This is a genomic window from Enterobacter kobei (genome assembly GCF_001729765.1).
Classification (GTDB): Bacteria; Pseudomonadota; Gammaproteobacteria; order Enterobacterales; family Enterobacteriaceae; genus Enterobacter; species Enterobacter kobei.
Window position 1 is genome coordinate 686446 of sequence record NZ_CP017181.1, and the last position, 115343, is coordinate 801788.

At 54.8% G+C, this 115343-nt stretch carries 102 protein-coding genes and 1 pseudogene (2 of these 103 only partly in view); 57 read left to right on the plus strand and 46 right to left on the minus strand.

Annotated features, from left to right (window positions below; translation table 11 throughout):
• A protein-coding gene (gene sgrR / locus BFV64_RS03270) for an HTH-type transcriptional regulator SgrR (RefSeq protein WP_045134565.1) crosses the window boundary here: on the minus strand, positions 1-1362 show its 5' portion. Its footprint begins 294 nt before the window's first position; the window shows 1362 of its 1656 coding nt (coding positions 1-1362); the start codon lies at positions 1360-1362; its stop codon lies beyond the left edge, outside the window.
• Positions 1363-1450: 88 nt separating this feature from the next.
• On the opposite strand from sgrR, the gene sgrT reads away from it, so the two are divergent.
• From sgrT to BFV64_RS03285, 3 genes are all read left to right on the plus strand, one after another.
• Positions 1451-1603 (plus strand): glucose uptake inhibitor SgrT, encoded by a 153-nt coding sequence (sgrT, locus tag BFV64_RS03275; protein ID WP_014882529.1) that lies wholly within the window; start codon positions 1451-1453, stop codon positions 1601-1603.
• A gap of 120 nt (positions 1604-1723) precedes the next feature.
• Complete coding sequence (locus tag BFV64_RS03280) at positions 1724-2902, plus strand: sugar efflux transporter (protein ID WP_045134566.1); 1179 nt, start codon at positions 1724-1726, stop codon at positions 2900-2902.
• 217 nt (positions 2903-3119) lie between these two features.
• Positions 3120-3272: a Hok/Gef family protein gene (locus BFV64_RS03285; protein WP_069601699.1), complete on the plus strand. Its 153-nt coding sequence runs from the start codon at positions 3120-3122 to the stop codon at positions 3270-3272.
• Between the two features lie 92 nt (positions 3273-3364).
• Here BFV64_RS03285 and leuD read toward each other — a convergent pair whose 3' ends face one another.
• The 5 genes from leuD to leuL all read right to left on the minus strand — a co-directional run bounded on the left by leuD (position 3365) and on the right by leuL (position 8224).
• Entirely contained in the window at positions 3365-3970 is a 606-nt protein-coding gene (gene leuD, locus BFV64_RS03290) for a 3-isopropylmalate dehydratase small subunit (RefSeq protein WP_014882531.1), read from the minus strand.
• A gap of 10 nt (positions 3971-3980) precedes the next feature.
• Positions 3981-5381 carry a 3-isopropylmalate dehydratase large subunit gene (gene leuC / locus BFV64_RS03295; RefSeq protein ID WP_014882532.1) on the minus strand — a complete coding sequence of 467 codons (1401 nt, stop codon included), beginning with the start codon at positions 5379-5381 and terminating at the stop codon, positions 3981-3983.
• 2 nt (positions 5382-5383) lie between these two features.
• The gene (gene leuB / locus BFV64_RS03300) at positions 5384-6475 is read right to left on the minus strand and encodes a 3-isopropylmalate dehydrogenase (protein WP_045134567.1); all 1092 of its coding nucleotides are present in this window, start codon (positions 6473-6475) and stop codon (positions 5384-5386) included.
• A complete protein-coding gene (leuA, locus tag BFV64_RS03305; protein ID WP_014882534.1) occupies positions 6475-8046 on the minus strand; it encodes a 2-isopropylmalate synthase in 1572 nt (523 codons plus the stop codon). Before leuA ends, leuB begins: the two co-directional genes overlap by 1 nt.
• 91 nt (positions 8047-8137) lie before the next feature.
• A complete protein-coding gene (gene leuL, locus BFV64_RS26095; RefSeq protein ID WP_099458923.1) occupies positions 8138-8224 on the minus strand; it encodes a leu operon leader peptide in 87 nt (28 codons plus the stop codon).
• Between the two features lie 470 nt (positions 8225-8694).
• On the opposite strand from leuL, the gene BFV64_RS03310 reads away from it, so the two are divergent.
• From BFV64_RS03310 to mutT, 24 genes are all read left to right on the plus strand, one after another.
• A protein-coding gene (locus BFV64_RS03310; RefSeq protein WP_223216367.1) for an IS1 family transposase occupies positions 8695-9392 on the plus strand; the annotation gives its coding sequence in 2 pieces (ribosomal slippage) (positions 8695-8944 and positions 8944-9392; 699 coding nt in all).
• Between the two features lie 224 nt (positions 9393-9616).
• Positions 9617-10561 (plus strand): transcriptional regulator LeuO, encoded by a 945-nt coding sequence (gene leuO / locus BFV64_RS03315; RefSeq protein ID WP_032629721.1) that lies wholly within the window; start codon positions 9617-9619, stop codon positions 10559-10561.
• 379 nt (positions 10562-10940) lie between these two features.
• A complete protein-coding gene (ilvI, locus tag BFV64_RS03320) occupies positions 10941-12665 on the plus strand; it encodes an acetolactate synthase 3 large subunit (RefSeq protein ID WP_045281052.1) in 1725 nt (574 codons plus the stop codon).
• Between the two features lies 1 nt (position 12666).
• A complete protein-coding gene (gene ilvN, locus BFV64_RS03325; RefSeq protein ID WP_014882536.1) occupies positions 12667-13158 on the plus strand; it encodes an acetolactate synthase small subunit in 492 nt (163 codons plus the stop codon).
• Between the two features lie 179 nt (positions 13159-13337).
• On the plus strand, positions 13338-14345 hold the full coding sequence (gene cra, locus BFV64_RS03330; RefSeq protein ID WP_014168621.1) for a catabolite repressor/activator: 1008 nt from the start codon (positions 13338-13340) through the stop codon (positions 14343-14345).
• Between the two features lie 599 nt (positions 14346-14944).
• Positions 14945-15403 carry a division/cell wall cluster transcriptional repressor MraZ gene (gene mraZ, locus BFV64_RS03335; RefSeq protein ID WP_014882537.1) on the plus strand — a complete coding sequence of 153 codons (459 nt, stop codon included), beginning with the start codon at positions 14945-14947 and terminating at the stop codon, positions 15401-15403.
• Positions 15404-15405: 2 nt separating this feature from the next.
• Positions 15406-16347: a 16S rRNA (cytosine(1402)-N(4))-methyltransferase RsmH gene (gene rsmH / locus BFV64_RS03340; protein ID WP_014882538.1), complete on the plus strand. Its 942-nt coding sequence runs from the start codon at positions 15406-15408 to the stop codon at positions 16345-16347.
• A complete protein-coding gene (gene ftsL, locus BFV64_RS03345) occupies positions 16344-16709 on the plus strand; it encodes a cell division protein FtsL (RefSeq protein ID WP_014068894.1) in 366 nt (121 codons plus the stop codon). Before rsmH ends, ftsL begins: the two co-directional genes overlap by 4 nt.
• A gap of 15 nt (positions 16710-16724) precedes the next feature.
• Positions 16725-18491 carry a peptidoglycan glycosyltransferase FtsI gene (locus BFV64_RS03350; protein WP_014882539.1) on the plus strand — a complete coding sequence of 589 codons (1767 nt, stop codon included), beginning with the start codon at positions 16725-16727 and terminating at the stop codon, positions 18489-18491.
• Complete coding sequence (murE, locus tag BFV64_RS03355) at positions 18478-19965, plus strand: UDP-N-acetylmuramoyl-L-alanyl-D-glutamate--2,6-diaminopimelate ligase (RefSeq protein ID WP_045134569.1); 1488 nt, start codon at positions 18478-18480, stop codon at positions 19963-19965. Before BFV64_RS03350 ends, murE begins: the two co-directional genes overlap by 14 nt.
• A complete protein-coding gene (gene murF / locus BFV64_RS03360; RefSeq protein WP_045134570.1) occupies positions 19962-21320 on the plus strand; it encodes a UDP-N-acetylmuramoyl-tripeptide--D-alanyl-D-alanine ligase in 1359 nt (452 codons plus the stop codon). Before murE ends, murF begins: the two co-directional genes overlap by 4 nt.
• A complete protein-coding gene (mraY, locus tag BFV64_RS03365; protein ID WP_008501985.1) occupies positions 21314-22396 on the plus strand; it encodes a phospho-N-acetylmuramoyl-pentapeptide-transferase in 1083 nt (360 codons plus the stop codon). Before murF ends, mraY begins: the two co-directional genes overlap by 7 nt.
• A 2-nt stretch (positions 22397-22398) precedes the next feature.
• On the plus strand, positions 22399-23715 hold the full coding sequence (gene murD, locus BFV64_RS03370) for a UDP-N-acetylmuramoyl-L-alanine--D-glutamate ligase (protein ID WP_045134571.1): 1317 nt from the start codon (positions 22399-22401) through the stop codon (positions 23713-23715).
• On the plus strand, positions 23715-24959 hold the full coding sequence (ftsW, locus tag BFV64_RS03375) for a cell division protein FtsW (RefSeq protein WP_014882543.1): 1245 nt from the start codon (positions 23715-23717) through the stop codon (positions 24957-24959). Before murD ends, ftsW begins: the two co-directional genes overlap by 1 nt.
• On the plus strand, positions 24956-26020 hold the full coding sequence (murG, locus tag BFV64_RS03380; RefSeq protein WP_045134572.1) for an undecaprenyldiphospho-muramoylpentapeptide beta-N-acetylglucosaminyltransferase: 1065 nt from the start codon (positions 24956-24958) through the stop codon (positions 26018-26020). The genes ftsW and murG overlap by 4 nt, the downstream gene beginning before the upstream one ends.
• 56 nt (positions 26021-26076) lie before the next feature.
• A complete protein-coding gene (gene murC / locus BFV64_RS03385) occupies positions 26077-27552 on the plus strand; it encodes a UDP-N-acetylmuramate--L-alanine ligase (RefSeq protein WP_014882545.1) in 1476 nt (491 codons plus the stop codon).
• A complete protein-coding gene (locus tag BFV64_RS03390; RefSeq protein ID WP_049010314.1) occupies positions 27545-28465 on the plus strand; it encodes a D-alanine--D-alanine ligase in 921 nt (306 codons plus the stop codon). The genes murC and BFV64_RS03390 overlap by 8 nt, the downstream gene beginning before the upstream one ends.
• 1 nt (position 28466) lies before the next feature.
• Positions 28467-29309, plus strand: a complete 843-nt coding sequence (gene ftsQ, locus BFV64_RS03395) for a cell division protein FtsQ (protein WP_014882547.1) — start codon at positions 28467-28469, stop codon at positions 29307-29309.
• Positions 29306-30562 carry a cell division protein FtsA gene (ftsA, locus tag BFV64_RS03400; protein WP_006173845.1) on the plus strand — a complete coding sequence of 419 codons (1257 nt, stop codon included), beginning with the start codon at positions 29306-29308 and terminating at the stop codon, positions 30560-30562. Before ftsQ ends, ftsA begins: the two co-directional genes overlap by 4 nt.
• 63 nt (positions 30563-30625) lie before the next feature.
• The gene (ftsZ, locus tag BFV64_RS03405) at positions 30626-31777 is read left to right on the plus strand and encodes a cell division protein FtsZ (RefSeq protein ID WP_008501978.1); all 1152 of its coding nucleotides are present in this window, start codon (positions 30626-30628) and stop codon (positions 31775-31777) included.
• 101 nt (positions 31778-31878) lie between these two features.
• Positions 31879-32796 carry a UDP-3-O-acyl-N-acetylglucosamine deacetylase gene (gene lpxC / locus BFV64_RS03410; RefSeq protein ID WP_014882548.1) on the plus strand — a complete coding sequence of 306 codons (918 nt, stop codon included), beginning with the start codon at positions 31879-31881 and terminating at the stop codon, positions 32794-32796.
• A 279-nt stretch (positions 32797-33075) separates the two neighbouring features.
• Positions 33076-33579, plus strand: coding sequence for a secA translation cis-regulator SecM (gene secM / locus BFV64_RS03415; RefSeq protein WP_072251792.1), 504 nt, complete (start codon positions 33076-33078; stop codon positions 33577-33579).
• A 58-nt stretch (positions 33580-33637) separates the two neighbouring features.
• Entirely contained in the window at positions 33638-36343 is a 2706-nt protein-coding gene (secA, locus tag BFV64_RS03420) for a preprotein translocase subunit SecA (protein WP_014882550.1), read from the plus strand.
• A 57-nt stretch (positions 36344-36400) separates the two neighbouring features.
• Positions 36401-36793: an 8-oxo-dGTP diphosphatase MutT gene (mutT, locus tag BFV64_RS03425; RefSeq protein ID WP_014882551.1), complete on the plus strand. Its 393-nt coding sequence runs from the start codon at positions 36401-36403 to the stop codon at positions 36791-36793.
• Between the two features lie 33 nt (positions 36794-36826).
• Here mutT and yacG read toward each other — a convergent pair whose 3' ends face one another.
• The 3 genes from yacG to coaE are packed head-to-tail and all read right to left on the minus strand — an operon-like array spanning position 36827 to position 38394.
• Entirely contained in the window at positions 36827-37021 is a 195-nt protein-coding gene (gene yacG / locus BFV64_RS03430; protein ID WP_014882552.1) for a DNA gyrase inhibitor YacG, read from the minus strand.
• 9 nt (positions 37022-37030) lie between these two features.
• The gene (gene zapD, locus BFV64_RS03435; protein ID WP_045281049.1) at positions 37031-37774 is read right to left on the minus strand and encodes a cell division protein ZapD; all 744 of its coding nucleotides are present in this window, start codon (positions 37772-37774) and stop codon (positions 37031-37033) included.
• Positions 37774-38394 carry a dephospho-CoA kinase gene (gene coaE / locus BFV64_RS03440; protein ID WP_023332085.1) on the minus strand — a complete coding sequence of 207 codons (621 nt, stop codon included), beginning with the start codon at positions 38392-38394 and terminating at the stop codon, positions 37774-37776. Before coaE ends, zapD begins: the two co-directional genes overlap by 1 nt.
• 228 nt (positions 38395-38622) lie before the next feature.
• Between coaE and BFV64_RS03445 the strand changes: the two genes are divergently transcribed.
• Positions 38623-39666 carry a GMP reductase gene (locus tag BFV64_RS03445; protein WP_045134574.1) on the plus strand — a complete coding sequence of 348 codons (1044 nt, stop codon included), beginning with the start codon at positions 38623-38625 and terminating at the stop codon, positions 39664-39666.
• A 40-nt stretch (positions 39667-39706) separates the two neighbouring features.
• Here the strand turns inward: BFV64_RS03445 and hofC are convergent, their stop codons facing one another.
• The 4 genes from hofC to nadC all read right to left on the minus strand — a co-directional run bounded on the left by hofC (position 39707) and on the right by nadC (position 43778).
• Positions 39707-40891, minus strand: coding sequence for a protein transport protein HofC (gene hofC, locus BFV64_RS03450; RefSeq protein ID WP_069601700.1), 1185 nt, complete (start codon positions 40889-40891; stop codon positions 39707-39709).
• Entirely contained in the window at positions 40881-42263 is a 1383-nt protein-coding gene (gene gspE, locus BFV64_RS03455) for a type II secretion system protein GspE (protein ID WP_045281047.1), read from the minus strand. The genes hofC and gspE overlap by 11 nt, the downstream gene beginning before the upstream one ends.
• A 10-nt stretch (positions 42264-42273) precedes the next feature.
• Entirely contained in the window at positions 42274-42711 is a 438-nt protein-coding gene (ppdD, locus tag BFV64_RS03460) for a prepilin peptidase-dependent pilin (RefSeq protein ID WP_014882558.1), read from the minus strand.
• 173 nt (positions 42712-42884) lie between these two features.
• Positions 42885-43778: a carboxylating nicotinate-nucleotide diphosphorylase gene (nadC, locus tag BFV64_RS03465; protein ID WP_045281046.1), complete on the minus strand. Its 894-nt coding sequence runs from the start codon at positions 43776-43778 to the stop codon at positions 42885-42887.
• An 87-nt stretch (positions 43779-43865) separates the two neighbouring features.
• Between nadC and ampD the strand changes: the two genes are divergently transcribed.
• Both ampD and ampE read left to right on the plus strand, forming a co-directional pair.
• The gene (ampD, locus tag BFV64_RS03470) at positions 43866-44417 is read left to right on the plus strand and encodes a 1,6-anhydro-N-acetylmuramyl-L-alanine amidase AmpD (RefSeq protein ID WP_023332089.1); all 552 of its coding nucleotides are present in this window, start codon (positions 43866-43868) and stop codon (positions 44415-44417) included.
• 9 nt (positions 44418-44426) lie between these two features.
• Complete coding sequence (gene ampE / locus BFV64_RS03475) at positions 44427-45281, plus strand: beta-lactamase regulator AmpE (RefSeq protein ID WP_023332090.1); 855 nt, start codon at positions 44427-44429, stop codon at positions 45279-45281.
• A gap of 18 nt (positions 45282-45299) precedes the next feature.
• Here ampE and BFV64_RS03480 read toward each other — a convergent pair whose 3' ends face one another.
• The 4 genes from BFV64_RS03480 to BFV64_RS03495 all read right to left on the minus strand — a co-directional run bounded on the left by BFV64_RS03480 (position 45300) and on the right by BFV64_RS03495 (position 49465).
• Positions 45300-46250 carry a glycoside hydrolase family 43 protein gene (locus BFV64_RS03480; RefSeq protein ID WP_069601701.1) on the minus strand — a complete coding sequence of 317 codons (951 nt, stop codon included), beginning with the start codon at positions 46248-46250 and terminating at the stop codon, positions 45300-45302.
• A 10-nt stretch (positions 46251-46260) separates the two neighbouring features.
• The gene (locus BFV64_RS03485; protein WP_014882563.1) at positions 46261-47658 is read right to left on the minus strand and encodes a glycoside-pentoside-hexuronide (GPH):cation symporter; all 1398 of its coding nucleotides are present in this window, start codon (positions 47656-47658) and stop codon (positions 46261-46263) included.
• Between the two features lie 163 nt (positions 47659-47821).
• Positions 47822-49192: an aromatic amino acid transporter AroP gene (gene aroP, locus BFV64_RS03490; protein WP_014882564.1), complete on the minus strand. Its 1371-nt coding sequence runs from the start codon at positions 49190-49192 to the stop codon at positions 47822-47824.
• 45 nt (positions 49193-49237) lie between these two features.
• Positions 49238-49465: a hypothetical protein gene (locus BFV64_RS03495; protein WP_078309342.1), complete on the minus strand. Its 228-nt coding sequence runs from the start codon at positions 49463-49465 to the stop codon at positions 49238-49240.
• 263 nt (positions 49466-49728) lie between these two features.
• On the opposite strand from BFV64_RS03495, the gene pdhR reads away from it, so the two are divergent.
• The 5 genes from pdhR (at position 49729) to traT (ending at position 57716) form a co-directional block, all read left to right on the plus strand.
• Positions 49729-50493: a pyruvate dehydrogenase complex transcriptional repressor PdhR gene (gene pdhR / locus BFV64_RS03500; protein ID WP_014882565.1), complete on the plus strand. Its 765-nt coding sequence runs from the start codon at positions 49729-49731 to the stop codon at positions 50491-50493.
• A gap of 123 nt (positions 50494-50616) precedes the next feature.
• Positions 50617-53280: a pyruvate dehydrogenase (acetyl-transferring), homodimeric type gene (aceE, locus tag BFV64_RS03505; protein ID WP_014882566.1), complete on the plus strand. Its 2664-nt coding sequence runs from the start codon at positions 50617-50619 to the stop codon at positions 53278-53280.
• Positions 53281-53294: 14 nt separating this feature from the next.
• Positions 53295-55190 (plus strand): pyruvate dehydrogenase complex dihydrolipoyllysine-residue acetyltransferase, encoded by a 1896-nt coding sequence (aceF, locus tag BFV64_RS03510; protein ID WP_014882567.1) that lies wholly within the window; start codon positions 53295-53297, stop codon positions 55188-55190.
• Positions 55191-55365: 175 nt separating this feature from the next.
• On the plus strand, positions 55366-56790 hold the full coding sequence (gene lpdA, locus BFV64_RS03515; RefSeq protein ID WP_023332094.1) for a dihydrolipoyl dehydrogenase: 1425 nt from the start codon (positions 55366-55368) through the stop codon (positions 56788-56790).
• Positions 56791-56984: 194 nt separating this feature from the next.
• The gene (gene traT, locus BFV64_RS03520; protein ID WP_014882569.1) at positions 56985-57716 is read left to right on the plus strand and encodes a conjugal transfer complement resistance protein TraT; all 732 of its coding nucleotides are present in this window, start codon (positions 56985-56987) and stop codon (positions 57714-57716) included.
• 63 nt (positions 57717-57779) lie between these two features.
• Here traT and BFV64_RS03525 read toward each other — a convergent pair whose 3' ends face one another.
• Both BFV64_RS03525 and BFV64_RS03530 read right to left on the minus strand, forming a co-directional pair.
• On the minus strand, positions 57780-58571 hold the full coding sequence (locus tag BFV64_RS03525) for a DUF2950 family protein (protein ID WP_045134579.1): 792 nt from the start codon (positions 58569-58571) through the stop codon (positions 57780-57782).
• A 10-nt stretch (positions 58572-58581) separates the two neighbouring features.
• Positions 58582-60129 carry a DUF3300 domain-containing protein gene (locus BFV64_RS03530; RefSeq protein ID WP_069601702.1) on the minus strand — a complete coding sequence of 516 codons (1548 nt, stop codon included), beginning with the start codon at positions 60127-60129 and terminating at the stop codon, positions 58582-58584.
• Between the two features lie 891 nt (positions 60130-61020).
• On the opposite strand from BFV64_RS03530, the gene acnB reads away from it, so the two are divergent.
• Positions 61021-63618 carry a bifunctional aconitate hydratase 2/2-methylisocitrate dehydratase gene (acnB, locus tag BFV64_RS03535; protein WP_023332097.1) on the plus strand — a complete coding sequence of 866 codons (2598 nt, stop codon included), beginning with the start codon at positions 61021-61023 and terminating at the stop codon, positions 63616-63618.
• A 189-nt stretch (positions 63619-63807) separates the two neighbouring features.
• Positions 63808-64170: a protein YacL gene (gene yacL / locus BFV64_RS03540; RefSeq protein ID WP_014882574.1), complete on the plus strand. Its 363-nt coding sequence runs from the start codon at positions 63808-63810 to the stop codon at positions 64168-64170.
• Between the two features lie 45 nt (positions 64171-64215).
• Here the strand turns inward: yacL and BFV64_RS03545 are convergent, their stop codons facing one another.
• The 4 genes from BFV64_RS03545 to BFV64_RS03560 all read right to left on the minus strand — a co-directional run bounded on the left by BFV64_RS03545 (position 64216) and on the right by BFV64_RS03560 (position 67118).
• Positions 64216-65187 carry a hypothetical protein gene (locus BFV64_RS03545; RefSeq protein WP_023339017.1) on the minus strand — a complete coding sequence of 324 codons (972 nt, stop codon included), beginning with the start codon at positions 65185-65187 and terminating at the stop codon, positions 64216-64218.
• 18 nt (positions 65188-65205) lie between these two features.
• Positions 65206-65655: a lysozyme gene (locus BFV64_RS03550; protein WP_023339018.1), complete on the minus strand. Its 450-nt coding sequence runs from the start codon at positions 65653-65655 to the stop codon at positions 65206-65208.
• Positions 65648-66367, minus strand: coding sequence for a DUF2589 domain-containing protein (locus BFV64_RS03555; RefSeq protein WP_069601703.1), 720 nt, complete (start codon positions 66365-66367; stop codon positions 65648-65650). Before BFV64_RS03555 ends, BFV64_RS03550 begins: the two co-directional genes overlap by 8 nt.
• Before the next feature lie 79 nt (positions 66368-66446).
• Positions 66447-67118, minus strand: coding sequence for a DUF2589 domain-containing protein (locus BFV64_RS03560; RefSeq protein ID WP_023332101.1), 672 nt, complete (start codon positions 67116-67118; stop codon positions 66447-66449).
• A gap of 491 nt (positions 67119-67609) precedes the next feature.
• On the opposite strand from BFV64_RS03560, the gene BFV64_RS03565 reads away from it, so the two are divergent.
• Both BFV64_RS03565 and BFV64_RS03570 read left to right on the plus strand, forming a co-directional pair.
• Positions 67610-68307, plus strand: a protein-coding gene (locus BFV64_RS03565; protein ID WP_223216367.1) for an IS1 family transposase whose coding sequence is annotated in 2 segments (ribosomal slippage) — positions 67610-67859 and positions 67859-68307 — 699 coding nt in all. Because the reading frame shifts where the segments join, the coding sequence is not laid out codon by codon here.
• A gap of 134 nt (positions 68308-68441) precedes the next feature.
• Entirely contained in the window at positions 68442-68828 is a 387-nt protein-coding gene (locus tag BFV64_RS03570; RefSeq protein WP_235611146.1) for a LuxR C-terminal-related transcriptional regulator, read from the plus strand.
• Positions 68829-68894: 66 nt separating this feature from the next.
• Here BFV64_RS03570 and speD read toward each other — a convergent pair whose 3' ends face one another.
• The 3 genes from speD to BFV64_RS03585 all read right to left on the minus strand — a co-directional run bounded on the left by speD (position 68895) and on the right by BFV64_RS03585 (position 71022).
• Positions 68895-69689 (minus strand): adenosylmethionine decarboxylase, encoded by a 795-nt coding sequence (gene speD / locus BFV64_RS03575; RefSeq protein ID WP_014882580.1) that lies wholly within the window; start codon positions 69687-69689, stop codon positions 68895-68897.
• Positions 69690-70559 (minus strand): polyamine aminopropyltransferase, encoded by an 870-nt coding sequence (gene speE / locus BFV64_RS03580; protein WP_014882581.1) that lies wholly within the window; start codon positions 70557-70559, stop codon positions 69690-69692.
• 115 nt (positions 70560-70674) lie between these two features.
• Positions 70675-71022 (minus strand): YacC family pilotin-like protein, encoded by a 348-nt coding sequence (locus tag BFV64_RS03585; RefSeq protein ID WP_014882582.1) that lies wholly within the window; start codon positions 71020-71022, stop codon positions 70675-70677.
• Positions 71023-71167: 145 nt separating this feature from the next.
• Between BFV64_RS03585 and cueO the strand changes: the two genes are divergently transcribed.
• On the plus strand, positions 71168-72727 hold the full coding sequence (cueO, locus tag BFV64_RS03590) for a multicopper oxidase CueO (protein WP_069601704.1): 1560 nt from the start codon (positions 71168-71170) through the stop codon (positions 72725-72727).
• A 133-nt stretch (positions 72728-72860) separates the two neighbouring features.
• On the opposite strand, the gene BFV64_RS03595 is transcribed toward cueO, so the two are convergent.
• On the minus strand, positions 72861-75251 hold the full coding sequence (locus BFV64_RS03595; protein ID WP_032637492.1) for a glucose/quinate/shikimate family membrane-bound PQQ-dependent dehydrogenase: 2391 nt from the start codon (positions 75249-75251) through the stop codon (positions 72861-72863).
• A gap of 208 nt (positions 75252-75459) precedes the next feature.
• Here BFV64_RS03595 and hpt point away from each other — a divergent pair, with 208 nt between their 5' ends.
• Positions 75460-75996 carry a hypoxanthine phosphoribosyltransferase gene (gene hpt, locus BFV64_RS03600; RefSeq protein ID WP_014882585.1) on the plus strand — a complete coding sequence of 179 codons (537 nt, stop codon included), beginning with the start codon at positions 75460-75462 and terminating at the stop codon, positions 75994-75996.
• Between the two features lie 129 nt (positions 75997-76125).
• Here hpt and can read toward each other — a convergent pair whose 3' ends face one another.
• On the minus strand, positions 76126-76788 hold the full coding sequence (gene can / locus BFV64_RS03605) for a carbonate dehydratase (protein WP_014882586.1): 663 nt from the start codon (positions 76786-76788) through the stop codon (positions 76126-76128).
• Positions 76789-76895: 107 nt separating this feature from the next.
• Between can and BFV64_RS03610 the strand changes: the two genes are divergently transcribed.
• The 4 genes from BFV64_RS03610 to BFV64_RS03625 all read left to right on the plus strand — a co-directional run bounded on the left by BFV64_RS03610 (position 76896) and on the right by BFV64_RS03625 (position 80445).
• Positions 76896-77822: an ABC transporter ATP-binding protein gene (locus BFV64_RS03610; RefSeq protein ID WP_023332105.1), complete on the plus strand. Its 927-nt coding sequence runs from the start codon at positions 76896-76898 to the stop codon at positions 77820-77822.
• The gene (locus BFV64_RS03615) at positions 77819-78589 is read left to right on the plus strand and encodes an ABC transporter permease (RefSeq protein WP_023332106.1); all 771 of its coding nucleotides are present in this window, start codon (positions 77819-77821) and stop codon (positions 78587-78589) included. Before BFV64_RS03610 ends, BFV64_RS03615 begins: the two co-directional genes overlap by 4 nt.
• A gap of 104 nt (positions 78590-78693) precedes the next feature.
• Positions 78694-79134 carry a PTS sugar transporter subunit IIA gene (locus BFV64_RS03620; RefSeq protein ID WP_014882589.1) on the plus strand — a complete coding sequence of 147 codons (441 nt, stop codon included), beginning with the start codon at positions 78694-78696 and terminating at the stop codon, positions 79132-79134.
• A 63-nt stretch (positions 79135-79197) separates the two neighbouring features.
• On the plus strand, positions 79198-80445 hold the full coding sequence (locus BFV64_RS03625) for a polysaccharide deacetylase family protein (RefSeq protein ID WP_014882590.1): 1248 nt from the start codon (positions 79198-79200) through the stop codon (positions 80443-80445).
• Positions 80446-80447: 2 nt separating this feature from the next.
• Here the strand turns inward: BFV64_RS03625 and BFV64_RS03630 are convergent, their stop codons facing one another.
• The 16 genes from BFV64_RS03630 to thpR form a co-directional block, all read right to left on the minus strand.
• Positions 80448-81536 (minus strand): fimbrial protein, encoded by a 1089-nt coding sequence (locus BFV64_RS03630; protein ID WP_069601705.1) that lies wholly within the window; start codon positions 81534-81536, stop codon positions 80448-80450.
• Positions 81537-81555: 19 nt separating this feature from the next.
• A complete protein-coding gene (locus tag BFV64_RS03635; RefSeq protein WP_014882592.1) occupies positions 81556-82158 on the minus strand; it encodes a fimbrial-like protein in 603 nt (200 codons plus the stop codon).
• A 13-nt stretch (positions 82159-82171) separates the two neighbouring features.
• Positions 82172-82735, minus strand: a complete 564-nt coding sequence (locus BFV64_RS03640; protein WP_014882593.1) for a fimbrial protein — start codon at positions 82733-82735, stop codon at positions 82172-82174.
• Positions 82736-82760: 25 nt separating this feature from the next.
• Positions 82761-83333: a fimbrial protein gene (locus BFV64_RS03645; protein WP_023332110.1), complete on the minus strand. Its 573-nt coding sequence runs from the start codon at positions 83331-83333 to the stop codon at positions 82761-82763.
• Between the two features lie 23 nt (positions 83334-83356).
• Positions 83357-85954 carry an outer membrane usher protein gene (locus BFV64_RS03650; protein WP_069601706.1) on the minus strand — a complete coding sequence of 866 codons (2598 nt, stop codon included), beginning with the start codon at positions 85952-85954 and terminating at the stop codon, positions 83357-83359.
• 77 nt (positions 85955-86031) lie between these two features.
• Positions 86032-86775, minus strand: coding sequence for a fimbrial chaperone (locus BFV64_RS03655; protein WP_069601707.1), 744 nt, complete (start codon positions 86773-86775; stop codon positions 86032-86034).
• 81 nt (positions 86776-86856) lie between these two features.
• Positions 86857-87468 (minus strand): fimbrial protein, encoded by a 612-nt coding sequence (locus tag BFV64_RS03660; protein ID WP_047344010.1) that lies wholly within the window; start codon positions 87466-87468, stop codon positions 86857-86859.
• 333 nt (positions 87469-87801) lie between these two features.
• The gene (gene panD / locus BFV64_RS03665; RefSeq protein ID WP_014882598.1) at positions 87802-88182 is read right to left on the minus strand and encodes an aspartate 1-decarboxylase; all 381 of its coding nucleotides are present in this window, start codon (positions 88180-88182) and stop codon (positions 87802-87804) included.
• A 32-nt stretch (positions 88183-88214) separates the two neighbouring features.
• Complete coding sequence (gene panC / locus BFV64_RS03670; protein WP_014882599.1) at positions 88215-89066, minus strand: pantoate--beta-alanine ligase; 852 nt, start codon at positions 89064-89066, stop codon at positions 88215-88217.
• An 11-nt stretch (positions 89067-89077) separates the two neighbouring features.
• Positions 89078-89869 (minus strand): 3-methyl-2-oxobutanoate hydroxymethyltransferase, encoded by a 792-nt coding sequence (gene panB, locus BFV64_RS03675; RefSeq protein ID WP_014882600.1) that lies wholly within the window; start codon positions 89867-89869, stop codon positions 89078-89080.
• A gap of 121 nt (positions 89870-89990) precedes the next feature.
• On the minus strand, positions 89991-90470 hold the full coding sequence (gene folK, locus BFV64_RS03680; protein ID WP_045134593.1) for a 2-amino-4-hydroxy-6-hydroxymethyldihydropteridine diphosphokinase: 480 nt from the start codon (positions 90468-90470) through the stop codon (positions 89991-89993).
• Positions 90467-91864, minus strand: a complete 1398-nt coding sequence (gene pcnB, locus BFV64_RS03685; RefSeq protein WP_072093610.1) for a polynucleotide adenylyltransferase PcnB — start codon at positions 91862-91864, stop codon at positions 90467-90469. Before pcnB ends, folK begins: the two co-directional genes overlap by 4 nt.
• A gap of 42 nt (positions 91865-91906) precedes the next feature.
• Positions 91907-92797, minus strand: a complete 891-nt coding sequence (gene gluQRS / locus BFV64_RS03690) for a tRNA glutamyl-Q(34) synthetase GluQRS (protein ID WP_063433967.1) — start codon at positions 92795-92797, stop codon at positions 91907-91909.
• A 59-nt stretch (positions 92798-92856) separates the two neighbouring features.
• Positions 92857-93312, minus strand: a complete 456-nt coding sequence (gene dksA, locus BFV64_RS03695; RefSeq protein WP_001155232.1) for an RNA polymerase-binding protein DksA — start codon at positions 93310-93312, stop codon at positions 92857-92859.
• A 176-nt stretch (positions 93313-93488) separates the two neighbouring features.
• Positions 93489-94193 (minus strand): DNA/RNA nuclease SfsA, encoded by a 705-nt coding sequence (gene sfsA / locus BFV64_RS03700; RefSeq protein WP_023332114.1) that lies wholly within the window; start codon positions 94191-94193, stop codon positions 93489-93491.
• The gene (gene thpR, locus BFV64_RS03705; protein WP_023332115.1) at positions 94193-94738 is read right to left on the minus strand and encodes an RNA 2',3'-cyclic phosphodiesterase; all 546 of its coding nucleotides are present in this window, start codon (positions 94736-94738) and stop codon (positions 94193-94195) included. The genes sfsA and thpR overlap by 1 nt, the downstream gene beginning before the upstream one ends.
• A gap of 73 nt (positions 94739-94811) precedes the next feature.
• Between thpR and hrpB the strand changes: the two genes are divergently transcribed.
• The 3 genes from hrpB (at position 94812) to BFV64_RS03720 (ending at position 100900) form a co-directional block, all read left to right on the plus strand.
• Positions 94812-97241, plus strand: a complete 2430-nt coding sequence (gene hrpB / locus BFV64_RS03710; protein WP_069601708.1) for an ATP-dependent helicase HrpB — start codon at positions 94812-94814, stop codon at positions 97239-97241.
• 216 nt (positions 97242-97457) lie between these two features.
• On the plus strand, positions 97458-99983 hold the full coding sequence (mrcB, locus tag BFV64_RS03715; RefSeq protein ID WP_014882607.1) for a bifunctional glycosyl transferase/transpeptidase: 2526 nt from the start codon (positions 97458-97460) through the stop codon (positions 99981-99983).
• A gap of 344 nt (positions 99984-100327) precedes the next feature.
• The gene (locus BFV64_RS03720) at positions 100328-100900 is read left to right on the plus strand and encodes a fimbrial protein (protein ID WP_137984526.1); all 573 of its coding nucleotides are present in this window, start codon (positions 100328-100330) and stop codon (positions 100898-100900) included.
• A gap of 163 nt (positions 100901-101063) precedes the next feature.
• On the opposite strand, the gene BFV64_RS03725 is transcribed toward BFV64_RS03720, so the two are convergent.
• A protein-coding gene (locus BFV64_RS03725) for an IS1 family transposase (RefSeq protein ID WP_223216367.1) occupies positions 101064-101761 on the minus strand; the annotation gives its coding sequence in 2 pieces (ribosomal slippage) (positions 101064-101512 and positions 101512-101761; 699 coding nt in all).
• Positions 101762-101812: 51 nt separating this feature from the next.
• On the opposite strand from BFV64_RS03725, the pseudogene BFV64_RS03730 reads away from it, so the two are divergent.
• The 7 genes and pseudogenes from BFV64_RS03730 to fhuB all read left to right on the plus strand — a co-directional run.
• Positions 101813-102433: pseudogene (locus BFV64_RS03730) on the plus strand (fimbrial biogenesis chaperone); the annotation flags it as partial.
• 20 nt (positions 102434-102453) lie between these two features.
• Positions 102454-104931, plus strand: coding sequence for a fimbria/pilus outer membrane usher protein (locus BFV64_RS03735; protein WP_069601710.1), 2478 nt, complete (start codon positions 102454-102456; stop codon positions 104929-104931).
• Positions 104932-104944: 13 nt separating this feature from the next.
• Positions 104945-105949: a fimbrial protein gene (locus tag BFV64_RS03740; protein WP_059372499.1), complete on the plus strand. Its 1005-nt coding sequence runs from the start codon at positions 104945-104947 to the stop codon at positions 105947-105949.
• Between the two features lie 205 nt (positions 105950-106154).
• Positions 106155-108365 (plus strand): ferrichrome porin FhuA, encoded by a 2211-nt coding sequence (fhuA, locus tag BFV64_RS03745; protein ID WP_047624634.1) that lies wholly within the window; start codon positions 106155-106157, stop codon positions 108363-108365.
• Between the two features lie 50 nt (positions 108366-108415).
• A complete protein-coding gene (gene fhuC / locus BFV64_RS03750; RefSeq protein ID WP_059372497.1) occupies positions 108416-109213 on the plus strand; it encodes a Fe3+-hydroxamate ABC transporter ATP-binding protein FhuC in 798 nt (265 codons plus the stop codon).
• Positions 109213-110103 (plus strand): Fe(3+)-hydroxamate ABC transporter substrate-binding protein FhuD, encoded by an 891-nt coding sequence (gene fhuD / locus BFV64_RS03755; protein ID WP_014882614.1) that lies wholly within the window; start codon positions 109213-109215, stop codon positions 110101-110103. The genes fhuC and fhuD overlap by 1 nt, the downstream gene beginning before the upstream one ends.
• The gene (gene fhuB, locus BFV64_RS03760) at positions 110100-112082 is read left to right on the plus strand and encodes a Fe(3+)-hydroxamate ABC transporter permease FhuB (RefSeq protein WP_023332122.1); all 1983 of its coding nucleotides are present in this window, start codon (positions 110100-110102) and stop codon (positions 112080-112082) included. The genes fhuD and fhuB overlap by 4 nt, the downstream gene beginning before the upstream one ends.
• Before the next feature lie 65 nt (positions 112083-112147).
• On the opposite strand, the gene hemL is transcribed toward fhuB, so the two are convergent.
• Complete coding sequence (hemL, locus tag BFV64_RS03765) at positions 112148-113428, minus strand: glutamate-1-semialdehyde 2,1-aminomutase (protein WP_014882616.1); 1281 nt, start codon at positions 113426-113428, stop codon at positions 112148-112150.
• 177 nt (positions 113429-113605) lie between these two features.
• Here hemL and clcA point away from each other — a divergent pair, with 177 nt between their 5' ends.
• Complete coding sequence (gene clcA / locus BFV64_RS03770; RefSeq protein WP_059372496.1) at positions 113606-115006, plus strand: H(+)/Cl(-) exchange transporter ClcA; 1401 nt, start codon at positions 113606-113608, stop codon at positions 115004-115006.
• A 79-nt stretch (positions 115007-115085) separates the two neighbouring features.
• Positions 115086-115343: the 5' portion of an iron-sulfur cluster insertion protein ErpA gene (gene erpA / locus BFV64_RS03775; RefSeq protein ID WP_008501923.1), read on the plus strand. It continues 87 nt past the right edge of the window; the window shows 258 of its 345 coding nt (coding positions 1-258); it begins with the start codon at positions 115086-115088; the stop codon falls past the right edge of the window.

A 115343-nucleotide genomic window follows, 5' to 3' on the forward strand; every position in this document is an offset into this window, starting at 1 on the left:
TAGCCAGATATCACTGACGATCTCCCCCCGGTGCCATTCGTCATAGTCCACTTCTCTGATCTCCAGCGTCACGCCTTCGGCTGCCAGCAGCCTGGCCATGATCCCGGCGATAAAACGATGCTCCACGTGCTCGCGGTAGTAGGTCAGGGTGATGGACTCCAGCCCGGCAGGTCTGTCGCAGTGCGCCGGGCGGGCGTGGTGCCAGCGCGGAAGCAGGCCGTACGCCGGGAACCAGTATGTCTGGTACTGCTCTTCCGCATGGTAGATCAGATTGGAGGGGGACAGCACGTGGCTGACCCACTGACGAACGGCCTGGTTTGCCCCGCGGTGGGTGCGGCTATCAAACAGCAGGTAGTAGCATCCCTCCTCCAGACGACTCTCCACCGCTTTTTCTCCCGTGGTGGGGCCTTCCAGCGTCAGCCCGCAGCTGAGATCTTCATTGAGATCCGGTAATACCCAGACGTTCACTTCGTCGATCAGTGCCCGATAGCCAAAGTAGTCATCAAACGCGAGAATTTTCAGCTGGTTGTTGTTATTGCGGGACACGGAGTAGGGTCCGGTGCCAATCGGCAGGCTGGCGAAATTGTTCAGCGACTCCCACTCGGCGGGCAAAATCATCGACGGCACATAGCCCAGCAGCCAGGGAAGCCATTTGTCCTGCTGCGACAGCTCAATATCCAGCGTCCATGCCGTCGGGGAATGGACGCGGGAAATGTGTGAATAAAGCGGTAGCTTGCGGGCACGTTCCAGAGAGGCGATGACGTCGCGCATGTCCAGCTCGCGACCGTGGTGAAAGTGGATGCCGGGGCGTAAGAAGAAGCGCCAGTGGCACGGGGAAAGTTGCTGCCAGTGATGCGCGATATCCGCTTCCAGTTCCCCATTTTCCTCATTTATCCGCGTCAGGCCGCTGAAAATCTGCCGGGCCATGTGGGTTTCAGAACGCCGTAACGCCGTGCCGGGTAACAGATTTTTCATCGGACGGTAGTAGAGCACCCGCAGAATGTGGCGGCCCTGACGAAAGCTACGTCCAAGATGTGAAACCAGCATCTGGCGCACGGCGGCTTTGTCGCCCACCAGCTGCACCAGCTGGTCGATGCGATCCTGCTCCAGCAGATCCTCCGCGCGCTGCTGCTGCAACGCCAGACCGGTATAGAGAAAGGTCAAACGTGAGCGCTTCCCGCGTCCTGCCTCCGCTTCCCAGCTTAACCAGCCCTGCTGCTGCATGGTGTTAAGCAGCGTGCGCATATGACGGCGCGAACAGTTGAGCAGGTCAGCCAGCTCGTTGAGCGTGGTCTCCTGCGATTGCCCCTCGCAGCACTGCCAGAGGCGGATAAATTGTTGTTGCAGACGACCAGAAGGCATAAAAGGGGAACTCCTGACAAAAAACCAGCAATTTATTTATCCCTATATTAGGCCAATAATTCTCCCCGATGAAGTGAGGAGGTAAATTATGAAGAGGTCCACCGCACGTCAGTTTTATCAGCAGTACTTTTCAGCGACAAAAGGAGCGTCCTGGCTGGCCCGCCGGTGTGCAGAGCAGCGGCTGAAAATGTTAGAAGAACTGATGCAGTGGGACGTTACGAAACCGACTTCTTCCCGCTAACTCGCCTCGATCATGTGTGACTGAGTATTGGTGTTTATCACCCGCCAGCAAAATGTTTTTGCTGGCTTTTTTCGTTTATTCTTTCACCCAATTTCGATTCGCTTTCACAAGGACTTGCGTATGCTGTGGTTGATGACGATGGGGCGCCGCCTGAATGGCGTATATGCCGCTTTTATGCTGGTAGCCTTTATGATGGGCGTGGCGGGGGCGTTGCAGGCGCCAACGTTGAGCCTGTTCCTCAGCCGCGAGGTGGGGGCGCAGCCGTTTTGGGTCGGCCTGTTTTACACCGTTAACGCCATTGCCGGGATCCTGGTCAGCCTCGCGCTGGCGAAACGATCGGACAGCCAGGGCGATCGCCGCAAGCTGATCCTCTTTTGCTGCGCCATGGCCGTGGGCAACGCGCTACTCTTTGCGTTCAATCGCCATTACCTGACGCTCATTACCTGCGGTGTCCTGCTGGCATCGCTGGCGAATACCGCCATGCCGCAGCTTTTCGCCCTGGCCCGAGAATACGCGGATAACTCCGCGCGGGAAGTGGTGATGTTCAGCTCGGTGATGCGTGCTCAGCTTTCACTGGCATGGGTCATCGGCCCGCCGCTGGCCTTCATGCTGGCGTTGAACTACGGTTTTACCGCCATGTTCTCCATCGCCGCGGCCATTTTTGCCATCAGCCTGGCGCTGATTGCCTTCGTGCTACCGTCTGTGGCGCGCGTCGAACAGACGACGGATAAGCCGATTACGCAAGTGAGCGGCTGGCAGGACAAAAACGTCCGTATGCTGTTTATCGCCTCCACGCTGATGTGGACCTGCAATACCATGTACATCATTGATATGCCACTGTGGATCAGCAGCGATCTCGGTCTGCCGGACAAGCTCGCTGGGATCTTAATGGGAACGGCTGCCGGGCTGGAGATTCCGGCGATGATTCTTGCAGGATATTACGTAAAGCGCTTCGGTAAACGCAAAATGATGGTGGTTGCGGTTGCCGCCGGGGTGTTGTTCTATCTTGGGCTGATCTTCTTCCATTCGCGCGAAGCACTGCTGGCGCTGCAGCTGTTCAATGCCATATTCATCGGGATCGTGGCCGGGATCGGCATGCTCTGGTTCCAGGACTTAATGCCGGGACGCGCTGGCTCGGCGACCACGCTTTTCACCAACAGCATTTCGACAGGCGTCATTCTGGCGGGGGTGATTCAGGGAGCGCTGGCGCAGAGCTACGGACATGCCTCGGTTTACTGGATGATTGCCGCGATTTCGGTCATCACGCTTGGGCTGACATGCCGGGTTAAGGATGTTTGATTCTGGAAGGCGGCTTCACGAAATGAAACGAATTTCTGACAGATGAAGGGAAGGCGCATAGAGTGCGTGGCGGGTGCTTGAGGCTGTTTGCCTCAGGCTTTCGCAAGAGGCAAACAGTGGAGAGTCCCACATCAATAAAACTGATGGGGAGACCAACTTCACAACCCACATTGCGAGGTTAGTCTCTTCATTGCCGAAAAGCAATAAGGAGGCTGGAATGCCAAAACGTACTCTGCTGTTAGGTTTGTTTCTGATCTGTACGACGCTGTTGATCTTCACCTGGATGGTGCGTGATTCGCTATGTGAATTGCATTTCAGACAGGAGAAAACAGAGCTGGCAGCAGTGTTGGCTTACAAAGCAAAACGTTAGCGGTATTGGCGGGGAAGGTTTCCCCGCCTCTCCAGAGTGGTTGAGCCTCAACGCACCCTTATCAATGGCCCGCTTTTCGCGGGCCATTGCCTTTAGCCCATAAACGCAGGCTGTTTTTTCTCGTACGCTGAGATGGCGTCTTCGTGCTGGAGCGTCAGACCAATGCTGTCCAGACCGTTCAGCATGCAGTGACGGCGGAATGCATCAATGCTGAAGCTGTAGGTCTTCTCACCCGCTTTAACCACTTCCGCTTCCAAATCCACTTCAAACGCCATGCCCGGATTCGCCTTAACCAGCGCAAACAGCTCATCAACCTGTTCGTCACTCAGCGTCACGGGCAGCAGCTGGTTGTTGAAGCTGTTACCGTAGAAGATATCCGCGAAGCTCGGGGCGATAACCACCTTAAAGCCGTAATCGGTGAGCGCCCAGGGAGCATGTTCACGCGAAGAACCGCAGCCAAAGTTTTCCCGCGCCAGCAGAATGGACGCGCCTGTGTATTCCGGGAAGTTCAGAACAAATTCTGGATTAGGCACTTCGCCTTTATCATCCAGGAAACGCCAGTCGTTGAACAGGTGTGCACCAAAACCGGTGCGGGTCACTTTCTGCAAAAACTGCTTAGGAATGATGGCGTCAGTATCGACGTTAGCGGCATCCAGGGGGACAACCCGGCCTGTGTGTTGGGTAAATTTCTCTGCCATGATTGTCTCCTTATTTCAGGCTGCGAATGTCGGCGAAATGGCCGGTAACGGCTGCAGCGGCGGCCATTGCCGGGCTGACCAGATGGGTACGCCCACCGCGGCCCTGACGGCCTTCAAAGTTACGGTTGCTGGTGGAAGCACAACGTTCGCCTGGATTCAGACGGTCGTTGTTCATAGCCAGACACATGGAGCATCCCGGCAAACGCCACTCAAAACCTGCTTCGATAAAGATCTTATCCAGCCCTTCCGCTTCTGCCTGAGCCTTCACCGGACCGGAACCGGGAACCACCAGCGCCTGCACGCCCGGCGCAACTTTGCGGCCTTTAGCAATCTCTGCAGCAGCACGTAAATCTTCGATACGGGAGTTGGTACAGGATCCAATGAAGACTTTATCAATGGTCACGTCGGTCAACGGCACACCGGGCTTCAGTCCCATATAGGCCAGCGCTTTCTCCGCACTGGCACGCTCGACCGGATCGGCAAATGAGGCCGGGTCAGGAATGCTGTCGTTAACGGAAATCACCTGACCCGGGTTGGTGCCCCAGGTCACCTGAGGCGCAATCTCTTCTGCCTGCAGCGTGACAACGGTGTCAAAGGTTGCCCCGTCGTCGGTTTTCAGGGTTTTCCAGTACGCGACCGCATCGTCAAAATCCTGGCCTTTTGGCGCGTGCAGACGACCTTTCACATAGTTGAAGGTCGTTTCGTCTGGCGCCACCAGGCCTGCTTTGGCGCCCATCTCAATGGCCATGTTGCACAGGGTCATACGACCTTCCATGCTCAGCGCCTGAATAGCGTCGCCGCAAAATTCCACTACGTGACCGGTACCGCCTGCGCTGCCGGTTTTGCCGATGATAGCCAGCACGATGTCTTTCGCCGTTATCCCAGGTGCGGCTTTACCTTTCACTTCAATCTTCATGGTTTTGGCGCGGCCCTGTTTCAGGGTCTGCGTCGCCAGAACGTGTTCCACTTCAGACGTACCGATACCAAACGCCAGCGCGCCAAACGCGCCGTGCGTTGCGGTATGAGAGTCACCGCAGACGATGGTCATGCCCGGCAGGGTAATCCCTTGCTCCGGCCCCATCACGTGGACGATGCCCTGATAAGGGTGGTTCAGATCGTACAACTCCACGCCAAATTCGTTGCAGTTCTTGATCAGTTCCTGCATCTGGATACGTGCCATCTCACCCGACGCATTGATGTCTTTGGTCTGAGTGGAAACGTTATGATCCATCGTCGCGAAGGTTTTTCCCGGCTGACGCACGGGACGCTTGTGCGCACGCAGGCCGTCAAATGCCTGCGGGGAGGTCACTTCGTGTACCAGATGACGGTCGATATACAGCAGTGGGGTTTCGTTTGGTGCTTCGTAGACAACGTGTGCATCAAACAACTTTTCATATAAGGTTTTGGCCATGATTACACCCCTTCAGCGACATAGCGGGCAATGATGTCGCCCATTTCATCAGTACTGACTGCTGCCGTGCCGCGTGCTAAATCACCGGTACGGACGCCTTCTTCTAACGCCCGGTTAATGGCGTTTTCAATTGCGGTTGCTGCATCACCTGCATCAAGGCTGTAGCGCAGCAGCAGAGCCAGGGAGAGGATCTGTGCAATCGGGTTGGCGATGTTTTTGCCTGCGATATCCGGTGCGGAGCCCCCGGCAGGTTCGTACAGCCCGAAGCCTTCTTCATTCAGGCTGGCGGATGGCAACATCCCCATGGAGCCGGTGATCATCGCGCACTCGTCAGACAGGATATCGCCGAACAGGTTAGAGCAGAGCAGCACGTCAAACTGGGAGGGATCCTTAATCAGCTGCATGGTCGCGTTATCAATGTACATATGCGACAGCTCAACGTCCGGATACTGCTTCGCGACTTCGCTGACGATCTCACGCCACAAAATGGACGACTGCAGCACGTTTGCTTTATCAATGGAGGTCACTTTATGACGGCGTTTACGCGCCGACTCAAAGGCGATATGGGCGATACGTTCAATTTCGAAACGGTGATATACCTCGGTATCGAATGCTTTTTCATGCTGGCCGCTGCCTTCGCGGCCCTTTGGCTGACCGAAGTAAATTCCGCCGGTCAGCTCGCGTACGCAGAGAATGTCGAAACCGTTGGCCGCGATATCCGCGCGCAGCGGGCAGAATTCTTCCAGCCCCTGGTAGAGCTTCGCCGGACGCAGATTGCTGAACAACTTAAAGTGTTTACGCAGCGGCAGCAGCGCGCCGCGCTCTGGCTGCTCAGCCGGCGGCAGGTGTTCCCATTTTGGGCCACCGACGGAGCCAAACAGCACGGCGTCGGCATTTTCGCAGCCTTCGACGGTGGCTTTTGGCAGCGGCGTACCGTGGTTATCAATGGCAATACCGCCCACGTCGTAATGGCTGGTGGTGATTTTAATCGCAAAACGCGAGCGAACGGCTTCCAGTACTTTCAGCGCCTGTGCCATCACTTCCGGGCCAATACCATCACCCGGCAACACAGCAATATGATAATTCTTCGACATTACACGGTTTCCTTGTTGTTCTCTTTATTCTGAGCTTTGCGTTGCAACTCTTTTTCGACTTCAGCGGCGCGCCAGATGTTGTTCAGGACATGCACCATTGCTTTCGCGGAGGATTCGACAATATCCGTCGCCAGACCCACTCCGTGGAAACGGCGACCGTTGTAATTGACGACGATATCCACCTGGCCTAAAGCGTCTTTACCATGCCCTTTCGCCGTCAGGTCATATTTCACCAGCTCAACGTCGTATTCGGTGACGCGGTTGATTGCCTGATAGATGGCGTCGACAGGGCCGTTACCGTTTGCCGCTTCGGCTTTAATCTCGTCACCACAGGCCAGTTTGACCGAGGCGGTGGCGATGTCGCTGGAGCCGGACTGCACGTTGAAGTAATCCAGACGGAAGTGCTCTGGCTCTTCCTGCTGTTTGTTAATAAAAGCCAGCGCTTCCAGGTCATAGTCGAACACCTGACCTTTTTTGTCGGCCAGCTTCAGGAATGCGTCGTACAGCTGATCCATGTTGTAATCGCTGTCCTGATAACCCATCTCTTCCATACGGTGTTTCACCGCAGCGCGGCCGGAACGGGAGGTCAGGTTCAACTGCACCTGGTTCAGACCGATAGATTCCGGGGTCATGATTTCGTAGTTTTCGCGGTTTTTCAGTACGCCGTCCTGGTGGATACCAGAGGAATGCGCGAACGCACCCGTGCCGACAATCGCTTTGTTGGCCGGGATCGGCATGTTGCAAATCTGGCTGACGGTCTGGCTGGTGCGCCAGATTTCGTTGTGATTGATGCGGGTGTGCACGTTCATGATGTCTTTGCGCACTTTGATCGCCATGATCACTTCTTCCAGCGAACAGTTGCCCGCGCGTTCACCGATACCGTTCATCGCGCCTTCTACCTGACGCGCACCAGCGTGGACAGCGGCGATGGCATTGCCCACCGCCAGCCCTAAATCATCGTGGGTGTGGACGGAGATAATTGCTTTATCAATATTCGGTACGCGGTCATACAGGCCGGTGATGATGTTTGAGAACTCAAACGGCATGGTGTAGCCGACGGTGTCCGGGATGTTGATGGTTTTCGCGCCCGCGTTGATGGCGGCTTCCACAACGCGCGCCAGGTCTTCGATTGGCGTACGGCCCGCGTCTTCGCAAGAGAATTCAACGTCATCGGTATAGTTACGTGCGCGCTTAACCATATACACCGCGCGTTCAATCACCTCATCCAGCGTGCTGCGCAATTTGGTTGCGATATGCATTGGCGAAGTAGCAATGAAAGTGTGAATACGGAAGGCTTCGGCCACTTTCAGCGACTCGGCCGCAACGTCGATGTCTTTCTCTACACAGCGTGCCAGGCCACAGACGCGGCTATTTTTAATGGTGCGCGCAATGGTCTGTACGGATTCGAAATCACCCGGAGAAGAGACCGGGAACCCCACCTCCATGACGTCGACGCCCATTCGCTCGAGAGCCAGCGCAATCTGCAGTTTCTCTTTTACACTCAGGCTTGCCTGTAATGCCTGTTCACCGTCACGTAAAGTAGTATCGAAAATAATGACTTGCTGGCTCATGGGTTAGGTCCTTGTCAGTCTTAGGGCGCCTTGCTACGAGCATAAAAAAACCCGCGCAGTGGCGCGGGTTTTTAGTCTTACTGGTGACGATTCAACGCTGAATTTCGCCCGCCAGTCTACCGCGCACAGAAGATGCGTTTAGTAGTAGTAGACCGGTGAAACGATGGGTGCGTGTCATGAATCGTGCTCCGTTAAATTCAATATACTTTTAGTGGTACTGGATACGGCTGTTCATGTCAACCCCTGACGGTAAAAACGGTTCCGACAGACTGAACAGACAGGTTATAGGCTTTAGCTTATTGTGCTGGATTTTGCTTTTCAGGCTATATGAATTGTCTAAAATTGGACTCAAAAAGCATTTGCAGAAATAAGTACATTTAGCAGGTATTTTGAAATATGTATTTTCCGTCGTGGATGTTTTCTTTTTAAAGCATTTAATATCATTGATTTACCATTCACATAGGCATTCTTTCTCTCTGGCCGTGAATGAATGGGAATAACAGATTATTAACGTAAGTATACGCAAAGTCGATAACAGTTTAATTATACTTAAGTCATCCTTAACCAGATGACCATTGTGTATTGACTTGGTTGGTAATGGTGCCAACTTACTGATTTAGTGTACGATGGTGTTTTTGAGGTGCTCCCGTGGCTTCCATCTCCATCAGTTGTCCCTCCTGCTCAGCTACTGAAGGCGTGGTGCGTAACGGTAAAAGTACTGCCGGACATCAGCGCTATCTCTGCTCTCACTGCCGTAAAACATGGCAGCTACAGTTCACTTACACCGCCTCTCAGCCCGGTACACACCAGAAAATCATTGATATGGCCATGAATGGTGTTGGATGCCGGGCAACCGCCCGCATTATGGGCGTTGGCCTCAACACGATTTTACGTCACTTAAAAAACTCAGGCCGCAGTCGGTAACCTCGCGCATACAGCCGGGCAGTGATGTGATTGTCTGCGCTGAAATGGACGAACAGTGGGGCTACGTCGGTGCTAAATCACGTCAGCGCTGGCTGTTTTACGCGTATGACAGGATACGGAGGACGGTTGTGGCGCACGTCTTCGGTGAACGCACTCTGGCCACACTGGAGCGTCTTCTGAGCCTGCTGTCGGCCTTTGAGGTCGTGGTATGGATGACGGATGGCTGGCCGCTGTATGAATCCCGCCTGAAGGGAAAGCTGCACGTAATCAGCAAGCGTTACACTCAGCGAATTGAGCGGCATAACCTGAATCTGAGACAACATCTGGCAAGGCTGGGACGGAAGTCACTGTCGTTCTCAAAATCGGTGGAGCTGCATGACAAGGTCATCGGGCATTATCTGAACATAAAACACTATCAGTAAGTTGGAGTCATTACCGACTTGGTTTATGGTTTCATTCTAACTATAAAGTCAAATATATCTGTTATGCCGGTTTTTATTTGTGTCTTATCGCGTGATCTTTATATATTCCGATTTTTAAACAATTCTCTTTTGTTGGACGTATTGGCATGGTAAATCATATTTTTCGGGATTATTACAATGCGTCGGCGAAGGACGTGCTGTGTAGCGTGACAGTGGAGTCAGAAGTGTCAGAAAATAATATTAAACAACCTCAAGTTACAGATGGGATTAAACCCCAGCTACGCACGGTGGATCTTAATCTACTGACGGTGTTTGATGCTGTCATGCAGGAGCAGAATATCACCCGGGCGGCGCAAGCGTTGGGGATGTCACAACCTGCCGTGAGTAATGCCGTTGCCAGGCTTAAGGTGATGTTCAACGATGAATTATTCGTTCGCTACGGACGAGGGATTCAGCCTACTGCGCGGGCATTCCAGCTCTTCGGCTCTATTCGCCAGGCTCTGCAACTGGTGCAAAATGAGCTGCCGGGCTCGGGTTTTGAACCACTAAGCAGTGAACGCGTATTCCATCTCTGCGTCTGCAGTCCGTTAGATAATTATCTGACATCTATTATTTATAATAAGGTTGAAGAGATTGCGCCAAATATTAATCTGGTGTTCAAATCATCCTTAAATCAAAACACAGAACACCAGTTACGTTACCAGGAAACCGAATTTGTCCTGGGATACGAAGAGTTCCGTCGCCCTGAATTTTCGTGCGTGCCGTTGTTTAAAGATGAAATGGTATTGGTTGCCAGTAAAAAACATCCACGATTGAATGCTCCGCTACGTGAAAGTGATGTTTATAGCGAACAACATGCCGTGGTTGCGCTCGACAGATATGCCTCATTTAGTCTGCCGTGGTACGACACAGCAGATAAACAGGCGAGCGTGGCATATCAAGGAATGGCTATGGTCAGCGTATTAAACGTCGTTTCCCAGACGCAGCTGGTGGCTATTGCCCCGCGCTGGCTGGCGGAAGAGTTCTCTGACGCGTTAAATCTGCAAATTTTGCCTCTGCCGCTTAAGCTTAATAGCCGTACCTGTTATCTCTCCTGGCATGAAGCTGCAGGGCGGGATAAAGGGCATCAGTGGATGGAAGAATTACTTATCAGCATCTGCCGCCGTTAATCAGATCAGGATAAATTGCATCTTTGCATGTGGTTTATCCTGGTTTTGTTTTGTTAACTGCTATTTTATTCTGTTCTGAATCTTTTCTGGTGGTTGCCAGACCTGTAAAAATAGATGATTTCCTGAATCATCGCGCTTTTCAACGATGATTTATCATCTCCTCCTCTAATTACAGATGAATTAACCATATCCTCTGGCAATGTCTGTTTTTTCTGCTTTAACCGCCTCTTCGCTCTCCGGGTTTGCTAATTGCCTGCCTCATAACGAGCGGTTAAGGTAAGTATCACTCAGCTAATAGAAGACGGGTTCATCCCGATCGCAAGACGGTGCAGAAATGAATTCGGCGGTCCGTCTATAACAAAATGCCTGGAGGCAAAGCATGGAGATGTTGTCTGGCGCGGAAATGGTCGTCCGATCGCTTATCGATCAGGGCGTGAAACAAGTGTTCGGCTATCCTGGCGGCGCGGTCCTTGATATTTATGATGCACTGCATACGGTAGGCGGCATTGACCATATCCTTGTACGTCATGAACAGGCGGCGGTGCACATGGCTGATGGCCTGGCGCGTGCGACGGGGGAAGTGGGCGTGGTGTTAGTCACGTCGGGCCCCGGCGCGACAAACGCTATTACCGGGATTGCGACCGCGTACATGGACTCTATTCCTCTGGTGATCCTCTCCGGGCAGGTGGCAACCTCTCTGATTGGCTACGACGCATTTCAGGAGTGCGACATGGTCGGGATATCGCGTCCCGTTGTGAAGCACAGCTTCCTGGTCAAGCAAACCGAAGACATTCCTGGCGTGCTGAAAAAAGCATTCTGGCTGGCGGCAAGCGGACGTCCGGGACCGGTGGTGGTCGATCTGCCTAAAGATATCCTGAATCCGGCAAACAAGCTGCCTTATGTCTGGCCAGAATCGGTAAGCATGCGTTCTTACAACCCCACCACGCAGGGCCACAAAGGCCAGATCAAACGTGCACTGCAGACGCTATTGACCGCTAAAAAACCGGTGGTCTATGTCGGCGGTGGGGCAATTAATTCTGCGTGTGAGCCACAGCTTCGTGAACTGATCGAAAAGCTCAATCTTCCTGTTGCGTCGTCGCTGATGGGACTCGGGGCGTTTCCCGCCACCCACCGTCAGGCGCTGGGCATGCTGGGTATGCACGGTACCTATGAAGCCAACATGACGATGCATCATTCCGATGTGATCTTTGCCGTCGGCGTGCGCTTTGACGATCGTACGACCAACAATCTGGCGAAGTATTGCCCGAATGCCACGGTGCTGCACATTGATATCGACCCCACGTCGATTTCAAAAACGGTGTCAGCTGATGTGCCTATCGTCGGCGATGCCCGGCAGGTGCTGGAGCAAATGCTGGATCTGCTGACCCAGGAGAGCACGACTCAACCGCTGGATGAGATCCGCGACTGGTGGCTGCAAATTGAGCAGTGGCGCGCGCGCCAGTGTCTGAAATATGACACTCAAAGTGAGCATATTAAGCCTCAGGCCGTGATTGAAGCGGTCTGGCGACTGACGAAAGGCGACGCCTATGTCACTTCAGACGTGGGTCAGCATCAAATGTTCGCCGCCCTCTATTATCCCTTTGATAAACCGCGTCACTGGATCAATTCGGGGGGGTTAGGAACGATGGGCTTTGGTTTGCCTGCCGCGCTGGGCGTGAAGCTGGCACTGCCAAATGAAACCGTCGTCTGCGTGACCGGGGACGGCAGTATCCAGATGAACATTCAGGAACTTTCCACCGCGCTGCAATATGAGTTGCCGGTACTGGTGCTTAACCTCAACAACGGCTATCTCGGTATGGTGAAGCAGTGGCAGGATATGATCTACTCTGGCCGTCACTCTCAGTCATACATGCAGTCGCTGCCGGATTTTGTTCGTCTTGCTGAAGCTTATGGCCACGTGGGGATGCGGGTGACCGATCCCGCTTTGCTGGAATCGTCGCTCGCACAAGCGCTTGAGCAGGTTAAAAACAACCGCCTCGTCTTTATGGATGTCATCGTTGATGGGACCGAGCACGTTTATCCGATGCATATTCGCGGCGGTGGTATGGATGAAATGTGGTTAAGCAAAACGGAGAGAACCTGATATGCGCCGGATATTATCTGTATTGCTGGAAAACGAGTCTGGCGCACTGTCGCGCGTCATTGGGCTTTTCGCGCAGCGCGGCTATAACATAGAAAGCCTGACCGTTGCCCCCACGGACGACCCGACGTTGTCGCGTATGACGATTCAGACCGTTGGTGATGCCAAAGTGCTTGAGCAGATTGAGAAGCAACTGCATAAACTGGTTGATGTCCTGCGCGTGAGCGAGCTGGGGCAGGGGGCTTACGTTGAGCGTGAGGTCATGCTGGTAAAAATTCAGGCCAGCGGCTACGGGCGAGAAGAGGTCAAACGCAATGCGGATATTTTCCGCGGGCAGATCATTGACGTCACGCCTTCTCTTTATACGGTTCAACTGGTCGGGACCAGTGACAAGCTGGACGCTTTTCTGGCGTCCGTGCGGGATGTAGCAAAAATTGTTGAAGTGGCCAGATCGGGCGTTGTGGGTCTGTCACGCGGCGAGAAAATCATGCGTTAGTTGTCAAAAAGGTTCGCCTCTTTCTGCCCGGTCACCAAAGCCGGGCTTTTTTTTGCGTAATCAGCCAATAACGCAGATAAAAGCGGTTGCCGCGAAGGCTTTTCTGCGTTTAGATGTTAAAAGATTTAACCATAACCTTGACAGGGCCATGGACTCTTTTCTTTTTTTAAGGGGCAATTGTGAAACTGGATGAAATCGCCCGGCTAGCCGGCGTGTCACGAACAACGGCCAGCTATGTGATTAACGGTAAAGCAAAGCAGTACCGTGTCAGCGATAAAACCGTTGAAAAAGTTATGGCGGTGGTTCGTGAGCATAACTACCATCCGAATGCTGTCGCTGCCGGCCTGCGCGCCGGGCGCACCCGATCGATTGGTCTGGTGATCCCCGATCTGGAAAATACCAGCTATACCCGTATCGCCAACTATCTTGAGCGTCAGGCTCGCCAGCGCGGCTACCAGTTGCTGATTGCCTGTTCTGAAGATCAGCCGGACAACGAGATGCGCTGCATTGAACATCTGCTCCAGCGCCAGGTGGATGCCATCATTGTATCGACCTCCTTACCGCCAGAGCATCCATTCTACCAGCGCTGGGCGAACGATCCTTTCCCTATCGTTGCGCTGGATCGTGCGCTCGATCGCGAGCATTTCACCAGCGTAGTGGGTGCCGACCAGGATGATGCGGAAATGCTTGCCGCGGAGCTGAGAACCTTCCCTGCTGAAACGGTACTCTATCTTGGCGCATTGCCTGAACTTTCAGTGAGCTTCCTGCGTGAACAGGGGTTCCGAACCGCCTGGAAAGACGATCCGCGTGAAGTTCACTATCTCTACGCCAATAGCTATGAACGTGAAGCCGCTGCGCAGCTCTTTGAGAAATGGCTGGAAACGCACCCGATGCCCCAGGCGCTGTTCACGACATCCTTTGCACTCTTGCAGGGGGTGATGGATGTGACCCTGCGCCGTGAAGGTAAGCTTCCCTCCGACCTGGCTATTGCCACTTTCGGGGATAACGAGCTGCTCGACTTCCTGCAGTGTCCGGTGCTGGCCGTGGCACAGCGTCACCGTGATGTGGCTGAACGCGTACTGGAGATTGTTCTGGCGAGCCTGGATGAGCCGAGAAAACCGAAGCCGGGTCTGACACGTATCAAACGTAATCTCTATCATCGCGGAATTCTTAGCCGCCATAAATGAAATGACGGGGCGGTGAAAACGGCCCCCTTATTGCGGGAATAATTCGCTGAGTTAATTCCCGCAATGAAATTAGGATAATTCCTGCAGGATCATAATCTCCTCATTTTCTTAATTCATTTTGGCTTTTAAACTGCCCTTTAAGGAGCTTGAAAGCGATTTTAAACCGCTATCTTTGTATTATTTTGTTACAAACCGGCTTCGGTCGATGAATATTCAGACGTTTTTCCTGGACCCTGACCAGCCAGCGTGGCAACGGCCGCCTTAACCACGCGTCTGAATGAATCTGGCGCTGTTATCCCCTGAGAATCTGTCATAAAATGCTGCCCGCGTCGCAAACTGACACTTTATATTTATCTGCGATGATATTGAGTGAGCTTTAACGCTAGTGTGCATATTCGGTTTTTTTCTTACAAATATTCATAACGTTAATTTTGCCTCGCCAGTTGTTCAGTTATTAGTCAGGTCTGTTTATCTCTGTAAATAGAGGGCTTTCGGGTCCTTATAGGGAGAGTCCTGGCTTGACAAGCTTTTCCCTCGCTCCGTAAACTCCTTTAGGTGGGAATTTGTGGGTTAAAGTGGTGAGGAGGGGTGAGACTGGCATGTTCCGTGGAGCTACGTTAGTCAATCTCGACAGCAAAGGGCGTTTATCGGTGCCAACCCGATACCGCGACCAGCTGATTGAGAACGCTTCGGGTCAAATGGTTTGCACCATTGACATCAACTCCCCCTGCCTGCTGCTTTACCCCTTACCCGAATGGGAAATTATTGAGCAAAAGCTGTCGCGACTGTCGAGCATGAACCCGCAAGAGCGCCGCGTACAGCGGCTGTTATTGGGACATGCCAGTGAGTGTCAGATGGATAGCGCAGGGCGATTACTGATTGCGCCTGTGCTGCGGCAACATGCCGGTCTGACTAAAGAAGTGATGCTGGTCGGGCAGTTCAACAAGTTTGAACTGTGGGATGAAACGACCTGGTATCAACAGGTCAAGGAAGATATCGACGCTGAGCAGTCCGATTCCGCAACTTTATCGGAACGGCTGCAGGACTTGTCTCTATAAATATGATGGAAAATTATAAACACAAAACGGTGTTACTGGATGAGGCCGTGAACGGCCTGAATATTCGTCCGGATGGCATCTACATTGATGGTACGTTTGGTCGCGGTGGTCACTCGCGTTTGATTCTCTCCCAGCTTGGAGAGGAAGGACGTCTGCTGGCAATTGATCGCGATCCGCAGGCGATTGCCGTTGCACAGACCATCAATGACCCTCGCTTTTCCATCGTGCATGGACCTTTCTCTGCGCTCGCCGATTACGTTGCCGAGCGCGGCCTGACGGGCAAGATCGACGGGATTCTTCTCGATCTTGGCGTCTCTTCACCACAGCTTGATGATGCTGAACGCGGTTTCTCCTTTATGCGTGATGGTCCGCTGGATATGCGTATGGACCCGACGCGCGGCCAGTCTGCTGCCGAATGGCTGCAGACCGCTGACGAAGCGGATATTGCATGGGTTATCAAAACCTTTGGCGAAGAACGTTTTGGCAAGCGCATTGCGCGCGCCATCGTTGAGCGCAACCGCGTTGAGCCCATGACCCGTACCAAAGAGCTGGCCGAAGTGATCGCGGCGGCGACGCCGGTGAAGGATAAGCACAAACATCCCGCGACCCGTACCTTCCAGGCGGTGCGCATCTGGGTAAACAGTGAACTGGAGGAAATAGAGCTGGCGCTAAAAAGCTCGCTCGACGTACTGGCCCCGGGTGGGCGGTTATCCATCATCAGCTTCCATTCGCTGGAAGACCGCATTGTGAAGCGCTTTATGCGTGAGCAAAGCCGCGGTCCTCAGGTTCCTGCGGGGTTGCCGATGACGGAAGAACAACTCAGGAAGCTGGGTGGTCGTCAGTTGCGAGCATTAGGCAAGTTGATGCCGGGCGAAGAAGAGGTGGCAGAGAATCCACGCGCCCGTAGTTCAGTGCTGCGAGTTGCAGAGAGGACGAACGCATGATCAGCAGAGTGACAGAAACCCTAAGCAAAGTTAAGGGATCGTTAGGAAGCAACGAGCGCCATGCCTTGCCTGGCGTGATCGGCGACGATCTTTTGCGGTTCGGGAAACTGCCACTCTGCCTGTTCATTTGCATCATTGTTACGGCAGTCACGGTGGTCACCACAGCCCACCATACACGTTTATTGACTGCGCAACGCGAGCAGATGGTACTGGAACGCGATGCGCTGGATATTGAATGGCGAAATCTGATCCTTGAAGAAAACGCGCTCGGCGATCACAGCCGGGTTGAACGGATCGCAACGGAAAAGCTGCAACTGCAGCATGTTGATCCTTCCCAGGAAAATATCGTAGTACAAAAATAAGGGAAAACGCGACGCATGAAAGCAGCGGCAAAAACGCTAAAACCAAAACGTCAGGAAGAACAGGCCAACTTTGTCAGTTGGCGTTTTGCGTTGCTTTGCGGCTGCATTTTACTGGCGCTGGGTTTCCTGCTGGGACGTGTGGCGTGGTTGCAAATCATCGCCCCTGACATGCTGGTACGTCAGGGTGATATGCGCTCTCTACGTGTGCAGGAAGTGTCGACATCACGTGGGATGATCACTGACCGTTCTGGTCGCCCGCTGGCCGTGAGTGTGCCGGTAAAAGCGATTTGGGCCGACCCGAAAGAGCTGCACGACGCCGGTGGCATTACGCTGGACAACCGCTGGAAAGCGTTGTCAGATGCCCTGAAAATGCCGCTGGATCAGCTGGCTTCCCGCGTTAACGCCAACCCGAAAGGGCGTTTTATCTATCTGGCGCGTCAGGTTAACCCTGACATGGCGGACTACATTCGTAAACTGAAGCTGCCGGGCATTCATCTGCGTGAGGAATCCCGTCGTTATTATCCGTCCGGCGAAGTAACCGCTCACCTCATCGGCTTCACTAACGTCGATAGCCAGGGGATTGAGGGCGTTGAAAAAAGCTTCGATAAGTGGCTCACCGGCCAGCCGGGCGAGCGCATTGTGCGTAAAGACCGCTATGGGCGCGTCATCGAAGATATTTCCTCTACGGACAGCCAGGCGGCACACAACCTGGCACTGAGTATCGACGAGCGCTTGCAGGCGCTGGTTTATCGCGAGCTGAACAACGCCGTAGCGTTCAACAAAGCGGAGTCTGGCAGTGCCGTGCTGGTTGATGTCAGCACCGGCGAAGTGCTGGCGATGGCTAACAGTCCGTCCTACAACCCGAATAACTTTACCGGTACCGCAAAAGATGCGATGCGTAACCGGGCAATTACCGACGTGTTCGAACCTGGCTCCACGGTGAAACCGATGGTGGTGATGACGGCGCTTCAGCGCGGCATCGTCAATGAAAACACGGTTCTGAACACGATCCCTTACCGTATCAACGGCCACGAGATTAAAGACGTGGCGCGCTACAGCGAATTGACCCTGACCGGGGTGTTACAGAAGTCGAGTAACGTCGGTGTTTCAAAGCTGGCGTTAGCGATGCCGTCCTCAGCGTTAGTAGAGACTTACTCACGTTTTGGACTGGGAAAGGCGACCAATTTGGGGTTGGTCGGAGAACGCAGTGGCTTATATCCTCAAAAACAACGGTGGTCTGACATAGAGAGGGCCACCTTCTCTTTCGGCTATGGGCTAATGGTAACTCCGTTACAGTTAGCGCGAGTCTACGCAACGATTGGCAGCTATGGCGTCTATCGCCCGCTGTCAATTACCAAAGTTGATCCACCGGTTCCGGGCGAGCGTATCTTCCCGGAATCCATCGTTCGTACCGTTGTGCACATGATGGAAAGCGTGGCGCTGCCCGGCGGCGGCGGCGTGAAGGCGGCGATCAAAGGCTATCGCATTGCCATTAAAACCGGTACAGCGAAAAAGGTGGGGCCAGACGGCCGCTACATCAACAAATACATTGCCTATACCGCAGGCGTAGCGCCTGCAAGCAATCCGCGTTTTGCGCTGGTGGTCGTCATAAACGATCCGCAGGCGGGTAAATACTACGGCGGCGCCGTCTCCGCGCCTGTGTTCGGAGCTATCATGGGCGGCGTTTTACGCACCATGAACATTGAACCGGATGCGCTGGCGACGGGCGAAAAAAGTGAATTTGTAATTAATCAAGGCGAGGGTACAGGTGGCAGATCGTAATTTGCGCGACCTTCTCGCTCCGTGGGTGCCAAATGCACCGGAGCGAGCACTGCGAGAGATGGTACTGGACAGCCGCGTTGCGGCTTCTGGCGATCTTTTTGTGGCGGTGGTCGGTCATCAGGCGGACGGGCGTCGTTATATCCCGCAGGCGATTGCGCAAGGTGTTGCTGCCATTATTGCTGAGGCCAAAGATGAGGCAACCGACGGTGAGATCCGTGAAATGCACGGTGTGCCGGTTATCTATCTCAGCCAGTTGAATGAACGTCTTTCCGCTCTGGCAGGACGTTTTTATCACGAACCTTCCGACCAGTTGCGTCTGGTTGGCGTGACGGGCACGAACGGAAAAACCACCACCACGCAGTTGATGGCGCAATGGGCCCAGTTGCTGGGTGAAACCGGCGCGGTAATGGGCACCGTGGGTAACGGCCTGCTGGGCAAAGTCAGCCCAACAGAAAACACCACCGGCTCGGCAGTTGACGTACAGCATGTTCTTGCCGGTCTGGCAGGGCAGGGGGCAACCTTTGCCGCGATGGAAGTTTCTTCGCACGGTCTGGTACAGCATCGTGTTGCGGCGCTGAAGTTTGCCGCCTCTGTGTTTACCAACCTGAGTCGCGATCATCTTGATTATCATGGTGATATGGAGCATTACGAGGCCGCGAAATGGCTGCTGTTCTCTACTCACCATTACGGACAAGCCATCATCAACGCCGACGACGAAGTGGGCCGCCGCTGGCTGGCGAAGCTGCCGGATGCGGTTGCGGTGTCGATGGAAGACCATATCAATCCGAACTGCCACGGCCGCTGGCTGAAGGTGGTTGAGGTGAATTATCACGACAGCGGGGCGACAATCCGCTTTGCCTCTTCCTGGGGTGAAGGTGAAATTGAAAGCCGCCTGATGGGCGCCTTTAACGTCAGCAATCTGCTGCTGGCCCTGGCAACGCTGCTGGCGCTGGGTTATCCGATGGCTGAACTGCTGAAAACCTCAGCGCGTCTGCAGCCTGTATGCGGCCGTATGGAAGTGTTCAGCGCGCCGGGCAAGCCGACCGTGGTTGTCGATTATGCCCACACGCCGGATGCGCTGGAAAAAGCGCTGGAAGCGGCGCGCCTGCACTGCACAGGGAAGCTCTGGTGCGTGTTTGGCTGCGGCGGCGATCGCGATAAAGGCAAACGCCCGCTGATGGGCGCGATTGCGGAACAGTTCGCGGATATTCCGGTAGTAACCGATGACAACCCGCGCACGGAAGAGCCGCGCGCCATCATCAACGACATTCTGGCGGGCATGCTGGACGCCGGTCGCGCCCGCGTGGTGGAGGGCCGTGCGGAAGCCGTGACCAACACCATCATGCAGGCCAAAGAAAATGATGTGGTTCTGCTGGCAGGTAAAGGCCACGAAGATTATCAGATTGTTGGCAATCGTCGTCTGGACTACTCCGACCGCGTAACGGCAGCGCGTCTGCTGGGAGTCGTCGCATGATTAGCATCACCTTAAGCCGGGCCGCTGCGGTACTGCACGGCGAACTGTTGGGTCCAGATCTGACCATTGACGCGGTAACCACCGACACCCGCAAAGTGACCGCGGGTTGTCTGTTTGTGGCGCTGAAAGGCGAGCGTTTTGACGCGCATGATTTTGCCGGGCAGGCTAAAGAAAACGGCGCAGGCGCGCTGCTGGTCAGCCGTAAACTCGATATCGAACTGCCGCAAATTGTAGTGAAAGATACGCGTCTCGCCTTCGGTGAACTGGCCGCCTGGGTTCGTCAGCAGGTGCCAGCTCGCGTTGTCGCGCTAACCGGATCATCAGGCAAAACGTCAGTGAAAGAGATGACGGCGGCGATCCTCAGCCAGTGCGGCAATACACTTTATACCGCGGGCAACCTCAATAATGACATCGGCGTGCCGATGACATTACTTCGCCTGACCAACGAACATGAATTTGCGGTGATCGAGTTAGGGGCAAACCACCAGGGGGAAATCGCCTGGACCGTGAGCCTGACGCGCCCGGAAGCGGCGCTGGTGAATAACCTGGCGGCGGCACATCTGGAAGGCTTTGGCTCGCTGGAAGGCGTGGCGAAAGCGAAAGGCGAGATCTACACCGGTCTGCCCGCTGACGGTATTGCCATTCTCAATGCCGACAACAACGACTGGCTGAACTGGCAGAACATCATTGGCTCGCGTAAAACCTGGCGCTTCTCGCCGAATGCGGCCAACAGTGATTTTACCGCGACCAATATTCATGTGACGTCGCACGGTACAGAGTTCACGCTCACGACCCCAACGGGTGACGTAGACGTGCTGTTACCGCTGCCGGGTCGCCATAACATCGCCAATGCGCTTGCGGCTGCGGCGTTGTCGACGGCCGTGGGCGCGTCGCATGAGGCGATTAAAACCGGGCTGGCAACGTTAAAAGCCGTGCCGGGACGCCTGTTCCCGATCCCGCTTGCGGAAAACAAGCTGCTGCTGGATGACTCTTATAACGCGAACGTTGGCTCAATGACGGCGGCGGTGCAGGTGTTATCTGAAATGCCGGGCTACCGCGTCATGGTGGTCGGCGATATGGCCGAGCTGGGCGACGAAAGCGAAGCCTGTCATATCCAGGTCGGGGAAGCGGCGAAAGCGTCAGGGCTGGACTGTGTGCTGAGCGCAGGAAAACTGAGCGAGGCGATTAGCCGTGCCAGCGGCGTTGGCGAACATTTTGCCGATAAAGCTGCGTTGATTGAGCGCCTGAAGGCGTTGATTACAGAAAAACAAATTGTGACTGTGTTAGTGAAAGGTTCACGTAGTGCCGCCATGGAAGAGGTTGTGCACGCATTACAGGAGAACGGGACATGTTAGTTTGGCTGGCCGAACACTTGGTCAAATATTATTCAGGCTTTAACGTCTTTTCCTATCTGACGTTTCGTGCCATCGTCAGCCTGCTGACTGCGCTGTTCATCTCATTGTGGATGGGCCCGCGCATGATTGCCCGTCTGCAAAAACTCTCTTTCGGCCAGGTGGTGCGTAACGACGGTCCTGAGTCGCACTTCAGTAAACGCGGTACGCCGACCATGGGCGGGATTATGATCCTGACTGCAATCGTTGTCTCCGTGCTGCTGTGGGCGTATCCGTCTAACCCATACGTCTGGTGCGTGCTTACCGTGCTGGTGGGCTATGGGATCATTGGTTTTGTGGATGATTACCGCAAAGTCGTTCGCAAAGATACTAAAGGCCTGATTGCCCGCTGGAAGTACTTCTGGATGTCGGTGATCGCGCTTGGTGTGGCCTTCGCGCTCTATCTGGCAGGAAAAGACACGCCCGCGACCGAGCTGGTGGTGCCGTTCTTTAAAGACGTCATGCCGCAGCTGGGGCTGTTCTATATCCTGCTGGCCTACTTTGTGATCGTCGGCACCGGCAACGCCGTCAACCTGACCGATGGCCTGGATGGTCTGGCCATTATGCCAACCGTCTTTGTGGCGGCCGGTTTTGCACTGGTGGCGTGGGCGACCGGTAACATGAACTTTGCTAACTACCTGCACATCCCTTATCTGCGACACGCGGGTGAGCTGGTGATCGTCTGTACGGCGATTGTCGGCGCGGGGCTGGGCTTCCTGTGGTTCAACACCTATCCGGCGCAGGTCTTTATGGGCGACGTCGGTTCTCTGGCGCTGGGCGGCGCACTGGGCATCATCGCCGTGCTGCTGCGTCAGGAGTTCCTGCTGGTGATCATGGGCGGTGTGTTTGTGGTCGAGACCCTGTCGGTGATTTTGCAGGTCGGCTCCTTCAAGCTGCGCGGTCAGCGCATCTTCCGTATGGCGCCGATTCATCACCACTATGAACTGAAAGGCTGGCCGGAGCCGCGCGTGATTGTGCGCTTCTGGATTATTTCGCTGATGCTGGTGCTAATTGGCCTGGCAACGCTGAAGGTACGTTAATCATGGCAGATTACCAGGGCAAAAAAGTCGTTATCATCGGGTTGGGCCTTACCGGCCTTTCCTGCGTGGACTTTTTCCTTGCGCGTGGCGTGACGCCGCGCGTGATGGATACGCGTGTCTCTCCGCCGGGTCTGGACAAGCTGCCGGAACAGGTTGAACGCCACCTTGGTGGTCTGAATGATGACTGGCTGCTGGCCGCCGATCTGATTGTCGCCAGCCCGGGGATGGCGCTGGCGCACCCTTCACTCAGCGCTGCGGCTGATGCGGGGGTGGAGATTGTCGGTGATATCGAGCTGTTCTGCCGTGAAGTGCAGGCGCCCGTTATTGCGATTACCGGTTCTAATGGTAAAAGCACCGTCACCACTCTGGTGGGCGAAATGGCGAAAGCCGCAGGCATGAACGTCGGCGTGGGCGGTAATATCGGTCTGCCCGCACTGATGCTGCTGGACAAAGGCTGCGAGCTGTATGTCCTTGAGCTTTCCAGCTTCCAGCTGGAAACCACCTCCAGCCTGCGCGCAGCTGCCGCGACGATCCTTAACGTGACCGAAGATCATATGGACAGGTACCCATTTGGTCTTCAGCAGTACCGCGCCGCCAAGCTGCGCGTGTATGAAAATGCCAAAGTCTGCGTGGTTAATGCCGATGATGCGCTGACCATGCCGGTGCGCGGCGCGGACGATCGCTGCATTAGCTTCGGTATCACCATGGGGGATTATCATCTGAACCGTCAGTTGGGTGAAACCTGGCTGCGCGTGAAAGGTGAGAAAGTGCTGAACGTGAAAGAGATGAAGCTCTCCGGCCAGCATAACTACACAAATGCTCTGGCAGCACTGGCGCTGGCGGATGCTGTTGGCCTGCCGCGCTCTTCCAGCCTGAAAGCGTTAACCACGTTTTCCGGTCTGGCGCACCGTTTCCAGCTGGCGCTGGAGCACAACGGCGTGCGCTGGATTAACGACTCCAAAGCCACCAACGTGGGAAGTACGGAGGCCGCGCTGAACGGTCTGCATGTTGACGGTACCCTGCATCTGCTGTTGGGCGGTGACGGCAAATCCGCTGATTTCTCCACCCTGAAGCCGTATCTTTCAGGCGATAACATCCGCCTGTACTGTTTCGGTCGTGACGGCAGCGAGCTGGCTGAATTACGCCCGGAGATTGCCGAGCAAACTGAAACGATGGAACAGGCGATGCGGCTGATCGCCCCGCGCGTGAAGCCGGGGGATATGGTGCTGCTCTCTCCAGCGTGCGCGAGTCTCGATCAGTTTAAGAATTTCGAACAGCGTGGCGATATCTTTACTCGCCTGGCGAAGGAGTTAGGCTGATGCGTTTATCTCTCCCTCGCCTGAAAATGCCGCGCCTGCCAGGATTTGGAATTCTGGTGTGGCTGTTTGCGGCACTTAAAGGCTGGGTGATGGCTTCGCGGGAAAAAGACTCCGATAGCCTGATTATGTACGACCGCACCCTGTTCTGGCTTACGCTGGGGCTGGCGGCGATCGGCTTTATCATGGTGACCTCGGCCTCGATGCCCGTCGGACAGCGTCTGGCTAACGATCCTTTCCTGTTCGCCAAGCGTGACGGGCTGTACATCATTCTGGCGTTCTGTCTGGCGCTGGTGACGCTTCGTCTGCCGATGGCATTCTGGCAGCGGCACAGTACGGCGATGCTGATTGCGTCAATTATCATGCTGCTGATCGTACTGGTTGTCGGGAGCTCCGTTAACGGGGCATCGCGCTGGATTGCGTTTGGCCCGCTGCGTATTCAGCCGGCCGAATTCACCAAGCTTTCGCTGTTCTGCTACCTGGCGAACTACCTGGTGCGTAAGGTCGACGAAGTGCGTAATAACCTTCGCGGCTTCTTAAAACCGATGGGCGTAATTCTGGTGCTCGCGATCCTGCTGCTGGCGCAGCCTGACCTCGGTACCGTGGTGGTGCTGTTTGTCACGACGCTGGCGATGCTTTTCCTGGCAGGGGCCAAGCTGTGGCAGTTCATCGCCATCATCGGAATGGGGATTTCAGCGGTAGTGCTGCTGATCCTCGCCGAGCCTTACCGTATCCGCCGTGTGACCTCGTTCTGGAACCCATGGGAAGATCCGTTCGGCAGTGGTTATCAGCTGACGCAGTCGCTGATGGCGTTTGGTCGCGGTGAGGTTTGGGGGCAAGGGCTGGGTAACTCGGTACAGAAACTGGAGTATTTACCGGAAGCGCACACTGACTTCATCTTCTCCATTATTGGGGAAGAACTGGGTTATATCGGTGTGGTATTGGCGCTATTAATGGTATTCTTCGTCGCTTTCCGCGCCATGTCGATTGGCCGAAAAGCGCTGGAGATCGATCACCGCTTCTCAGGTTTCTTAGCCTGTTCAATTGGGATCTGGTTTAGCTTCCAGGCACTGGTTAACGTCGGCGCCGCAGCGGGTATGCTGCCGACCAAAGGTCTGACGTTGCCGTTGATCAGTTATGGTGGTTCGAGTCTGTTGATCATGTCGACGGCCATTATGTTTTTGTTACGCATAGATTATGAGACGCGTCTGGAGAAAGCCCAGGCGTTTACACGAGGTTCACGATGAATCAACCGAAGCGGTTAATGGTGATGGCAGGCGGTACCGGCGGACATGTGTTCCCGGGGCTGGCGGTTGCGCACCATTTAATGGAGCAGGGCTGGCAGGTACGCTGGCTGGGAACCGCAGACCGCATGGAAGCCGATCTGGTACCGAAGCACGGTATTGAGATCGACTTTATTCGTATTTCCGGCCTTCGTGGCAAAGGTCTTAAGGCGCTGCTGCTGGCTCCGGTGCGTATTTTTAACGCCTGGCGTCAGGCACGCGCCATCATGAAGCGTTTTAAGCCTGATGTGGTACTGGGCATGGGTGGCTACGTCTCTGGCCCAGGCGGGTTGGCTGCGTGGTCACTAGGTATTCCCGTCGTACTGCATGAGCAGAACGGTATTGCCGGTCTGACCAACAAGTGGCTGGCGAAAATCGCCACCAAAGTTATGCAGGCGTTTCCCGGTGCGTTCCCGAAAGCGGACGTGGTGGGTAACCCGGTGCGTGTGGATGTGCTGGCGCTGCCGCTGCCGGACACCCGCCTGACGGGGCGTGAAGGACCGGTACGCGTTCTGGTTGTGGGCGGCTCTCAAGGGGCGCGCATTTTAAACCAGACGATGCCGCAGGTGGCTGCAAAGCTGGGTGATGCCGTGACCATCTGGCATCAAAGCGGGAAAGGCGCGCAACAGACCGTTGAGCAGGCTTACGCCGCTGAAGGCCAGCCGCAGCACAAAGTGACCGAATTTATTGACGATATGGCTGCAGCCTATGCCTGGGCCGATGTCGTGGTTTGCCGCTCTGGCGCACTGACGGTAAGCGAAATCGCTGCCGCCGGTTTGCCCGCGGTGTTTGTCCCGTTCCAGCATAAAGACCGACAGCAGTACTGGAACGCGCTGCCGCTTGAGAAAGCCGGTGCGGCGAAGATATTTGAACAGCCACAATTTACCGCCGACGCGGTCGCCACTACCCTGGCGGGCTGGAACAGAGATGCATTGCTGGAGATGGCACAACGCGCGCGCGCGGTGGCAATCCCGGATGCGACTGAACGGGTGGCAAAAGAAGTGAGCCTGGCAGCCCAGGCTTAACCCTCGCAGCGCGTGTTGCGCTGCACGAATTTTAAGTAGTCGATGGCGTTTAGAGAATGAATACACAACAACTGGCAAAACTGCGTTCAATCGTGCCCGAGATGCGTCGCGTCCGGCACATTCACTTTGTTGGCATCGGTGGTGCTGGCATGGGCGGTATTGCCGAAGTGTTAGCTAACGAAGGTTATCAGATCAGCGGGTCTGACCTGGCGCCAAACCCTGTTACGCAGCAACTGGCGTCGCTTGGGGCGACTATCTATTTCAACCATCGCCCTGAAAACGTGCGCGATGCAAGCGTGGTGGTGGTATCGAGCGCTATCTCCTCTGACAACCCGGAAATCGTTGCCGCGCATGAAGCGCGCATTCCGGTGATCCGCCGTGCTGAAATGTTGGCGGAACTGATGCGTTTTCGTCACGGCATCGCGATTGCCGGGACCCACGGTAAAACCACGACCACTGCGATGGTTTCCAGTATTTATGCCGAAGCGGGTCTCGACCCGACGTTCGTCAATGGCGGTCTGGTCAAAGCCGCAGGCGTGCACGCGCGTCTGGGTCACAGCCGTTACCTGATTGCGGAAGCAGATGAGAGCGATGCGTCGTTCCTGCATCTGCAGCCGATGGTGGCGATTGTCACCAATATCGAAGCCGACCATATGGATACCTACCAGGGCGACTTTGAGAATTTAAAGCAGACCTTTATCAACTTCCTTCACAACCTGCCGTTTTATGGCCGCGCGGTGATGTGTGTGGATGACCCGGTCATCCGCGAACTGCTGCCGCGAGTGGGGCGTCAAATCACCACTTACGGCTTCAGTGAGGATGCTGACGTTCGCGTGGAAGAGTACAAACAGGTTGGTGCGCAGGGGCACTTCACGCTGGCGCGTCAGGACAAAGAGCTGCTGCACGTTACGCTGAATGCGCCAGGGCGTCATAACGCCCTCAACGCCGCAGCGGCGGTGGCGGTGGCGACAGAAGAAGGCATCGATGATGAAGCGATCCTGCGCGCCCTGGAAAGCTTCCAGGGCACTGGACGTCGTTTCGATTTCCTCGGTGAATTCCCGCTGGAGGCAGTAAACGGTAAAGCCGGCACCGCTATGCTGGTGGATGACTACGGCCACCATCCAACCGAAGTGGACGCGACCATCAAAGCTGCACGCGCTGGCTGGCCTGAAAAAAATCTTGTCATGATCTTCCAGCCGCACCGCTATACGCGCACCCGCGATCTGTATGATGATTTCGCCAGCGTACTGTCACAGGTGGATACGCTGCTGATGCTGGATGTTTATGCAGCGGGCGAAACTCCGATTCCGGGGGCTGACAGTCGTTCTTTGTGTCGCACGATTCGCGGACGCGGTAAAGTTGACCCTATTTTGGTTTCTGACCCGGTACAGGTGGCGGAAATTCTGGCACCTGTGCTGACCGGTAACGATCTGATTCTGATCCAGGGTGCGGGAAATATCGGCAAAATCGCCCGTACCTTAGCTGAAATCAAACTGAAGCCGCAAACTCAGGAGGATGAGCATCATGGCTGATAAGATTGCTGTCCTGTCTGGCGGCACGTCCGCCGAGCGCGAGGTTTCTCTGAATTCCGGCGCTGCCGTACTGGCGGGTCTGCGTGAAGGGGGCGTCAATGCGCACCTGGTCGATCCAAAAGAGGTCGACGTGACGCAGTTAAAAGCAATGGGCTTCGATAAAGTCTTTATCGCATTACATGGCCGTGGCGGAGAAGACGGAACCCTGCAAGGGCTTCTGGAGTTGATCGACATGCCGTACACCGGCAGCGGCGTGATGGCGTCTGCCATCTCTATGGATAAACTGCGCAGTAAGTTACTGTGGCAGGGCGCGGGGCTACCGGTTGCACCGTGGGTGGCGCTGACGCGTCGCGAATTTGAATTGGGCCTGTCTGACAGCGTTAATACACGCATTGCGGCACTGGGCTTACCGGTTATTGTAAAGCCGAGCCGGGAAGGGTCGAGCGTAGGAATGTCAAAAGTCGATAAAGCTGAAGATTTAGCGTCGGCTTTAGCATTGGCATTTCAACACGATGAAGAAGTTCTGATTGAAAAATGGCTCAGCGGGCCGGAATTTACCGTCGCGATGCTTGGCGAAGAAATTTTACCGTCAATTCGCATCCAACCCGCCGGAGTCTTCTATGATTATGAGGCGAAGTATCTCTCTGATGAGACGCAATATTTCTGCCCTTGTGGTCTGGAAGCTGAGCGTGAAGCGGATTTACAGTCCCTGGTGCTTAAAGCCTGGAATATTCTTGGGTGTCGCGGCTGGGGACGCATTGATGTGATGCAGGACAGTGACGGGCAATTTTACCTGCTGGAAGCCAATACCTCTCCGGGAATGACCAGCCATAGCCTTGTGCCGATGGCTGCGCGTCAGGCAGGAATGAGCTTCTCTCAGTTAGTCGTACGTATTCTGGACCAGGCGGGCTGATATGTCTCAGGCTGCATTGAACACGCGCAACCGCGATGACGAAGAAGAATATGCTTCTTCACGCCGGAGTAATGGAACGCGTCTTGCAGGGATTATTTTCCTGCTCGGGGTGCTGTGCACCGTGTTTATCAGCGGCTGGATGGTGCTGGGCTGGATGGAAGATGCGCAGCGGTTGCCTCTGTCAAAGCTGGTGGTGACCGGCGAGCGTCACTACACGCGTAACGATGATATTCGCCAGTCAATTCTGGCGCTGGGATCGCCCGGCACCTTTATGACTCAGGACGTCAATATTATTCAGAGTCAGATTGAACGTCTGCCCTGGATAAAACAGGCGAGTGTCAGAAAGCAATGGCCTGATGAATTGAAGATTCATCTGGTTGAATATGTGCCCATTGCGCGTTGGAATGATCAGCATATGGTTGACGTAGACGGAAATTCCTTCAGCGTCCCATCCGATCGTGTCAACAAGCAAAATTTACCGATGTTGTATGGCCCCGAAGGTAGCGAAAACGAAGTCTTGCAGGGTTTTCGTGAAATGGGTCAGGTGCTGGCGAAGGACAGGTTTACGTTAAAAGATGCTGCAATGACGGCGCGCCGCTCCTGGCAGCTGACGTTGACGAACGGCATTAAGCTCAACCTGGGGCGCGGCGACACAATGAAACGTCTGGCGCGTTTTGTAGAACTTTACCCGGTTTTACAGCAGCAGGCGCAGACGGACGGCAAACGGATAAGCTACGTTGATTTGCGCTATGACTCAGGCGCAGCAGTCGGTTGGGAGCCGGCTCCGGTCGAGGAACCTAATCAGCAACAGAATCAGGCACAGGTACAGGCAGAACAACAATGATCAAGGCGACGGACAGAAAACTGGTAGTTGGACTGGAGATTGGCACCGCTAAGGTTGCCGCTTTAGTAGGGGAAGTTCTGCCCGACGGTATGGTCAATATCATTGGCGTGGGCAGTTGCCCGTCCCGTGGTATGGATAAAGGTGGGGTAAATGACCTTGAGTCGGTGGTGAAATGCGTGCAGCGCGCCATCGATCAGGCTGAATTAATGGCGGATTGCCAGATTTCTTCTGTCTATCTGGCCCTTTCTGGCAAGCACATCAGCTGCCAGAACGAAATCGGTATGGTGCCGATTTCCGAAGAAGAAGTGACGCAGGAAGACGTTGAAAACGTGGTGCATACGGCGAAGTCCGTGCGCGTGCGCGATGAACATCGTGTACTGCACGTGATCCCGCAGGAATATGCGATCGACTATCAGGAAGGGATTAAAAACCCGGTCGGTCTGTCTGGCGTGCGTATGCAGGCAAAAGTGCACCTGATCACATGTCACAACGATATGGCGAAGAACATTGTAAAAGCCGTTGAACGTTGTGGCCTGAAAGTTGACCAACTTATTTTCGCCGGTCTGGCGGCAAGTTATTCCGTGCTGACCGAAGACGAACGTGAACTCGGTGTCTGTGTGGTCGATATTGGTGGTGGTACAATGGACATGGCTGTCTATACAGGCGGTGCGCTGCGCCACACCAAAGTGATCCCTTATGCCGGGAACGTTGTGACCAGCGATATCGCATACGCTTTTGGTACGCCACCGAGCGATGCAGAAGCGATTAAAGTGCGCCACGGCTGTGCGCTGGGTTCAATTGTTGGCAAAGATGAGAGCGTTGAAGTGCCGAGCGTGGGCGGTCGTCCGCCGCGCAGCCTGCAACGTCAGACGCTGGCAGAGGTGATTGAGCCGCGTTATACCGAGCTGCTCAACCTGGTCAACGAAGAGATTTTACAGTTACAGGAACAGCTTCGTCAGCAAGGTGTGAAACATCATCTCGCGGCGGGGATTGTATTAACCGGCGGGGCAGCGCAAATTGAAGGTCTTGCGGCCTGCGCTCAGCGCGTGTTCCATACGCAGGTGCGTATTGGTGCGCCGCTGAATATTACCGGTTTAACGGATTATGCTCAGGAGCCGTACTATTCGACGGCTGTGGGCCTGCTCCACTACGGGAAGGAATCTCATCTCAGTGGTGAAGCAGAAGTGGAAAAACGCGTTTCAGTGGGGTCGTGGGTCAAACGACTGAACAACTGGCTGCGAAAAGAGTTTTAATTTTTTTAAGAGACCGGAGAGAATTAGCGGTCTCGGGCGACAGGCACAACGGAGAGAGAAATTATGTTTGAACCTATGGAACTGACCAACGACGCGGTGATTAAAGTCATCGGCGTCGGTGGCGGCGGCGGTAACGCCGTAGAGCATATGGTGCGTGAACGCATTGAAGGTGTTGAATTCTTTGCAGTTAACACCGATGCGCAGGCACTGCGTAAAACAGCAGTTGGCCAGACTATCCAGATCGGCGGTGGCATCACCAAAGGGCTGGGCGCTGGGGCAAACCCGGAAGTCGGTCGCAACGCGGCTGAAGAAGATCGTGAAGCCCTGCGTGCTGCACTGGAAGGTGCAGACATGGTCTTCATCGCAGCAGGTATGGGCGGCGGTACGGGTACCGGTGCAGCACCTGTTGTCGCAGAAGTCGCTAAAGATTTAGGTATCCTGACCGTTGCTGTCGTGACCAAGCCTTTCAACTTTGAAGGCAAGAAGCGTATGGCTTTCGCGGAGCAGGGTATCACCGAACTGTCCAAGCATGTGGACTCACTGATCACCATCCCGAACGACAAACTTTTGAAAGTTCTGGGTCGCGGTATCTCCCTGCTGGACGCCTTCGGCGCGGCAAACGACGTGCTGAAAGGCGCGGTTCAGGGTATCGCCGAACTGATTACCCGTCCTGGCCTGATGAACGTTGACTTTGCAGACGTTCGTACCGTGATGTCCGAAATGGGCTATGCGATGATGGGCTCTGGCGTGGCAAGCGGTGAAGACCGTGCAGAAGAAGCGGCTGAAATGGCTATCTCTTCTCCACTGCTGGAAGATATCGACCTGTCTGGTGCGCGCGGCGTGCTGGTCAACATTACCGCTGGCTTTGACCTGCGTCTGGATGAGTTCGAAACCGTGGGTAACACTATCCGTGCGTTCGCCTCTGACAATGCCACCGTGGTAATTGGTACGTCTCTCGACCCGGAAATGAACGACGAGCTGCGTGTAACTGTTGTTGCCACCGGTATCGGTATGGACAAGCGTCCTGAGATCACCCTGGTGACCAACAAACAGACTCAGCAACCGGTAATGGATCGTTACCAGCAGCACGGTATGTCTCCTCTGACTCAAGAGCAGAAACCGGCCGCAAAAGTGGTGAACGACCCTACGCCGCAAACGGCGAAAGAGCCAGATTATCTGGATATCCCGGCGTTCCTGCGTAAGCAAGCTGACTAAGAATTGGCTGGAATTTGGGGATTTGCGCTCTTTGTGCTAAACTGGCCCACCGTTAGTGATATACACTTTCGGTTGGATAGTTAATTTGGCGAGATTATACGATGATCAAACAAAGGACACTTAAACGTATCGTTCAGGCGACGGGTGTCGGTTTACATACCGGCAAGAAAGTCACACTGACGTTACGCCCTGCGCCGGCCAATACCGGGGTCATCTATCGTCGCACCGACTTGAATCCACCGGTAGATTTTCCGGCCGATGCCAAATCTGTGCGTGATACTATGCTCTGTACTTGTCTGGTGAACGAGCATGACGTGCGGATTTCTACCGTAGAGCACTTGAACGCCGCCCTGGCGGGTCTGGGTATCGACAACATTATGGTTGAAGTCGATGCGCCAGAAATCCCGATTATGGATGGCAGTGCTGCTCCGTTCGTTTATCTGTTGCTGGATGCCGGCATCGAAGAACTGAACTGCGCGAAGAAATTTGTTCGCATCAAAGAGACCGTTCGTGTCGAAGATGGCGACAAGTGGGCTGAATTCAAACCGTACAATGGTTTCTCGTTGGACTTTACCATCGACTTTAACCATCCGGCGATTGATGCCAGCACCCAACGCTATGCGATGAACTTCTCTGCTGATGCGTTTATGCGCCAGATTAGCCGCGCACGTACGTTTGGCTTCATGCGTGATATCGAATATCTGCAGTCCCGCGGCTTGTGCCTGGGCGGCAGCTTCGATTGTGCCATCGTTGTTGACGATTATCGCGTACTGAACGAAGACGGCCTGCGTTTTGAAGACGAATTCGTGCGTCACAAAATGCTGGATGCGATCGGCGACCTGTTTATGTGTGGTCATAACATCATTGGTGCATTCACCGCGTTTAAATCCGGTCATGCACTGAACAACAAACTGTTGCAGGCAGTCCTGGCAAAACAGGAAGCCTGGGAATATGTGACCTTTGAAGACGAAGCGGAACTGCCGCTGGCCTTCAAAGCACCAAGCACGGTTCTGGCTTAACGGTTCACACCGTTTCGTAAAAAATCGACTGGTTAACCTGGTACTCTCTCCGACCAGGAAGACCAGTCGTTTTTATTTTTACCCGTCTTCGTTTGCCTCAGCATTCTCTCTTGTTTGTCTTGCGCAGAAAATGTGTGCGTTAGCTGCATTCTTGACCGTTTTTCCCTGCAACGATGCCTCATTCCTGCTGTTGTGTTGCGGCATTAGTGGTAATATCTGGGCGCTTAAAAAAAATAACTGAATTTAGCCTGTAACTGGCGGGCTTATGTGGTGGAGCAAGTGAGCGGAATACTGACGCGCTGGCGACAATTTGGCAGACGATACTTCTGGCCGCATCTCTTATTGGGGATGGTCGCGGCGAGTTTCGGCTTGCCTGCGCTCAGCAACAGTGCCGAAGCGGCGACGCCAGCGAAAACCTCCACAACCAAGCACGATCTCAACACGCGGGTTAACTTTACTAACCTCGCGTGGCTTGAAGCCAGTCGTCGCCCGAATTTCTCCGTTGATTACTGGCACCAGCACGCTATTCGCACGGTCATTCGTCATCTGTCATTTGCGATGGCGCCGCAGACAATGCCTGTTGCCGAAGAGACGTTGCCGGTACAGGCGCAGCACCTTGCCCTGCTGGATACGCTCAACGCGTTGCTCACGCAGGACAGCCAGCCGCCGGTCATGGTTCGCCAGACGGCGCAAACTGTGCTCGCTCCGCCAGTCTCATTCTCTGTATCAACCTGGATTAGCCAGGCCCACGGCATCCGCGCCGGGCCGCAACGCCTCAGCTAAATTAACTTTTTCAATACCTTAATTTATCTGCCCACGATGGGGCGTTTGAGAATTTATTATGCTAATCAAATTATTAACTAAAGTTTTTGGTAGTCGTAACGATCGTACACTGCGCCGTATGCGCAAAGCTGTCGCTGTCATCAACGGTATGGAACCGGCGATGGAGAAGCTCTCCGATGACGAGCTGAAAGCAAAAACCGTGGAATTCCGCGCGCGTCTGGAAAAAGGGGAAACCTTAGAAAGCCTGATCCCGGAAGCCTTCGCCGTAGTGCGTGAAGCGAGTAAACGTGTGTTTGGCATGCGTCACTTCGACGTTCAGCTGCTGGGTGGTATGGTGCTTAACGAGCGCTGCATCGCGGAAATGCGTACTGGTGAAGGTAAAACCCTGACCGCAACATTGCCGGCTTACCTGAACGCGCTGACCGGTAAAGGCGTTCACGTGGTTACCGTCAACGACTATCTGGCCCAGCGTGACGCCGAAAACAACCGTCCACTGTTCGAATTCCTCGGCATGACGGTCGGCATCAACATGTCCGGCCTGCCTGCGCCAGCCAAGCGTGAAGCGTATAACGCGGACATCACCTACGGCACCAACAACGAATACGGCTTCGACTACCTGCGTGACAACATGGCCTTCAGCCCTGAAGAGCGCGTCCAGCGTAAACTGCACTACGCGCTGGTGGATGAGGTGGACTCCATCCTGATCGATGAAGCGCGTACCCCGCTGATCATCTCCGGCCCTGCCGAAGACAGCTCTGAGATGTACCGCAAAGTCGACAAAATCATTCCGCACCTGCTGCGTCAGGAGAAAGAAGACTCCGACACCTTCCAGGGTGAAGGTCACTTCTCCGTTGATGAAAAAGCGCGCCAGGTGAACCTGACCGAGCGCGGTCTGGTGAAAATTGAAGAGCTGCTGGTCGCTGAAGGCATTATGGAAGAGGGGGAGTCCCTGTACTCTCCGAGCAACATCATGCTGATGCACCACGTAACGGCTGCACTGCGCGCCCACGCGCTGTTCACCCGTGACGTCGACTACATTGTGAAAGACGGCGAAGTCATCATCGTCGATGAACACACCGGCCGTACCATGCAGGGACGTCGCTGGTCTGACGGTCTGCACCAGGCTGTGGAAGCCAAAGAAGGTGTGGATATTCAGAATGAAAACCAGACCCTGGCGTCCATCACCTTCCAGAACTACTTCCGTCTGTACGAGAAGCTGGCGGGCATGACCGGTACTGCTGATACCGAAGCGTTTGAATTCAGCTCCATCTACAAGCTGGATACCGTTGTCGTTCCAACCAACCGTCCAATGATCCGTAAGGATATGCCGGACCTGGTGTACATGACCGAAGCGGAAAAAATTCAGGCAATCATCGAAGATATTCGCGACCGTACTGCCAATGGGCAGCCGGTTCTGGTGGGGACCATCTCCATCGAGAAATCCGAAGTGGTTTCCAATGAGCTGACGAAAGCAGGCATTAAACACAACGTTCTGAACGCTAAGTTCCATGCTAAAGAAGCGGATATCGTTGCTCAGGCGGGTTATCCGGCTGCCGTGACCATCGCTACCAACATGGCGGGTCGTGGTACCGATATTATGCTGGGCGGTAGCTGGCAGGCTGAGGTTGCTGAGCTGGAAAACCCAACGCCAGAACAGATTGCACAAATCAAAGCCGACTGGCAGGTACGTCACGACGCGGTTCTGGCTTCCGGTGGTTTGCACATTATTGGTACCGAGCGTCACGAATCTCGTCGTATCGACAACCAGCTGCGTGGCCGTGCGGGCCGTCAGGGGGATGCCGGTTCTTCTCGCTTCTACCTGTCTATGGAAGATGCGCTGATGCGTATTTTCGCCTCCGACCGCGTGTCCGGCATGATGCGTAAACTTGGCATGAAACCAGGCGAAGCCATCGAGCACCCGTGGGTCACTAAAGCGATTGCCAACGCGCAGCGTAAAGTGGAAAGCCGCAACTTTGATATTCGTAAGCAGCTGCTGGAGTATGATGACGTCGCGAACGATCAGCGTCGTGCGATCTACACCCAGCGTAACGAACTGCTGGACGTGTCCGACGTGAGCGAAACCATCAACAGCATTCGCGAAGATGTGTTCAAAGCGACCATTGACGGGCATATTCCACCGCAGTCTCTGGAAGAGATGTGGGATATCGAAGGCCTGCAGGAACGTCTGAAGAACGACTTTGACCTCGATCTGCCTATCAAAGAGTGGCTGGACAAAGAGCCTGAGCTGCACGAAGAGACGCTGCGCGAACGTATCTTTGAAACCGCGCTGGACGTTTATAAGCGTAAGGAAGAAGTGGTTGGCGCTGAGATGATGCGTCACTTCGAAAAAGGTGTGATGCTGCAGACGCTGGACTCCCTGTGGAAAGAGCACCTGGCGGCAATGGACTACCTGCGTCAGGGTATTCACCTGCGTGGCTATGCGCAGAAAGATCCAAAGCAGGAGTACAAGCGTGAATCCTTCTCCATGTTTGCGTCTATGCTGGAGTCGCTGAAGTATGAAGTGATCAGCACCCTGAGCAAAGTTCAGGTACGTATGCCGGAAGAAGTGGAAGCGATGGAACAACAGCGTCGTGAAGAAGCTGAGCGTCTGGCGCAGATGCAACAGCTGAGCCACCAGACTGACGAGAGCGAAGCTGCAGCGGCGATCGCCGCGCAGACTGGCGATCGTAAAGTGGGTCGTAACGATCCGTGCCCGTGTGGTTCCGGTAAAAAATATAAGGCCTGCCACGGCCGTCTGAGCTAAGTTCATAAGACAATGAAAAGGCGCAGATATCTGCGCCTTTTTTATGGAAGTGACAATATGAAAATACTGCAAATTGCCGTCGGGATTATTCGCAACCCGCAAAACCAGATCTTCATTACCCAGCGCGCTGCCGATGCCCATATGGCGAACAAATGGGAGTTTCCCGGTGGAAAAATCGAATCAGGGGAGACGCCGGAAGAGGCGCTGGTGCGTGAGCTTCAGGAAGAAGTAGGGATTACGCCAGTTGGCGCAACGCTGTTCGATAAGCTCGAATACCAGTTTCCGGACAGGCACATCACGCTTTGGTTCTGGCTGGTCGAAAACTGGGAAGGCGACCCCTGGGGAAAAGAGGGGCAACCCGGTAACTGGGTGGAGCTTCAGGCCAGTGATGCCGATAAATTCCCACCGGCAAATGCGCCCGTCATATCCCGACTGACGGACGACCTGTAGGCCTGCTAAGCGAAGCGCCAGCAGGCTTTAAAGCTATTGCTGCTCTTCACTCCAGTCATCGCTGTCCGAGAGATCGCCTTTGCTCGGAATGCGTTTCTCTTCCGCCGCCCATTCTCCCAGGTCAATTAACTGACAGCGCTTGCAGCAGAATGGACGGAACGGACTCATTTCGCCCCATACAACGGTTTTACCGCAGGTGGGGCAGTTTACGGTGGTCACTTCAGACATCGGCACTCCTTAACAACAGGCCAGTTCAAAATCGAGGCGTTCCGGCACGGTGCCATTCTCGCTGTCCAGAGGCATAAAGCGGATCGCAAAACGACTCTTATGCCCGGAAATCTGTGGGTAAAGCTGCTCGCGGAGCGATAAATTCAGACGCAGAAGATCGGCATCATCGCCGTTATCCTGATAGAAACCGTTCAGGCTGGTTTGCTTGCGGAACGGCGCCGAGTTACGGATGAGGTCGAGAATTAGCGACAGCGTCTGGTGCATGGGGGCGAGACTTTCCAGCCAGCTGTTCACCTGCGCATCACGCTGTGCTTGCGGCATATGCAGCCACATATGCAGCGTTGGCAGGTCGAAACTACAGCAGCCACCAGGAATACTCAGGCGCTGGCGCACCAGGCCGATCAGCCGATCTTCTCGCAAAAATTGCCCGACACGAGGTGCGGCCATCAGCGTACTGCTGCTGTTTTTAAGCTGCTGACGAAGTGAATCAATGCGGCTCTGATCCACGCCCGGCACTTCGGCCCAGGCCTGTAATTTACGCTGCTGGCGCTCCAGTTCTTTCAGAAGCTCTGTGCGGACGTCGCCCCGCTCAATGACATCCAGCAGATCCCCCACGTTGCGGAAGAAGTGCAACGCAGTGGCATGATCGCTGACGGGCAAATGTTGTGAAAGTTGTTGAATCAGAAATTCGATACGCAGCCAGGTACGCATTTTTTCGTTGAGCGGATGCTCAAAAAGGATGTGGGTCGACATTATGGTTTTTCCTGTGCAACGGCCTGCGCGGCGAACGCCAAATACTGCGCATGCAGGCGGGCAACATCCGATGCAATGGCATCTGGTGCGCCGTTATTATCAATAACATCATCCGCAACGGCAAGGCGCTGAGCGCGCGTGGCCTGAGCGGCAAGAATTTGTTCAGCCTGTTCGCGCGAGACACGATCGCGCGTCACGGTGCGCTGGATTTGCGTTTCAGGCGAGACATCAATGACCAGCACCCGATCGGCTTTATTGTGCAGCTGATTCTCTACCAGAAGCGGAACCACCCACAGAACATACGGCGAGCGGGCTGCGGCAATTTGACGCTGAGTTTCCTGGTGGATAATGGGGTGGAGCAGGGCATTAAGCCAGAGTTTTTCCGCAGAATCGGAAAAAATGCATTCTCGTAGCTTGCGGCGATTTAGCGTGCCATCTGCACTGATAATTGCCGGACCAAAATGGTTTTCGATGGCTTTTAGCGCGGGTGTATTGGGCTCTACCACCTGACGGGCAATGATATCGGCATCAATAATCGTGATACCCAGACGAGAAAATGCGTCCGCAACGGTACTTTTGCCACTACCGATGCCGCCGGTTAATGCGACGATATACCCCATTAAATCAAATCCTGGGAATTATTCATTATTAAAATCAGTTGGTTAAATTTCAAACGTGCTTCAGCCACTGTTTAGCCCTGTTTACCGGCTTTTTACCAGGTAAATTTATAGGATTGTAGCGTAAAAAAAGAGAATTTCGCAGTCTTGCGGAGCAGGTATTAGTGCGTATGATAGCGTCACTGGAGTTGTGCTTTTAACATATTTGCCTCTAACCCCAGGAATCCGCACATGCGTATCGAAGAAGATCTGAAGTTAGGTTTCAAAGACGTTCTTATCCGCCCTAAACGCTCTACACTGAAAAGTCGCTCAGACGTTGAACTCGAACGTCAATTCACCTTTAAACATTCCGGTCAGACCTGGTCTGGCGTGCCGATTATCGCCGCCAATATGGATACGGTGGGCACCTTCGGGATGGCAACCGCCCTGGCGCAGTTCGATATTCTCACCGCAGTGCACAAACACTACAGCCCGGAAGAGTGGAATGCGTTTGTTGCATCCGCCTCTGAGGATGTGGTGAAGCATGTGATGGTCTCCACCGGCACCTCTGATGCCGATTTCGAGAAGACCAAACAGATCCTGAATGCGAACCCGGCGCTCAATTTTGTGTGTATTGATGTGGCGAACGGTTACTCCGAGCATTTCGTGCAGTTCGTCAGCAAGGCGCGTGAGGCCTGGCCAACGAAAACCATCATCGCGGGCAACGTGGTGACCGGTGAAATGTGTGAAGAGCTGATCCTCTCCGGTGCCGACATCGTGAAAGTGGGCATTGGCCCGGGCTCCGTATGCACCACGCGCGTCAAAACCGGCGTTGGGTATCCGCAGCTGTCCGCCGTTATCGAATGTGCCGATGCGGCGCATGGCCTGGGCGGCCAGATCATCAGTGACGGCGGTTGCACCATGCCGGGCGATGTGGCGAAGGCGTTTGGCGGCGGCGCAGACTTCGTGATGCTCGGCGGTATGCTGGCCGGTCATGAAGAGAGCGGCGGCACCGTGGTGGAAGAAAACGGTGAGAAATTCATGCTGTTCTACGGTATGAGCTCTGAGTCTGCAATGACCCGTCACGTTGGTGGTGTGGCAAAATACCGTGCGGCAGAAGGCAAAACCGTGAAGCTGCCTCTGCGTGGCCCGGTTGAAAACACCGCGCGCGACATCCTGGGCGGCCTGCGCTCAGCCTGTACCTACGTGGGTGCCTCCCGTCTGAAAGAGTTGACGAAACGTACGACGTTTATTCGCGTTCAGGAGCAGGAAAACCGCGTTTTCAATAGCCTGTAATGGTTTTCGCTGGCGCATGTCCGTGCGCCAGCACTATTGGCTATCCCGCGCTCATCGCATCCCCCAAATGGAAAATGGGCAAATACATTGCCACCACTAGCGTGCCGATGATGATCCCCGTGACAACCAGTAGTAACCGCTCCAGGAGTGCTGCCAGATTGTCGGCCAACTGGAAAGTTTGCTCCGTGTGATGACGAGCAAGGTTTGCCAGCATGATGTCCAGTGAACCTGACATTTCGCCCGTTCGTAAAAGCTGAATACAGAGCGGGGTAAAGATTGCCGCTTTCTGAAAGGATGACCAGACGGGAAGTCCTTTTTCAATATCTTCGCGTATTCTGCAAAGGATCCCTTGCCAGTAGCCGCTTTCTACGGTCTCTTCTGCGCTCTCAAGCCCCTGTAAAAAGGCAATGCCTGCCTGCTGTGTGAGCGACAGTACGGTGAAGATCTGCCCCAGCTTTTGCCCTTTCGCCAGCGCCCCCATTACAGGTAGATGCAGAAGAAATCGCTGCCAGCGAGGCGTGTGACGCAGAGTCCAGGCGGCGGCTACCGGAACAAGCAGCACCGCGAACAGTGCGAGAGCGTAGGACTGCATAAACGCGGATATACCCATCACTATCCGCGTCAGCGCCGGAAGGGGAGTGTTAAACGTTTTGTAGATTGCGGCGAACTCGGGCAACACCAGGGTGACCATGGCGAGTACGACGAGTACCGCCAGCGTCAGGATGATCGCCGGGTAGCGCAGCGCTTTTTTCACTTTCTGACCGAGTTGCTGCTGCGCTTTTTGTTGCTGGGCGAGCTGGCGACAGCACTCTTCCAGCTTCCCTGTCAGCTCACCCGTTTTTACCATTGAGATATGCAATGGGGTAAAGACCGCGGGCCACCGCCTGAGCGCCTCAGAAAAAGGGCACCCTTCACTGAGTTCATCGGCAACGCTTTGCAGCAGTGCCCGCCACGGTTCTGATGGATGCTGGTCAGCCAGCATTTGCAGGCTATGCGCAAGCGTTAGTCCGGCCTGCAGCAGCGTGGCGAGCTGGCGAAATATCTCGTAGCAGTGATGAGGGCGCCAGCGGTGTCTCTGAGGGCATCGGGAGAGGGCCAGAGGATGCAGGTCGTTCCGCATTAGCCTGGTGAAGGCCGCGTTGCGGTCTGTGGCCCAGATTGTCCCGCTTCGGGGTTCTCCTTCTGTGGAGAGGGCTCGCCAGCGCCAGAGGTGATTAGTGGCCATCGGGCATACCCAAAACACGCAATAATTCTTCGAGCGTGGTTAGCCCTTGCTCAATGGCCATACAGCCGTGTTCAAACAGCGAGATTAACCCTGCCTGCCGGGCACTGGCTTCTATCACTTCGGTGCCTGCCCCGCTGGCAATTGCCTGGCGCAGAGGGTTGTCGATTGCCAGTACTTCAAAAATCGCCACCCGGCCGTAAAAACCGTGATAGCAACGATCGCAGCCTGTGGGTTGCCAGCGGGGAAGTGGTCGCGGCCAAACCGGGCGGGGTAAGCCCGAATGCTCCCCGTTTTGCTGTCGGCAATGTGGACAAAGACGCCGAACCAGCCGTTGTGCAATCACCATAGAGAGTGCGGAAGAGATCATCCAGCGCGCGACGCCCATCTGCTCCAGGCGAATCAGGGTTTCCGTTGTCGAGTTGGTATGCAGCGTCGACAATACCAGGTGCCCGGTCTGCGCGGCATTAATAGCGATCTCTGCCGTTTCGCCATCACGAATTTCGCCGACCATAATGATATCCGGATCCTGACGCAGCAGCGCCCTTAGCACGCTCTGAAATGTCAGGCCCGCTCGCGGGTTAATCTGCGTCTGATTCAATCCCGCAAGCGGGATTTCAATGGGATCCTCTACGCTGCAGATGTTGACGTCAGGGGTGTTAAGCGCCTGTAACGCGCTATAGAGGGTGACGGTTTTGCCGCTGCCTGTGGGGCCGGTAACCAGAATCAGCCCCTGAGGCTGGTGCAGTGACGCAGTAAAACAGGCCAGTTGCTCAGCGCTCATGCCGAGTGCTTTCGGTTCAAGAGCCTGCTGAACCTGATGCAGCAGTCGCAGCACAATTTTCTCACCGCCGTTGCAGGGAAGCGTGGCGATACGAAACGAGACCGGCTCGTTTGTCAGCTCAATGGTAAACTGACCATCCTGCGGTAAGCGGCGTTCAGCAATATCCAGATTACCCAGCACTTTTAACCGGGCGCTGAGCATCGTTGCCAGCGCGGCGGAAAGCGGAGGTTGCGGGCAAAGTACGCCATCGATACGTAAGCGAATCTGGCACGCGTGCTCCATCGGTTCAATATGGATGTCGGAGGCGCGCTGGTTTATCGCCTGTTGCAGCGTGTGGTTGAGGATATCCACCGCTGAATGTGCCTGCGAAACGTTAGGCAGATGCGATTGCGCGCTTAACTGCCGATGCTTTTCCATGCGTTCAGCGCTCCAGCACTCGATATCAATCCGTTTCTGCGTTGCGAAGCGCAGGGCTTCCATCAGTTCAGGTGCGGGGCTTCCCACGACGGCGATACTGACCATGTCACTGTCGCTGGTGAGCAGCAGAGCATGATGGCGAAGGCAAAGTGCCACGAGTTGATCTGTGTTCATTGTCCGCCCCTCAGTTATTGTCGAAGCGGAAGACGTCTTCACAGGCCTGCTTAAGCTCGCTGTCAGCACTGATGTTGCAGTCACGCGTCCAGCCTGTCATACCGTTGCCGTTATTCCACTGTGGCGTCATGGTCACCGTCAGTCCGTTGAGACTCTCCTGACCCGTCAAGGTCACGATCCCTTTTGCCACGTTCATTGCTGAGACGTAACGCGTCGTCGTCGGGGAAGGGATGCCGTTACTGCCTGCGTCACAGCTCTCCACGCCACCGTGATCGAGCGCGCAAAGCTCAATGGCAGTGCGATAGGGAATGAAGGTTTGCAGCATATCGGTGAGGGCGGCTTTACGCAGGTAGTTCTGATAGGCGGGAACGCCGATGGCGCTCAGAATCGCAATAATGCCAATGACCACCATCAGCTCAATGAGTGTGAATCCTTGTTGTCTGTCCATATCTGCTCCTTATGCAAAGTGGCGCTACTCTGGCAGTGCGAAAGGAGAGAAACGAGGGGCAAAAAAGGGAACGGGAAAGGGGCTTCAGAGAATTCATGCAGTGTTGCAGAGAAGAACAACGGATTTGCGAGCAGGACTGAAATTCCCCTCTCCGGGCGGAGAGGGGAAGCGTGTTATTTGAAGCGCATGGAGAGGTCAAGGGCGCGAACGTGTTTGGTCAGCGCGCCGACGGATATGTAGTCCACACCGGTTTCGGCGAATTCACGGATCGTGTCGAACGTGACGTTCCCGGAAACTTCAAGCTGGGCGCGGCCGTTAGTCAGTGTTACTGCCTCGCGCATCTGCTCAGTTTCGAAATTGTCGAGCATGATGATATCGGCTCCGGCCTTAACGGCCTGCTCCAGCTCTTCCAGGCTTTCGACTTCCACTTCAACAGGGACATCCGGGTGCAGCCAGAAGGCTTTCTCAACGGCCTGGCGCACGGAACCCGACGCAATAATGTGGTTCTCTTTGATCAGGAAGGCATCGGATAAGCCCAGTCGATGGTTGGCGCCGCCGCCACAGAGCACCGCGTACTTCAGCGCAGTGCGCAGGCCTGGCAGCGTTTTGCGGGTATCCAGCAGCTGAGTGTGGGTGCCGGCCAGGAGGTCAACATAGCGACGTACTTCGCTGGCGACGCCAGAGAGCGTTTGTACAAAATTGAGCGCGGTGCGTTCGCCGGTCAGCAAGACGCGCGAGGGACCGTCCAGCTCGAACAGCGGCTGATTGGCTGTAATCGCATCACCATCTTCAACGTGCCAGGTCACCTGCACATCATCGCCCGCCAGTTGAGTAAATACCTCTTCAACCCAACGCTTGCCGCAAAAAACGCCCTCTTCACGGGTAATAATGACCGCGTGGGAACGTGTCTCTTTTGGCAATAATTGTGCGGTAATGTCTTTATCGGCATTCACGTCACCCCCAAGGTCTTCTTTTAACGCATGGGCAACGCTTGCCGGAATATCCATATTAATACGTTCCAGAAGTGCTTCACGTCGGTGGTCGGGGTTGTAGCGGCGAGGCGGCATGATAAAACTCCAAATTGGTAACGAATCATAATATTGAAACATGCTACTCTGAACCGAGTCATTGCACCATACAGAAGGAGTTCCAGCATGTTGTTAGAAAACGGATGGCTGGTGGATGCGCGGCGCGTACCCTCGCCGCACCACGATTGCCGCCCGGAGGATGAAAAGCCCACACTGCTGGTGGTTCATAATATTAGTCTCCCGCCGGGTGAATTTGGCGGCCCGTGGATCGATGCGTTATTCACGGGAACGATAGATCCCAATGCCCATCCTTTCTTCGCTGAGATTGCGCATTTGCGCGTGTCGGCTCACTGTCTGATTCGTCGTGATGGTGAGGTGGTTCAGTATGTTCCTTTTGATAAGCGCGCCTGGCATGCCGGGGTGTCGATGTATCACGGGCGCGAACGGTGCAACGATTTCTCCATTGGGATCGAGCTGGAAGGCACGGATACTACGCCCTACACCGACTCACAGTATCAACAGTTAGCGGCTGTGACCCGTACGCTTATCGGACTCTACCCGGCAATCGCCGACAACATTACCGGACACAGTGATATCGCTCCGGCGAGAAAAACCGATCCTGGCCCGGCATTTGACTGGCCCCGCTTTCGCGCCATGCTCACCGCGTCGTCAGAATAAGGAGATACCATGACGTTGTTTACCATGCTGCTGGTTATCATCGCTGAACGTCTGTTCAAGCTCGGTGAGCACTGGCATCTGGATCACCGGCTGGAGGTGTTATTCCGCCGCATCAGGCACTTTTCCATGCTGCGCACGCTGCTGATGATGGCGGGTGTGATGGTGATTACCTTCCTGCTGCTGCGCGCGCTGTACGGACTCTTTTTCAATGTGCCGCTGCTGGTGGTGTGGATCCTGCTTGGCGTGCTGTGCATTGGTGCGGGCAAGGTGCGTTTGCACTACCACGCTTATCTTAAAGCGGCCTCCCGCGATGATGCCCACGCGCGCGGTGCCATGGCGAGCGAACTGACGATGATCCACGGCGTGCCGCCGGATTGCGACGAGCGCGAGTTCCTGCGCGAGCTGCAAAATGCGCTGCTGTGGATTAACTTCCGTTACTACCTCGCGCCGCTGTTCTGGTTTGTGGTGGGCGGCCCGGTGGGACCCGTCTTGCTGATGGGGTACGCGTTCCTGCGTGCCTGGCAGACCTGGCTTGCCCGTTATCTGACGCCGCATGAACGTTTGCTCTCCGGCATTGATGCCATCCTGCATGTGCTCGACTGGCTGCCGGTGCGTCTGGTGGGTGTGGTGTATGCGCTCATTGGCCACGGTGAAAAAGCATTGCCAGCGTGGTTTGCGTCTCTGGGCGACCGACACACCTCGCAGTATCAGGTGTTAACCCGTCTGGCGCAGTTTTCCCTGGCGCGAGAGCCGCATACCGACAAGATTGAAACGCCAAAAGCGGCGGTTTCAATGGCAAAGAAAACGTCGTTTGTGGTGGTGGTGGTGGTGGCGCTGCTGACCATTTACGGCACGCTGGTGTAAGCCAGCGCGCCGCAAACGCTATAGCGTATCCGCAGGCGGGATGCCGAAATCAGGCATCCCGCTTTCATTCCAGCGGACAAGCTTCAGTCGGGTATGGCGATTCGGATCGTACAGCGGGTCGCCCTCAATTTCGGTGTAATTCCGCGCGTGATACACCAGCACATCTTCCCCTTCCGGCGTTTGCGTAAAGCTGTTGTGACCCGGGCCGTACTGACGATTTTCGTAGCTGGTAACGAACACCGGACGCGCAGATTTGTGCCAGTTCGCCGGCTGTCGCGGATCGGCATTCAGGTATATCCACAATAACCCCATGCAGTAGTTCTCATCGGTGGCGCTAGCGGAGTAGCTGATAAACAGCTTGTCGCCGTGAACCAGCACCGCCGGACCTTCATTAACCAGAAATCCGCGGCATTCCCAGTCATATTCAGGTTTACTGAGCATCACCGGCTCGCCTTTCAGCGTCCACGGATTTTCCATTTCACACAGATAAAGGTTGGAGTTTCCGGCGATATCCGGCGCTTTTTGCGCCCACAGATACCAGCGTTTCCCCTGATGGACAAAGGTGGTGGCATCGAGGGCGAAAGTGTCGAATGGCGTTTTTATTTGCCCCTTCTCGACCCACGTACCGGCGAGCGGATCGCTGTCGGTACACTCCAGCGCAAACATTCGGTGCTGGAACATGCCGAGGCTATCAAGCGCCTGGGTGTGCGTCGCGGCAAAATAGATGTACCACTTCCCGTCGATGTGATGCAGTTCTGGGGCCCAAATCAACTGGCTCATTGGACCGGTGTCGGGTTTGCGCCAGACCACTATCTCTTCGGCGCTGCGCAAGCCCTCCAGCGAGTCAGCACGGCGGATAGCCAGCCTGTCGTACTCCGGCACGGAGGCAATAAAATAGTATTGCCCCTCATGATGTAAAATGTACGGGTCGGCGCGTTGTTCAATAAACGGGTTTGGCCAGGTTTGCATGCAACTTTCCTTATTTTGTCTCTGCGGCTTTGAGTTCCTGATAAGCGTTCAGCTCGCGGTAGTTGGCGCGGCGCTTTTCCAGATCGGACTGGATCATCTTCATGGTTTCGCGGTCCACTTTCAGCAGGCGTACAACGCCCGCGGTAATTAAGTATCCAACGCCAGGAATAACGGTAAACAGCAGTACGATACCGTTAATGGCCTCCGCGCTTTGCGCTTTTGCGCCTGCGTCGTAACCGTACCAGGAGAGCAGAAAACCGACCATTGCCCCGGCAATCGCCAGACCCAGCTTCAGGAAGAAAATGTTGCCGGAGAAGCTGATCCCGGTGATGCGTTTCCCGGTTTTCCACTCGCCGTAGTCATCCACGTCAGCCATCAGCGACCAGTGCAGCGGAGACGGGATCTGGTGCAGGATGTTCAGCAGAACGTAGAGCACCACGATGGTGACGGTGGCTTTCGGGTCGAAGAAATAGAAGGCGCAGGAAAATATCGCCAGCACGATATTGGTCCAGAAGAAGACCTTCAGTTTACACCAGCGGTCGGTCAGCACTTTTGCCAGCACGCTGCCAAGCATCATGCCGATAACCCCCAGGCTGATAAACACGGTGGCGAAGTGGGTGCTCTGGCCCATCACCCAGGTGACGTAATACATGGTTGCCGCCATGCGGATAAAGCCCGGGCAGACGTTGCAGAGCGTCAGGAGCAAAATTCGCACCCACTGGTCGTTTTTCCACACGTCTTTCAGGTCATTTTTCAGCTCGTCGTGGGTCTGCACCGCCGGGCGCACGCGCTCGCGCACGGTGGCGAAGCAGAACAGGAACATGCAGGTGCCAATCAGCGCCAGTACGGTCATTGCCATCTGGTAGCCTTTGGCTTTGTTATCCCCGCCAAACCAGTCGGCCATCGGCAGCAGCGTCAATGACAGCAGCAACGTGGCGATGCCGACCAGCACGAAGCGGTAGGACTGGCAGGCCACACGCTCTTTCGGATCGTTGGTGATCACCCCTCCTAACGAGCAGTAAGGGATGTTGATGGCCGTATAGGTTAATGAGAGCAGGAAGTAGGTGACAAACGCATAGATAACTTTGCTGTTATAGCTCCACTCCGGTGTGGTGAACATCAGAATACTGAACAGCGCGTAGGGGAAGGCAATCCACAGCAGCCATGGACGAAAACGGCCATATTTACTGCGGGTGCGGTCGGCAATTGCCCCCATGATAGGGTCGGTGACGGCGTCAATCACACGGACCGACAGCAGTAAGACCCCCACCAGCGCAGGCGCGAGGCCAAATATGTCGGTATAAAAATAGTTAACAAACAGCATGATGGCGCCAAAGATGATGTTGCAACCTGCATCGCCCATCCCATAGCCGATCTTTTCTTTTACTGACAGTTTAGCGTTATCCATAGACTGCTCTCCGGGTTTCGGTATGGAGAGAATTATTTGCTGGCAAACGAATATATGCGTTGCAGTATCAGGGCGGTGATATGGATAAAAACGCTGTAGGGATGAAAGTGTGAGGGAGGTAACAACGCGCGGTACCCGCAAAAGCAGGTACCGCGGAGGAGACTTAGTGGGCCTTCATGGCCTTGCGGCTTTTCTGGCTGAAGAGATAGCCAACGCCCAGCACGGCAATCCAGACCGGGATCAGGTAGACGGAGATTGCCATACCCGGCGTGATCAGCATGATCACCAGCACGGCCGCCATAAACAGCAGGCAGATCCAGTTACCCAGCGGATAGAGCAGGGCAGGGAAGCGCGTCGTCACGCCCTGCTGCTGTTTCGCGCGGCGGAACTTGATGTGCGCCAGGCTGATCATCGCCCAGTTGATGACCAGTGCAGAGACCACCAGTGCCATTAGCAGGCCAAATGCGGATTCCGGCGCCATGTAGTTAATCAGCACGCACAGCGCCGTCACGATGGCTGAAACAATGATGGTGTTGACCGGCACGCCGCGTTTATCAACGTTGAGCAGCATCTTCGGCGCATTGCCCTGCTGGGCCAGACCGAACAGCATACGGCTGTTGCAGTATACGCAGCTGTTGTACACGGAAAGCGCCGCGGTCAGCACCACGACATTGAGCGCGTTCGCCACGACGGTATCACCCAGTTCGTGGAAAATCAGCACAAACGGACTGGTGTCGGCAGTGACGCGCGTCCATGGCAGCAGGGAGAGCAGGACTGCCAGCGAGCCCACATAGAAGATCAGAATTCGGTAGATAACCTGATTCGTCGCTTTCGGGATGCTCTGCTCAGGATTGTCGGCTTCTGCGGCGGTGATACCCACCAGTTCCAGACCGCCGAAAGAGAACATAATGATGGCCATCATCATCACCAGACCGGTCATGCCGTGAGGCAGGAAGCCGCCCTGTTCCCAGAGGTTACGCACGGTTGCCTGTGGGCCACCGTTGCCGCTGAACAGCAGCCAGCCGCCAAAGATAATCATCGCCACGACGGCGATCACTTTGATGATGGCAAACCAGAACTCCATCTCACCGAACACTTTTACGTTGGTGAGGTTAATGGCGTTGATAATGACGAAGAAAGCTGCAGCAGAAACCCAGGTTGGGATGTCGGGATACCAGAACTGAATATACTTCCCGACGGCAGTCAGCTCGGCCATGGCAACCAGAACGTACAATACCCAGTAGTTCCAGCCGGAGGCGAAACCGGCAAAGCTGCCCCAGTACTTATAGGCAAAGTGGCTGAAGGAGCCAGCGACCGGCTCCTCGACAACCATTTCACCTAACTGGCGCATGATCAGAAAAGCAATGAAACCCGCAATCGCGTAACCCAAAATAATGCCCGGACCGGCAGACTGGATAACGGATGCGCTGCCCAGAAACAGGCCGGTACCAATAGCACCGCCCAGTGCGATGAGCTGAATATGGCGGTTTTTTAGCCCGCGCTTTAGCTGATCGCCGTGCTGTTGAGCTTCCATTTGAAACCTCGTGTGTGGTTGTTATGTCACGCTGTGCGTGTGTAATTATGAAAATCCATATTCTGTATTTATTTCTTTACGGTTAAACGAACCGAAAAAAGCGGAGATGACTTCCGTAAGCGCCAGAATAGTGGTAAGTGCCTGTGAATGCACCTGCTTTATGAAGGGCTGATGACGAGTTGAATAAAAAGAAAGCATTTGTAAATCACTCCGCTCTCGCTTCTTACCCCAACCTATAGAATAGAAATGCGCCTTAAGTGGGCGAATTTTCATAATTTGCCTTGTTGAATCGCTTCAGATTGCAAAAACCCTCGTTTCATTATGGTTAAAACTCCCACTTTGGGAGTAATCAACTCATTTGTGCAAAGTTACATTTCTGAAACGTTATTTCTGTAAGGTTGTTAAAATGTGCAGGGTTTACTGATTTCAATCAAAACCAATATGGACAGAAGGTGAATACTTTGTTACTTTAGCGATACGAAATATAAATTGGTAAGACCAATTGACTCCGGGCAAAAAGGCGTAAGACAGGGAATATGGCCTACAGCAAAATTCGCCAACCAAAACTATCTGATGTGATTGAGCAGCAGCTGGAGTTTTTAATCCTCGAAGGGACTCTGCGCCCGGGTGAGAAACTTCCGCCAGAACGCGAACTGGCAAAACAGTTCGACGTTTCACGTCCCTCTCTGCGTGAGGCGATTCAACGCCTCGAAGCAAAGGGCTTGCTGCTTCGTCGCCAGGGCGGCGGAACCTTTGTGCAAAACAGCCTGTGGCAGAGCTTCAGCGATCCGCTGGTAGAACTTCTCTCTGACCACCCAGAATCCCAGTTTGACCTGCTTGAGACCCGTCACGCGCTGGAAGGTATTGCGGCCTATTACGCTGCCCTTCGCAGCACTGATGAAGATCGCGTGCGTATCCGCGAGCTGCATCAGGCCATTGAACGGGCACAGCAGTCCGGCGATTTAGACGCCGAGTCCAGCGCCGTCGTCCAGTATCAAATCGCCGTCACCGAAGCGGCACACAATGTGGTGCTCCTCCATCTGCTACGCTGCATGGAGCCGATGCTGGCCCAGAACGTTCGTCAGAATTTTGAATTGTTGTATGCCCGTCGGGAGATGCTCCCACTGGTAAGCAACCATCGCACCCGAATATTCGAGGCGATAATGGCCGGGGAACCGGAGCAGGCGCGCGAAGCGTCGCACCGTCACCTGGCTTTCATTGAGGAAATCTTGCTGGACCGCAGCCGTGAACAATCGCGTCGCGAACGTTCATTACGCCGCATACAGCAACGAAAGGATTAAGCGCCAGGTACTTTTAGAGCGCGGCAACTAAACGCAGAACCTGTCTTATTGTGTTCTTGCTGAAGAGCACAATGGGACAGGTTCCAGACAAATCAACGTATTAGATAGATAAGGAATACCCCCATGTCAGAACGTCTCCAAAATGACGTGGATCCGATCGAAACTCGCGACTGGCTACAGGCGATCGAATCGGTCATCCGTGAAGAAGGTGTTGAGCGCGCTCAGTATCTGATTGATCAGCTGCTTTCTGAAGCCCGCAAAGGCGGCGTGAAGGTTGCTTCAGGTGCAGGGGCTAGCAACTACGTAAACACGATTGCCGTTGAAGACGAACCGGAATACCCGGGCAATCTGGATCTGGAACGTCGTATCCGTTCAGCTATCCGCTGGAACGCCATCATGACTGTTCTGCGCGCGTCCAAGAAAGATCTGGAGCTGGGTGGCCACATGGCGTCCTTCCAGTCTTCTGCGACCGTTTACGAAGTGTGCTTTAACCACTTCTTCCGTGCAGCGAACGAGAAAGACGGCGGCGATCTGGTGTACTTCCAGGGCCACATCTCTCCGGGCATCTATGCACGTGCATTCCTGGAAGGTCGTCTGACTGAAGAGCAGATGAACAACTTCCGTCAGGAAGTTCACGGTAAAGGCCTGTCTTCTTACCCGCACCCTAAACTGATGCCTGAATTCTGGCAGTTCCCGACCGTATCCATGGGTCTGGGTCCAATCGGTGCGATCTATCAGGCTAAATTCCTGAAATATCTGGAACACCGTGGTCTGAAAGACACCTCTGAGCAGACCGTTTACGCCTTCCTGGGCGACGGCGAAATGGATGAACCAGAATCTAAAGGTGCGATCACCATCGCAACCCGTGAGAAGCTGGACAACCTGTGCTTCATCATCAACTGTAACCTGCAGCGTCTGGATGGTCCGGTAACCGGTAACGGCAAGATCATCAACGAACTGGAAGGCATCTTCGCGGGTGCTGGCTGGAACGTAATCAAAGTCATGTGGGGTTCCCGTTGGGACGAACTGCTGCGTAAAGACACCAGCGGTAAACTGATCCAGCTGATGAACGAAACCGTTGACGGTGACTACCAGACCTTCAAATCCAAAGACGGTGCCTACGTGCGTGAGCACTTCTTCGGTAAATATCCTGAAACCGCCGCACTGGTTGCAGACTGGACTGATGAGCAGATCTGGGCGCTGAACCGTGGTGGTCACGATCCGAAGAAAATCTACGCGGCACTGAAAAAAGCGCGTGAGACCAAAGGTAAAGCGACTGTTATCCTGGCCCATACCATCAAAGGTTACGGCATGGGTGATACCGCAGAAGGTAAAAACATCGCTCACCAGGTTAAGAAAATGAACATGGACGGCGTGCGTTATATCCGCGACCGTTTCAACGTTCCAGTGACCGATGAGCAGGTAGAAAACCTGTCTTACATCACCTTCCCGGAAGGTTCTGAAGAGCACAAGTACCTGCACGAACGTCGTCAGGCGCTGAAAGGCTACCTGCCAGCTCGTCAGCCTAACTTCACCGAGAAGCTGGAACTGCCAGCGCTGGAAGACTTCTCTCAGCTGCTCGAAGAGCAGAACAAAGAGATCTCTACCACTATCGCTTTCGTTCGTGCCCTGAACGTGATGCTGAAGAACAAGTCGATCAAAGATCGTCTGGTGCCAATCATCGCCGACGAAGCGCGTACTTTCGGTATGGAAGGTCTGTTCCGTCAGATCGGTATCTACAGCCCGAACGGCCAGCAGTACACCCCGCAGGACCGTGAGCAGGTTGCTTACTATAAAGAAGACGAGAAAGGTCAGATCCTGCAGGAAGGTATCAACGAGCTGGGTGCAGGCGCATCATGGCTGGCTGCTGCGACCTCTTACAGCACCAACAACCTGCCGATGATCCCGTTCTACATTTACTACTCCATGTTCGGGTTCCAGCGTATCGGTGACCTGTGCTGGCAGGCAGGCGACCAGCAGGCTCGCGGCTTCCTGATCGGTGGTACTTCTGGTCGTACGACCCTGAACGGTGAAGGTCTGCAGCACGAAGATGGTCACAGCCACATTCAGTCTCTGACTATCCCTAACTGTATCTCTTACGACCCGTCTTACGCGTACGAAGTGGCAGTTATCATGCATGACGGTCTGCAGCGCATGTACGGTGAAGCGCAAGAGAACATTTACTACTACATCACCACCCTGAACGAAAACTACCACATGCCGGCAATGCCAGCAGGTGCCGAGGAAGGTATCCGTAAAGGTATCTACAAACTCGAAACTGTTGAAGGTAGCAAAGGTAAAGTTCAGCTGCTGGGCTCCGGCTCTATCCTGCGTCACGTGCGTGAAGCCGCACAGATCCTGGCGAAGGACTACGGTGTCGGTTCCGACGTGTACAGCGTGACCTCCTTCACTGAACTGGCTCGTGATGGCCAGGATTGTGAGCGCTGGAACATGCTGCACCCAATGGAAACTCCACGCGTTCCGTACATCGCTCAGGTGATGAACGACGCGCCAGCGGTGGCGTCTACTGACTATATGAAACTGTTCGCTGAGCAGGTTCGTACTTACGTTCCAGCTGATGATTATCGCGTACTGGGTACTGACGGCTTCGGTCGTTCAGACAGCCGCGAAAACCTGCGTCACCACTTCGAAGTTGATGCTTCTTACGTGGTTGTAGCAGCACTGGGCGAACTGGCTAAACGTGGCGAAATCGATAAGAAAGTGGTTGCGGACGCAATTACCAAATTCAACATCGATGCAGATAAAGTTAACCCGCGTCTGGCGTAAGAGGTAAAAGAATAATGGCTATCGAAATCAATGTACCGGACATCGGGGCTGATGAAGTTGAAATCACCGAGATCCTGGTCAAAGTGGGCGACAAAGTTGAAGCTGAACAGTCGCTGATCACCGTAGAAGGCGACAAAGCCTCTATGGAAGTCCCGTCTCCTCAGGCTGGCATCGTTAAAGAGATTAAAGTCTCTGTTGGCGATAAAACCGAGACCGGCAAACTGATCATGATTTTCGATTCCGCCGACGGTGCAGCAGCTGCTGCACCTGCGCAGGAAGAGAAGAAAGAAGCCGCTCCGGCTGCTGCTCCAGCAGCTGCCGCCGCAGCAAAAGAAGTGAACGTGCCTGACATCGGCGGTGACGAAGTCGAAGTCACCGAAATCCTGGTGAAAGTGGGCGACACCGTTGCGGCTGAGCAATCACTGATCACCGTAGAAGGTGACAAAGCCTCTATGGAAGTCCCTGCGCCGTTCGCGGGTACCGTTAAAGAGATCAAGATCAACACCGGTGACAAAGTGTCTACAGGCTCCCTGATCATGGTCTTCGAAGTGGCGGGTGCTGCACCTGCTTCCGCGCCTGCTCAGGCTGCTGCTCCGGCTCCGGCCGCTGCACCGGCTGCTGCTGGCGGCGCGAAAGACGTTAACGTACCGGACATCGGCGGTGACGAAGTTGAAGTGACGGAAGTGATGGTGAAAGTGGGCGACAAAGTTGCCGCTGAACAGTCACTGATCACCGTTGAAGGCGACAAAGCTTCCATGGAAGTTCCTGCGCCGTTCGCGGGTACCGTTAAAGAGATCAAAATCAGCACTGGCGACAAAGTGTCTACCGGCTCTCTGATCATGGTCTTCGAAGTGGAAGGCGCTGCGCCTGCCGCCGCTCCGGCTGCCGCTGCTGCTCCAGCACCGGCTGCTGCACCGGCTCAGGCTGCTAAACCTGCTGCTGCCCCTGCTGCGAAAGCAGAAAAATCTGAGTTCGCTGAAAACGACGCGTATGTCCACGCCACCCCGCTGATTCGTCGCCTGGCGCGCGAGTTCGGTGTGAACCTGGCGAAAGTGAAAGGGACTGGCCGTAAGGGTCGTATCCTGCGCGAAGACGTTCAGACCTACGTGAAAGACGCGGTGAAACGTGCCGAAGCTGCACCTGCTGCAGCCGCTGGCGGCGGTATCCCGGGCATGCTGCCATGGCCGAAAGTGGACTTCAGCAAGTTCGGCGAAATCGAAGAAGTGGAACTGGGCCGTATCCAGAAAATCTCTGGTGCTAACCTGAGCCGTAACTGGGTGATGATCCCGCACGTTACGCACTTCGACAAAACCGATATCACCGATCTGGAAGCGTTCCGTAAACAGCAGAACGCCGAAGCTGAGAAGCGTAAACTGGACGTGAAATTCACCCCAGTGGTCTTCATCATGAAAGCCGTTGCCGCTGCACTTGAGCAGATGCCACGCTTCAACAGCTCCCTGTCTGAAGACGGCCAGAAGCTGACGCTGAAGAAATACATCAACATCGGTGTTGCGGTTGATACGCCAAATGGTCTGGTTGTTCCGGTCTTCAAGGACGTGAACAAGAAGAGCATCACTGAGCTGTCCCGTGAACTGACCACCATCTCCAAAAAAGCGCGTGATGGTAAGCTGACTGCCGGCGAAATGCAGGGCGGCTGCTTCACTATCTCCAGCATCGGTGGCCTGGGCACTACCCACTTCGCGCCGATTGTGAACGCGCCGGAAGTGGCTATCCTCGGTGTGTCCAAGTCCGCGATGGAGCCGGTGTGGAATGGTAAAGAGTTTGTGCCGCGTCTGATGATGCCAATCTCTCTGTCCTTCGACCACCGCGTGATCGACGGTGCTGATGGTGCGCGTTTCATCACCATCATCAACAACATGCTGAGCGACATTCGCCGCCTGGTGATGTAATCGAAAAGCCGGCCAGTCGGCCGGCTTTTTTCTGGTAATCTCACGATGTTTTTGAGGTTACTGGCGTAAGCAAAAATTCATGAGCCGTTTGTTGTTTCAAAATTGTTAACAATTTTGTAAAATGCGGGCGGATAGAACGACCCGGTGGACGACGGGTATAAATTAAGAGGTCATGATGAGCACAGAAATCAAAACTCAGGTCGTAGTACTTGGGGCAGGCCCGGCAGGTTATTCCGCAGCATTCCGCGCCGCGGATTTAGGTCTGGAAACCGTCATCGTAGAACGTTACAGCACCCTCGGTGGTGTTTGTCTGAACGTCGGCTGTATCCCTTCTAAAGCGCTGCTGCACGTCGCGAAAGTGATCGAAGAAGCCAAAGCGCTGGCTGAACACGGTATCGTCTTCGGCGAGCCGAAAACCGATATCGACAAAATTCGTACCTGGAAAGAGAAAGTTATCACTCAGCTGACCGGCGGTCTGGCGGGTATGGCCAAAGGCCGTAAAGTGAAAGTGGTAAACGGTCTGGGTAAATTCACCGGTGCGAACACCCTGGAAGTGGAAGGCGAAAACGGCAAAACCGTGATCAACTTCGACAACGCGATCATCGCGGCAGGTTCTCGCCCAATCGAACTGCCATTCATTCCACATGAAGATCCGCGCGTGTGGGATTCCACCGATGCACTGGAGCTGAAAACCGTTCCTAAGCGCCTGCTGGTTATGGGTGGCGGTATCATCGGTCTGGAAATGGGTACCGTGTACCATGCGCTGGGTTCAGACATTGACGTGGTTGAAATGTTCGACCAGGTTATCCCGGCTGCAGACAAAGACATCGTTAAAGTCTTCACCAAACGTATCAGCAAGAAATTCAACCTGATGCTGGAAACCAAAGTAACTGCCGTTGAAGCCAAAGAAGACGGTATTTACGTTTCCATGGAAGGCAAAAAAGCCCCATCCGAACCACAGCGTTACGACGCCGTGCTGGTGGCTATCGGCCGTGTGCCGAACGGTAAAAACCTCGACGCGGGCAAAGCTGGCGTGGAAGTGGACGACCGTGGTTTTATCCGCGTTGACAAACAGCTGCGCACTAACGTGCCGCACATCTTTGCTATCGGCGATATCGTCGGTCAGCCAATGCTGGCGCACAAAGGTGTTCACGAAGGTCACGTTGCCGCTGAAGTTATCGCCGGCATGAAACACTACTTCGATCCGAAAGTGATCCCATCTATCGCGTACACCGAGCCAGAAGTGGCATGGGTGGGTCTGACTGAGAAAGAAGCGAAAGAGAAAGGCATCAGCTACGAAACCGCCACCTTCCCGTGGGCTGCTTCTGGCCGTGCTATCGCTTCCGACTGCGCAGACGGTATGACCAAACTGATCTTCGACAAAGAGACTCACCGCGTGATCGGTGGTGCGATTGTCGGGACCAACGGCGGCGAGCTGCTGGGTGAAATCGGTCTGGCGATCGAAATGGGTTGCGACGCGGAAGACATCGCGCTGACCATCCACGCTCACCCGACTCTGCACGAGTCCGTGGGCCTGGCGGCAGAAGTGTTTGAAGGTAGCATCACCGACCTGCCAAACGCGAAAGCGAAGAAGAAATAAGTTTCTTTTGATTGCTAAACGCCTCTCCGGAGGCGTTTTTTTTGCCCTAAAACTACCCAAATTGGTAGTCATCTCGTTGATATTTCCGCTAAAAATTCCTCTTCATCTGCCGATACTTTTTTCACCGTTGTGTGGCTACTGGCTGCGCTGTTCAGGGGTTCTGGACTTTTAATTACACGAAAAAAGGAAAACGCATGTCTTTAAAGAAAGTTGTGGGAATTGGCTTACTGGCGTCAGTCATGACGCTGACCGGATGTGGCGCGATGACGACTGCCGTGAAAAAACGCAACCTGGAAGTGAAAACCCAGATGAGTGAGACCATCTGGCTTGAGCCTTCCAGTGAAAAAACGGTCTACATCCAGGTTAAAAACACCTCCGATAAAGACATGAGCAACCTCCAGACGCTGCTGGCAAACGATCTGAGCGCTAAAGGGTATAAGGTAACGTCCTCACCTGACAGCGCATACTACTGGGTGCAGGCTAACGTCCTTAAAGCAGACAAAATGGACCTGCGCGAGTCTCAGGGCTACCTGAAAACCGGCTATGAAGGCGCCGCCGTGGGGGCCGCTCTGGGTGCCGGTATTACCGCCTACAACAGCAACTCCTCTGGCGCCGCGCTGGGCGTGGGTCTGGCGGCTGGGCTAATTGGCATGGCGGCAGATGCGATGGTAGAAGATGTGAACTACACCATGGTTACCGACCTGCAGATCTCTGAGCGTAGCAAAGCGAAAGTCACCACCGATAACATTGCGGCGCTGCGTCAGGGTACGTCCGGCGTGAAGCTGCAAACCAGCAGCGAGCAGGGCGATCGCGCGAAGTATCAGACCCGCGTGGTATCGAATGCTAACAAGGTCAATTTGAAATTCGAAGAAGCGAAACCAGTTCTGGAAGCGCAGTTGGCGAAATCAGTGGCAAATATTCTGTAAGTAAAACAGCCGGGTGGCGGCTTCGCCTTACCCGGCCTACAAAACGTGGTCCGTTGACGTTACTCAGGGTTCGACGGGCTGCCAGGTTTTATCCGGGCTATACGCGGTCATCACCCGGACTTTCTGCTCAGAATCGCGGCCGAGATCGGACTGGTAAACCTTGTCGTTCTGGTTTATCACGAAGCTCATCACGCCGGTTTGACCATAGCTGACCGGCCAGGCCACCATCGCGAAACCGTTATTATCCGGCAGGATGCGGAAGCGATAGCCGTGGTATCCCGCCCCAGGCTCTTTCGGACTGAACGCCGGACCAAGTGGGCTTGGCGTTTCGCCTGGCGAGACGGGCCAGTACAAACCATCCTTTTTCCCGTCCGCGCTGACAATTTTCTGCGCGTATTTCTGGTTCAGCGCAAAATAGTTCTGCTGGGCATCCACATAGGCATGTAAGGCTTCAATGGCGGCAAGCTCGTTACGCCCAATCTCGCGGGTCAGGATCTCCTCGGCCCCTTCTTTCATGTCAAATTGCCAGCCGGAAGCGGTTTTAACCACCGGGATGGGAAGCTGCCAGCCGCTGTCTCCGACAGCAAGATGTGCTGTGTTACCCTCGACAACCGTGTTGTGCCGGACTTTCCAGTCACGCAGGAAGCGAGCAACGGCATCAGGATCTACCCCTTCAGGCGGCAGAAAGTCGCGCCAGTTTTCGCCGAGCAGATTGCTCATCGCACTTTCGTTTTGCTCGCTGATGGCGCTAGCCAGCGCATCTGTTGCCTGTTCTGGCGTGCTGAAAGATTGCTGCGCCATCGCGGACGCCGACATCATGAACACCACCATTCCACAGAGAAGTTTATTTTTCATGTTTGCTCCCTTAACGATGACGGAATTCACGGTGTTCAACACGTCCGGCAGATGCCTGACGCGGCGGCTGATGACGGGCAGCCAGTTGTCTGCTTTGCGAACCACGCTGCTGCTGGGCTTGCCAGTTGGCGGAGCGACTGTCGTTACCGCTCAGCGCATTCGCCCTGGGCTGACTGGTTCGCTGCTGGAGCGCGTGTTGTTGCGCAGGTTGTGAGATTCGTTTCTCCTGTCGCTGCGTTGCGGTCTGGCGGTTTTCGCGCTGCTGTGTGGTTGTCCGCTTCGCCGTCTGAGTTTTGGTGTCATAGCCACGGTAGTTACTGCGCTGAGAAATCTGCTTGAGCTGTTCACTTGAGGCCTGCCGCTGTGCATCTTTAATCCCCGGGTGCGCAGTCTGTGGGAAGGTTTTGCCCGTCGATTTCTCCATCTGGCTGAGGGCGGCCTGACGCTGGCTATCGCGGTTAACCGGTTTTTGCTGTGTTGCGCTGAGCCCCGTAGCCGTGTTGGTGGAGTGGAAGCGCGTGTTGAGCTGGTTTGTCGGGTAGGGCACACCTTCCCGGTAGGCCGGGTTGTGCTGCCAGGTGCGGCTGGCGTCCGTCAGACGCTGACCACTGATTTTATTAAAGTTCTGAACGTTAATATTGATGTTGTTATCACCGTTGCGATTATAGCCGCCGTGATCCCAGTCATCGTCATGATGGTGATGATCCCAGTCATCATCGTCATCCCAGTCGATATTGCTGAAGATGGCGTAGGTTGTCGCCACGCCCAGGCTAAAGCCTAAGCCTTTCACCAGGCTGTCGGTAAATTGCTCTCCAGGCGAGGGCGGGAGATAGGTTGGCGGATACGCGCTGTTTGGCCAGGTACCGTAAACCGTATTGGGGTTATAGGTGGGGACGTAAACGACCTGCGGGTCAGCGGATTCAATTTTAATGACCGTGGGTGCGGGCGCGGTAGATGTGGTTGACTCGCTGGAGGTAGTTTTCGCTGGCGCCGGTTTTGTCACGGTGGTGACCGTCTGCTGAGGCGTGGATTGTAAAGCGCCGGTCTTCTGCGCCAGCGCGCGCAGGCGCTGAACGGAATCCATCACGTCCTTCGGCTGCGCGAGAAACGCATCGCCGAGGTTTTGTACCCACGGTGGATTCCCGCCCATCAGCGACATTAACTGAGGAAACGCCACCAGCGATTTCACGCTGGGATCCCACGGCTGGCTCGCCACCGCCTGAATCGCGGCATCGCCCTGCATGTTGGGGTTATCTTTTGACCACTGCGCGGCCTGGATAACGTTGGCCGGATAGGTCGATGCCATTAAAATTTGAGACAGCAGCGCGTCCGGGTAGAGCGCAATCGGGGCGACCCACTGATCGATTTGCGCGGCCGTGTAAGCTGGTGCGACAACGGGAGCGGGTTGGGCCGCAGGTGTTGCCACCTGTTGTTGGGCGACAGGCGCGGGAGCGACAGGCTCTGATGCACGGCTTTTGACAAACATCACGCCAGAGGCGGCAAACAGCCCGGTACTGCACAGAAGGACGAGCAGATGTGGCTTAAAGGGCAACTTCATATAGTGACTCCAACGAGACAAGCGCTGTGCCGTGAGGCGTTACGGTTGGCGTGAGTATTATTCACCCGTCTTTTACGGTTTTGACTTTTCTTGGGAAGCGTCGATTTTGTCCGGACAAAGAGTGTGAATATTTATTACACAATTATATAGGATGGTTGAAAAACCGCCGGGGTTTCAGAAGGCCGCTCTTGCGAGCGGCCAGCAGCTAGTTGCCGAGGTTGACGACGAACAGCACCGTGATGTCGGATATGTTCCAGCCACCGTGTAGTGCGGTAAGCAGTAAACCGATCGCAACGATCAGCGCAGTGATTCGCATCTCCATTGCATGCGTTCCTGTACAGGCTACGCGGGTTCATTCTTCACCGGGAAAGGCAGAACCAGGCAAGTTGGGATTGCCGCGTAGGTTACGGAACTGCTCCCGGGCCCGGTGACTGGTTGCTACGCCAGCGAAGCAGGCCGGGGAGAAGAGTAATCGACTCAGCGGTCTTTCAGAAGACGAAAAATGAAGTTGAACGGATTTTTATTCGAAGCAGGAAGGCGCTACGCAAAATCGACATAATGGCTTGCAAGCCAGCGTGGCGTGATGCAAAATTCATCGCGTTGGGATTGCCGCAAATCTGCCAACCCGGTGTGCTACCACCGCAAGGCAACAAATTAACCGCTGTGAAGCGGTTTTTTTGTACCCCAAATTCGTCTCGTTTCCCCGCTACACCATGCTTAACGATTCAGCAAATATTTTAATGTTGCTTTTTTGTAAACAGATTAACACTGTGCAGAAATCCTGCTATGCTGCCCGACGCGGTATCGGGCATTTACCCTACAAACTGCTGTCTCACAGGAGCGTGAAGAGAACGCCCGCCGCATATGACAATGAGAGCGAGGAGAACCGTCGTGCTAGAAGAATACCGTAAGCACGTAGCAGAACGTGCCGCCGAGGGAATTGTACCCAAACCGTTAGATGCAACCCAAATGGCCGCGCTCGTCGAGCTGCTGAAGAACCCGCCTAAGGGCGAAGAAGAATTCCTGTTAGATCTGCTGATCAACCGCGTACCGCCTGGCGTAGATGAAGCTGCCTACGTAAAAGCCGGATTCCTTGCTGCTATCGCCAAAGGCGAAGCCACCTCCCCACTGGTTACTCCTGAAAAAGCCATTGAACTGCTCGGCACTATGCAGGGTGGTTACAACATTCATCCGCTGATTGACGCGCTGGATAACGACACGCTGGCACCGATTGCCGCGAAAGCGCTCTCTTCAACGCTGCTGATGTTCGATAACTTCTACGATGTCGAAGAAAAAGCCAAAGCGGGCAATGTCTATGCGAAGCAGGTGATGCAGTCCTGGGCGGATGCCGAATGGTTCCTCAACCGTCCGGCCCTGGCTGAAAAAATTACCGTGACCGTCTTCAAAGTGACCGGTGAAACCAACACCGATGACCTCTCTCCGGCGCCGGATGCGTGGTCTCGTCCTGATATCCCTCTGCACGCCCTGGCGATGCTGAAGAATGCCCGTGAAGGCATTGAGCCGGATCAGCCGGGTAGCGTCGGCCCGATCAAACAGATCGAAGCGCTTCAGGAGAAAGGTTTCCCGCTGGCCTATGTGGGTGATGTTGTGGGTACCGGTTCTTCCCGTAAGTCCGCGACCAACTCCGTGCTGTGGTTCATGGGTGACGACATTCCGCACGTGCCTAACAAGCGCGGCGGCGGCCTGTGCCTCGGCGGCAAAATTGCCCCTATCTTCTTTAACACCATGGAAGATGCAGGTGCGCTGCCGATTGAAGTGGATGTCAGTAACCTGAACATGGGCGACGTGATTGACGTCTACCCGTATAAAGGCGAAGTGCGTAACCACGACACTAACGAACTACTGGCAAGCTTCGAGCTGAAAACCGACGTGCTGATCGACGAAGTGCGTGCCGGTGGCCGTATCCCGCTGATCATCGGTCGTGGCCTGACCACCAAAGCGCGTGAAGCGCTGGGCCTGCCGCACTCAGACGTGTTCCGTCACGCGAAAGATGTTGCGGAAAGCAACCGTGGTTATTCGCTGGCGCAGAAAATGGTGGGTCGCGCATGCGGCGTTGCGGGTATTCGCCCTGGCGCATACTGCGAGCCGAAGATGACTTCCGTGGGGTCTCAGGACACCACCGGCCCAATGACCCGTGACGAACTGAAAGACCTGGCGTGCCTGGGCTTCTCTTCTGATCTGGTGATGCAGTCCTTCTGTCACACAGCGGCGTATCCGAAGCCGGTTGACGTGACCACGCACCACACGCTGCCAGACTTCATCATGAACCGTGGCGGTGTCTCCCTGCGTCCAGGTGACGGTGTTATCCACTCCTGGCTGAACCGCATGCTGCTGCCGGATACCGTGGGTACCGGTGGTGACTCCCACACCCGTTTCCCTATCGGTATCTCCTTCCCGGCGGGCTCCGGTCTGGTGGCATTTGCGGCTGCGACCGGCGTGATGCCGCTGGATATGCCGGAATCAGTGCTGGTGCGCTTCAAAGGTAAAATGCAGCCGGGTATCACCCTGCGCGACCTGGTTCACGCGATCCCGCTGTATGCGATTAAACAGGGCCTGCTGACCGTTGAGAAGAAAGGGAAGAAAAACATCTTCTCTGGCCGCATTCTGGAAATCGAAGGTCTGCCGGATCTGAAAGTGGAGCAGGCGTTCGAGCTGACCGATGCCTCCGCTGAGCGTTCTGCGGCGGGCTGTACCATCAAGCTGAACAAAGAGCCGATTATTGAGTATCTGACCTCCAACATCGTGCTGCTGAAGTGGATGATTGCAGAAGGCTACGGCGACCGTCGTACGCTGGAGCGTCGTATCCAGGGCATGGAGAAATGGCTGGCGGATCCGCAGCTGCTGGAAGCGGACGCTGACGCAGAGTATGCGGCGGTGATCGACATCGATCTGGCGGATATCAAAGAGCCAATCCTGTGTGCGCCGAACGATCCTGACGATGCGCGTCTGCTCTCTGATGTGCAGGGCGATAAGATCGACGAAGTGTTCATCGGCTCCTGCATGACCAACATCGGTCACTTCCGTGCTGCCGGTAAGCTGCTGGATACCCATAAAGGCCAGCTGCCGACCCGCCTGTGGGTGGCACCGCCAACCCGTATGGATGCCGCACAGCTGACGGAAGAAGGTTACTACAGCGTGTTTGGTAAGAGTGGTGCGCGTATCGAAATCCCAGGTTGTTCCCTGTGTATGGGTAACCAGGCGCGCGTGGCGGACGGTGCGACGGTGGTCTCCACCTCTACCCGTAACTTCCCGAACCGTTTAGGTACCGGTGCGAACGTTTACCTGGCTTCTGCGGAGCTGGCTGCGGTTGCGGCGCTGATTGGCAAGCTGCCAACGCCGGAAGAGTACCAGACCTTTGTGGCTCAGGTAGATAAGACGGCGGTGGACACCTATCGCTATCTGAACTTCGACCAGCTCTCTCAGTACACCGAGAAGGCTGACGGGGTTATCTTCCAGACGGCAGTATAAACAGCCAAACCGTCTCTACGAGACGGTTTTTAGTGTTTGCACCCTCTCCCGTGGGAGAGGGACGGGGTGAGGGCATCAGGCCGCTGGGTCTTGCTCTCACTTTTTATTTTCATTCCTCCCGCCTCTCCCGCTTTTTTTCTTCCTCTCTACTGCGATAATTACCCTAATGGCTTTGCAGAGGAAAATACTATGGATTACGAATTTCTGCGCGACATCACCGGAGTGGTGAAAGTGCGTATGTCGATGGGGCACGAAGCCGTTGGCCACTGGTTTAACGAAGAGGTGAAAGAGGATCTCGCGCTGCTGGATGAAGTTGAACAGGCGGCGAAGACGGTAAAAGGCAGTGAACGCTCCTGGCAACGTGCCGGACATGAATACACGCTGTGGATGGATGGCGAAGAGGTGATGGTGCGCGCCAACCAGCTGGAGTTTTCGGGTGATGAGATGGAAGAGGGGATGAGCTACTACGATGAAGAGAGCCTGTCGCTGTGCGGCGTCGAGGACTTTTTGCAGGTGGTAGCTGCGTACCGGGCGTTTATGAAACAGAAGTAACGGAAATTCCCTCCGGAGAGCCGGAGGGAATCTGCGGGTTTTACGCTACAGTAAAAATCTCACAAAATTAGCGGTAGGGTTGGTCGCTGCAACGGGTGTTGCCCTCCCGGCGCTGAACGACCACGCCTGGCATTGGGAGGCGACTGGCATACCGTCGTTACGTACAAGGAATTTCACACCACCCGGGTTTTGCGGTGGATCGCTGACCGGCATTCCGCAGGCGATCAGAAAATCAATGTCGCTGTTTTTGCTCTGCAGCTCCGCTATCCGTTGCTCCCAGCCCGCCGGGCGAACATTCCCCTGCGTGAAGTAATCCAGACAGATATCAATGCTGAACGGCTTATCGCCCGCATAAGTATTGGTGAAGTAATCGGTGACAACGATCCCATGCAATGATTCTGCCGACACTTCGCTGCTGTCGCCGATATGAATGATCTGACCATCCGGCAATTGGGCAGAAATATGCCCCGGGATCGCGTGGCTGTCCGTCTGAGGAAAGAAATCAATCGTGGAAACGTAGCGTTTCGGCCACATCGTCAGGGATTTATCGCTACGGGTATTTTGCCCGCACAGCAGCCAGTTCACGGCGTGAAAAACGGCGTCGTGGCAGGGCGTCTTCTCACTCTCGTCATCGTCTCGATACAGGATGGCACAGGTTCCCGCCAGAAAGGTGATGGCAGAGGAGGGGTCCCCGGAACGGGCAGGGAAGGCATCAATCAGTCTGTTAACGTAGTCGCTGACATTGCTCATGCAGAAATCACCGAGCTTCATGATGTCATCTTCACTGTGCACATTACTCCAGCGGGTATTCCAGAAGAATTCTGGAAGCGTGACAAAGGTATGATCCCAGCTGCCGGAGTCGGTTTCCAGTACCGTTTTGAGCTGAGCACTGACCTGACTCAGGCGGAATTCCATCCGCTCTTTGGCGTGTGCCAGCAGATCTTCATCCGCCCCTCGCAGGTCGTCTGCCTCGTGCGTAAAGGAGTCAGCACACCAGGAAAGAATTCGAATTGTCATGTTACACCTCGTGATTGATCAGGATAAAAACAGGTTTTTTTCAGCGTTCCGACGTGCAGTCAGGCCCGCCAGAACCTGGCCACCGGCATGGTTCCATTTCAGAAATTCTTCAGCTGCGCCGTTGAAGTCTCCGCTGTTCACTTTGCGTAACAGGGTTGAACTCTTCAGATTGGCTGGCCCCAGATTAAAGGCGAAGCTCACCAGAGCATCGAACTGGTTCTGGGTGACTTCCACCGTCAGCATGTTGTTGACGTCATGCTCAAAACGCTGCAAGTCCTCACGTAGGATCTGCTCCGCGTCTTCAGCGGTGATGGTTCGCGTGCCGCCTGGTGGGATCGGGTTTTCGACATGGCCATAACCGATGGTTGGAATGCCGACGGCATCTTTGTAGGTGGTTAAACGCAGGCCTTCATACTGTTTGATAAGGGCAATGCCGCCATTGCCCGTTGTTTTCAAAGCATCACTCATGGTTTTTCTCCTTTACGGGGACGGGAGTCATACGGTGGATGAATTCATCAAGCAGTCGCAGCACCGCTTCTGGCGGCTCCTGAGCGACAAAATCAATTTCAATATCAATGTTTTGGGTGTCCGTTTTACCTTCATGGGGCTGGGGCGCCATGGTGACGAGGAAGTGGCCACGCTCTCCCTGTCCTGTTAGCGTGCTTATGGATTCGGTTGCATCACCGCGAACGGTCAGGCGCATCTTCATTCTCTCCATCGAGAGATTGCGCGGTGGTGCAAGCGTTACCAGCGGCACGTTCAAACGATGCTCATCATCCAGCTGAAGCTCGGCGTAGTCGGGTTTGTAGCTACCGTCTGGAGCCTGCTCAAACAACTGGGAGAGCACGGCGATGTACTGATGGGTCATATACTGGTTGGCACTGAAAGCCGCGTGCTGGAGCCCTTGTACCAGGGTATCTAAGCCCATAGCGTGGTTGCCCTTGTTGCCGGCAGGAGGCGGCGGCGTACCGTTATCGCCTCCACCGGCACCGCCGTTATTTCCCCCGTCATTGCCTCTGGTGTTGCCGTTTTCGCCGGAGGGAGCATGGGACGGCGTTATGTCCGGTGGATCTTCTGATGACAGCGTTGTCGGTTTATCCGCCGGGGTTTCGGGACTGGTTTCAGGCGTTACAGCGTCGGGCGATTTACGGCTGAACCAGAATCGACGTGAATCAGGCATGCTTTTTCTCCTTCAGGCAGGTGTCCGTAAGCCGGGCACCTGCCAGGGGTATTAAATGCGTTTGAATGTGTGGTGTGGGTTAACCGTTACCCCCTTGAGGCGGCGCGACCGGGGCAGGGGCCGGTGCTGGGGTAATCAGACCTGAACTGTTGGTGGCAGGCAGTGTGGCAGGCTGATCTTCTGCGCGTTGTGCCGGTTTGGTGGCAGCATTTGTCAGATAATCGACCACGCGGCTGAGCGCCTCCGGCATCGGCTGACGTTTTACAGAGGTGTGGATGGAGTATTTGGCTCGGGTATCGGTCGAGCGGGTCTGTTCTGACTTATGGCTAACACTCCCCTTCACGCTGACGGAGAATGGACCCCAGCCGATTTTGCCCTCAAGGGAGCCTTCCTGGCTGCTGCTTTCGTTGCTGGCTGCGCTCTGGTGGATCTCAAGCTCGAAGTCGATAGTCCCTTCTTCGATACAGATGATGGGATGCACGACTGCCGCGAGCAGAGGAATACGCATGACTTTGGTCTGTGTACCGGTCGTCACGCCTTTCTCATCGACGAGCGTTTCCTCATAATCAAACTGTACCGAAACGGCCTTGCCGTCCTTAATACAGACACTTAATAAGAAATCGGTATAACTTTTTGCTGCCTGGGTTTGGGCTTTAATCATTGCCTGTAGTGGCGCAGAAATCATACTGTCTAGCGGCAATGAACTAATAACTGAACCTATAAATCCGGCATCAACATTTGCATCTGGCATAATTCATTCCTCGATATTTTGGTGGTTGCAGAATATGTCTGCCCCTTAATCATGGATATCGATGAATAAAGCATCTATGAGCGTAAAGTTATGTTTTCAGAAATCATTCCGTCTGTATGGAATGGCCTGTATCGAAAGTTACATGGCGAAATGTGACGGGCTGTGCTTAATAAATTAAACCGGCATTACTCCTGCAATTGAAAATTTCATCTGGTGTTATTGCTTTTCATCGCACAGCAGCTCTCGCGTTGAGGTCTGTATGAGGTTTTTAAGTGCCGCTAACAAGATAACGATTATTTAAGTGGGACGACAATGAATATACTTATTTATGATGAATTGCCGCTGTTCATTCATGGCATCCGATGCCGTTGGGCTGAACTTGCGCCCGCACTACATATCACAGCAGCACATAGCGAAGATGAGGTCTGGAAAGGGTGGTAATGGTGCCAACTTACTGATTTAGTGTACGATGGTGTTTTTGAGGTGCTCCCGTGGCTTCCATCTCCATCAGTTGTCCCTCCTGCTCAGCTACTGAAGGCGTGGTGCGTAACGGTAAAAGTACTGCCGGACATCAGCGCTATCTCTGCTCTCACTGCCGTAAAACATGGCAGCTACAGTTCACTTACACCGCCTCTCAGCCCGGTACACACCAGAAAATCATTGATATGGCCATGAATGGTGTTGGATGCCGGGCAACCGCCCGCATTATGGGCGTTGGCCTCAACACGATTTTACGTCACTTAAAAAACTCAGGCCGCAGTCGGTAACCTCGCGCATACAGCCGGGCAGTGATGTGATTGTCTGCGCTGAAATGGACGAACAGTGGGGCTACGTCGGTGCTAAATCACGTCAGCGCTGGCTGTTTTACGCGTATGACAGGATACGGAGGACGGTTGTGGCGCACGTCTTCGGTGAACGCACTCTGGCCACACTGGAGCGTCTTCTGAGCCTGCTGTCGGCCTTTGAGGTCGTGGTATGGATGACGGATGGCTGGCCGCTGTATGAATCCCGCCTGAAGGGAAAGCTGCACGTAATCAGCAAGCGTTACACTCAGCGAATTGAGCGGCATAACCTGAATCTGAGACAACATCTGGCAAGGCTGGGACGGAAGTCACTGTCGTTCTCAAAATCGGTGGAGCTGCATGACAAGGTCATCGGGCATTATCTGAACATAAAACACTATCAGTAAGTTGGAGTCATTACCGGAAAGGGTTAATAAAAAACCGGGCTGATATTATTATTCTGGATGCTGATTACGAGATTGAGAAAAAAATAGCATTATTAACGCAGTTAACATCACAGGCGGATCATGTTTTCGTGTTGATGAACTTTTCACGGCTGGATAATGTAAACCCGATTTGTTTTTTGGAGAATGGTGCCGCCGGGATTTTGACAAAGAAAATGGAGTCGGAAGAGTTATTGCAGGCGATCGAATGGGTGCGGCAAGGGAGAATATATTTACCGGATAGTTGCCTGCGTGAGCATAAATTAATACGAATGCATAATTCCCCGCCCCCTTTGCGCACACTCTCACCCCGGCAGCGCGAGATCCTGCATCTTGTTGTGCAGGGACACAGTAATAAACAAATTTGTCGTGTGCTGGGGATTGCGGAAGGAACGGTTAAGAATCATCTCCATGCCTTGTTTCGTCAACTGGGTGTCAGAAATCGTACGGAAGCGGCGATGATACTGGCACAAACGCCGGTTTAAGAAACAAACAAAATAATAAAGAAGGAAAAATCATCGCTTTTCCTTCTTTATCCGTTTGCATGCGTGTTACACGGCAGGAATATTGCGGCCGTAGTAGATTTCCCGCATCTCTTTCCAGAGCAGGTCGGTAATGGCCTTGCGCTCGTCTTCGCTCAAATCTTCTGGTCGGGTGTGGAACATGTAGTGCTTAAGGTCAAACTCCTTAAGTAACATCTTGGTATGGAAGATGTTTTCCTGATACACGTTCACATCCATCATGTCATACAGCGACTTCATGTCGTCAGACATAAAGTTCTGGATGGAGTTGATCTCATGGTCGATGAAGTGCTTCATCCCGTTGATATCGCGGGTAAAGCCGCGCACGCGATAATCAATGGTCACGATGTCCGATTCCAGCTGGTGGATTAAATAGTTCAGCGCGTTTAGCGGGGAAATCACGCCACAGGTCGACACTTCTATGTCAGCCCGGAAAGTACACAGCCCACCTTCCGGGTGGCTCTCCGGATAGGTGTGCACGCAGATATGGCTTTTATCGAGGTGCGCGACGACCACTTCCGGCAGCGGGCCCGGATGCTCCGTTTTGTCGATAAGCTTCGGGTCGACCGGCTCTTCGCTGACCAGAATGGTCACGCTGGCACCCTGGGGTTCGTAATCCTGACGCGCGATGTTCAGGATGTTGGCGCCAATGATTGAACAGGTTTCTGTCAGGATCTCGGTCAGACGGTTGGCGTTGTAGAGTTCGTCGATATAGGCGATGTAACCATCGCGTTCTTCCGCTGTTTTGGCATAGCAGATATCGTAAATACAAAAACTCAGGCTTTTGGTCAGGTTGTTAAAGCCATGCAGTTTAAGCTTTTTCAATTAGCTCACCCCCTTAGTGGATAATGCGTCTTGCAGGTACTGCGGCAGCGCAAACGCGGCGGTATGAATTGCCGGATTGTAGTAGCGGCACGTGAGACCAGCCTGATGGAAGCGGGCCTGAATAATTTCAGTCGAGAGGTGGCGCAGCACGTCGTTATCCGTCGCCCAGGCAAAGGTCATGATCCCGCCGTAATAGGTAGGAATGGCCGCCTGATAGAAGCTGACGTCAGAAAAATAGGTGCTGAGCTTGCGATGGCTGTCGAGCGCTTCATCCTGCTGCAGGAAGCAGACGCCGTTTTGTGCGACAAAGATCCCGCCAGGGTTCAGGCAGCGCTTACAGCCTTCGTAGAACGAGGAGGTAAACAGCGATGCACCCGGGCCGATAGGGTCGGTGCAGTCGGAGATAATGACGTCAAAGGTCTGCGAGGTCTGGTTAACGAAGTTAACGCCGTCGTCAATCACCAGGTTAAACCGCGGATCGTCATAGCTACCGGCATTGTGGTTGGGCAGGTACTGACGGCAGAAAGAGACCACACCCGCGTCGATCTCGACCATCGTAATGGTTTCAATCGATTGATGACGGGACACTTCACGCAGCATTGCGCCGTCGCCACCGCCGATAATCAGAACGTGTTTCGCGTGCCCGTGCGCCAGCAGCGGAACGTGGGTCATCATCTCGTGATAGATAAACTCGTCACGCTCGGTCGTTTGTACTACGCCATCCAGTGCCATGACGCGGCCAAAAGCGGCATTCTCAAAGATGATGAGATCCTGGTGATCGGTTTTCTCATGATAGAGCACGTTATCAACGGCAAAATACTGACCAAACTGGTCATGCAGTGTTTCATGCCACAACGTGTGGTCGGCCATACGCGGACTACTCCTTTGTTAACATCCGTAACACTCATAAAAAATGAGCGAAACATGATAGCTAACTATAACCATGGTTGCACGGTTATAGGGTGAACAGGGGGCGTCGGGAAGATTATTTCACGTAGGCGAGCAGGCTGAGTGAATCGCGAGCCAGCGCTTTGCATTTTTTAGCCGTGGGAATGCCAATACCGCTCAAGTCACGGTAACTGTCTTCACCGAGCGCCTTCATGTCAAAGCTGTCGTAGTTGCTGAGATCCCATTGGTTCTGCTGGGCGAAAAAGACCAGCGCACGGCGAATTTGCCCGTTGGGTAAATTTTGGTAGCCACAATCATTTTTCAGGAATACAAAAACCGCCGTCAGGTCGGCCATATCTTCCGCTTCATTTTCACTGAGCGCATAGCTGTTCGCACACATTGCCATCAGGCTACCGAACAAAATTGTCCTGAAAAACGTCTTCATTGCTTCTACCACTTCTTCACGGAAAATTAACGTTAGCATACTTGATGCCAGTGCGACGATCTTTATTATTGCCGCCCGACTTGACCTTCCGGTAAGGGGAGGGTTTATGCTCAAAAGATCGCCTGCTGGAAATAAGGAAATGAACATGCAACGTCGTGATTTTTTAAAATATTCTGTTGCGCTGGGGGCTGCCAGCGCACTACCACTCTGGAGCCGCGCCGTTTTCGCGGCTGAAAGACCTGCCTTACCCATCCCTGATTTACTGACCGCTGACGCCCGTAGCCGTATCCAGCTCGTTGTTCAGTCCGGTCAAACGTCCTTTGGCGGGCACAACGCCACGACGTGGGGCTATAACGGCAATTTGCTCGGTCCGGCGCTTCAGCTACGTAAAGGGAAAGCGGTGACGGTGGATATCCACAACACGCTCGCAGAAGAGACGACGCTCCACTGGCACGGGCTGGAAGTGCCGGGTGAAGTCGACGGTGGACCACAGGGCATTATCAAGGCCGGTGGTAAACGTAGCGTGACTTTTACGCCCGAGCAGCGTGCGGCGACCTGCTGGTTCCATCCGCATCAGCATGGCAAAACCGGCCATCAGGTGGCGATGGGGCTGGCCGGGCTGGTGCTGATTGAAGACGATGAAAGCCGCCTGCTGCGTCTGCCGAAACAGTGGGGCATCGATGATGTGCCGGTGATTGTGCAGGACAAAAAATTCACCGCAGACGGGCAGATTGACTACCAGCTGGACGTCATGAGCGCGGCGGTCGGCTGGTTCGGGGATACGCTGCTGACCAACGGTGCGATTTACCCTCAGCACGCCGCGCCAAAAGGCTGGCTGCGTTTACGTCTGCTTAACGGCTGTAACGCGCGTTCCCTTAATTTTGCGACCAGTGATAAACGCCCTTTGTACGTGGTCGCCAGCGACGGGGGGCTTCTGCCCGAGCCAGTTAAAGTGGATGCGCTGCCGATGCTCATGGGGGAGCGCTTTGAGGTGCTGGTGGATATCAGCGACGGCAAGGCGTTTGACCTGGTGACCCTCCCGGTCAGCCAGATGGGGATGGCGGTTGCGCCATTTGATAAGCCGCATCCAGTGTTACGCATTCAGCCGTTACTGGTTACCGCGTCGGGCACGCTGCCGGATACGTTAACCACGCTGCCTGCACTCCCGTCGCTTGACGGGCTCACGCAACGCAAGCTTCAGCTCTCCATGGACCCGATGCTCGACATGATGGGCATGCAGGCGCTGATGAAGAAGTATGGCAATCAGGCAATGGCGGGAATGCATCACGGTCAGATGATGGGCCATATGAATATGGACCACGGCAAAATGGGCGGCATGGATCATGGCGGTCATGGCTTTGATTTCCACAACGCCAATAAGATCAACGGTAAAGCGTTTGATATGAACGCGCCGATGTTTGCCGCTACAAAAGGGCAGTTTGAGCGCTGGGTGATTTCAGGCGAAGGCGACATGATGCTGCACCCGTTCCACATCCACGGCACGCAGTTCCGCATTCTTTCTGAGAACGGCAACGCGCCGGATGCGCATCGCGCAGGCTGGAAGGACACCGTGAGAGTGGAGGGCGGCGTGAGCGAGGTGCTGGTGAAGTTTGACCACGACGCGCCGAAGGAGTTTGCCTACATGGCGCATTGCCATCTGCTGGAGCATGAAGATACGGGGATGATGCTCGGTTTTACCGTATAAAAAAAGCCGGGTGGCGGCTTCGCCTTACCCGGCCTACTTTTCGCTGGTGCGGCCTGATGCCCTCACCCTGACCCTCTCCCACGGGGAGAGGGAACAGACACTAAAAACGGCAACTTTCGTTGCCGTTTTGCTTTTACCTTGCGTCGTCAGGCAGCGCATACGCGACGATATAGTCGCCCATCTTCGTGCCAAACGAACCGTGACCACCCGCAGAGATGACAACGTACTGCTTGCCATTCACTTCATAGGTCATCGGCGTTGCCTGTCCACCCGCAGGCAGACGGCCTTGCCACAGTTTCTCACCGTTGGTCATGTTGTACGCGCGCAGGTAGTTATCTGCGGTTGCCGCGATGAACAGTACGTTACCGGCGGTAGAGATTGGGCCACCCAGCATTGGCATACCCATATTGAACGGCACCGGAACCGGCATCGGGAACGGCATGCTGTCCTGTGGCGTACCAATACGTTTTTTCCACACAATCTGGTTGGTTTTCAGATCCAGACCGGAGATGTAACCCCAGGCAGGCTGTTTACACGGCAGACCAAACGGTGACAGGAACGGGTTCAGGGTCACGCCATACGGTACGCCGTACTGCGGCTGGATACCGGCTTCGGTACCGCTGCCTTTCGCATCTTTCGGCTGCTCCATTGGGTTGCCCGGACCGCGTGGGATCAGGCGGGAAACGAACGGCAGCGCCATTGGGTTGGCGATAGCAACCTGACGGTTCGGGTCGACGGAAATACCGCCCCATTCGAACATCCCCAGGTTACCCGGGAAGACCAGCGTGCCCTGCTCAGAAGGTGGTGTGAAGATGCCTTCATAGCGCAGCTGATGGAACATCACGCGGCATACCAGCTGGTCAAACATGGTGGCACCCCACATGTCTGCCCCGCTCAGGTCTTTCTTCGGACGGAAGCTCAGGTCAGAGAACGGCTGCGTTTTAGAGACGTAGTCGCCTTTCGCCGCGCCCTGCGGAACCGGTTTTTCCGGCGCAGGCACAACCAGCTTGCCGTTGCTGCGATCCAGCACGAAGATGTTGCCGGTTTTCGCCGGGGCGTAAATCACCGGCACGGTTTTGCCGTTAACGGTAATGTCGGCCAGCGTCGGCTGGGACGGCATATCCATATCCCACAGATCGTGGTGAACGGTCTGGTAGCTCCATGCCAGCTTACCGGTGGTCGCGTTCAGCGCCACGATGGCGCTCGCATAGCGCTCCTGCTCCGGCGTACGGTTACCGCCCCAGATATCTGGCGTGGTCACCCCCATCGGCAGGTACACCAGGTCCAGCTTCGCGTCATACGCGGCAGGCGCCCAGGAGTTTGGCGAGTTGAAGGTAAACGTGTGTTCGTCTGACGGAATCGCGTTAGGATCTTTCGCGCCCGGGTCGAAGGCCCACAGCAGTTTACCGGTATTCACGTCGAAGCCGCGGATCACGCCCGAGGTTTCACGCGTGGAGAAGTTATCCGTCACCGAACCGGCAATCACGATGGTTTTATCGGTGATGATTGGCGGAGAAGTCGGTTCATACAGACCCGGCGTGGTGTCCGGCATGTTGGTCTGCAGATTCAGGATACCTTTGTTGGCGAAGGTTTCGCACAGCTTGCCGGTTTCTGCGTTGATGGCAAACAGACGGCCATCGTTCACAGGCAGCATAATGCGGCGAGGACAGTCGGCAACCACTTCCGGGCTCGCATTATCCGCACGCGCTTCGTGGTAAGAGACGCCACGGCAGGTCACGTGCTGGAATGACGGGTTGGAATTCAGCTGTGGATCGAAGTGCCATTTCTCTTTACCGGTGGCCGCGTCGAGCGCGAACAAACGCTGGTGCGCCGTACACAGATAAAGCATGTTGCCGACTTTAATTGGCGTCACTTCGTTGGTCAGTTCGCCCGGATCGTTCGGCATCTTCAGGTCGCCGGTACGGAATACCCAGGCTTCTTTCAGGTTTTTAACGTTGTCCGCGTTGATCTGCTTAAGCGGGGAGTAACGCTGACCTTCCTGGTTACGGCCATAGGCCGGCCAGTCACCGTCAGCAACCTGCGAGATAGCCGCCGCAGGGGTAGACTCCGCATTCAGCGTCCCGTTGATCTCCTGTGGATCGTTAAAACCGGCCCAGGTGAGCATACCGCCGCTGATGAGCAACGCCACCAGCAGTGCCGCCACGGCACCGCGGGAAGGCACAATCAGGCGACGCCAGACGAACGGCAGGATCAGCCAGATACCGAAGAAGACCAGGATGTCGCTGCGCGGCGTCAGTGCCCAGAAGTCGAAGCCGACTTCCCAGACGCCCCAGATCATGGTTGCGAGGAGTAAAACTGCATACAGCCACAGTGCAGATTGTTTTCTACGCCAGAGCAGGACGGTTACGCCAAGCATAACCAGGCCCGCGATTGGGTAGTACCAGGAGCCGCCGATCGCGACCAGCCAGACGCCACCGATTAACAGGTACAGGCCGCAGAAGGCGGCGAATAACGCTGTTAGTGTCACCAGTAGACGCGGCTGTTTAGAGTGTGTTTCAGCCATAGAAAGTGTACTCGTCAGTTTTTGTTAATAATTTGCTAGCAACTAATTATAGGTATTAACAAGTGTGATCGGAATCACAATATTTGCTTTTTATAACTCATACGCCAGGCTTATCCATTTGCTGATATAATGGCTGGCTTGCGTATCAATGCCTGAAGTGAGTTCATCTGCATTGAGAGATTTTCATTAAAATCATATTGTTAGTAATATGAAACATACTGTTGAAGTGATGATCCCGGAAGCCGAGATCAAAGCGCGTATCGCCGAACTGGGTCGTCAAATCACCGAACATTACAAGGACAGCGGCAGCGAAATGGTGCTGGTTGGTCTGTTGCGTGGCTCTTTCATGTTCATGGCGGACCTGTGCCGTGAAGTGCAGGTGCCTCACGAGGTCGATTTTATGACCGCCTCCAGCTACGGCAGCGGCATGTCCACAACCCGTGATGTGAAAATCCTGAAAGATCTGGATGAAGATATTCGTGGCAAAGACGTGTTGATCGTGGAGGATATTATCGACTCCGGTAACACGCTCTCTAAAGTGCGCGAGATCCTGAGCCTGCGCGAGCCGAAATCACTGGCAATTTGTACGCTGCTGGATAAACCTGACCGTCGCGAAGTGCAGGTCCCGGTAGAGTTTGTCGGTTTCTCCATTCCGGACGAATTCGTGGTGGGTTACGGCATCGACTACGCACAGCGTTATCGTCATCTGCCGTATGTGGGAAAAGTGGTATTACTGGACGAGTAAACGAGTTGGGTGCGGCCTGATGCCCTCACCCCGGCCCTCTCCCACAGGGAGAGGGAGCAAACCCAAAAAACGGCAACCTGGTTGCCGTTTTGCTTTTACCTCGGCGCCACCCGGCTTTTTAACGTGCACTTATTTGTGGTTCACATGCTTAAGCTTGAGGTTGGCAATCCCTGAGCGGTAACGCTGTTCCAGCGTTTCGCGGTTGGTGGCGGTGACTTCCAGATTGCGCAGCAGACCATCGTGAATACCGTACGCCCAGCCGTGGATAGAGACCTTCTGCCCGCGTTTCCATGCTGACTGCATGATGGTCGAATGCCCAAGGTTATACACCTGCTCCATCACGTTGAGTTCGCACAGAGTGTCCATGCGACGCTCCTGCGGCATTTCGCCCAGCAGTGAGCTATGTTTGAACCAGATATCGCGGATGTGCAGCAGCCAGTTATCAATCAATCCCAGTTCCGGGTTTTCAACCGCCGCCTGCACGCCGCCGCAGCCGTAGTGGCCACAAATAATGATGTGCTCGACTTCCAGAACGTCAACGGCATACTGAACCACAGACAGGCAGTTGAGATCGGTGTGAATCACCAGGTTGGCGACATTACGGTGAACAAACAGTTCTCCTGGCTCAAGGCCAGTCAGACGTTCCGCCGGCACGCGGCTGTCGGAACAGCCAATCCAGAGAAAGCGCGGGTTCTGGGCTTGTGCGAGTTTTCCAAAAAATCCGGGGTCTTCCTCCACCAGCATTTTTGACCATAGTGCATTGTTGCTAATGAGTGTATCTATGTCGTTCATGGAGGTTAGCGACCTGTAACCAAGTAATTGCGTTGCGCTACTATAGGGTAACCCGACTTTTAATGAAACCACACAACGTGTGTAAGAACTGAAGGTAAGTTAAATTCATGGCAATTGCACTGGAGCTTGAGCAGCTTAAAAAAACCTATTCGGGTGGCGTTCAGGCGCTACGCGGGATAGATCTTAAAGTAGAGGCCGGGGATTTTTACGCGCTTCTGGGGCCGAATGGGGCAGGGAAATCTACCACCATCGGGATCATCAGCTCGCTGGTGAACAAAACCTCCGGCCGCGTTAGCGTGTTCGGATACGATCTGCAAAAAGATGTGGTTAACGCCAAACGCCAGCTGGGGCTGGTACCGCAGGAGTTCAACTTCAACCCGTTCGAGACGGTGCAGCAGATCGTCGTTAACCAGGCGGGTTATTACGGCGTTGAGCGTAAAGAGGCGCTGGAGCGCAGCGAAAAGTACCTGAAGCAGCTCGATCTGTGGGAAAAACGTAACGAACGTGCGCGGATGTTGTCCGGCGGGATGAAACGTCGCCTGATGATTGCCCGTGCGCTGATGCATGAGCCAAAACTGCTGATCCTCGATGAACCGACCGCGGGTGTGGATATCGAACTACGCCGCTCGATGTGGGGCTTCCTGAAGGATCTGAACGATAAAGGCACCACCATTATTCTGACTACCCACTATCTGGAAGAGGCTGAAATGCTGTGCCGCAACATCGGCATCATTCAGCACGGCGAGCTGGTGGAAAACACTTCGATGAAAAACCTGCTTTCCAAGCTGAAATCAGAAACCTTTATCCTCGACCTGGCGGCAAAAAGCCCGCTGCCGAAGCTGGAAGGGTACCAGTATCGTCTGGTGGATACCTCGACGCTGGAAGTGGAAGTGCTGCGCGAGCAGGGGATCAACAGCGTGTTCTCTCAGCTGAGCGCGCAGGGGATTCAGGTTTTAAGTATGCGTAACAAAGCGAACCGACTGGAAGAGCTGTTTGTCTCTCTGGTGCAGGATAAACAAGGAGACAAGGCATGACGCATCTTTATTGGGTCGCGCTGAAAAGCATCTGGGCGAAAGAGATTAACCGCTTTATGCGTATCTGGGTGCAAACCCTGGTGCCACCGGTGATCACCATGACGCTCTATTTCATCATCTTCGGTAATCTGATTGGTTCCCGGATTGGTGAGATGCACGGTTTTACCTATATGCAATTTATCGTGCCGGGTCTGATCATGATGGCGGTGATCACCAACGCCTACGCGAATGTGGCGTCGTCGTTCTTTAGCGCCAAATTCCAGCGCAATATTGAAGAGCTGCTGGTGGCACCCGTGCCGACGCACGTGATTATCGCCGGGTACGTGGGCGGCGGCGTGGCGCGCGGTCTGTGCGTGGGGATCCTGGTGACGGCGATTTCGCTGTTCTTCGTCCCGTTCCAGGTCCACTCCTGGCTATTTGTCGCGCTGACGCTGCTTCTGACGGCAATCCTGTTCTCGCTGGCCGGTCTGCTGAACGCGGTATTCGCCAAAACGTTTGACGACATCAGCCTGATCCCGACCTTCGTGCTGACGCCGCTCACCTACCTCGGCGGGGTCTTCTACTCCCTGACGCTGCTGCCGCCCTTCTGGCAGGCGCTGTCGCACCTGAACCCGATCGTTTACATGATCAGCGGCTTCCGCTTTGGCTTCCTCGGTATTACCGATGTACCGCTGTTTACGACGGTGGCGGTGCTGGGGGTATTCATTGTCGCGTTCTACCTGCTGTGCTGGTATCTGATTCAGCGCGGTCGCGGTCTTCGCAGCTAACCTTTTGCCCGGCGACGTTCTGTTTGCCGGGCGCTTTCTTTGATAGTTATCACCGTAAGCTAACCTTCACTCCGCTAAACTACTTGCCTGCTAAGGAGAGAGTTATGCTGGGATGGGTTATCACCTGCCACGATGAACAGGCGCAGGAAATGCTGGACAAGCTTGAGGCCAGATTGGGTCCGCTGGTGCAATGCCGGGCGGTTAACTACTGGCGTGGGTTAAGCACCAACATGCTCAGCCGGATGATGTGCGATGCGCTGCATGAAACAGACACCGGTGATGGGGTAATTTTTCTGACGGATAAATCAGGCGCTGCACCTTATCGGGCCGCCGCGTTGCTGAGCCACAAGCACGATAATTGTGAAGTGATCTCCGGTATCAGTCTGCCTTTACTCGAAGCCATGTATCCCCTTCGCGCCTCATTAAGCAGCGCGGAGTTTCGTCACGCCATTGTGGGGGAGGGCATGCCTGGGGTGAGCAGCTTGTGGCACCAGCAGCAGAAGAACCCGCCTTTCGTTCTGCTTCACGATCTGTATAAACATTAAACATTGGTATTGATGTCGCTTTTGCTACAATGGCGACTGATTTTCCGTGTCGATTTATATCCTATGTTCATGCGCGTTATCTTTATCCTTTTGCTGCTGGTGTCCGGTGGGGCGTCTGCCAGCCTGGTGAGTCAGCAAGGGCTCCCTGCTCACTATATGCAAACCACTGAGGATGCAGCCATCTGGGCCCAGGTGGGTAACGACGTGGTTAACGTGGGCAATGTGCGCGCCGGGCAGATCCTCGCGGTCTTTCCCGCCGCGGCGGATTATTATGAATTTCGCTTCGGGTTCGGCACGGGGTTTATTGATAAAGCGCACCTTGAAAACGTGCAGGGCAAGCAGCGTGTAGAGGACAGTCTGGGCGATCTGAATAAGCCGCTCAGTAACCAAAACCTCATCACCTGGAAAGATACGCCCGTCTATAACGCGCCCAGTAGCGGAAGTGCGCCCTTTGGCACCCTTAGCGCCAACCTGCGTTACCCCATTCTGAATAAGCTCAAAGACCGTCTGAATCAGACGTGGTATCAAATCCGCATTGGCAATCGCCTGGCGTGGATCAGCAGCCTGGATGCGCAGGAAGATAACGGCATCCCGGTTCTCACCTACCACCATATTCTGCGCGACGAAGAAAACACCCGTTTTCGCCATACCTCCACGACCACCAGCGTACGTGCGTTCAGCAACCAGATGACCTGGCTTCGCGATCAGGGATACGCGACGCTGACGATGTACCAGCTGGAAGGCTACGTGCGTAACAAGATGAACCTGCCCGCGAAGGCGGTGGTGATTACGTTTGACGATGGGCTGAAGTCGGTGAGCCGTTACGCTTACCCGGTTCTGAAAGAATATGGCTTCAACGCGACGGCGTTTATCATTTCGTCACGCATCAAAGGTCATCCGCAGAAGTGGGACCCAAAATCGCTGCAGTTTATGAGCGTTCAGGAAATTAAGGGCATACAGGACGTGTTCGACATTCAGTCTCACACTCACTTCCTGCATCGCGTGGATGGGTATAAACACCCGATTTTATTGAGCCGCAGCTATCACGTGATCCTGTTCGATTTTGAACGTTCCCGCCGTGCGCTTTCGCAGTTCAACCCGCGCGTGCTGTATCTTTCTTACCCGTTTGGCGGCTATGACAATAAAGCGATCAAGGCAGCGAACGACGCCGGTTTTCATCTGGCGGTAACGACGGTGAAAGGGAAGGTCAAGCCGGGGGATAATCCGTTCTTACTGAAACGCCTCTATATCTTAAGAACGGATTCGCTGGAGACGATGTCGCGGCTGATCAGCAATCAGCCGCAGGGGTAGGATTAATCGTAGGAGATGGTGAACACGCCGGAGGCGCTAAACGCGCCGGGGGTGATCATGCTGCCATCTGCGATCAGTTGGGCCACGAAGTTTATCTGCGTCGACGTGGGGACGCCTGTTTCCGTCATAACATATGACGAGTTCGCATCATTGGGAATAAGCTGCGAGTTCCCGTTGTTATACAAGATCTTCACGCCCGCACCTTGCGCCCCTGTTGAAAGCGTATTGCCGAGAAGATCATGGTCTATACCCGTCAGTTTGGTTGTCGTGAGCTTAGTGGTATATCGTGCAACGCTGGTGCAGTTGTTGAAATTTATGCTAAAAGGCACGTCTTTGACGCGCTTGTATCTGATGTCGGAAACAAAATAATCTCCCAGATCCACCGTGTGCGTGCCGTTACCCAGCATAACGATATCACAGGTAGGCAATACGACGGGGATCTGGAATGAGTTCTCATCTATTGTAAATGTCCAGGGCTGGTTATTGCTGTCCGCGGGATCGCCTATCGACATTTTCCCCAGGGTACCCGCTCTCGGTTTTATAACGGTTTCCCTGTTTGGGTTACCCTGGTAGTCATAACCGACGTAGAGAAATATGTACGTATTAAGCCACTTACCGTCCAGCGGTGTATTTGGCCCCCATGCTGCTGTCGTATACCAGCCGGTAGTATTCGTTCCAAAAAGGCCGCCGATTCCGGTGTCGGACGTTTTAACCTTCACGCTGTAATAGATGCCGGGGATATTGGTCGCAAACATGCCCTCATTGTACTTGCTGCCTGCCAGCAGCTCAGGGTTGGTTTGCGCCATCAGATTGTAGCCGTCATTCCCCTTAACCGGACTACAATTTATCTGGATGCCCGGCGTCAGGTTAACGGTAAAGATTTCATTGATATACGCCCCCTGATCGGGTAAGCGAATTGTTGCCCCCGAGTATTCAGAGTTGACCAGTTTTGTTGTACCGCCATAGCCATCACCCATTCGGCATTCTCCCGCCCAACCTGACTGGCAAAAAGAGAAAAGCAGGCCGGTTAAAGCAACCTTCGCAGCACCGTTAATAAGGGGGCTGTGTGTGAATTCTTTGAACATTCTCATCCATTTCCTGTTCTGGTTATTATTCATAAGTGACGTCAACGCGTATTTTGCTGGTCACCGTCCCGCCAGTAACAACGCCTGTGTTTTGATATCTGACGTAGAATTCATAATCCGTTATATATGCAGAACCCTCACCACTCACGTCGTAAACGACTTTTGACGTTCCGTCGTTATTTAATACGTTGGCTTTATTTTTTCCGGAAAAAATCACCACGCCGACGTTTCTCGCCGTTCCTGCAGCAGTATCATCGCTTTTAAATACCTGGTTTTGTCCCGGCCAGAATCCTGATTGAGGAGAGAAGCTGAAATTCAGCTTTGCAGGGTTGCCGCTTTCACCATAGCAGTCATCGACATGAATCTTAAAAGGTGTGCCGCCTGCATCATCTCCAGGAACATAGCGATCGCTACCATCAGCGTTATAAAACCAACTACGTATAACCGTGGGGAGATAGATTTCTCCTCCATTATCAACGGTTACCTTACAACTGCTATTAACAATGTTGGCGGTAATGTTCGTATCCAGGCCTGAATTTGCCCGGCCTACGTCAGGTAAAAGCCCACCAGCCAGGCCGACAAGCAACACAAGACCGGGCTGGCGAAAGAGAATCGGTAATTGTTGCATGACAATTCCTGTATTACTGATAGGTTACGGTGAAGGTCACAGGCGCAGTTACCGAGCCTGTACCCACATCAGCGATGGTCTTATCCTTCGCGATCACGATACGGGAGTTCATCGGGAACTCACCCACGCCGCTGGTGATGGTAACCGCCTGCGCTGCGGGTGGTGTTTTACAGTTCAGTTGAAGGCCGGAATCCACCGCGCCAGACCAGAGCTCAAAGGCGGTGTTCTGGCCGGCGGCATAAGCGTCACCGTCCAGGTTATTACCTGAGCATGAGCCGCCTGTACCGGACGCCGCAGACACCATGGCTTTTTTCACGCCAGCGCAGCCCGTGAATGAGATTTTCAGCGGTTCTACGCGACTTTTGTTTTCCAGATCAGCTTTATAGACATCACCAAAGTTCACCTCAGTGGCATCCGCGCCCGCGCTGTTGGTCACTTTCGCCGTACAGGTGCCAGCGGTGATGGTTGACTGGACGGTTAGCTTGGCGCTGGGGGTGCCTGTAATCGCTGCATTTGCCGTGCCGGTAGCGAAAAGGGCAGCAACGGACAGGGCGAGTAAAGTTGAGTTAAATTTCATTTGAGTGCTCCGTTATCTGCACAAATCATTCGTAGCTGAATTCAAACGTCACTATGGCTTCGAAATCGCCTGTGGTCATTTTGCCGGTTTGGGTTTCTTTCAGAGTCGCCACCAGGGGGATTTCCTTGCTGGTGATTTCCGCCGCGGACCAGACCAGACGCTGAGCATCGTTGGTCGAGTTAATGGTGAACGGTGCGTCCGGGGCGGATGCACGGGCAATGGTGACGGCCGCATAATCTGCACCGCCGCTGGCGGTCGTTTTCGAGTTACTTACACCCGTTAACAGATCGGTGTTCTGCGTACCCTTCACCGTGGTTTTCAGGTCGCTCAGCGAGGACGGACATTCAACGATGGCCAGCTTGAATTCAGCTGTCGCTGTACCGGCCTGCACCTGGTCGAGACGGATTTTGCCCTGTGAGTCTCCGATTTTAAGCGTCTGCTCGGTATTGGAACCTGAGCCGCCAACCAGCTTCATATCACAGGTCGTTTCACGAAGGTTGGCGGTAAAGTTAACCGTAAGATCGGTACTGTGTGCCGTCCCTGAAAGCGTCAGCGCTGTCATGACAATGACAGACAGGCTGAGAAGCATCTTTTTCATATGATTTCTCTTAATTTCCCGGATTACATTTCACATGTTTGGTTATTGAGTAGGGTAATGAGCCCGGCTTTCTCTAAATCGGGTTTCAGCTGATAGCGCACTGTGCAGGAACCGTCCTTGTCACCGCTCCAGACCACGCGGAGCACGCCGCTGTTCTCGATACCGCGAACATAGGCCTGACCGGCCTGGCCCACGGAACCCACCGATTCATTTTTTTCATTCAGCACGTCAGCGCCCAGTGGAATAAAGCCGTTATCGTTACGCTTAAGCTCAAGAACGACCGAACGTCCTTCGTCGGTTTCAAAATTCACCAGCACGACAGAACCGCTGCGCGGTACGGTGGTGGTGGTGGTATTTTTCACTTCAACGTCGTTTTCGAGGGTCCTGATATCCAGCGAAACCCGATTTTCCCGATACGCGGACATATACGGCAGAATGCCGTAGCCGGAGTCGTTAATCGTGCCTGCGCCGTAGCCCACACCCGCGCCCTTCGCACCGCTGGCCTTGACTACCGCGATGGCATCGTTATCGCCAATGCTGCCCGGTGCGAAGGCGATACCGCCCGCGTGTGCGACCATCCCGCCGCTGTAAGAGGCGGAGAACTGCTTGCTATTGTCGTCACCAAACGAGGCGGAAACGCCGAGCGGACCATAGCTGCTATTTAGCGAGCTATAACCACTGATTTGGTTCAGATTGCCGTAGTTACCGCTGCTGGACGACGTACTGACGGAGTAGCTGACCTTGTTATCCTGAGTGTTGCCACTCGCGGAGCTGTTGAAGTTAGTACCGCCTTTAAGATCGGAACGCAGGCCCATGTTGACGTTCGAGAACCCAGCTAAACGCGAGTTGTCCTGCGAGAAGACGCTCAGCGGCACGCTCAGGCTGAGGTAAACGCTGTCATCCTGTTGACCGCGCTGGTCGTAAGTCCGCTGTAACGACAGGCTATAGCTACCGTAGGCGAAGCTGTTGTTGTAGCCCACGTTGTAGTTAGAGTTAGAGCCTTCCCCGTTCCAGTAATCTTGCCAGGTTCCGCTGACGTACAGCGAACCGTAATCCTTTTCAGCCGCCCTCAGAGGCTGGTTGAGGCTGATTTGGATCTGGTTTTTAGTACGCTGGTAGTCATCGTAAAGAGCCGTATTTGACTCATAGCTACGGTTGGCATAGTTCTGCTGTTTGATGCTGTTACGCAGTTGCGCGGCATCGTTCAGGCTCAGATAGTCTTCGGTAGAGAAGCGATAGGCCGCCACGTTGAACGAGGTGTTCGTGGCTTCAATGCGCTTACTGTATGTCAGACGATAACTCTGCCCACTGCGCGTGCCCAGGTCTTCGATATCCGCGTGCGACTGGGTGATGTCCAGCGCGAAAGCACCGATGGGGGTGTTCATGGCCAGGCCGAGGATGCCTGCATAGAAGTCCATGTCGGTGTACTGGGCGCCAGCATAGCCCGTGAAGGTATTGTTGAGGCCGTAGTAGAGCGTACCGTAGCCTACCTGGGGCTTGTCGATCAGCGAGTCGTCGTTCAGTTCACCCATGCCAACGTCCCAGCGTGAGGATCCAGGGCGTAGCATCTGGGTCACGGACGAGAACGGCACCGTGAACGTGCGCTTGCTGCCGTCCGCCTCTTCAATGGTGACCAGCAGATCGTTACCGTAGCCCGTGGTGCTCAAATCGTTGATCTCAAACGCGCCCGGCGGTACCGAGGTCTCATAAATTTTATTGCCGCTCTGCGTGACGCTGACTTTGGCATTGCTGTTTGCCACGCCGCGAATCACCGGTGCATACCCCGTCGAACCGTTTGGCAGCATACGTTCGTCGCTATACAGGCGTGTTCCGCGCAGGCTCAAGGAGTCGAAGGCTTCTCCGTTGGTAAAGGAGTCACCGAGTACCCATTGCGCGTCAAGAGAGGTGATGTCACGCTGAAGATAAATATCCTGGCTGCTGTAGTGCGTGCCGTTGTCTTTATCCCAGTTCAGACTGCCGCGCGATCGCAGGCGCCATGGCCCCATGTTGAGACCATAGCGCAGGCCCGCATAGGCGCTTTGAGAGGTTGAACCGCTGTTTTCGCTGTGCCAGCCGTTGAGATCGTAAGACAGAAGCGCCGCCGGAATGCCGTTATCCCAAAGGGACGGGTCGACATAGCCTAACGGGCGCTTAACCACGTAAATTTGCGGGAAGTTGAGGTTCAACACCTGCTTAGCGCTGTCGTAGTTGACCGACGCTTCAGGATAGAATTTTTTTACATCGATGCAGGTCTCGTTGTCGTCGTCGTCCAGCTCGTCTCCGAGTGCGCGGGTATCCACACCGGACTGCGAGAGCAAAAGCCTCGTAATACAGGGTGTCGCGCGCGGCGTCCCGTTATCTTTAAAGATAATGTCAACCGTCGATTTTAACGTGCCGTTTAAATTGACCCTGGTACGGTACGTACCCGGCGCCACCGGGTTACCATGCGCAAAGCGGCTTACGTCAATATTTGTGCTTCTTGAGAGAAGAAACTGTTCGTTAAATTCGACCGCATCTTCGTTTTCCTGCGCGGTGTCATTAGCTGCGTGACTGTCTGCACAAACATGTAAGGGGAATGCCGTGCCGATCGCAAGGCATAAAAGAGAACGTCGGAACACCATGGCACATCCATTTATCAGTGCGGATAAACATATCCGCAGAGCTCATGCTATCTATTGTTATGTTGTCGGGTGGCAAATTACTTCAACGTGGTTTCGTGGTTGTCGACCCCACCGTTATCGTTAATTGTTTCGTATGCCACTTTGCCGGTTGTGGTGGTGGTTAATCCTTTGACCAGCATGGCTTTCTCGCTGAAAGGTAGAACAGACTGGTGGGCTACCTCATAGGTCTTTTGGCCCGACTTAAGTTTGACCATTGAAATCGCTACGTTGTACGGGGACTCGTTATGGGCGACGAGGCTGACGCCGTTGCCGTCTTTCTTCATGGTCCAGGTGACATGGTCGGCGGCTTCCAGCGCTGAGCCTTTCAGTCCGTCTGGACGGAAAAAGAATTTTATGCGGGTGCGGAACGCCAGCTGAAGCTGGTTTGTATTTTCGGCGTTGGCATTTTTAGGTTTTGGCGGAATTTCTAATACGTTAAACCAGAACAACGATTCGCGGTCTTTTGGCAGCGACTGACCCATGTAGGTAATACGCAGAGACTGACCTTGCTTAGGGTCGATACGTGAAACTGGCGGGGTGATCACGAACGGGAGCTTAAGTTCTTCCGGGCTTTTTTCGTCGCGACCGTCGTCCAGCCAGGACTGAACCAGCAGAGGTTTTGCACCACGGTTATCCAGGTTAACGATGACGTCTTTTGATGACTCAGGGTAAACAATGCGGGTGCCGGAAATAACAATATCGGCACTGGCGTGTGATGCTGAAAATAAAACAGCAGTAAACAGCGCGGTCTTTAATCCTTTAATTGCGGATGCGTTAAACATAATTTTTCCACTTCCTGTTGGAATGATAAGAATAATCCCCCAGAAGCGGGGGATTATTTAAAACCTGCAAAACAAAGAGGTTTATTCGTAGTTCATGGTGAAGGCAACTTGTGCCTGCACGGTACCGGCGGATACTGGGTTAGTGGTTTGATCCCAACCCTGGCCCTGGGTATAAGCTACTTTGTAGTACAGCTTAGCCGCGCCGCTTGTATCAACAGTGGCCTGCTGAGTGTTGTTAGTCTGGTCGATTTTCACCAGATCGGTTTTGGTATTGCCATCGTTGCTCAGTACGAGGTTAACGTTCTTCGCAGAACCCTGAGCGTTTGCTGGTGGAACCAGCAGGCCGCCTTCGGTAGAAGTAGAACCCGCCCAGGAGTTGAACTGTGCAGATGCTTTAGCCACGGTAGCAGTATCACAACCGGTCAGCGCCAGGTTGAATTTTTTCTGGCCCAGGGTGCTGGTAGTACCCAGGGCAGTGGTGCCAAAATCAGCAACAGATACGGTGTCCAGGGTGACATCGAAATCGTTACCACTCTGGTCAATTTTCTGATCCAGGGAAACTTTACAAGTGGTGTTAGACACCATGCCGTGGAAAGTAATCGTACCTGTGTCACCTGGAACAGCTGCAATTGCGGAACCTGCGCTCAGAGCCAGTGCAATTGCCATACCCATGCTAACTTTTTTAAAAGACATACCAATATCCATATTTTGAAGTTAAAACATTTAAATCAATAATTTTTTTTGGAGCTATTGATTTAAAATCTGAAATGTTATTTCGTGGCGGATTCTAGAGATTTATTTGGGATAAGACTAGTCAACGGGGGTGATTAAAACTGCAGGTTGGTTTAAGTTTTTCTTAATGGGTGGGAATTATGATTTGGGAATTATATAATATAATTCTCTGAGATTTCTTTGATTATTTATTTAAATCCTATTAAATGCGCTATAATTGATCGTGGCTTGCACAAAAAAGACTGGACTCATTTTGATAGTGAATGGGATAAAAATGAGTCCAGGGAAAAGAAATCAGGCGACCTGAACAGGAATAGCTTTTGCCGTGCGCTTCATTTCGTTATCGCCTTCAAAATAGGCCACTTTGGGCTGCCAGCGACGCGCTTCTTCGTCAGACATCATCACGAAGCTGGCGATGATCACGATATCGCCCACCTCTGCGCAGTGTGCTGCCGCGCCGTTGACGGAGATGATTTTGGACCCGCGTTCGGCGGCAATTGCATAGGTAGAGAAGCGTTTGCCGTTATTGACGTTCCAGATATCGATCGCTTCGTTCTCAAGAATACCCGCCGCGTCGAGGAAATCCTGGTCAATGGCGCAGGAGCCTTCATAGTGCAGGTCTGCCTGAGTCACTTTCACACGGTGAAGCTTACCTTGCAGCATTTTGCGAATCATTACGTTTACCTTTCATCTTCCGGGTAGAAAAACTACGCCAGCTCAACCACTTTGTTGTCAATCAGGCGAGCCTGGCCAAGCCATGCCGCCACCAGAATTACCGCACGTTTGCTTGTCTCTGCAAGTTCGAGCAGCGTATCAGCATCGCGGATTTGTACATCGTCAGCCCGGAGACCTTTGTCGTTCAGCGCCTGTTCCGCAAGAGCAATAATCTCTTCTGCGGTTAATGCTTTCGCCAGAAGCTGTTCTGCCATGCTGTTCATGACCTTGCTTAACGCGGGGGCGATTTTACGCTGCTCGGCGGTCAAATAGCCATTGCGGGAGCTGAGCGCCAGCCCGTCTTTAGCGCGCACGATCGGCACGCCCACAATCTCAATATCATATCCCATGTCCGCCACCATTTTGCGGATCAGCGCCAGCTGCTGGAAATCTTTCTCGCCGAAGCAGGCGATATCCGGCTGCACCAGGTTAAACAATTTGCTGACGATGGTGGAGACGCCGCGGAAATGGCCCGGACGGCTGGCGCCTTCCAGCATGGTCGAAATTCCCGGAACGTCCACGTAGGTTGCTTCGCCGGTTCCCTGAGGATAAACGTCTGCCGGAGACGGCGCGAAAACAATGTCCGCCTGACGCTTTTTGAGCTTCTCGCAGTCTTCCTGCAGGGTTCGCGGGTAGCGCGCCAGGTCGTCTGCGCGGTCAAACTGCATGGGGTTTACGAAGATACTGACCACCACGATATCTGCACGGGCTCTTGCTTCGTCGACAAGCTTCATATGGCCGTCATGCAGGTTGCCCATGGTCGGGACCAGTGCAATACGTTTACCTTCCTGACGCGCGCGACGGATGTGCTGGCGAAGCAGCGGCAGGGTTTCAATGATTAGCACAACGAGACTCCTTAATGGAAACTGTGTTCTTCACCCGGGTAAACACCGGATTCAACGTCGGCAATATACTGCCTGACCGCGGCGCGCATGTCGCCCGCTTCGGTAAGGAAATTTTTCGCAAATTTCGGGATATGCCCGCCGGTAATACCAAAGGCGTCGTGCATCACTAAAATTTGCCCGTCGGTCACGTTGCCAGCACCAATACCAATCACCGGAATCGACAGCGCTTCAGTGATACGTTTCGCCAGTTCAACAGGCACGCACTCCAGCACCAGCAATTGCGCGCCTGCAGCTTCCAGCGCCAGGGCATCATCAAACAGCGTCTGTGCCGCATCGCCACGGCCCTGCACCTTGTAGCCGCCAAAGATGTTGACGGACTGTGGCGTCAGGCCCAGATGGCCGCACACCGGCACGGCGCGTTCGGTGAGCATCTTCACCGTATCAACCAGCCAGGCTCCTCCTTCAATTTTGACCATATTGGCCCCGGCCCGCATGACCGCCGCCGCGTTTTCGAATGCCTGCTCCGGTGTGGCATAGGCCATAAACGGCAGATCGGAAAGCAGGAGGCAGGCTGGCGCACCGCGGCGCACGGCGCGGGTATGGTAAGCAATATCCTCAACCGTGACCGGCAGGGTGGAATCATGTCCTTGTACCGTCATCCCTAACGAATCTCCGACCAGCATGACGTTGATACCCTCTTCGGCAAACAGTTTGGCGAAGCTGTAGTCATACGCGGTGATGGTGGCGAAGCGTTTTTTTTCCTGTTTGCATTTCTGCAGTAAGGAGATGGTGGTTGGTTTCATACTGTTTCCTGATAGCCCAAAGCGAATCTTTGCGCATTCTAACAGTAACATTCCGGGGAACAATGATTTTAGGCAACCGATTAACCACAATTATTTAGCGGCCAACCGGTGGGGGAGAGGTTTACCAGCGAGCGGGTTTTTCCGCGTTCAGGTTGTCCAGAACGGTCTTTAACGAGGTACCGTCCGGGAAGGTGATATCGGGGGCGACTTCAAAGAGCGGCCAGAGCATAAATCCGCGATTTTTCATATCATAATGCGGTACGGTGAGGCGATCGGTATGAATCACCTCCTGGCCAAACAGCATGATGTCGAGATCGAGGGTGCGCGGTCCCCAGCGTTCGGCTTTGCGCACGCGGCCCTGCTGGAGCTCAATGCGCTGGGTATTATCCAGCAGCGCTTCTGCATCAAGGGCTGTTTCCAGCAACACGGCAGCGTTCAGATAATCAGGCTGATCCTGTGGGCCGAGCGGCGGGGTACGATAAAACGACGAGACGGCGACGATCCGGCTTTGCGGAATCTCGCCCAGCGCCTTTACGGCAGCGTTAACCTGCTCCAGCGGAGAGGCTAAGTTACTGCCGATGGCGATACAGGCGAGTGTCATGCTGAACCTTCACGACGCGGCGCACGTTTGCGCGGACGACGATGACGGCGACGCGGTGCGGGCTCTTCATCCAGCCCGGTCAGCATATCCTTCTGTTCCGGCGGAGCGGAAACCTGGAATTCAGCCCACCACTGCGCCAGACGCTGCAGCTCCTGATTGCGTTCAATTTCCGCACGCAGGGACAGCAGATCGAACGCGGCGCGGAACTTTGGATGTTCCATCAGTTTCCAGGCGCGTTTGCCCTGGCGACGGGACATGCGCAGCTGAAGCTGCCAGATGTCGCGCACCAGCGTGGTAATACGTTTCGGGATCGCCAGCGTACGGCACCCTTCGTCCAGCACGTCGTTTGCGGCCAGCGCGAAGGCATCGTAATAGGCCAGGCCGCTCTCCTGAGTAATTCTTTGCGCGGTTTCCAGCAGGGGATACCAGAACATCGCCGCAAACAGGAATGCCGGGTTCACGCGCATGTCATTCTGGATGCGGGTGTCGGTATTTTTCAGCACCTGCGCAATCATGCGCTCCATCGGGCTGTCACCGTTTTCGGTGAAGTAGCGCGTAATGGTCGGGAACAGCGGCTGGAACAGGTTGTATTCGCGCAGCAGCTTGTAGGTTTCAAACCCGTAGCCAGCCTGCAATAGCTTCAGCGCTTCTTCAAACAGACGGGCAGGCGGCACGTCGTTGATCAGCGTCGCCAGACGCGGGATCGGCTCTGCCGTCTCCGGGCTGATGCGCATGTTGAGCTTGGCAGCGAAACGCACGGCACGCAGCATACGCACAGGATCTTCGCGATAACGCGTTTCTGGCGTGCCGATCAGGCGGATCAGGCCCTCTTTCAGGTCCTGCATACCGCCCACGTAATCACGCACGGTGAAATCCGCCACGCTGTAATAGAGGCTGTTGATGGTGAAGTCGCGGCGCTGGGCATCTTCTTCGATAGAACCGAAAATATTGTCACGCAGCAACATACCGTTCTGGCCGCGCTGGGAGGTCGTGCGATCGGATGCGCCCGCTTCGTGGTGGCCGCGGAAGGTCGCCACTTCGATAATTTCTGGCCCAAACATGACGTGAGCAAGACGGAAACGGCGGCCAACAAGACGACAGTTACGGAATAACTTGCGCACCTGCTCAGGCGTGGCGCTGGTCGTCACGTCGAAATCTTTTGGTTTTTTGCCCAGCAGTAAATCACGCACCCCACCGCCAACGAGATAGGCCTCGTAGCCCGCTTTATTCAGACGATAGAGCACCTTGAGGGCATTTTCACTGATATCTTTGCGGGAAATAGTGTGCTGCTCACGCGGAATAACCGACATGTGTGGCTGTGCAATAGCATCGTTCGCCATGCTCTCTTCGCGGCTTAGCACTTTACGGCAAAAATTAGCGACTCGGGTAAAAATGGTACACCTCGTAGTGTGTTTTGTTATGAAAAAAGCGGCTAATCATAGCTCAGCGCAACGCATTTGAGAATGCTGGATTTTTGGCACCGCCGTGAGCGTCCATTGCGCGATGGCCATTTTCAGCAGTTCGTCAATACGCAGATCCTGCCATTCGTGGGTTACATTTTGGTTGAGAAATCGCAGCGCGTCGATCAAAACAGGACGCGGATCGCCGTCTGGCAGGGCTGGGGCGTGGTTTTGCTTGGACAGTTTAATGCCCTGCGCATTGACCGCCAGCGGCAAATGAAGATAACCCGGTACCGTCCAGCCAAACTGCTGATACAGCGATATTTGCCGCACGGTAGGTTCGACCAGGTCTGCCCCACGCACAATTTCCGTGACGCCCTGGAAATGGTCGTCGACGACAACGGCCAGGTTATAAGCAAACAGACCATCACGACGGTGAATAATAAAATCTTCGCGCGCCAGACGTTCATCGGCACGGATCTCTCCGGAGAGCAGATCGTGGAAACGGGTGACGGGCGCACGTTGCAGCAGGCGCACGGCGGCGTTCTCCGGGGGATGATTGAGCGTACGGCAGTGCCCGTCATAGACGCCGCCAACGCTCTGGATACGCGCGCGGGTGCAGGTGCAGTTGTAGGAAAGCCCTTGCTCAGCGAGCCAGGCCAGACGCTCCCGATACGCCTCGTGGCGTTTTGACTGCCAGAGAACCTCGCCGTCCCAGTGCAGGCCGTAATGTTCCAGCTGACGCAGTATGGTCTCTGCAGCACCGGGAACTTCACGCGGCGGGTCAATATCTTCTATGCGGACGAGCCATTTGCCCTGGCTGGCGCGAGCCTGCAGGTAGCTGCCGAGCGCGGCAATTAATGAGCCGAAGTGTAATGCACCGGAGGGAGATGGCGCGAAGCGCCCGATATAGTGTGATTCAGACATATCAACGTTAACAAGGCGGGAGAGACTCCCGCCTTTGGAGTGGGTAAACAGCGCTGGTATTAACCGGCCATCTGTTTTTCGCGGATTTCGGCCAGCGTTTTACAGTCGATGCACAGATCGGCGGTTGGACGCGCTTCCAGGCGACGAATACCGATTTCAACACCGCACGATTCGCAGTAGCCAAAATCTTCGTCTTCGACTTTTTTCAGCGTTTTCTCGATCTTTTTGATCAGTTTGCGTTCGCGGTCACGGTTACGCAGTTCGAGGCTGAACTCTTCTTCCTGAGCGGCACGGTCTACCGGATCCGGGAAGTTTGCAGCTTCATCCTGCATATGCGTAACGGTGCGATCGACTTCATCCCTGAGTTGATTACGCCATGCTTCAAGAATACGCTTGAAGTGCGACAGCTGGGCTTCGTTCATATACTCTTCGCCCGGTTTCTCTTGATACGGCTCCACCCCAGCGATGGCGAGAATACTCAGGGACGATGTTTTACGGTTTTGCCCTTCTTGCATGTTGCTTCTCCTTAACACGCACTATCGATCCCCGTGTTGGGGGAAAAATCAGGTCGCTATAAATAGCAGATGCTTTTCCGTATGGCAATTATCTAAACGTAACACTTGACAAGCCTGTGAGGAAAAGCGTATTTGCGCACGCGGCCAGAACACATAATCATCAATCGTCTAATCCCTTATAAGACAATGGGAAGAGAGGATCTCAGAGTCATATTATCGGCAGAAAGTTCCGCCTTATAAGCGAAAACCTCTACCCCCTGCTTTTGTGCCTCATTCAACAATTGCGCGTATTTAGGGTCAATATGGCGGGCAGGGGAGAACCGTTCAATGGCTGAATGCAGTACCGCAAACAGCAGTACGGCGCGTTTGCCCGCCGCCGCAACACTCATTAGCTCCCGCAGGTGCTTCTGTCCACGTAGCGTAACCGCATCCGGGAAGTAGCCATTTTCCTGTTCCGCTAACGTCACTGATTTTACTTCAATATAGCACTCCGGCCTGTCTTCCGCCTGTAACATGAAGTCAATTCTGCTGCTTTCATCGCCATATTTCACTTCACTTTTATGCGTACCATAACCCACCAGTTCGGGAATAGTGCCATGGGTCAGCGCTTCCTTAACCAGTTGATTGGCGCGCAGGGTATTAACGCAAATAAATGCCCCACTTTGTGTCTCAGTTATTTCCCAGGTATGGGGATATTTGCGTTTAGTATTTTCTGAAGTGGAATACCAGACCGTGTCACCCGGCGTGGCGCAACCGGTCATGGCTCCGGTGTTGGGGCAGTGCAGAGTGAGCGTTTTCCCCTCAGGTGTCACCACGTCGGCGAGGAAGCGTTTGTAGCGTTGGATCAGCGTGGCGGGCTGGAGTGCAGGGCTAAACTTCATCAGGATTCCTTCATCGTGTCGCCCAGCGTCCAGCGCTGTAGCGGCGTATAGCGTGTGCGTCCTTGAGCAAAGACAGATTCATAAAGCGCGAATGCATTGACCGGGAAAGCCCAGTGAAAACCCGGGGCCGGTAGGGCAACGGCCTGACCGGCATCGCGCAGCAGCGTGATATGCGGATGAAATGGCTGCGGGCTCTGATAACAGCCGCTGCGCGCCGCCTGCGCGCGCAGCATATTCGCCAGCTGCAATAATCCGCGCGGTGGCTGGCGCGTGCCCAGCCAGACCACGCGCGAACGTAGCCATTGCCCTGCATCGTCGAGGTGCAGCGTAAACGGCGGCTGAGAAATCCGCCCGGCCATGGCGGCTAACGCCCGCTGTTTCCCGGCACTTACGTCGCCCAGAAATGCCAGCGTCAGATGCAGGTTCGCGGCCGCAACGGGCCGACCTGCTTCCGGTGGAAAATGTTCAGCGCGCCAGCGAACGATTTGCCGCTGAACAGGGGCGGGCAGCTCAATGGCAAAAAACAGTCGTTTTGACTCAGACATACGGGGGACTCGGTAATGATATGCGCCGATGCTACAATGTACGCCGACTAATGTTAACCCTCTGGAGCTGTTAGTGTCCTCATTGCCGGTCGCCGTCGTCCTTCCCGAGCTTCTTGCTGCCTTACACCACGCCCCGCAGGTTTTGCTTAACGCGCCTACGGGGGCGGGCAAATCCACCTGGCTGCCGCTACAGATCCTCAAAGAAGGGAAGATTGCCGGAAAAATCATCCTGCTGGAGCCGCGCAGGCTCGCCGCACGCAACGTGGCGCAGCGACTGGCGGAACTGCTGAACGAAAAACCGGGCGAAACGGTAGGTTATCGGATGCGTGCCGAAACCTGCGTTGGCCCGTCCACGCGCCTTGAAGTGGTTACCGAGGGCATTCTCACCCGCATGCTGCAAAACGATCCGGAACTGACCGGCGTGGGGCTGGTGATCCTGGATGAATTCCACGAACGCAGCCTGCAGGCGGATCTGGCCCTGGCGCTGTTGCTGGACGTCCAGCAGGGGCTGCGCGATGACCTCCGGCTGCTCATTATGTCGGCGACGCTGGATAACGCGCGGCTGCAGCAGACGCTGCCTGATGCCCCAGTGATTGCCTCCGAAGGTCGTGCATTCCCGGTGGAGCGGCGCTATCAGCCGCTACCTGCCCATCAGCGTTTTGACGAAGCGGTGGCTGTCGCCACGGCTGAACTGCTTCGTCAGGAGCCGGGGTCGCTGCTGCTATTTTTACCCGGTGTGGGAGAAATCCAGCGCGTACAGGAGCAACTGGCATCACGGGTGAGTAGCGACATTATTCTGTGTCCGCTCTATGGCGCGCTGTCGCTGGCCGATCAGCGTAAAGCGATCCTTCCCGCCCCGGCGGGGCAGCGCAAAGTGGTGCTGGCGACCAATATCGCGGAAACCAGTTTGACCATCGAAGGCATTCGCCTGGTGGTGGATAGCGCCCAGGAGAGGGTGGCCAGTTTTGACCCGCGCACCGGGCTGACTAAGCTGCTCACGCAGCGCATCAGCCAGGCGTCGATGATCCAGCGTGCGGGCCGTGCCGGGCGTCTTGCGCCGGGCATTTGTCTGCATTTGACCAGCGCGGAGCAAGCTGAGCGTGCCGCACAGCAAAGCACGCCAGAAATTTTACAAAGTGATTTGTCTGGCCTGGTGATGGATCTCCTGCAATGGGGCTGTCCTGACCCTGCCCAGCTCACATGGCTCAACCCTCCGCCAGCGGTTAACCTCACGGCGGCGCGCAGCCTGCTGACTCAGCTTGGCGCGCTGGAAGGCGAGCGTCTGACGGCGCGCGGGCAGAAAATGGCGGCGCTGGGTAACGATCCGCGTCTGGCTGCCATGCTGGTGGCCGCGCAAGGGAACGATGAAATTGCCACGGCGGCCAGGCTGGCGGCTATCCTTGAGGAGCCGCCGCGCGGTGGCAGTAGCGATCTGGTACAGGCATTTTCGCGTAATCAGGGGAACTGGCAGCAGCGGGCGCAGCAGCTGGCCAAACGCCTGAATAGCCGGGGCGGTTCACCTGACAGCGATAAAATTGCCTCCCTGCTGTCAGAAGCCTTCCCGGACAGAATTGCCCGCCGCCGCGGGCTGGACGGGCGCTATCAGCTGGCAAACGGCATGGGGGCGATGCTGGACAGCGATGATGCGTTAACGCGTCACGAATGGCTGATTGCCCCGCTTTTGCTTCAGGGGAGCCACTCTCCTGACGCACGTATTTTACAGGCGTTTGCCGTAGACATTGATGCGCTGACCCGCGCTTGTCCGCAGCTGCTGCAGCAGTCCGATATCGTGGAATGGGATGAGACTCAGGGCACGCTAAAGGCGTTTCGCCGCAGTCAGATTGGCAAACTGACGCTCGGGACGAAACCGCTGGCGAAGCCGTCAGAAGAAGAGTTACACCAGGCGATGCTGAACGGCATCCGGGAAAAAGGGCTGAGCGTACTGAACTGGACGCCGGAAGCTGAACAGTATCGTATACGCCTGCACTGCGCCGCGAAGTGGCTGCCGGAACACGGCTGGCCAGCGGTGGATGATGAGACGCTGCTGGCTACGCTTGAGCACTGGCTACTGCCGCAAATGAGCGGCGTACACTCCTTGCGTGCGCTCAAGGAGCTTGATGTTAAGACCGCGTTACAGAACTTACTGGACTGGTCATTACGTCAACGTCTGGATAGTGAGCTGCCTGGGCATTACACTGTGCCCACCGGGAGCCGGATTGCCATTCGTTATCATGAGGATAATCCTCCGGCGCTGGCGGTACGGATGCAGGAGATGTTTGGTGAAGCCACCACACCGTCTATCGCAGAAGGGCGTGTGCCGTTGGTGCTTGAGCTGCTGTCGCCTGCGCAGCGTCCGCTGCAGATCACCCGCGATCTGGGCGCGTTCTGGGCGGGAAGTTACCGGGACGTGCAGAAAGAGATGAAAGGGCGCTATCCCAAACACGTCTGGCCGGACGATCCGGCGAATACGGCGCCGACACGGCGGACGAAGAAGTATTCGTGAATCAGGGGAAGAGGGGAGTGCGGCCTGGATTGTGCGGGCTGGATTGTGCGGCCTGATGCCCTCACCCCGGCCCTCTCCCATGGGGAGAGGGAGAAAACACTAAAGACTTTCCTGCAAGGAAAGTCTTGCTGTTTATTTTGAGAGATTTCTTCTTTCACAGGTCAGTGGAAGAAATGAGAATCGGGCCTTTGCGCCTGAACGTTGCGGAGAAAAAGCATGGCGGGGAATGACCGCGAGCCAATAGGACGTAAGGGAAAACCCACGCGTCCGGCGAAAGAAAAGGTAAGCCGTCGTCGCCTCAGAGATGAGGACTATGACGATGACTATGAAGACGATTATGAGGATGAAGAACCGATGCCGCGTAAAGGAAAAGGCAAAGGGCGCAAGCCTCGGGGCAAACGCGGCTGGTTCTGGCTGCTGCTGAAGCTGTTCATTGTTTTTGTTGTGCTGATGGCGATTTACGGCGTTTATCTGGATCAGAAGATCCGCAGCCGTATCGACGGTAAAGTCTGGCAGTTACCTGCGGCAGTGTATGGCCGTATGGTGAACCTTGAGCCAGATATGTCCATCAGTAAGAACGAGATGGTGAAACTGCTGGAAGCGACCCAGTATCGTCAGGTGTCGAAGATGACGCGCCCTGGCGAATTTACCGTTCAGGCGAAAAGCATTGAGATGATCCGCCGTCCGTTCGACTTCCCGGACAGCAAAGAGGGGCAGGTGCGCGCGCGTCTGACCTTTGACGGCGATCGTCTGGATACCATCGAGAACATGGATAACAACCGTCAGTTCGGTTTCTTCCGTCTCGATCCGCGTCTGATCACCATGCTCTCGTCGGCAAACGGCGAGCAGCGCCTGTTTGTGGCGCGTAACGGCTTCCCGGATCTGCTGGTGGATACGCTGCTGGCAACCGAGGACCGTCACTTCTACGAGCACGACGGCATCAGCCTTTACTCTATCGGCCGTGCGGTACTGGCGAACCTGACCGCGGGTCGTACCGTGCAGGGGGCGAGTACGCTGACTCAGCAGCTGGTGAAGAACCTGTTCCTCTCCAGCGAACGCTCTTATTGGCGTAAAGCCAACGAAGCGTACATGGCCGTGCTGATGGATGCGCGTTACAGCAAGGATCGTATTCTTGAGCTGTACATGAACGAGGTTTACCTCGGTCAGAGCGGCGATAACGAAATCCGCGGCTTCCCGCTGGCAAGCCTGTACTACTTTGGCCGCCCGGTGGAAGAGCTGAGCCTGGACCAGCAGGCATTGCTGGTGGGCATGGTGAAAGGGGCGTCCATCTACAACCCGTGGCGTAACCCGAAACTGGCGCTGGAGCGTCGTAACCTGGTCCTGCGTCTGCTGCAACAACAGCAGGTGATCGATCAGGAACTGTACGACATGCTGAGCGCGCGTCCGCTTGGCGTGCAGCCGCGCGGTGGGGTGATCTCTCCTCAGCCTGCGTTTATGCAAATGGTGCGTCAGGAGCTGCAAAGCAAGCTCGGTGATAAGGTCAAAGATCTCTCCGGCGTGAAGATTTTCACCACCTTTGACTCCGTGGCCCAGGATGCAGCAGAAAAAGCCGCGGTGGAAGGTATTCCGGCACTGAAGAAACAGCGCAAGCTGAGCGATCTGGAAACCGCCATGGTGGTGGTTGACCGCAACACCGGCGAAGTACGCGCGATGGTGGGCGGTGCCGAGCCGCAGTATGCGGGCTATAACCGTGCCATGCAGGCGCGTCGTTCGATTGGTTCTCTGGCAAAACCGGCGACCTATCTCACCGCCCTGAGTCAGCCGAATCTGTATCGTCTGAACACCTGGATTGCCGATGCGCCAATCTCACTGCGTCAGCCTAACGGTCAGGTCTGGTCCCCGCAGAACGATGATAAACAGTTCAGCGGCCAGGTTATGCTGGTGGATGCGTTGACCCGTTCCATGAACGTCCCCACGGTTAACCTCGGTATGGCGCTGGGCCTGCCTGCGATTGTCGACACCTGGCAGAAACTGGGCGTGTCGAAAGATCAGCTGCATCCGGTTCCGGCGATGATTCTGGGGGCACTTAACCTGACGCCGATCGAAGTGGCACAGGCGTTCCAGACCATTGCCAGCGGCGGTAACCGTGCGCCGCTTTCGGCCCTGCGCTCGGTGATTGCCGAGGATGGCTCCGTGCTGTATCAGAGCTTCCCACAGGCAGAACGTGCGGTGCCTGCGCAGGCGGCCTATATGACGCTGTGGACCATGCAGCAGGTTGTGCAGCGCGGTACTGGCCGTCAGCTGGGGGCGAAATATCCGGGTCTGCATCTGGCGGGTAAAACCGGGACCACCAACAACAACGTCGATACCTGGTTTGCCGGTATTGATGGCCGTGAAGTGGTGATCACCTGGGTAGGCCGTGATAACAACCAGCCAACCAAGCTGTACGGTGCAAGCGGGGCGATGTCGATTTACCAGCGCTATCTGGCGAATCAGTCTCCGGTGCCGCTGAACCTGGTTGCGCCGGAAGATATCGTCGATATGGGCGTGGACGGTTCCGGTAACTTTGTTTGCGGCGGTGGGATGCGTACCCTGCCGGTCTGGACCACCAACCCGGACTCCCTCTGCCAGCAGAGCCAGCCTGAACAGCCAACGGGCAACCCGTTCGATCAATCTTCTCAGCCTCAGCAGCCGCAGCAACAACAGCCGCAGCAGCAGAATGAGAAGAAAGACAGCGATGGCGTAGCCGGCTGGATTAAGGACATGTTTGGCGGGAATTAATTAATTCCCTGAATAAAAGGCCGCTTTATTTTAAAGCGGCCTTTTTTATTGTTTACAGTCCGCAATCCTTTAAAAAAAGTTAATTCAAAATTAAGAATTCCTAAGATTCATTATTTTTTATTTAAAACATAGTCTTGTGCGCCATTATGTGCAGGAGGTTTTTAGGCTATCTGGACACTGGTAAGAATGATCTGATTTAATCGCCTCAAGGAATCACAGGCTTTCCTGAAACATGGCTGGGTTAATTACCCCTGTATGAGTGATATGAGCGCTTAAATAACATTCTGACGCACAGTATTGGGGCGGGAATGGATGACTGCATCGATATATATAAGGATATGATTATGAGTAAGTATGTTCTTTCTTCATTTTTGGCTGCAAGCATAATGGCATCGCTGTCTCTGCCAGCATTTGCCGGAAACGATTCTGGCACGGTGAACTTTGCCGGGAAAGTGGTGGCCGACACCTGTGAAATTAATGTTGATGGCTCCGGTACGACCTCGTCAACCGTCACGTTCCCCGATACCTATGCGTCGGACTTTGGCACTGATGGCGCAGTGGGCACCAGCAAAACGTTTAATATTGAAGTGAAAAAATGTGACCCGCTGGTTGCCAAACTCAACCTCAAATTCAGCGGAACGACAACGGATGCCGCGCATAAACGTCTGAAGAACGACCTCAGCGGCGCCGGTAATGCCACCAACGTTGGCATCATCGTCAGCAATGAAAACGGCACGAAAGACGATGTGGTATTTGATGGCTCCCTGCCTTCGACGGGAACGGATGTGGCTAACGATGCGACGGGAACAAATGCCTCAGTCTTTAACTACATCGCGAAGGTGATTCAGATTGGTGATACTGCACCCACCGCAGGCCGCTATTCTTCTTCGGCAACTTTCGAGGTTGTCTATCGCTAAGTCATTACTGGCAGCCTTTATGGCTGCCTTTTGGAACGTTGTATGAAGACTTTATTTAAATTGTTATGTGGTTGTTTAATTATTTCTTGTCTGTCAGCGCAGGCCAGCGTGGTTTTGGGTGGTACTCGTATTATTTATCCATCAAATAGGTAATGACTCCAACTTACTGATAGTGTTTTATGTTCAGATAATGCCCGATGACCTTGTCATGCAGCTCCACCGATTTTGAGAACGACAGTGACTTCCGTCCCAGCCTTGCCAGATGTTGTCTCAGATTCAGGTTATGCCGCTCAATTCGCTGAGTGTAACGCTTGCTGATTACGTGCAGCTTTCCCTTCAGGCGGGATTCATACAGCGGCCAGCCATCCGTCATCCATACCACGACCTCAAAGGCCGACAGCAGGCTCAGAAGACGCTCCAGTGTGGCCAGAGTGCGTTCACCGAAGACGTGCGCCACAACCGTCCTCCGTATCCTGTCATACGCGTAAAACAGCCAGCGCTGACGTGATTTAGCACCGACGTAGCCCCACTGTTCGTCCATTTCAGCGCAGACAATCACATCACTGCCCGGCTGTATGCGCGAGGTTACCGACTGCGGCCTGAGTTTTTTAAGTGACGTAAAATCGTGTTGAGGCCAACGCCCATAATGCGGGCGGTTGCCCGGCATCCAACACCATTCATGGCCATATCAATGATTTTCTGGTGTGTACCGGGCTGAGAGGCGGTGTAAGTGAACTGTAGCTGCCATGTTTTACGGCAGTGAGAGCAGAGATAGCGCTGATGTCCGGCAGTACTTTTACCGTTACGCACCACGCCTTCAGTAGCTGAGCAGGAGGGACAACTGATGGAGATGGAAGCCACGGGAGCACCTCAAAAACACCATCGTACACTAAATCAGTAAGTTGGCACCATTACCCATCAAATAAAGCTGAAGTACAAATAGCCCTTAAAAATAAAGATCCCCATACGCGTTATCTGGTACAAAGCTGGGTCAGCTATGTCAATAATGCAAAAGCGCCCTTCGTTATTACCCCTCCTGTTTATAAGCTGCAGGAAAATCGTCAAACCCTTTTACACGTTATTTTTACTGGCGATAAAAAAAGCCTGCCATCAGACCGTGAATCGCTGTTCCTGGCGAATGTGAAATCGGTCTCCGCGTTGTCGCCTGAGCTGAAAGAGAAAAATACCCTGCAGTTCGCGATGAAAACGCGGCTGAAGCTTTTCTGGCGCCCGTCTCAGTTAAAAGAGGCCGATGCGCTGGTGGCGGATGAAAAAATCACGTTCCGTCGTCAGGGCGACACGCTTATTGCTAAAAACCCCACGCCGTTTTACGTCTCCTTTGGCGAGCTGGCCGTGGGCGGGAAAAGCGTACCGGTGAAAGAGACCGAAACCACGCCGGGGGCTATTTCGATGATGGTTGCACCGTTTAGCGAGCAGCATTTTGCGTTGCCAAAAGGGGCGACGGGTGCGGTGACCTGGACGGCAATCAATGATTTTGGGGCGCAAACCCCTCAGCGCAAGCAGGCCCTTTAACGGGATCGTGTTGGAATGCTATGTCCTCTCCCTCTCGCCAAAAACAGGTATGGTCCGGGATCGTGCTCGCACTGTTCGTCGCGATCCCACCTGCGTGGGCTGATGACGAATTCAACCTGCGGATCCTTGAGCTGGATACGCCGCTGGAAAATACCGCTACGCTCAAAAACTTCATTAATGATAACGGCTTGCTGGCAGGGCGCTATCTGACCACCATCATGTGGGATCGGGACGTCGTGGATAAACGCGAGGTCACCTATGTGCTTTCTGACGATAAGCAGCAGCTTCTGCCGGAGCTGACCAAAGCGGATCTGCGTGAATTTGGCGTGAACGTCGACGCGGTGCCGGATCTCAAAGATATGGACGATGCGGCCTGCATTTGGGATATCTCCCATTTTATCGAACATGCTCGCTACGATTACAATCAGGATAACCAGACCCTGACGCTGGTCATTCCCCAGGCCTACCGCAACCTCGCGGCTGCGGGCGCCATTAACCCGAAATTCTGGGATGACGGTGCTCCGGTGGCCTGGACAAGCTATCAGCTCAGCGGTTCTCAGCAGCATTACAGCACGGGCCAAACCTCATCAACCTGGCTTGGCCTGACATCGGGTCTTAATCTGGGCGCGTGGCGGCTGCGCAACAACAGTACCTGGAGTGACTCTTCGGGCTGGGAAGCCATCGCCACCACCCTGCAGCGCGATATCAAAGCGCTGAAAAGCCAGCTTGAACTGGGCCAGACGTACACCAACAGCGAGCTGTTCGACAGCGTGCAGATGACCGGCCTGACGCTGGAAACGGATACGGCGATGCTACCGGTCAGCCAGCAGGGGTTTGCGCCAGTCGTGCGGGGGATTGCCAACAGCGATGCAAAAGTCACCATTAAGCAAAACGGCTACACCCTTTATCAAACCAACGTCTCGCCGGGGCCATTTGAGATCCGTGATTTAAGCCAGGTCGCCTCCGGCGCGGATCTGGAAGTCACCGTTGAAGAGGCGGATGGCTCGGAGCATAGCTTCATACAGGCCAGCGCGTCGGTGCCGGTCCTCCAGCGTGAGGGCGGGTTTAAGTATTCGCTGGCGGCCGGGCGTTATCGCGGCAATGAAGGGGAAGATGAGCCCACCTTTGTGCAAGGTACGGCTATTTATGGCCTGCCGTATGGCGTGACGGCCTACACCGGCGCTCAGGGTGCGTCGATGTATCATGCACTATTGCTGGGGGTTGGCGCGGATTTGGGTCATCTGGGCTCAGCCTCGGTGGATATCACCACCGCGAGAACCGCCTTTGATGACGGACGTGATGACGCAAATGGACTTTCATGGCGAGCGCAGTATTCAAAAGATATTCCCGACACAGATACCACCGTCACGCTTGCCAGCTACCGCTATTCCACCTCCGGGTTTTATACCTTTCAGGAGGCTATCGATCAGCGCGACAGCGAGATTGATGACGGCATTTATACCTATCGCAGAACCAACAACCGCCGAAGCCGCATGCAGGTAAACCTTTCCCAGCGGCTTTCTGACTGGGGCTCGGCGTATCTTAACGGCTATCAGCAGGATTACTGGGATATGGACGGCCACGAGCGCAGCGTCAGCGCCGGGCTGAGCTCCAGCTGGCGGGATATTACCTGGTCGATAAGCTACAACCTGACCCGCACGCCAGATGCCGATTCCGATCGGCAACTGGCGTTGAACGTCAATATCCCGTTATCGCACTGGCTCTCTAACGCATGGGCAAACTACAGCGTAAATACCGCAAGCGGCGGGTATGTCTCGCACCAGGTGGGGATCGGGGGGACCGCGCTTGAGGATAACAAGCTGAGCTATAACCTCCAGCAGACCTACGCCAACAAAGATACGGGCTATGGCGGCAGCGTATCCGGGCGCTATCGCGGCTCGTCCGGCGAAGTTGGCATGGGGTACAGCTACGGCGGGGATAACCGACAGTGGAACTATAACGCTCAGGGATCCATCGTGGCTCACGGTCAGGGCGTTACGCTGGGGCAGCCCGTGCGGGACGCTTTCGCGATTGTACACATCAACGACGGAGAGGATGTCAACGTTCAGAGCGGCCGCGGCATTTATACCGATGCGTTTGGTAATGCCATCGTGCCGTCGCTTACCGCTTACCGACACAACACCCTCACGGTAAACACGCAGGAACGCAGCGATATTGATATTGACGCGGCAACGTTAGATCTCGTGCCGACAAAAGGCGCGGCGATACTGGCGAACTTCGAGGCCCGCGTTGGGCGTCGCGCGCTGGTCACGCTGCGTCATCAGGGTAAACCAGTGCCGTTTGGTGCCATCGTGGCGCTTGATAACACCACCGCGATTGTCGGGGATGATGGCGAGGTCTACCTCTCAGGGCTTAATGGACACACATCGTTCAGCGCGCAGTGGGGAGAGGCGGGCGACGAACAGTGTCATGGCGTCATCGATTTACCCGATGACAATGGCGAGGGAATCATTAATACCGCGGTTAATTGCCAATGAGGCTGGAGAGAAAATGCGCGTGACTATTCTGGTGAGAACCGTTATCTCTGCCGTACTGCTGGTCGCCGCCGCGCGGGTACATCCGGCATTTGCTCAATGTACTTTCAGCGGCGGGGATGGATCTGGCGGCATTGTTACCTTTCAGCTTCCAGCGGTCTTTATGCTCGATCCCGATACCCCTGTGGGGACCGTAATTTATGACAATGCCGTCGAATCCAATGAAATTACGGTGCACTGTGGCGGAGCTGACGCGCAAATCCGGCGCGGCTATTTGACCCTGACGGATGCCGACGCGCGTGAGGACGTTCTGCCGGGCGTCTATAAAACCAACGTGCCGGGGATTGGCATCCGTGCGGCGGCGTCAAGCGAACGGTTGCCCGACTATATAGAGGAGGACCTCATTCGTCCCTGGCAGTATTATGGCTACAAACATGGCGGGTCTGATGGCACCCACGTCTTTCGGGCCGCCGCTCAACTGGTGGTCATCGGCCAGGTCCAGGACGGGATGCTGGATACCTCGCGCCTGACCTCGCAGGATACGCTCGGCGGTGTCGTGGTCGGTGAAATGCGTTTTTCGCCCACCAGCGTCCATATTACGACCAATACCTGTAATCTGGTTGACCGTAACATTTTTGTTCCTCTCAAAACGGTCAATTCTCAGGATTTTGACGGGCAATACTCAGAGATACTGACTGATGGTAGCTTTAAGATCGCAATAAACGACTGCGCGGCGGGAACAAAGATTGACTATCAGTTCACCCGCACGGGGTCGACGGGGGTGACCAACGGCTCGATTTTGGGCATTGCATCCGGTGATGCTGCCGCACAAGGGGTGGGGATTCAAATTCTCGACAGCAACGATACCGTCCTTCAGTTTGACCAGACCTATACTGCGATATCCGCTACGCAAGACAAGGTGCCCGCAGAGATCCCCCTGAAGGCCCGCTACGTCAAAACGGGGGAGGTCAAACCCGGAAAAGTCGAGGCGGTCGCCACGTTCGAGCTGTTTTACCGCTAATGCTTCCCGCCCGCTCCGGCGGGTTTTGGCGATCCTTTCGCTAACATCATTAACCCCCTGTTTTCATCTGGTTAATTCTTAATCCCTCAATTCTCGTAGGGCCGCTTATTGCTTGCTATGCAACCGGCGTTTCGCCTATTATTCTTGCGCTCATAATAATAATTCTCGTTTACGTTATCATTAACCTTTCCATCAGAGATACAACATGGCGCTTTCCAATACTGCTCAGCCAATCAACACGTCGCTGCGTAAAGTCGCGGTCGTCGTAGCCACAGCGGTTGCCGGCATGTCGGCTTATGCACATGCTGCCGAAACCCCGAAAAAAGAAGAAACCATTACGGTAACTGCAGCGCCTGCGGCACAGGAAAGTGCCTGGGGACCGGCACCCACGATTGCGGCCAAGCGCACCGCCACGGCGACCAAGACCGATACTCCAATTGAGAAAACCCCGCAGTCTATTTCCGTAGTCACTCGTGAAGAGATGGACATGAAGCAGCCGGGGACGGTGAAGCAAGCGCTGGCCTATACGCCGAGCGTTTTTGCTACTCGCGGTGCATCAACAACATATGATGTAGTTTCTATCCGTGGTTTCACCACTTCCACTACCGTGAATACTAACCAGTACCTGGACGGGATGAAGCTACAGGGTGATAACTATTCTGAAGCGTCAATGGATCCCTATTTCCTTGAGCGCGTCGAACTGCTGCGTGGCCCAACATCCGTTCTGTACGGTAAAAGCCACCCGGGCGGCGTGGTCAGCATGGTCAGCAAGCGCCCAACCACCGAGCCACTGAAAGAAATCCAGTTCAAAATGGGTACCGATAACCTGTGGCAAACCGGGTTTGATTTTAGCGATGCGATTGATGATGACGGCGTGTGGTCATACCGCCTCACCGGTCTGGGGCGCAGCGAAAATGCACAGCAGGAAATGGTTAAGTCCACCCGCTACGCCATTGCACCCGCTTTCAGCTGGCGTCCTGACGATAAAACGGATTTCACCTTCCTGAGTAATTTCCAGAGCGATCCGGATGCAGGCTATTACGGCTGGCTGCCGCGGGAAGGCACCGTTGTGCCGTACTATGATGCCAATGGCAATGCGCACAAGCTGCCGACAGACTTCAATGAAGGTGACGAAGACAACAAGATCTCCCGTCGCCAGAAGATGGTGGGCTACAGCTTCTCACATGAGTTTGACGATACCTTTACCGTACGTCAAAACCTGCGCTATACCAAAGTTAATACACTCTACCGTTCTGTTTACGGCAACGGCTATATCGCGCCGGGGAAAATCAGCCGGGCCTATGTACGTTCTGATGAAAACCTGAATTCGTTTACAGTTGATACTCAGCTGCAATCCAAATTTGCGACCGGTGCAGTGGATCATACCCTGTTAACGGGTGTCGATTACTTGCGCATGCGTAACGATATCGATGCTGATTACGGCACCGCTGACCCTATCAGCATGAGTAATCCGCAGCATAACAATGCCAATATCAACGTGAACTTCCCGTATGCCGTGCTCAATCGCCAGGAACAAACGGGCCTGTACGCGCAAGATCAGGCTGAATGGGATAAGTGGGTCATGACCCTTGGCGGACGCTATGATTTCGCCAAAACGTCCACGTTGACGCGTTCCTCTGACACGACGGCTGAAATCAACGATCGGGCGTTCACCTGGCGCGGCGGGATCAACTACCTGTTTGATAACGGTATTACGCCGTACTTCAGCTACAGCGAATCCTTCGAGCCTATTTCCGGTGCAACCCAGGGCGGTAAACCGTTCGATCCGGCTCGTGGCAAACAGTATGAAGCGGGCGTGAAGTATGTACCGAAAGATCTGCCAGTGGTTGTGACTGCAGCGGTATACCAGCTGACTAAAAACAACAACCTGACGGCCGATCCGGCGAACCCGACCAGCGGCTTTAGCGTACAGGGCGGTGAAATTCGTTCCCGCGGGTTCGAACTGGAAGCGAAAGCGGCAGTAACGGCAAACGTTAATGTGACGGCATCCTATAGCTTTACTGATGCAGAATACACGCACGATACCTGGTATGAAGGCCGCCGTCCGGCGGAAGTGCCGCGTAATATGGCGTCTCTGTGGACAGATTACACCTTCCACGAGACGGCGTTGAGCGGTCTGACGGTAGGGGCGGGAACCCGATACATCGGTAATACCGTTTCTTACTACTCTGCCTCGTCGCCAAAAGCCTACCAGTCGTTCAACGTCGCGGGCTATGCGCTGGCGGATGCGACCGTGAAGTACGACCTGGCTCGCTTTGGGCTGCCGGGCTCTTCTGTCGGTGTCAACGTAAACAACATCTTCGACCGCGAATACGTCTCCAGTTGCTACAGCGAATATGCGTGTTACTGGGGAGCAGGACGTCAGGTTGTCGCCACCGCGACCTTCCGCTTCTAATCTCTTTTTGGGCACGGTTCGCCGTGCCCTTTTTATTTAAGTTGGCTGATATGCAGGATAATCAAACGCAAACCGACACCACCTTCACGCTCAATCATCTCTCCTTTCGCGTACCCGGACGCACGTTGCTGCATCCGCTCTCTCTGACGTTCCCGGCCGGTAAAGTGACGGGCCTGATTGGTCACAACGGTTCCGGTAAATCCACGCTCCTTAAGATGCTGGGACGCCATCAGCCGCCGTCTGAAGGGGATATCCTGCTGGACGGACAGCAACTGGAGAGCTGGAGCAGCAAAGCCTTTGCGCGCAAAGTGGCCTATCTGCCGCAGCAGTTGCCGCAGGCGGAAGGGATGACGGTGCGTGAGCTGGTGGCGATTGGGCGTTATCCGTGGCACGGGGCGCTTGGGCGCTTCGGCGCGGCTGACCGGGAGAAAGTGGAAGAGGCGATTGCGCTGGTTGGGCTAAAACCGCTGGCGCACCGTCTGGTGGATAGCCTGTCTGGCGGTGAGCGTCAGCGGGCGTGGATTGCAATGCTGGTGGCTCAGGACAGCCGTTGCCTGCTACTGGATGAGCCTACCTCTGCGCTGGATATTGCCCATCAGGTCGACGTGCTGGCGCTGGTACACCGGTTAAGCCAGCAGCGTGGCCTGACGGTGATTGCGGTCCTGCACGATATCAACATGGCGGCTCGCTACTGCGATTATCTTGTCGCGTTACGCGGCGGCGAAATGATTGCGCAGGGAACACCGTCAGAATTAATGCGCAGCGAAACGCTGGAACACATTTACGGTATTCCAATGGGTATCTTGCCTCACCCGGCTGGGGCTGCACCGGTGAGCTTCGTGTACTGATGCTGGACAACACATTTATCAGCCGTCGTCGCCTGTTGACGGCAATGGCGCTCTCACCCCTGCTGTTTAACATGACGACGGCGCGTGCTGCCGCAGTCGATCCTCACCGCATTGTGGCGCTGGAGTGGCTGCCGGTAGAGCTGATGATGGCGTTGGGTGTCACGCCCTATGGCGTGGCGGACATCCCTAACTATAACCTCTGGGTGAACGAGCCGAAGCTGCCGGACTCGGTGATTGACATCGGCCTGCGTACGGAGCCAAACCTCGAACTGCTTACCCAAATGAAACCGTCATTCCTGTTCTGGTCTGCGGGCTATGGCCCGTCAGAAGAGACCATGGCACGTATTGCGCCAGGGCGCGGTTTTTCCTTTAGCGACGGTAAAAAACCGCTGACCGTGGCGAAAAACTCGATCAACGAGATGGCGCATTTCCTCAACCGTGAAACGGAAGCCAAAAAGCATCTCGATGAATTCGATGCCCTGATTGACGCCCTGAAGCCGCGCTTTGCCGGGCGGGGCGATCGCCCGCTGCTGATGGTGACGCTGCTGGATGCCCGCCATATGCTGGTATTCGGTAAAAACTGTCTGTTCCAGGAGGTGCTGGACAGCTTTGGCATTCGCAATGCGTGGGAAGGGGAGATGACCTTCTGGGGCAGTACCGCCGTCGGTATCGATCGTCTGGCGGCGTTTCGTGATGTGGATGTGCTGTGCTTTGACCACGGCAACGAGCGCGAAATGCAAACGCTGATGGCGACGCCGCTCTGGCAGGCGATGCCGTTTGTGCGCGAGAAGCGCTTCCAGCGTGCGCCCGCTGTGTGGTTCTACGGCGCGACGCTATCGGCCATGCATTTTGCCCGCGTACTGGATAACGCGCTGGGAGGTAAAGCATGAGTACCCGTATCGCGCGTTTCCCGGTTCTACTGCTGTCCGTGCTTTTTCTGGCTGCACTGTCATTCACCGGGTTCAATCTCTCGACGGCGTTACCGCGTGCGCAGTGGGGAGCCGCGCTGGTCTCGCCGGATATCGACAATATTCAGCAGATGCTGTTCCACTACAGCCTGCTGCCGCGTCTGGCGATCTCCCTTTTGGTCGGGGCCGGTTTAGGCCTGGTAGGCGTCTTATTCCAGCAGGTATTACGTAACCCGCTGGCGGAGCCAACCACGTTGGGCGTCGCTACCGGGGCGCAGCTTGGGATCACGATCACCACGCTGTGGGCATTGCCCGGCGCGTTAACCTCGCAGTTTGCGGCCCTCGCGGGGGCGTGTGTCGTAGGGGCGCTGGTCTTTGGTGTGGCCTGGGGGAAACGCCTTTCTCCGGTAACGCTGATTCTTGCCGGGCTGGTTGTCAGCCTCTATTGCGGTGCGATTAACCAGCTGCTGGTGCTGTTTCATCACGATCAGCTGCAAAGTATGTTCCTTTGGAGCACCGGCACGCTCACCCAGACCGACTGGAGCATCGTGCAGCGTCTGTGGCCGCAGCTGGCGGGCGGGGTCGTGCTGACGCTGCTGCTCCTGCGTCCGCTGACGCTCATGGGGCTGGATGATGGCGTGGCGCGCAACCTGGGGCTGGCACTGTCGCTGGCACGCCTGGCGGCGCTCACGCTGGCGATTGTGCTGAGCGCTCTGCTGGTTAACGCGGTTGGCATTATCGGCTTTATCGGTCTCTTTGCGCCGCTGCTGGCAAAAATGCTCGGGGCGCGTCGGCTGCTGGCGCGTCTGCTGCTCGCACCGTTGATCGGGGCGCTGATCCTCTGGCTTTCCGATCAGATCATTCTCTGGCTGGCCCGCGTCTGGATGGAAGTGTCTACCGGGTCAGCAACGGCGCTTATCGGTGCGCCGCTGCTGCTGTGGTTGCTCCCGCGTTTGCGCAGCATCAGCGCGCCTGCGATGGACGCGGGCGATAAGGTCTACGCGGAACGTCAGTCGGTACTGTGGTTTAGCCTTGCCGGTCTGGGAGTCTTGCTTCTCGCCTCGTTTGCCGCACTCGCGTTTGGGCGCGATGCCGCAGGCTGGCACTGGGCAACGGGTGATTTACTCAACGAATTACTGCAATGGCGCTGGCCGCGGATCCTCTCCGCGCTTATTGCCGGTGTGATGCTGGCGGTTGCGGGCTGTATTATTCAGCGTCTGACCGGTAACCCGATGGCGAGCCCGGAAGTGCTGGGGATCAGCTCCGGTGCCGCCTTTGGCGTGGTGCTGATGCTGTTCCTGGTGCCAGGGAACGCGTTTGGCTGGTTGATGCCTGCCGGGAGTATCGGTGCGGCGGTGACGCTGATGATTATTCTGATTGCCTCTGGCCGCGGCGGATTTTCCCCGCACCGGATGTTGCTGGCCGGGATGGCGCTCAGCACGGCCTTTACGATGCTGTTGATGATGCTGCAGGCGAGTGGCGATCCGCGAATGGCGAAGATCCTGACCTGGATTTCTGGCTCAACCTACAACGCGACCGCCAGCCAGGTTGTGCATTCCGGGATCGTAATGATTGTGCTGCTGGCGATTGTGCCGCTGTGTCGTCGCTGGATGACCATTCTGCCGCTCGGCGGCGAAACGGCGCGGGCTGTGGGCATGGCGCTGACGCCTACGCGTGTCGCACTTCTCCTGCTGGCAGCGTGCCTCACGGCAACGGCAACCATGACTATTGGCCCGCTGAGCTTCGTCGGGTTGATGGCACCGCATATCGCCAGAATGATGGGGTTCCGCCGGACAATGCCGCACATTGTGATGTCAGCCCTGACGGGCGGAGTCATTCTGGTATTTGCGGACTGGTGTGGAAGGATGGTGCTGTTCCCTTACCAGATCCCGGCGGGACTGCTGTCGACCTTTATAGGCGCGCCGTATTTTATTTATCTGTTGAGAAAGCAGAGTCGGTAGTCAGGTGCGGCCTGATGCCCTCACCCCGGCCCTCTCCCACGGGGAGAGGGAGAATATCGTAGGCCTTAAAGCTTCGCAAACACCTTACGCGCCGCGTCGATGGTGTTATTGATATCTTCTTCGCTGTGCGCCACGGACATAAAGCCCGCTTCAAACGCCGACGGCGCCAGGTACACACCTTCTTCCAGCATCAGGTGGAAGAAGCGCTTGAAGCGTTCAACATCGCACTTCACGACGTCCTGATAGCAGGTCACGGTTGGCGCATCGGTGAAGAAAATCCCGAACATGCCGCCGACGTGATTGACCACCAGTGGGATACCCGCCTCTTCTGCGGCTTCCAGCAGACCGTTAGCCAGTTGAGTCGTCAGGTCGGTCAGGGTTTCGTGAATACCTGGTTGCGCCACTTCGGTCAGGCAGGCGAAGCCTGCGGCCATCGCAATCGGGTTGCCGGAAAGGGTACCAGCCTGGTAGACCGGGCCCGTTGGCGCCAGCGCTTCCATCACATCCTTACGGCCGCCGAATGCGCCAACAGGCATTCCGCCGCCGATGATTTTGCCGAGGCAGGTCAGGTCCGGCTCAACGCCATAATAAGACTGGGCACCCGCCAGCGCTACGCGGAAGCCGGTCATCACTTCGTCGATGATCAGCAGGGCACCAAACTCATCGCACAGGGCGCGCAGGCCCGGCAGGAAGTCCGGCTGCGGTGGAATGCAGTTCATGTTGCCCGCTACCGGTTCAACGATGATGCAGGCGATCTCCTGCGGATACTGCTCGAACGCCGCGCGAACGGTGTTCAGATCGTTATAGGTACAGGTCAGGGTATGCTTAGCGAAATCCGCCGGCACGCCAGGCGAGTTTGGCTGGCCGAGGGTCAGCGCGCCGGAGCCTGCTTTCACCAGTAAACAGTCTGCGTGACCGTGGTAGCAGCCTTCGAATTTAATGATTTTATCGCGACCGGTAAAACCGCGCGCCAGGCGGATCGCGCTCATGGTCGCTTCTGTACCGGAGTTCACCATACGTACCATGTCCATGGTCGGCACCAGTTCGGTCACCAGCTCCGCCATCTTCACTTCCATTTCGGTTGGCGCACCGAAGCTCAGGCCACGCTGAGCGGCTTCAATGACCGCGTTACGAATGGCTGGGTGGTTGTGCCCGAGCACCATCGGTCCCCAGGAACCGACATAATCGATATAGGCTTTGCCATCGACATCATACAGATACGCGCCGTCAGCACGTTCAATAAACAGCGGCGTACCGCCCACGCCGGTAAAGGCGCGAACAGGCGAGTTCACACCACCTGGAATAAGCTCCCGGGCTGCACTGTAGAGGTTTTCAGACTTGCTCATGGCGTCGTTCCTGGTTCGTATAAAATGATTAAGCACACTATTCTAAGTGATTCGCAGTAGGTTATGAAATTTTTAGCCAGATAATGCTTTAAGATTTGTTAAGTATTTTTAAGGGGACGGAGGGAAGGTCTCTGGTAAAATCTCCTCGGCTTTTTGTATGACGAATAAGAACAGGACATGAAATCAGATTCTCCGTCTTTTGAAGAACAACAGTTTACGCGCGCTCAGCACCGGATCAGTATTCGGCGGCTGCTCAATCGCGATAAAACGCCGCTGGCGATCCTTTTGGCTGCAGCCGTGGTGGGGACTCTCGCCGGTCTGGTTGGCGTGGCGTTTGAAAAAGCGGTCAATGCCGTACTCAACTGGCGAGTGGGCACCGTCGCGGGTTTTGCCGATAGCCGGTGGCTGGTCTGGGTCGGGGCATTTGGACTATCGGCGCTGTTTGCCATGGTGGGGTATTTTCTGGTGCGTAAATTCGCCCAGGAGGCCGGCGGGTCTGGCATCCCGGAAATTGAAGGTGCACTAGAAGAGTTGCGCCCGGTGCGCTGGTGGCGCGTGATCCCGGTTAAATTCATCGGCGGTATGGGGACGCTGGGCGCGGGGATGGTGCTGGGCCGGGAAGGGCCAACGGTACAACTGGGGGGCAACGTCGGACGCATGGTGGGCGATCTGTTCCGGATGCGAAGCGCCGAAGCGCGCCATACGCTGCTCGCCACCGGTGCGGCGGCGGGTCTTTCAGCGGCGTTTAACGCACCGCTGGCGGGCATATTGTTCATCATCGAAGAGATGCGCGCGCAGTTCCGCTACAATCTGATCTCCATTAAAGCCGTGTTTACCGGCGTTATTATGTCGAGCATTGTTTTCCGCCTCTTCAATGGCGAAGGGGCGGTAATTGAGGTGGGTAAACTGACCAACGCGCCGGTCAACACCCTGTGGCTTTACCTGATCCTCGGCATGATTTTTGGCGTGGTGGGGCCGCTGTTTAACACCTGCATCTTACGTGCTCAGGATATGTTCCAGCGTATTCATGGCGGCAATACGACGAAATGGGTGCTGATGGGCGGCCTGCTGGGCGGGATGTGCGGCGTGCTCGGCTTTATTGAGCCGAATGCCGCAGGCGGCGGCTTCGGGCTGATCCCCATCGCCGCAGCGGGAAATTTCAGCGTCGGTCTGCTGCTGTTTATGTTTATCTCCCGGGTTATCACAACGGTTCTGTGCTTCTCCTCCGGTGCACCCGGCGGGATTTTCGCCCCGATGCTGGCGCTTGGTACGCTGCTGGGCACCGCGTTTGGTATAGCAGCCAAAGTGGGCTTCCCGGCGTATCATCTTGATGCTGGCACCTTCGCGGTGGCCGGCATGGGGGCACTGCTGGCAGCGTCTCTGCGTGCACCGTTGACCGGTATCGTGCTGGTGCTGGAGATGACAGATAATTACCAGCTCATTTTGCCAATGATCATTACCTGTCTCGGGGCGACACTATTAGCCCAATTCCTGGGCGGGAAACCGCTATACTCCACCATCCTCGCGCGTACCCTGGCAAAGCAAGAGGCGGAGCGGGCCGCCGCGCAGAATACTTGAATGAATTACCAGGGTATTAGATAATGACGAAAAGAATTGGGTGAATTTTACCCAATAGCAGTATTCATGGGAGCATAAGATGAGTGATGACGTAGCTGTGCCGCTGGAATTTACCGAAGCAGCAGCCAACAAAGTGAAAACCCTGATTGCCGACGAAGACAATCCGGATCTGAAACTGCGTGTCTATATTACCGGTGGCGGCTGCAGCGGCTTCCAGTACGGTTTTACTTTTGACGATCAGGTGAACGATGGTGATATGACCATCGAGAAGCAGGGCGTTGCGCTGGTGGTTGACCCGATGAGCCTGCAGTATCTCGTCGGCGGTTCAGTGGATTAC

Excerpts from the sequence above, each read along its gene's own strand:
- BFV64_RS03445 (WP_045134574.1), top strand. The coding sequence starts at position 38,623 with ATGCGTATCGAAGAAGATCTGAAGTTAGGTTTCAAAGACGTTCTTATC.
- murF (WP_045134570.1), top strand. The coding sequence starts at position 19,962 with ATGATTAGCATCACCTTAAGCCGGGCCGCTGCGGTACTGCACGGCGAA.
- zapD (WP_045281049.1), bottom strand. The coding sequence starts at position 37,774 with ATGTCGACCCACATCCTTTTTGAGCATCCGCTCAACGAAAAAATGCGT.
- gspE (WP_045281047.1), bottom strand. The coding sequence starts at position 42,263 with ATGAACACAGATCAACTCGTGGCACTTTGCCTTCGCCATCATGCTCTG.
- aroP (WP_014882564.1), bottom strand. The coding sequence starts at position 49,192 with ATGGAAGCTCAACAGCACGGCGATCAGCTAAAGCGCGGGCTAAAAAAC.
- BFV64_RS03555 (WP_069601703.1), bottom strand. The coding sequence starts at position 66,367 with ATGCCTGATTCACGTCGATTCTGGTTCAGCCGTAAATCGCCCGACGCT.
- fhuB (WP_023332122.1), top strand. The coding sequence starts at position 110,100 with ATGAGTACCCGTATCGCGCGTTTCCCGGTTCTACTGCTGTCCGTGCTT.
- leuB (WP_045134567.1), bottom strand. The coding sequence starts at position 6,475 with ATGTCGAAGAATTATCATATTGCTGTGTTGCCGGGTGATGGTATTGGC.
- BFV64_RS03650 (WP_069601706.1), bottom strand. The coding sequence starts at position 85,954 with ATGGTGTTCCGACGTTCTCTTTTATGCCTTGCGATCGGCACGGCATTC.
- leuC (WP_014882532.1), bottom strand. The coding sequence starts at position 5,381 with ATGGCCAAAACCTTATATGAAAAGTTGTTTGATGCACACGTTGTCTAC.
- murG (WP_045134572.1), top strand. The coding sequence starts at position 24,956 with ATGAATCAACCGAAGCGGTTAATGGTGATGGCAGGCGGTACCGGCGGA.
- thpR (WP_023332115.1), bottom strand. The coding sequence starts at position 94,738 with ATGTCTGAGTCAAAACGACTGTTTTTTGCCATTGAGCTGCCCGCCCCT.
- ilvN (WP_014882536.1), top strand. The coding sequence starts at position 12,667 with ATGCGCCGGATATTATCTGTATTGCTGGAAAACGAGTCTGGCGCACTG.
- BFV64_RS03630 (WP_069601705.1), bottom strand. The coding sequence starts at position 81,536 with ATGAGAATGTTCAAAGAATTCACACACAGCCCCCTTATTAACGGTGCT.
- cueO (WP_069601704.1), top strand. The coding sequence starts at position 71,168 with ATGCAACGTCGTGATTTTTTAAAATATTCTGTTGCGCTGGGGGCTGCC.
- murC (WP_014882545.1), top strand. The coding sequence starts at position 26,077 with ATGAATACACAACAACTGGCAAAACTGCGTTCAATCGTGCCCGAGATG.
- ppdD (WP_014882558.1), bottom strand. The coding sequence starts at position 42,711 with ATGGACAGACAACAAGGATTCACACTCATTGAGCTGATGGTGGTCATT.
- lpdA (WP_023332094.1), top strand. The coding sequence starts at position 55,366 with ATGAGCACAGAAATCAAAACTCAGGTCGTAGTACTTGGGGCAGGCCCG.
- BFV64_RS03735 (WP_069601710.1), top strand. The coding sequence starts at position 102,454 with ATGTCCTCTCCCTCTCGCCAAAAACAGGTATGGTCCGGGATCGTGCTC.
- mutT (WP_014882551.1), top strand. The coding sequence starts at position 36,401 with ATGAAAATACTGCAAATTGCCGTCGGGATTATTCGCAACCCGCAAAAC.
- BFV64_RS03655 (WP_069601707.1), bottom strand. The coding sequence starts at position 86,775 with ATGTTTAACGCATCCGCAATTAAAGGATTAAAGACCGCGCTGTTTACT.
- BFV64_RS03640 (WP_014882593.1), bottom strand. The coding sequence starts at position 82,735 with ATGAAATTTAACTCAACTTTACTCGCCCTGTCCGTTGCTGCCCTTTTC.
- secA (WP_014882550.1), top strand. The coding sequence starts at position 33,638 with ATGCTAATCAAATTATTAACTAAAGTTTTTGGTAGTCGTAACGATCGT.
- ampD (WP_023332089.1), top strand. The coding sequence starts at position 43,866 with ATGTTGTTAGAAAACGGATGGCTGGTGGATGCGCGGCGCGTACCCTCG.
- folK (WP_045134593.1), bottom strand. The coding sequence starts at position 90,470 with ATGACACTCGCCTGTATCGCCATCGGCAGTAACTTAGCCTCTCCGCTG.
- ftsZ (WP_008501978.1), top strand. The coding sequence starts at position 30,626 with ATGTTTGAACCTATGGAACTGACCAACGACGCGGTGATTAAAGTCATC.
- rsmH (WP_014882538.1), top strand. The coding sequence starts at position 15,406 with ATGATGGAAAATTATAAACACAAAACGGTGTTACTGGATGAGGCCGTG.
- ftsW (WP_014882543.1), top strand. The coding sequence starts at position 23,715 with ATGCGTTTATCTCTCCCTCGCCTGAAAATGCCGCGCCTGCCAGGATTT.
- BFV64_RS03350 (WP_014882539.1), top strand. The coding sequence starts at position 16,725 with ATGAAAGCAGCGGCAAAAACGCTAAAACCAAAACGTCAGGAAGAACAG.
- lpxC (WP_014882548.1), top strand. The coding sequence starts at position 31,879 with ATGATCAAACAAAGGACACTTAAACGTATCGTTCAGGCGACGGGTGTC.
- traT (WP_014882569.1), top strand. The coding sequence starts at position 56,985 with ATGTCTTTAAAGAAAGTTGTGGGAATTGGCTTACTGGCGTCAGTCATG.
- aceE (WP_014882566.1), top strand. The coding sequence starts at position 50,617 with ATGTCAGAACGTCTCCAAAATGACGTGGATCCGATCGAAACTCGCGAC.
- ilvI (WP_045281052.1), top strand. The coding sequence starts at position 10,941 with ATGGAGATGTTGTCTGGCGCGGAAATGGTCGTCCGATCGCTTATCGAT.
- mraZ (WP_014882537.1), top strand. The coding sequence starts at position 14,945 with ATGTTCCGTGGAGCTACGTTAGTCAATCTCGACAGCAAAGGGCGTTTA.
- speE (WP_014882581.1), bottom strand. The coding sequence starts at position 70,559 with ATGGCCGACCACACGTTGTGGCATGAAACACTGCATGACCAGTTTGGT.
- BFV64_RS03615 (WP_023332106.1), top strand. The coding sequence starts at position 77,819 with ATGACGCATCTTTATTGGGTCGCGCTGAAAAGCATCTGGGCGAAAGAG.
- ampE (WP_023332090.1), top strand. The coding sequence starts at position 44,427 with ATGACGTTGTTTACCATGCTGCTGGTTATCATCGCTGAACGTCTGTTC.
- mraY (WP_008501985.1), top strand. The coding sequence starts at position 21,314 with ATGTTAGTTTGGCTGGCCGAACACTTGGTCAAATATTATTCAGGCTTT.
- pdhR (WP_014882565.1), top strand. The coding sequence starts at position 49,729 with ATGGCCTACAGCAAAATTCGCCAACCAAAACTATCTGATGTGATTGAG.
- BFV64_RS03560 (WP_023332101.1), bottom strand. The coding sequence starts at position 67,118 with ATGCCAGATGCAAATGTTGATGCCGGATTTATAGGTTCAGTTATTAGT.
- BFV64_RS03625 (WP_014882590.1), top strand. The coding sequence starts at position 79,198 with ATGTTCATGCGCGTTATCTTTATCCTTTTGCTGCTGGTGTCCGGTGGG.
- BFV64_RS03620 (WP_014882589.1), top strand. The coding sequence starts at position 78,694 with ATGCTGGGATGGGTTATCACCTGCCACGATGAACAGGCGCAGGAAATG.
- BFV64_RS03660 (WP_047344010.1), bottom strand. The coding sequence starts at position 87,468 with ATGTCTTTTAAAAAAGTTAGCATGGGTATGGCAATTGCACTGGCTCTG.
- BFV64_RS03720 (WP_137984526.1), top strand. The coding sequence starts at position 100,328 with ATGAGTAAGTATGTTCTTTCTTCATTTTTGGCTGCAAGCATAATGGCA.
- BFV64_RS03485 (WP_014882563.1), bottom strand. The coding sequence starts at position 47,658 with ATGGATAACGCTAAACTGTCAGTAAAAGAAAAGATCGGCTATGGGATG.
- BFV64_RS03550 (WP_023339018.1), bottom strand. The coding sequence starts at position 65,655 with ATGAGTGATGCTTTGAAAACAACGGGCAATGGCGGCATTGCCCTTATC.
- leuA (WP_014882534.1), bottom strand. The coding sequence starts at position 8,046 with ATGAGCCAGCAAGTCATTATTTTCGATACTACTTTACGTGACGGTGAA.
- leuD (WP_014882531.1), bottom strand. The coding sequence starts at position 3,970 with ATGGCAGAGAAATTTACCCAACACACAGGCCGGGTTGTCCCCCTGGAT.
- BFV64_RS03610 (WP_023332105.1), top strand. The coding sequence starts at position 76,896 with ATGGCAATTGCACTGGAGCTTGAGCAGCTTAAAAAAACCTATTCGGGT.
- can (WP_014882586.1), bottom strand. The coding sequence starts at position 76,788 with ATGAACGACATAGATACACTCATTAGCAACAATGCACTATGGTCAAAA.
- BFV64_RS03585 (WP_014882582.1), bottom strand. The coding sequence starts at position 71,022 with ATGAAGACGTTTTTCAGGACAATTTTGTTCGGTAGCCTGATGGCAATG.
- ftsL (WP_014068894.1), top strand. The coding sequence starts at position 16,344 with ATGATCAGCAGAGTGACAGAAACCCTAAGCAAAGTTAAGGGATCGTTA.
- nadC (WP_045281046.1), bottom strand. The coding sequence starts at position 43,778 with ATGCCGCCTCGCCGCTACAACCCCGACCACCGACGTGAAGCACTTCTG.
- mrcB (WP_014882607.1), top strand. The coding sequence starts at position 97,458 with ATGGCGGGGAATGACCGCGAGCCAATAGGACGTAAGGGAAAACCCACG.
- hpt (WP_014882585.1), top strand. The coding sequence starts at position 75,460 with ATGAAACATACTGTTGAAGTGATGATCCCGGAAGCCGAGATCAAAGCG.
- panB (WP_014882600.1), bottom strand. The coding sequence starts at position 89,869 with ATGAAACCAACCACCATCTCCTTACTGCAGAAATGCAAACAGGAAAAA.
- sfsA (WP_023332114.1), bottom strand. The coding sequence starts at position 94,193 with ATGAAGTTTAGCCCTGCACTCCAGCCCGCCACGCTGATCCAACGCTAC.
- BFV64_RS03390 (WP_049010314.1), top strand. The coding sequence starts at position 27,545 with ATGGCTGATAAGATTGCTGTCCTGTCTGGCGGCACGTCCGCCGAGCGC.
- murD (WP_045134571.1), top strand. The coding sequence starts at position 22,399 with ATGGCAGATTACCAGGGCAAAAAAGTCGTTATCATCGGGTTGGGCCTT.
- fhuD (WP_014882614.1), top strand. The coding sequence starts at position 109,213 with ATGCTGGACAACACATTTATCAGCCGTCGTCGCCTGTTGACGGCAATG.
- leuL (WP_099458923.1), bottom strand. The coding sequence starts at position 8,224 with ATGACACGCACCCATCGTTTCACCGGTCTACTACTACTAAACGCATCT.
- BFV64_RS03280 (WP_045134566.1), top strand. The coding sequence starts at position 1,724 with ATGCTGTGGTTGATGACGATGGGGCGCCGCCTGAATGGCGTATATGCC.
- BFV64_RS03480 (WP_069601701.1), bottom strand. The coding sequence starts at position 46,250 with ATGCAAACCTGGCCAAACCCGTTTATTGAACAACGCGCCGACCCGTAC.
- BFV64_RS03530 (WP_069601702.1), bottom strand. The coding sequence starts at position 60,129 with ATGAAGTTGCCCTTTAAGCCACATCTGCTCGTCCTTCTGTGCAGTACC.
- fhuC (WP_059372497.1), top strand. The coding sequence starts at position 108,416 with ATGCAGGATAATCAAACGCAAACCGACACCACCTTCACGCTCAATCAT.
- BFV64_RS03740 (WP_059372499.1), top strand. The coding sequence starts at position 104,945 with ATGCGCGTGACTATTCTGGTGAGAACCGTTATCTCTGCCGTACTGCTG.
- yacL (WP_014882574.1), top strand. The coding sequence starts at position 63,808 with ATGGATTACGAATTTCTGCGCGACATCACCGGAGTGGTGAAAGTGCGT.
- aceF (WP_014882567.1), top strand. The coding sequence starts at position 53,295 with ATGGCTATCGAAATCAATGTACCGGACATCGGGGCTGATGAAGTTGAA.
- BFV64_RS03545 (WP_023339017.1), bottom strand. The coding sequence starts at position 65,187 with ATGACAATTCGAATTCTTTCCTGGTGTGCTGACTCCTTTACGCACGAG.
- yacG (WP_014882552.1), bottom strand. The coding sequence starts at position 37,021 with ATGTCTGAAGTGACCACCGTAAACTGCCCCACCTGCGGTAAAACCGTT.
- BFV64_RS03645 (WP_023332110.1), bottom strand. The coding sequence starts at position 83,333 with ATGAAAAAGATGCTTCTCAGCCTGTCTGTCATTGTCATGACAGCGCTG.
- ftsQ (WP_014882547.1), top strand. The coding sequence starts at position 28,467 with ATGTCTCAGGCTGCATTGAACACGCGCAACCGCGATGACGAAGAAGAA.
- panD (WP_014882598.1), bottom strand. The coding sequence starts at position 88,182 with ATGATTCGCAAAATGCTGCAAGGTAAGCTTCACCGTGTGAAAGTGACT.
- hofC (WP_069601700.1), bottom strand. The coding sequence starts at position 40,891 with ATGGCCACTAATCACCTCTGGCGCTGGCGAGCCCTCTCCACAGAAGGA.
- BFV64_RS03495 (WP_078309342.1), bottom strand. The coding sequence starts at position 49,465 with ATGAAAATTCGCCCACTTAAGGCGCATTTCTATTCTATAGGTTGGGGT.
- BFV64_RS03595 (WP_032637492.1), bottom strand. The coding sequence starts at position 75,251 with ATGGCTGAAACACACTCTAAACAGCCGCGTCTACTGGTGACACTAACA.
- hemL (WP_014882616.1), bottom strand. The coding sequence starts at position 113,428 with ATGAGCAAGTCTGAAAACCTCTACAGTGCAGCCCGGGAGCTTATTCCA.
- BFV64_RS03570 (WP_235611146.1), top strand. The coding sequence starts at position 68,442 with ATGAACTTTTCACGGCTGGATAATGTAAACCCGATTTGTTTTTTGGAG.
- coaE (WP_023332085.1), bottom strand. The coding sequence starts at position 38,394 with ATGGGGTATATCGTCGCATTAACCGGCGGCATCGGTAGTGGCAAAAGT.
- dksA (WP_001155232.1), bottom strand. The coding sequence starts at position 93,312 with ATGCAAGAAGGGCAAAACCGTAAAACATCGTCCCTGAGTATTCTCGCC.
- fhuA (WP_047624634.1), top strand. The coding sequence starts at position 106,155 with ATGGCGCTTTCCAATACTGCTCAGCCAATCAACACGTCGCTGCGTAAA.
- ftsA (WP_006173845.1), top strand. The coding sequence starts at position 29,306 with ATGATCAAGGCGACGGACAGAAAACTGGTAGTTGGACTGGAGATTGGC.
- clcA (WP_059372496.1), top strand. The coding sequence starts at position 113,606 with ATGAAATCAGATTCTCCGTCTTTTGAAGAACAACAGTTTACGCGCGCT.
- BFV64_RS03635 (WP_014882592.1), bottom strand. The coding sequence starts at position 82,158 with ATGCAACAATTACCGATTCTCTTTCGCCAGCCCGGTCTTGTGTTGCTT.
- gluQRS (WP_063433967.1), bottom strand. The coding sequence starts at position 92,797 with ATGTCTGAATCACACTATATCGGGCGCTTCGCGCCATCTCCCTCCGGT.
- sgrT (WP_014882529.1), top strand. The coding sequence starts at position 1,451 with ATGAAGAGGTCCACCGCACGTCAGTTTTATCAGCAGTACTTTTCAGCG.
- BFV64_RS03285 (WP_069601699.1), top strand. The coding sequence starts at position 3,120 with ATGCCAAAACGTACTCTGCTGTTAGGTTTGTTTCTGATCTGTACGACG.
- BFV64_RS03525 (WP_045134579.1), bottom strand. The coding sequence starts at position 58,571 with ATGAAAAATAAACTTCTCTGTGGAATGGTGGTGTTCATGATGTCGGCG.